Source organism: Streptomyces sp. NPDC050732 (assembly GCF_040654255.1).
Lineage (GTDB): Bacteria > Actinomycetota > Actinomycetes > Streptomycetales > Streptomycetaceae > Streptomyces.
The window spans coordinates 112,102-224,337 of the sequence record NZ_JBFAHP010000008.1; the positions used below are offsets into that span (position 1 = coordinate 112,102).

Genomic DNA, 112,236 nt, shown 5'->3' on the forward strand with positions numbered 1-112,236 from the left:
ACTCTCGGCCGTGGACATGACGGACGCCCCCTTCGCCGACCCGGTCGCCGACATGACGGGCCTCGACGCCCTGCGCGCCACCGTGTGCGGCAGCGGTGTACGCCTGCACGAGGTCGACGCCCACATCAACGACGCGTCCTTCGCGGTCGCGATGGCCGACCGCCTGCACCAGCTGATCGGCGAACGCGCCGCCGTACCGGCCGGCCGCTGACCCACCCTTTCCAGGAGCACCCCATGAACCGCAAGGAAGCACTCGCACGCCTGCACACCCAGATCGCCGACGGCCGGCCCGTCATCGGAGCGGGCGCCGGCACCGGCCTGTCCGCCAAGTGCGCGGAGGAGGGCGGCGTCGACCTGCTCATCATCTACAACTCCGGCCGCTACCGGATGGCGGGCCGCGGCTCCCTCGCCGGACTCCTGCCGTACGGCGACGCGAACGAGATCGTCGTCGACATGGCGCGCGAGGTACTGCCCGTCGTCCGGGACACCCCGGTCCTCGCGGGCGTGTGCGGCACCGACCCCTTCCGCCGCATGGGCCTCTTCCTCGACCAGCTGAAGGCCATGGGCTTCGCCGGCGTGCAGAACTTCCCCACGGTCGGCCTTTACGACGGCACGTTCCGGGTCAACCTCGAAGAGACCGGCATGGGATACGGCCTGGAGATCGACATGGTCCGCGCCGCCCACGAACGCGACCTGCTCACCGCGCCCTACGTCTTCGACCCGGAGCAGGCCGCGGAGATGGCGAGGGCGGGCGCCGACGTCCTCGTCCCGCACGTCGGCCTGACCACGAAGGGCTCCATCGGCGCGGGCACCGCGATGACGCTCGACCAGGCGGCGGCCGCCGTCCAGGAGATGCACGACGCCGCCAAGCGCGTGAACCCCGACGCCCTCGTGCTCTGCCACGGCGGCCCCATCGCCGAGCCCGAGGACGCGCGCTACATCCTCGAACACACCACCGGCATCGTCGGCTTCTTCGGCGCCTCGTCGATCGAACGGCTGCCCACGGAGCGGGCCGTCGTCGAGCAGACGCGGGCGTTCAAGTCCCTGAGGCCGTGAACCCCGCGCTCGCCGCAGGACCGCCCCCGCTACCGCCTTCACCAGAGGCGGGCGCCCCGTCGGGCCAGGTAGCGGTAAGGGCTGATGTCCGAGCCGTAGTGGCGCCGGGCCCGGATCTCCAGGTGGAGGTGGGGCCCGGTGGCACGGCCCGTGCTGCCGCTGCTCCCGAGCCGCGTCCCGGCGCGGACCCGGGCACCCTTGCGCACCCGGATGCTGGAGAGGTGGGCGTAGAGCGCGTAGTGCCCGTCCGGCATCCGGACGGTGACCGCGTTGCCGTACGCCCCCGACCAGCGGGCCAGCACGACCACTCCGGCGCCCACCGCGTACACGGCGGTGCCGCGCGGTACCGCGAGGTCGACCCCGGTGTGGTGACCGGCGAGCCATTTGCCGCGCTTCCCGTACCGGGTGGTGACCCGGTAGCGGCGGCGCAGCGGGAGGGTGAACCGCCGCCGGGGGCCGGCCTCGGCGAGACCTCGGTCGTCGTCCTCCGGGAACTCCGCGTCGGCCTCGGCGAGGGCCTCCTCGAACTCGGCGTCGTAGGTGGCCGGGCAGGAGCCGTCGGGCTCCAGTCCGGCCCGTGGCGCGGCCGCCCCCGAGGAGAGGGCGCCGCCTGCCAACAGCACCGCGGCCATGCCCAGTGCGTCACGTCGCGTGGTGCCCGCTTCACGCGGGCTGTCTATGTCGTAACCCATTGCAGAAAGGAGACCGTCCGTGGCGAGAGAGCGCACGTCGGCTGCGCCATCCGGGGGAAACCCCCATAACCGACCGGACTAGTGGTCAGTACGAACAGATATTGGACGCCCTCCGAACACCGGTACGACAATTTCAGCGCGCATCAAGGGGGTTGTGCTTCGCATGACGACGTCAACACAGTCCACTCCGCCGGTAAGGCACTTGCTGGAATCGGGGTGGAACGCCTCGGTGAACGGCGGTGGGGCGCCCCGGACATGGGACAGAACGCCGTCGTCGGCCCCGGGGCCTTCCTGACGGGGTCACTTCGCGGACGGCCGCGGGAAGGATCGGATGCACTCCATGGAGGCGGCGGACACCACGGCCATACTCGACCGGGCACGCGGGACGGCCGAAGTGCTCTCCCGCGGCTCGGCCGAGGTCGACCGCGGCAGGATCGCCCCGCACCGCGGCTACCGGCTGATCCGTGAGGCCGGCTTCCTCGCTCTCCTCGTTCCCCGGGAGTTCGGCGGCGAGGGCCTGTCGTTCCTGGACTACACCAAGGTCCTGGAGACGCTGGCCACCGGTGACGGAGCGACCGCCCTCGGCTTCCACACGCACAACGCGGCCATCGGCTCGCTGTGCGAGACGGGCGGGTCCCCGCTTCCCGCCGCGGCCGACCGGTTCCGCACCTGGCTCTTCGGCGAAGTCGTCGAGCACGGCCGGATGTTCGCCTCGGCCACGACGGAGACGGGAACCGGCGCCGAACTCCGCCACATTCGCGCCACCTACCGCGACACGGGCGACGACTACATCCTGAAAGGCGCCAGGTCCTGTGTGCCACTCGCCGGTATCGCCGACCACTACGTGGTCGCGGCCCGCGAGGAAGGCGCCGCCATAGCCGATGAGGTGTCGCATTTCGTGGTGTCCAAGGACGACCCCGGCGTCTCCTTCGCCGCCGCTGGGGACGCCGCCGCACCGCCCGGCACCCGGACCGCGACCATGACGATGAGCGAAGTGGCCGTTCCCAGGCAGCGGTTGTTCCTCGGTGAGGAAGGGCTCGCCCTTTTCAAGCTGGTCAGGGAACCGCACTGGACGGTGTCCGGCTGCCTGGGCGCGTATTTGGGAATCGCGGAGTCCATCCTCAGGCTGACCGTCCGTTTCCTCCGGTCGCAGGAGCACCGCCGCTCCTCACCCGTCCTCCAGGCGGACGTCGGCCGGCTCGCCGTCGACCTCAGGGCCGCACGGGCGCTGGTCTACTCCGCCGCCCGGCTGGTCGACGAGGAGAAGGGCAGCCCGGAGGCACACACGGCGGTGCACGCGGCGAAGTACTGCATCGGCGAACTCGCTCCCCGGCTCGCCCTGGGTGCCGTCCGGATCTGCGGCGCCGACGCGCTGACCGGCCCGGGGCCCATGGAGCGGCTGCTGCGCGAAGCGACCTTCTGCTCGGTGCTGCCCGCCGGACCCGAGGCGTGCCTGGAGTACGTGGGCAAGTCGACGCTCGGCTTCAACATGCTCGACACCCGGACATTCGACTGGTAGGCGGTGCCGGACGTCGACCGTGTCCGCCCGGCGTCAGGCGTCGGCGGTGTCCCGGCACTCCACATGGCCCCAGCCGTGCGCGTTCTTGGCGATCTTCTCACCGGCGGCGTACGGCTTCTGGCAGTGGCAGCGGCCGGGGTACTTGGCCTTGATCACCGCGCTTGAGGCCGACTTCTTCGCGCGGGTGGCGGCCTTCCTGGGCGTGCGGTCCGCGGGGGCGGCGGTCATGCGCTCCGGGCGCGGCTCGGGGATCTCGCGGTCGCCGTGGGCGGTGCCCGCGGGCCGCTGGGTCGTCGCGGCGTCGCTGGCCGCGACATCGGCGATCGCATTGAGGTGATCGCCGCCGACCTGGTGGGCGGCCACGTGCCGGAACGTCACCGCACGGCCCTGCAGCAGCGCGTCGATGCGTACGACGAGGTCCTTGTTGGCGACCGGCTTCTTCGCTGCGGTCTGCCATCCGTTGCGCTTCCAGGACGCGATCCACTTGGTGACCGCGTTCATCGCGTACTGACTGTCCATCCGCACTTCGAGCGGCCGCGCCGGGTCGGTGGCCTCCAACAGCTCGGCCAGCGCGGTCAGTTCGGCCACGTTGTTCGTGGCGTGGCCGAGCGGGCCCGCCTCCCAGCGCTGCGGGCGGCCCTCGGCGTCGGCGACCACCCAGGCCCAGGCGGCGGGCCCGGGATTCTTCTTCGCCGCTCCGTCACACGCGGCAATGATCAAGTCAGACATTCCTCGATGATTTCATCGATCCGCCGCTCAGCTTCCCCCGGGCCCCGCGTTCTGCCCCGTGGCGTTCGCGCCGCCGAGCCCCTGGGCGAATCCCTGCTCCGCGGCCGCACGCTCCCGTGCCCCGCGCTCGCCCGCACCGCCCCTGCGCCGCAGGACGAACAGGCACAGCCCGATCACGGCCGCGAACACGACCACCATGGAAACGACGAAGATCATAAGCCCCCTTTGTCCGGCGGAACCGCCTCGCGGGCCCGCCCCCGAACCGTATCGATCCGCACGCGGCCGCGGGTGCGTCGAGATGCTCCTGATCGTCCGACTCCGCACGCATCGCCCGGAATTGGGGGTGACCACCCGAACCGCACCCCTCGTCGCACAGCAGCTGAAGCCGGATGGGCGCGGCGGGCGGGAGATGCGGATACGGTGCTGACGTGATGATCGAGAGGGAGGGGCCGATGCCTGGAACCGTGCTGCTCGTCGCGGCTGCCCCGGTGGGCAAGGGGCGCCTGGTGGACGCGGCCTCCGTACTTCCCGTCCTCGCGGCGGTGCCCCCGGAGACCCTCGCCGGTACGCCGACCGCGAGCATCGTGGAACTGGCGGACCCGCTGGACCCGCAGACGGTACTGACCCGGCTGCGGGCGGCCGCCATGGCGCCGGGACCGCTGACGATCTACCTCGTCGGGCAGGTCCACCTCGACCGGCGCCAGCGGCAGTTGCACCTCGCGCTCGCCAGGACCACCACGGCGACGGTGCGCTACACCGGTTTTCCGTGGCACTGGATCGCCCAGGAGCTGCGGCTGCGCCCGGTGGGCAGCACCACGGTCCTCGCCGACCTGCACACCGACCCGGAGAGCTGGCAGGCGCTCACCGAGCGGCCCCTCGACGCGGGACCCGGCGTCGCGTTCTACGGCCGCGTCGCGCCGCCCGCCAGACGCCGTACGCCCGCGACCCCCGCGTACATGAAGGCCCTCGCGACGGTCCTCCGCAGCGGCCACCGCCCCCCGCTGCCCCAGCTCCACCAGCAGGCCGCCCTGAGCCTCGGCGAGAACGCCCCGGACCTGCTGCCGGTCCACGACCCCGGCACGCCGCCCACCGCCCCACCCGAGCCGCAGCCCGCGACGCCCGCCGACGCCTCCATGGACCCGCACGCGGCGATCACCGCCGCCGTCGAGGCGGGCCGGCACGGCGAGGCGGCGGCCCTGGCGGCGTCCTGGGAGCAGAGCGCGCTGCGCATGCACGGGCCGGGCTCGAAGGAGACCATCCACTGGATGGAGGTACGGGCCGACCTGGCGCGGTTCGCCGGGGACCCGGCGCGCAGCTGCGAGACCTGGCTCGCGGTGGCGTCGGCCCGTCTCGCGGCGGGCCAGGCGCCGGACTCCCCGGAGGTGGAAGCGGCGGCAGACCGCGCCCACCACCTCTGGGACCGTGTGCGGGACCCCGAGGCGGTCCGCGCACTGGGCCCCGGCCTGGTCGCCCTGCGCCGCCGGGTGCCCGGCCGCCAACGCGGCACCCTGCAGCTCGCACAGCGGCGGCTTGAGCAGTTCCACACGCAGCAGGTCGGCTGACCGCACGTCGGCCGATCGCCCCGAGCCGACCACGCCGGACGGCTCGGGGCTCCTCGGTCTCAGCGCTCCGTGCCGAACGCCTGCGTCCACCACGGGCCGCCGGACGCGTTGTGGATGCCCACGCCCAGCTCCTTGAAGTCGCAGTTGAGGATGTTGGCGCGGTGGCCGGGGCTCTTCATCCACGAGTCCATCACCGACGCCGGGGTCTGCTGCCCGCGGGCGATGTTCTCGCCGTACGTGCTCCAGCGGTAGCCGGCCGCGCTGATGCGGTCGCCGGGGTCGGTGCCGTCCGGGCTCTGGTGGTCGAAGTAGTCGCGGGCCGCCATGTCGGACGAGTGCTTGGCGGCCGCCGTGGCGAGCTTGCCGTTGGACCGGACCGGGCCGCAGCCCGCCTTGGCCCGCTCGGTGTTCACGAGCGCGACGACCTGCTCGGCGGTGCCGCTCGGCTGCGGCGGGGCCGTGTCGGGCGCCTCGGGCTTGGGCTTCGGCTTCGGCTTGGCCGAGGTGCGGGTCGGGGAGGGGTCGGCCTTCTTATTCTTCTTCGTCCTGCTCGGGGACGGCTTGGCGCTGGGGGACGCCGAGCGCGTGGGGGAGGCCGAGGGGGAGGCGCTCTTCGAGGCCGGGGGAAGGGTGGGTGAGGCGGGGGCGGCGGCGGTGGCCGGCGCGCTCTCGTCCGTGTCCGGTCCGGTGAGGAGGTGCACCGCGGTGCCGCCGATGCCGAGCGCGACGACCGCGGCGGCCACACCGGTCGTACGACGGCGGCGTCTGGCGCGGTCACGGCGGGCCCGCGTCCTGGCGGAGACCGGGGCGGCCGTCCCGTGGGCGGTCACGGCGGAGGCCGAGCCGACCTCGACGAGGTCCGGCGCCACGACCAGGCTCCCGAGCGCGGCGCCCACCGGCACGAGGCCGAGCCCCACCAGCAGCCCCTCGGCGGGCACCAGGTTGGACCAGTGGCCCGCACAGGCCGAGCAGTCGCGGGCATGGCGGGCCAGCCGCTTGCGCCACAGCGCCGACGGCACCCCGTCCCAGCCGGCGGTGATCTGCCGCAGCCCCGCACAAGGAGGGCCGGCCGACAGGGCGCGGACGACGACGCGGGCCGTCTCCAGCTGGGCCTTCATGCGCTGCACCCGTACCGCCGTGTGCTGCGGCGACAGCTCAAGCGCCGCGGCGACCTCCGCCCGGGTGAGCTCGCCCGCGGACTCCAGCCACCACAGCGACAGCAGGGCACGGTCGTCCTCGTCCAGCCAACGGGTCGCCTCGGCGGTCTCCCGCCGCTGCCCGGAGAGGCCGAGCCGGGTGATGGTCAGATCCACGAAGTCCGCGCCCGGGTCCACCACGTCGTACGCGTCCGCGAGACCACCGCCGGCGGGTATCGCCCCCGACGCGCGCTCGCGCCAGTGGCCGCGTATCTGGTTCATGGTGATGGCCACCAGCCAGCTGCGGAAGTTCTCCGGGCCGCGCAGCCCGTCCAGGCCGCCGAGGACCCGGAGCATGGTCTCCTGCACCACGTCGTCCACGTCCGCGTGGCCGTTCAGGGCCCGCCCGACGATGTTGTAGACCAGCGGCAGATACTCCGCCACCAGCGCGTCCTGCGCCTGCTGGTTCCCGTCCCGCGCTGCCCTGATCATCGTGACTTGGCGTTCGCTGCTCACGCTGTGTCCACTCTCTGTGTGGGGGGCTGACTCCTCCGACACAGGGGAGACGCCCCGCGCCCACCTCGATAACAGAAACACTCGGGTGAGATTTCGTGGGCAGGGACACGATGCCAGGCCCGCTGCCCCGGGTCAGGAGCCGGCCGACACCGGTGAGTCCGTCCTGTCGGCCACCGACTCCCGCGTCGCGGACTCCGGTATGGGCCGGTCCTGGCGCAGCGCGTTCCAGACCTGGTGCGACGCCTTGTCCAGCGGCAGGACCCGGCCCGCGTCCCGGGCGTCGTAGGTGACCGGCATGGTCACCATGTGGGTGCGGTCCGGGCTGATGCCCTTCAGTTCCTTGGCAAGGCCGAGCAGCTTGTCCGCGGAGGCCAGGTCGGAGTCGGCGCTGATGGTCTTGGTCGCGGTGTCGGCCAGGTCGTAGGACTTGGCGGGGTCGCCGAGCGGATCGACGGTTTCGGCGCGGTGGATCAGGGCCTTGATGAACGCCTGCTGGAGCTGGATGCGGCCGAGATCGCTGCCGTCACCCACGCCGTGCCGGGTGCGGACCAGCGCCAGCGCCTCCTCGCCCTTCAGCGTGTGCTTGCCTGCGGTCAGCGAGAGACCGCTGTTGTGGTCCTTGATGGCCTCGCGGGTGGTGATGTCGACACCGCCGAGCTCGTCGATGAGCTTCTGGAACCCCTTGAAGTCGACTTCGAGGTAGTGGTTCATGCGCAGGCCCGACATCTTCTCGACCGTCTTCACGGTGCAGGCGGGGCCGCCCACCTGGTAGGACGAGTTGAACATGGCCTGCTGGGCGCCCGCGGCGCCGCCGCCGTGGGACTGCGCGCACTGCGGCCGCTCGACCATGGTGTCGCGCGGAATGCTGACGACCGAGGCCTTCTTGTGGGTCTTGTCGACGTGCAGGACCATCGCCGTGTCGGCCCGTGCACCGCTCACACCGCTGCCGTACCGGCCGTGGGTGCCGGCGCGCGAGTCGGATCCGAGCAGCAGGATGTTCATCGACCCGTCGCGCTGCTCGGCGGGCCTGTCCTTGCCGAGGGCCGCGTTCACGTCGGTGCCCCGGATGTTGCCGTTGAGGTGCTGCCAGGCGTAGGCCACGCCCCCGCCGCCGATCAGGACCGCGCCCAGGGCGCCCCACGCGACGTACCGCAGGGCCTTCTTCCGGGGCCGGCGCCGATGGCCGTTCCCGCTCTCGTGCGGCATGCGCTGCCTCTCTTCGCGAACCGAGGACTCAGTGACCGTTGACTCAGTGGACGGAGGACTCAGTAGGCGGAGTCGACGTTGTCGATGGAGCCGTACTTGTCGGCGGCGTAGTTGGCGGCAGCGGTGATGTTGGCGACCGGGTCGGTCAGGTTGTTCGGCGTGCCCGCGACGTGGTAGGCGTCGAAGGTGGGCTGGATCACCTGGAGCAGACCCTTGGAGGGGGTGCCGTTCTGGGCGTTGACGTCCCAGCCGTTCTGCGCGTTCGGGTCGCCGGCGGACTCGCGCATGATGTTGCGGTGCAGACCCTCGTAGCTGCCGGGGATGCCCTTGGACTTCATGATGTCCAGGGACTCGCGGATCCAGCCGTCGAGGTTCTCGGGGTACTTCTTGTCGCCCGCGGCCTGCGGCGCGGACGCGGGCGCCTTGGCCGGCTCGGCGGCCTGGGCGGGGGAGGGGACCAGCGTGAGGGCCGCGGCGGCGGCACCGGCGGTGGCGAGGCCGGCGAGGGAGAACTTGCGGGTGCGGGCGGTACGGGTCATCGACATGCGGGAGTGAACTCCTGGGTGGGGACGTGAGGGGCGCCGGACCGGAGCGGGCGACTGTGCCGGGTGGTCGGGGCGTCCCGAAGACTCAGCCAGAGTTAGCGACGCTCGGGGAGGCGCGCAATCATGTGACGTACTACCCGGTTACGAAGAGGCCCCCGCTCGGAGCGCCCGCGGGGACGTCCCGGCCCCGCCGGACGCCCCCGGGCGGCTACTACCGCCTTTAGCATGTGACGTGTCCCCTATGAGTGGCCTCACAGCCACCGGCCCCCGGAAGTGGGCTGGGTCACCCGTGACAGCGCGCCTCAGCCCCCGGTCGTCCCCCGGCCCGCCGTCATCGAGCGGTACATGCCGATCGAGTCGTGCGTGGCGGTGTCGGCGAAGCCGAACTTCTCGTACAGGAAGCGCGCCGGGCCGTCCGCGATCAGTGAGACATACGCGGTCGCGGGCGCGCGGCGCTCCAGCTCCTCGGTGAGCGCGGCCATGATGCGCTTGCCGAGCCCCTGCCCCTGATGTGCGGGGTGTACGCAGATGTCGACGAGCTGGAACGCCGTGCCGCCGTCGCCGACGATCCGCCCCATGCCGACGGGCTCACCCTCGTGGTGGAGCACCACGCCGTACCAGGTGTTCGGCAGGGCGAGCGCAACGGCTTCGGGCGCCCTGTCGGAGAGCCCGGCGTCGGTGCGCAGACGGCGGAAGGTCTCGACGGACGGCACTCCCGCACGCAGTTCGTAAGGTGTACGCGGCTCGTAAGGGTCACTGATGACGGTCATGCATTACATGCTAGCGGGAGTCGCGAGGTCAGCGTCGCTGGAAGGTGACCTCGGGGTTGCCCGGCGTCGGCCCGTCGAGGAGCGGCTGCGGGATGCCGCGCAGCTGCTGCTCGTAGAACGCCCCTATGTACGCCCGGGTGATCTGCTCGGAACGCTCACCGGACAGCGGCACCTTCGGGTCGACCACACCGGCCTGCCCCATCAGCACGGGCGCGTCGGTGAAGGTGAAGTGCCCGGAGCCCGCGACGGTCAGCCAGCGCTTCCAGCCGTCCAGGCCCTGCCAGGTCTCGTCCCAGTTCTTGCCGTCCTCGATCCCCGGCGTGTGCTGCTCCTCGGTGCCCAGCATCAGGAAGGGGCGTCCGTCGATCCCGGCGGGCCCGGTGTGGAAACTGCCGTCCATGTTCATGCCCGCCCGCACCCGGCGGTCGTTCGTCATGGTGGCGAGCGCGGACGCCCCGCCGATGGAGTGCCCGCCCGCGCCGATCCGATCGGGGTCGATCATGCGGGCGTGCCGCCAGGCGGCCTTGTGCCCGGTCAGCCGGTCGATGACGTACGAGAGATCCTTGGCCCGCCCTGCTGTGACGGCCTTGCCCCGGCCGGGCTTGTCGGCGACGGTGCAGGCCTCACAGGTGAGCACGCGCCCGCCGGGGAAGGCCGTACCGGTGGACTCGTAGGCGTGGTCGACGGTGGCCACGACGAAGCCACGGCTGGCCAGGTCCTCGGCGAGGTGGGTCAGGGTGGCGCGGGGAGCGCTGAAGCCGGGGGAGAGCACGATCAGGGGGAACCGCCCCGGCGCGGGCCGTGCTCCGGCGCGCGCGAAGGTGCGGGTGGTGCTGTACGCGGCGGGGGAGACCTGCTTGTCCAGGTTCCACCACTCCAGCATCAGCCTGGCCTCCTCCTCCGATGTGTAGGAGGTGCGATGTCCGCCGCTCCGGCCGGGGTAGTACACGGACACCATCAGCTCCCGCGCGCCCGCCGAGGGCACCCAGGGGTCGGGGCGGCTCTTGTCGACGAGATGCAGGATGTCGCGTCCGACCGCGAACGGGCCGGTGGGGCGAGGAAGGCGCAGCGGTGCCGTCGCCGTGTCGCTCACCGAGGGGGCACCGGTGCCACCGGAGCGTTCGGTGCCGTCGTTGCCGCCGCGCCCGTCGGCGAAGGCGGTCGCCCCGCCCGCGAGAGGCAGCACGAGAGCGAGGGCGAGAGTGGTGACAAGGGCGCGTCGATGCAGGGTGGTTCGGGTTCTCGTCATGGCAAGAAAGGCTAGGCCAGGGGGAATTGGGCCGCGTCGGCCTCCGGTAGCACGCGCGGGCAGACTCTGGAGGTACGTGGCGGGCGGCGAGGTCAGCTCCCGGTATGACCCGCGCCACCGCCACCGCCACCGCTACCGCCGCCACGTCGCGTGGTCGCACTCCCACCACTCCCCGGCACCCCCTCGTGATCCGGCCGCCGGCCCCTTCGTAGAGTCACCGGGTGAACGAACACCACGCGCCCGATCCCCACTTGCCGATGCTGACCTTCGCGCAGGCCGAACACCTGCGGAACCTGACGGCCGATCACTTCCTGACACACCGCGGCATACGTCCGCGGGTGGAGGGTGACGCCGTGTTGTGGGGCGACGGGCACCGCAGCCCGCTCCCGAACCTGGCACACAAGTGCCGCGCCGTGGCCGGGGAACACTGGCCCCGCCTGGTCGAACAGCACTTCACCGCCCTGGCCGACGCGTCCCGGGGCGGCGAGGGCGCGCAGGAACTGCTCGACGGCGCCATCCTCCGTCTCCTGCCCGACGACGCCCTCTCCGGCGAGCCGGCGAACGGCTTCCGTTACGCGCGGCCGGTGGCCGAGGGCCTGCTCCTGGCGATCGCCCTCGACACCCCCACCTCCGTCCGCGTCCTCAACGACCACGACGTGGCGCGCGTCGGATGGGAGCGGCTCCGGGCGGCGGCCCGGCAGAACCTGATCCGTGAACCGGTGGAGCACGTGGAGGTGACAGGACCGCAGGGTGCGCGGCTGATGTCCGTCCACGGGGACTCCCACTTCGTGGCGAGCAAAGCGCTCGTGCTCCCCGAACTGGCCCGCGCGACCACCGGCAGGGACCTGCCGGAGGCCGGTGCGCTCGTCGTCGTCCCCAGCAGGAACCTCCTCGCGTTCCACCCGATCGAGGACGGCACGGTGGTGGACGCGGTCAACGACCTGGGCACGTACGCGCTCGGCGCGCACGAGGACGGGCCGGGCGCGCTGTCACCCCGGCTCTACTGGTGGCATCAGGGGCGGCTCACCTCCCTCACCGTCATCGACCACGAGACCCGCTCCTTCTCCGTGGTGCCGCCGCCCGAGCTGATGGAGGCGATGAGGAAGCTGTGCGCCGGGTCTCCGTCACCGGCCGCCCCCGCAGCCGACGTGGTCGAAGTCGACCTCACCGCCGCGGACGTCGCCCGGCTGGCCCAGAGCCCGGCAGGCCTCGCCCACGCCTTCACGACCACGAAGAAGCTGAGCGACGCACGCTTCGCGGCCGACCCGGACGGCGCGAACCTGGAGACCTGGGAGGCCTGGGTGTGGGCCATGCAGACCGGCTCGGCGCTGTTCCGCACGGCCACGTCCCACCAGGGCACGGTGGAGTGCCGCATCGCCGACCACGTGCTGCGGCTGCCCGCCACCGGACCCGTCCCGGCCGCGGACGCCCGCGCCTGGCTCGACGCCTTCTACCTCGCCGTCGTCTGCCGGGAACAGGACCGACTGACCCTGCTCTGCGGCGTGCCGCTGGACGACCTGCGCCGGGCCACGCCCCTCGACGCGTACGTCTTCCACTGGATCGAAACGCTGCGGGCCTTCTGGCTCAGGCACCCCATGGACGATGTCGTCCAGCATCTGATCGCCACCATGGAGACCTCCCACCCCCACGTCGCGACCCGCACCCCGAGCGATTTCCTCAACCTGATCGACCATCAGCCGGCCGCACTCCTCCACCGCCTGATCGCGGGTGACCGCGCCGCCTTCACGGAGGCCCTCGCCGAAGCCCTCGCCCACCACGAGCGCTACTGGGCCGACGACCGGTCCGCGGACGGTGACGCGCCGTACCGCCGCGTGGCACTCGGCCCCCTCGCGATGGCGTGCCTGGCGTACGACGCGGGCTTCCCCGTCGACGAGAAGTCGCCGTTCCTGCCCAGGCACCTCCTCAACCGCGGCTGGCTCGGCGAGTTCACGACGTAGCACAACGGCGTGTTGTCGTCGTGCGGTGTTGTCCACGGCGGTGGTGATGGGCGAGTGTGCTGTGTCATGGACTGTGACCGGCACAACACCGCGTTGCCTCTGTCTCGACTGCCCCGACTGTCCCGACGTCGGCTGTTCGTCGCCACGGGGGCTTCCGGGGCGGTCGCCGCGCTGGGGGCGACGCCCGCACCGGCCCGGCCGCGCACCACGGTCCCCCTCTCGTTCACCCGCGTCACGAACGGGGCGGCGACCCTCGCGCCGGCCGCCGACCGGCTGGTCGTCGAGGCACAGGCCACGCTGTGGTCCCTGCCCCGCACCGGCGGCGAAGCGGTCCCGCTGACGCCGCCGGGGCTGGAGCCGAACCGGCCGGTGTACGCCCCGGACGGCACGTCGGTCGCGTTCTGCGCCTACCAGGACGGCGGGTTCCACATCTGGACGATGCGCGCCGACGGGACACGCCTGCGGCAGCGCACCGACGGCCCCTGGGACGACCGCGGCCCCGCCTGGTCGCCCGACGGATCGCGCATCGCCTTCGCGTCCGAGCGGGGCGGCGACCCGGTGCGCGGCGGTTCGTACCGCATCCACGTCCTGGACCTCGCGAGCGGCGAACTCACCCGCGTGACCGGGCGGCCCGGACAGGACGGGCCCTTGCAGGACGGGCCGTGGGAGGACTTCGACCCGACCTGGTCGCCGGACGGCGGGCAGCTCCTGTTCGTCCGGGGTGAGGTCGTCACCGCGGCGCAGGGCACCAGGCTCGATGCCAGGACCGTCGCGGCCGTCCCCGCCGGGGGAGCGGGCCCCGTCACCGTCGTCCGCACCGAGACCGCGACCGCGCAGGTCATGACGCCCGCCCTGGCCCCCGACGGGCGTCGGCTCGCCCATCTGCGGATCACACCCGCGCCCCGCGCCTCCTGCACCCTCGTCGTCGACGGCCGGCCCGTCGCGCTCGACGGCGATCCGGCCCCCGTGCCGCCGCGCTGGACGGCGAAGGGAGAGCTCCTGCTCACCCTCGACGGCCGCTTCACGCTCGTACGCCCCGACAGACCCGGCAAGCAGGAAGCGATCCCCTTCGACGCCACCCTGCCGGTGCACCGCCCGCGGTACCGGGTCAAGGAGTACGACCTGGGCCTTGGACGCGCGCGGCCGACCCGCGGCATCCATCTGCCCGCGCTCTCGCCCGACGGGCGCCGTATCGCCTTCGCCGCCCTCAACTCGCTCTGGCTCGCGCACACCTCGGGCGGCCGCCCGCCCCGCAGACTGCGCCGGGCGGCAGCCACCGGCTACCTGCTCGGCCCGGCCTGGGCACGGGACGGGAAGTCCCTGGTGTACGCCGACGACCGCGACGGGCTGCTCGGCGTGTACCGGCACGACCTCGCCACCGGCGCGGAGACCGCACTGGCGACCGGCGGCCGGGTCCACCCGGCGCTCTCACCCGACGGTAAGCGGCTCGCCTGCCTGGACATGACCGGCCGCCTCATGGTGCGCGACCTGGCGTCGGGAGCCGAACGCGCCCTGGTGACGCCGCTCGGCGGCGGGGGCCTGCCCGGCCGGCCGAGCTGGTCGCCGGACGGCCGCCACCTCGCGCTCTGCGACCGCAACCGCATCAACCACCGCTTCCGCGAGGGCTACAACCTCATCCGGATCGTCGACGCCACCACCGGAGCGGACCGGCTGCACGCCGTGGCCCCGCACACCTCCGTCTCCGACCGGTACGACTCCGGGCCCGTCTGGTCCCCGGACGGCCGCTGGCTCGCCGTGATCGTCGAATCGGCGCTGCACCTGCTGCCCGTGACGCCCGACGGCACGCCACGCGGCGCACTGCGCCCGCTCTCCGCCGAACCCGCGGACCACCCCTCATGGGCGGGCGACTCGAAGTCACTCCTCTACCTGTCGAACGGCCGACTGCGCCTGATCGGCGTCGACGGAGGCCGCCCGCGCACGGTCCGGGCACCATTGGACGGGCGCAGGCCCGCGCCCGCCGACGTCGTCGTGCACGCGGGCCGGCTGTGGGACGGCACCGGCGACGAGGTGCGGGAGGACGTCGACATCGTCGTCCGAGGCGGCCGGATCACCGCCGTGCGGCCGCACCGACCCGCCGGCCGCGCCGCCGCTGCCCGCCACGTCGACGCCTCGCGGCACACGGTCGTCCCCGGCCTGTGGGACACCCACACCCACCCGTGGCAGACGACGTACGGCGGACGCCAGACGGCGGGCCAGCTGACGTACGGGATCACCACGGCCGTGTCGCTGGGCGGCTTCGCCTACGAACAGGCCCGTATCCGTGAGGCGGTGTTCGCGGGCGAACTCGCGGGCCCCCGCCTCCTCACGACGGGCGAACTCCTCGACGGCGCCCGCGTCGCGTACAGCATGGGCCGCGCCCATCGGAGCAGGGCCGCCCTCAGGCGCTCCCTGGCGCGCGGGGAGGCGCTCGACTGGGACTTCGTCAAGACCTATGTGCGGGCGCCGGGCTGGGTGATGGAGGAGGCGGCGCGCTTCGCGCACGAACGGCTCGGCGTGCGCACGGGAGGCCATCTGCTCTCGCCCGGCATCCAGCTCGGCCAGGACCTGACGACCCATCTGCAGGCCACCCAGCGCGCGGAGTTCGGGCACGCCGTGACGGCGACCGGCCGCGCCTGGCAGGACGTCGTCGAGATCTACACCGCACGCGGCGCGGCCTTCTCCCTGATCGCCACGCCGTTCACGTCGGCGCCCCTGCTCGGAGCGGACCCCGGCCTCGCCGACGACCCGCGCGTCATCGCGGTGATGCCGCCGTGGGACGCCGCGGCGGTCAAGGCCGGCGCGGCCGAACCGCCGAGCGAGGCCCAGCTGGCCACCTTGCGCAGGGAGACCGACATCTACCGGCGCATCCTCACCGCCGGCGGCCTGGTCGCCCTCGGCACCGACCAGCCCCTCGTCCCGGTCGGTCTCGCACTGCATCTGGGGCTGCGCGCCCTGCACCTGGGCGGCCTGTCCCCGGCGGCGGCGCTGCGCACCGCGACCGTACTGCCGGCCCGCATGTTCGGCCTGGACCGGGACCTGGGCACCATCGAGGCCGGGAAGGTCGCCGATGTGACCGTGGTCGACGGCGACCCGTTCACGGACTTCGCCACGATGGTGCGGACGGTGTCGGTGCTCCGGGGCGGTACCCCGTACACGACCGAGGAGCTGACGTCCGCGTTCGAACGGCAGCGGCAGCGGCAGCGGCCGGACGAGGCGTATTGGCTGGAGGTCGGCCGTCTGATGCGCCGGGGCGGGTGCTGCACACCGGAGGCCTGAGACCGTTGCCGATGGCACCCGGCCGGGCGCCTACTCGAAGCGCGTGACGTCGCCCGCTCCCCGCCGGACGATCTCCGCCTCACCGTCGGAGAAGTCGATGACGGTGGTGGGCTCCGTGCCGCAGTCGCCGGAGTCGACGACCGCGTCCACGAGGTGGTCGAGGCGCTCCTTGATGTCCCAGCCCTGCGTCAGCGGCTCCTCCTGGTCGGGCAGGAGCAGCGTGCTGGAGAGCAGCGGCTCACCGAGCTCGGCGAGCAGGGCCTGGGTGACGATGTGATCGGGGATGCGGACACCGACGGTCTTCTTCTTCGGGTGCATCATCTGCCGCGGCACCTCTTTGGTGGCGGGCAGGATGAAGGTGTAACTGCCGGGCGTGGCGGCCTTGATGGCGCGGAACACGTCGTTGTCGAGGTGAACGAACTGGCCCATCTGCGCAAAGCTCTCGCACATCAGGGTGAAGTGGTGGCGGTCGTCGAGCTGACGGATCGACCGGATGCGGTCCATGCCGTCGCGGCTGCCGAGCTGGCAGCCCAGCGCGTAGCAGGAGTCCGTCGGATACGCGACGAGCGCGCCGGAGCGGATCCCGTCCACCACGCTGCTGATGCTGCGCCGCTGGGGGTTGTCGGGATGCACGTCGAAGTACTTGGCCATTGCGCGAGTGTAGGTGACCCGCGCGTGGCTGCCCGGGTGTGGTGGGCCTGTCGGGCCTGCCGGAGTCGTACGACGGCGGGGCGCGAGGGGGCAGGGGAGAGGGGCCGGGCGGGAAGAGGGCCTCCCGCCCGGTGCCGTGTCAGCCGGCGAGCAGGGCGTCCATCTGGCCGACGGCCTCGGTCAGGCCGTCCACCATGCCCATGTTCAGGAGCTGGTCCATCTGCTCGCGCGAGTCGAAGGCCGAGCGCAGCTCCATGCGGGTGCCTCCGGCGTGCTCGGTCAGCCGCATCCGTACCGTCGAGACGGGCAGGTCCGCGGCCGGCTTCCCGTCCTGGTCGGCGAACCCGTCGGTGAAGTCCAGGGACGTCGGCGGCTCGATCGCGGTGATCCGCCACCATCCGCGGTGCTTCTCGCCCTCGGGGCCCGTCATGAAGTACGTGACGTCGCCGCCGGGGGTCAGATCGTGCTCCTCGAAGGTGGCCGGGTAGCTCGGCGGCCCCCACCACCGCTCCAGCCGCCGCGGGTCGGCCCACAGCTGCCACACCTGCCCGACCGGGGCGGTGAAGTCGGCGATCAGCGTGAGCGTGAGGTGGTCGAGATCCTTGTCGATGCTGGTGACACTCATGATTCGGCTCTCCTTGCGGGGTTGTTTTTCTCGGCGGCCGGGGGCGGGGGCGGGGCGGGCTCCTCGGCGAGCAGCCGGGACATCCGGTCCACGCGCCCGCGCCACGCCGTCTCCAGCAGGTCGATCGCCTGCCGCGCCTGCCGCAGACCCTCGGCGTCGGTGCGGACGAGCTGCTCGCGGCCGCGGCGCTCCTTGGTCACGAGCCCGGCCCGCTCCAGGACCGCGACGTGCTTCTGCACGGCGGCGAAGCTCATCGGGTACGCCGCCGCCAGCTGTGACACCGACGTCCCGGTCCGGACGCACCGGCGCAGGATGTCCCGTCGTGTCGTGTCGGCCAGCGCGTGGAACAGCTGGTCCACGGCCCGGTCGCCCACTTCATGTACAACCATTTGGTTGTAGCTTAGCGCGGTCCGGTCCACCGGTCGACCGCAAGCGGCAGGTCTCTCCGGAAACGGGGATGTCTCGCGGATGCGCCCGGGCTCAGCGGTGGGTGTCGAGCGTGTGGCGCAGCGTCTTCGCGAAGGGCTCGGGGGCGCCGTGCTGACCGAACTCGCCACCCAGGAAACCGCCGTGATGACTGGGGAACACGACTAGTTCGGTGCCGAGCCGCTCGGCGACGGCGGTCGCCGCGCGCGCGGCGAACTCGCCCTCGGACTCCTGCCCGGCCGCGATGACGACGCGGGTCCGCGCGGCGCGCAGCGCGGCGAAGTCGGGCCGGTAGCCGGTGCAGTGCCGCATGTTCTGCCCCAGGAGCGGGTCGTCGCGCGAGCCGTCGTCCTCGGTGGGCAGCCCGAAGTCGGCGGGCGAGGGCGTCGGCTCGTCCGCCCAGGTCGCCGGGAACGGCCCCTTCCGGCTGGTCACCGCGATGAACTTCGCCATCGCAGGGCCCAAGCCGTCGCGCAGATAGGTGGCGTGGATGTCCGCGCACACCGCGAGCATCACCTCCCGGTCGGGGACGACCTGCGCGGTCGGCGGCTCGTGGGCGACGAGGGTGCGCACGAGCTCCCCGTGCCGCTCCACCAGTGCGAGGGCGTTGACGGCACCGCCGCTGCTCGCGAACACGTCGACCGGTCCCGCGCCGAGCGCTTCGATCACCTGCCCCAGGTCGGCGGCGTGCTCCTCGACCGATGTCTCCGCAGCGCCGTCGGTGCGGGGGCTGCGGCTCACTCCGCGGGGGTCGTAGGTGACGACGGTCCGGTCCGTGAAGTGCGACGCGAGGGTGGCGAACCCGGAGGCGTCCATGGGGGAGCCCACCAGGAACAGGACGTCGCCGTCGGTCACGCCACCGCGGGTGTCGTACGTCAGTGTGGCGCCGTCCGCGGTGAGCGTGCGGGTCTCTGTGCCGGCCATGAAGGTCTCCTCGATGCTTGCGGTCTCGTCGCTGGTTGCGATGTCGTGAAGGAAGACCGTTCGCATCGCGAGAACTCATCGGTGACGGCGTGACGGAAAGTCTCAGGCGGCGCCGATGAACGCGAGCAGATCCTGGTTGACCGCGTCGGCGTGGGTGATGAAGATGCCGTGCCCGGCGAAGGGGTACTCCTTGTAGACGTTGTCCGGCACCAGCTTCGCCAGGCGCCGCCCGCACAGGGCGACGGGAGCGGAGACGTCGGCGTCGCCGTGCAGGATCAACGTCGGCACGCGTATCGCACCGGCTTCCTCGCGCACGTCCGTACCGCAAGCCGTCCTCACCACCTCGACGGCGGCCTTGGCCGAACAGTCGAGGCACCGCTGGACCGTCCACTCCATGAGTTCGGCGGAGACGGCGTTGCCCAGGTGCGTGGCGAAGAACGCCTGTGTGTTCTGCGCCATCCACCTCGGGCGGTCCTTGGTCCGCTCGGCCTCCATGGCGTCGAAGATCTCCTGCCCGATCCCGTCCGGGTTGTCCGGCGCAGCCAGCATCAGCGGCGCGGTGCTGCCGATCAACGCCACCCCGCTCACCCGGTCGTAGCCGTGCCGGGAGAGGTAGCGGATCACCTCTCCGCCGCCCATCGAGTGCGCCACCAGAGTGACCTCGCGGAGGTCGAGACGGTCGAGGAGAGCCGCGAGGTCATCGGCGAGGGTGTCGTAGTCGAAGCCGTGGCCGACCCAGTCCGAGCGGCCGTGTCCCCGCCGGTCGAACGCGACGCAGCGCAGGCCCTGTTCGGAGAGCGGAAGCATCTGGAACTCCCACGAACTGCTGCTGAGCCAGGCCCCCGCCACGAACACCACCGGCTTGCCCTGCCCCCAGTCGGTGTAGAAGAGGCTGGTCCCGTCGGAGCCCTCGAAGTACGGCATGAGTGGTTCCTTCCTGAGTGGCGGAGTGGCGGAGTGGCGGAGTGGCGGAGGGCGAGTCGCGGGGTGTCGCGTGTCGCCGCGTTGCGCCAACTCTCGCCCGGCAGCGGCCATGTCGTCGATTACTCCGGAGGTAATCCGACTCCAACGGGAACTCCGACGCCACTGAGTGCGACTACTGAGTCGACAACTGGAACGACAACTGCGGTGACAGTGAAGGGCGTTGGTGGTCATGGTCAGGGATGGTGTCCGGCGGGAGCCGAGTCGGCGCGGGGTGCTGCGGGGCGCGGTGTCGGGAGCGGTGGGGGTGGGGGCGGGGGCCGCCCTCGCCGTCGCTACGACCGGCTCGGCTCAGGCGGCGGAGGCGGCGGAGGCGGCTCAGGCGGCGCCCGGGGCCGGGCGGCTGCACGTGGCGGTACTGCTCTACGACGGGTTCACGGCGCTGGACGCCGTCGGACCGTACGAAGTGCTGTGCCGCGTTCCGGGCGTGCGGGTCACGATGGTCGGCCACGAGACGGGCCCGGTCCGTACGGACACGGGAGAGCTGAGCCTGGTGGCGGAGCGCGCCATGCGGGACGTACGCCACGCGGACGTCCTGGTGATCCCGGGAGGCGGTCAGCGGGGGACCACGGCCATGATGGCCGACACCGCGGTCCACGAGTGGATCCGTCGCATCCATCGCCGGTCGGTCTGGACGACGTCCGTGTGCACGGGCTCGCTGATCCTGGGAGCGGCCGGACTGCTGCGCGGCCTGCCCGCGACGACGTTCTGGGCGTCCCGGCCCTACTTGGCGGAGGTCGGTGCGACGTTCACGCCCGGCCGCTTCGTCGAGGCGGGGAAGATCATCACGGCCGCGGGAGTCTCCGCCGGCATCGACATGGGACTCCACCTCGCCGCCCGCCTCTCCGACGTCAAGGTGGCGCAGGCCATGCAACTCGCGGTCGAGTACGACCCCGATCCGCCGTACGACACCGGCAGCCCCGAGAAGGCCGACGCCGAAACGGAAGCACTCGCCCTCAAGCTGCTCGCCGACGCGGCCGTCTGAGGAGCCGGGCGGTCGCGACCGTGAGCGCTGAGGGTGTCAGTCCTCCTCCGCGCTGGCGAGAGCCTCGGTGATCATGCGGGTGGCGAAGTCCGGGTCGTCGGCGATGCGGTTGATGTGCTCCGCGAGGAGGAAGGCGGTGGCCTCCAGGGGAGTCATCTCCTCGTCGGTCCAGTCCCCGTACTGTCCGCGCCACAGGTTGGGGCTCAGGCCGAGGCCCGCGGCGGTGACCAGGCCGGCCATGATGGGGATGACCTCCGTGGGGCAGCTCTTGGGCATCATGCGCATCGTGGCCACGAGATTGGGCACCACGTACTCGATGACGTCCTTCTCGTGCTGCTCGTGCACCTTCCGCAGCCAGCTCATGAACATGTAGATGAGCGTGCACGTGCCGTCCAGCACGTCGTTGGCCCCGTCGGGACCCAGTGACTGGGCGAACTGACGGATCAGCAACTGCTGTTGGGCGTCGGTCTCGGTCTTGCCGTCGTGGATGCCCTTGAGGCGAGAGTCGATCATCATGAGCGCCACGCCCACTTCGCCGACGGGTGCGTGCTGGGGGTCGCAGGGCGATGGCACAGGATGTCTCCGGCATGCAGACGGGTTCGTGAAGGTGAGTCTGTTGCCTGGCCCCGACCCGGGGGAATGCCCTCGCGGCAGCGTCATGCTTTCGGGACGCCCCACTCGACCGCCTGACCCTCCGGGGATGAACTGTTCGAGCATGCACGCCCGTCGCGAACGTCGGCGATCTTGCCGACGCCCATGCCCACGACCGCGACCGCCTCGGCGGGGACCCGGCCCAGCGGGCAGGCCGGAGCGAAGCTAACGTGGCGCCCCGTTAGGAACGCCAGCTTCCGCTATGACAACCGGGACCTACATGCTCACGCACAGCACGAACCGCGCCACCCTCCTCCTGGCCGTGGGCACGGCCGTGCTCGCCCTCACCGCCAGTGCCTGCTCGTCCGACACCGGGGACGACGGCGGGAAGGGGACCGCCGACCGCGCCGCCAAGGGCGTGGTCACCCCGACCGAGGCGAAGAAGATCGTCGACCACTACGTGAAGGTCAACAACCGGGCCAACGCGAAGCGCGACAGCGGCATCCTGTCCGCCGTCGAGGCCGGCGGACTCTTCGAGACGAGCGCGAACGGCTACAAGCAGGACGAGTTGCAGCCCGCGAAGGACAGGGCCGAGGGCCGAAAGCCCTTCGACTACGTGAACCGCGAGTACGTCATCCCGGCCGCGAAGAGCGGCGTCTCCTGGTTCGCGCTGCGTGCCGACACCAAGGACCACAACGGCACATCGGCCAGGACCAGCCGCGCCACCGTCATCTTCGACAAGTTCGACAAGTTCGGCAAGCCCGACAAGGAGGAGGGCGACGGCGACTGGAAGGCCGTGTGGAGCGGCTGGACCACGAAGGAGGACCCCAAGACGCCACCCCTCTCCAAGGACTCCGACGGCTTCGCGGTCCCGGTCACCGACACAGCGGAGAAGCAGGGCATCCTCGCCCCGGACCAGATGGACGACGCACTCGTCGCGCTCTACTCGGGCGACGAGACGCTGGGCGGGAAGGTCGGCGCGAGCGAGACCTCGAAGTGGATGACCCAGTTCCCGCTGGAACAGAACAAGATGCTCAGCCCCGGCGGCAAGTCCGAGTTCAAGGCGGGCAAGACCGACCACAAGAAGGTCTACGCGCTGCGGACGGAGAAAGGCGGCACGCTGACCTTCTTCAACGCGGACGTCCAGGAGTACATGCACACCACCGACCCGTCAGCGCGCATCACCCCGTCCCCACAGATCGCCTTCCTCGCCGGCAGCAAGAAGCCCGAGATGCTGTTCCTCGTGGACTACCTCCACCAGGGCGAGGCGTACATCCCCGCCAAGGGCAAGGTCTCCATGGTCACGGACAGCTGGGACATGATCAAGGCAGAGGGCCCGCGACGCGGGCTTATCTGAGACGGGGTCGGGCCTTCACCGGGGCGCGCCGAAGGAGTTCACTTGCTGTCATAGTGTCGCCATGCGCGTACTGATCGTGACAGCGGGAAGCTGGGGCGATGTAGCTCCCTACACCGGCTTGGGTGTGCGGTTGCGTGCCGGCGGGCATGAGGTGGTGCTCGCGACGCACGAGCGGTTTCGGGCGTCGGTGACCGCTCATGGGCTCGGGTTCCGGGCGCTGCCCGTGGATCCGCGGGCGGAGCTGGCCTCCGCGGGTGGGCAGGGGCTGGCCAGGGCGGTCAGCGCGCCCGTGGCTCTCGCACGGCTGATGCGGATGGCGAAGGCGTTCATGCCGACGCTTGCGGCGGGCGTGCGCGACGCCGTACGGCAGGGCGCCGACGTACTGCTGAGCTCCACGGTCACCGACCCGATGTGCGCGGTCCTGGGAGAGGCGCTGCGGCTGCCGAGCCTCGGTGTGTATTTGCAGCCGATCCAGCCCACTTCGGCTTTCGCGGCGCCGGTCGTCGGAGCGCGCTCGTTCGGCTCGTACGGGAACCGCCTGAGCGCCCACGCCTTGTGGGCGGCCACCGACCGGATGTTCGCTCCGGCCGTCAGCGAGCTGCGGCGCGAACTGGGCCTGCCGCCGCGCAGGTTCGCCGGACCACTGGGCCTGCCCCGCGGACGCAGCGTCCTGCACGGCTTCAGCGCACGGGTCGTCCCACGCCCGGGGGACTGGCCGGAAGGCCACCAGGTCTGCGGGTACTGGTGGCCCGAAACCCCGCCCGGCTGGCAACCCGAGCCGCGACTCCTCGACTTCCTCTCCTCGGGCCCGCCACCGGTCCTCGCCGGCTTCGGCAGCTTCGTCACCGAGGACGCCGAGAGGCTGAGCACCCTTGTCGGAGAGGCGATGCGCCGGGCGAAGGTGCGTGGTGTCCTCCAAGCCGGCTGGAGCGGTCTGCACGCCGAGAACGACGACCTGATCACGGTGAAGGAAGTACCGCACGCCTGGCTGTTCCCCCGAACCGCAGCCGTCGTCCACCACGCCGGTGCCGGCACCACCGCGGCAGGCCTTCGCGCAGGTGTGCCCGCAGTGCCCGTCCCGGTACAGCTGGACCAGCACTTCTGGGCCGCCCGTCTCCATGGCCTCGGCGTCTCCCCGCGCCCGCTGCGCTACCAGCGCCTCACCGCACAGCGTCTGTCCGACGCGATCACCACCGCCGTCCGCGACCCCGCCCTGCGCGACCGCGCCCGTCCTCTCGCCACAGGCATTGCCGAGGAAGACGGTGCGCAGCAGGTCCTGGATGTGGTTGACCGGCTCATTCCGGTGTGAACCATTCAGCCTCGCCGAGGCTCGGTGCCTGCTGCCCACCCACCAGGCACGCACCCTCGCCGTACTAGCGATTGAGGAGTTGCGTGTGCGCCAGTTCGGCGTAGAGAGCGTCACGTTCCATGAGTTCGCTGTGCGTGCCGATCGCTCGTACGCGTCCCGCCTCCATGACGATGATCCGGTCGGCCGTGATGACGGTGGAGAGCCGGTGGGCGATGACCAGGACGGTGGTGCTGCGGGCGGCATCGATGATCGTGTTGCGCAATGCCGCCTCGTTGGCCGCGTCGAGTTGGGAGGTGACTTCGTCCATCAGGAGCAGTCTCGGGCGGCGCAGCAGAGCCCGGGCGATCGCCACCCGCTGCCGCTCGCCCCCGGAGAGGCGGCTGCCGCGGTGGCCGACATCGGTATCCAGCCCGAGGGGGAGGCGGTCCGTCAAGGTGTCCAGCCGCGCCATACGCAGCACCTGGGCGAGTTCTTCGCCGGAAGGGTCGGTGGCGCCGAGCGTCAGGTTGTCCCGCAGTGTGCCGGCGAGGACGGGGGTGTCCTGTTCGACGTAGCCGATGGATGCGCGGAGCCGGCTCAGGGGCCACTGCCGGATGTCCTCGCCATTTAGGAGAATGCACCCGGCGTCGGGTTCGTAGAAGCGCTCGATCAGGGAGAAGACGGTGGTCTTGCCCGCACCGGACGGGCCCACGAGCGCCGTCAGCCCGCCGTTGGGCACGGTGAAGGAGACCTCGTGGTGCACCCTGGGCAGTCCGGGGCGGTAAGAGAAGCGGACTTGACGGAAAGTCACGTCGAGCGGTGGCCGACACTCTTCGTCGGCCGTGTCGGGTGAGTCGACCCTCGCCGTCACTCCCCGTGCGTGCACGGCCGCGTGCTCAGGTTTCAGCTGTTCGGCCTCAAGCGACTCGATCTGTTCGATGCGGACAGCGGCGGCGGATCCGACCTGGAACTGGCTGACCCCTTCGACGAGTTGACCGATGCGAGGAGCGAGGGCGAAGAGATACAACAGGAAGGCGACCAGGGTGGAGACGCTGATGGTGCCGGAAGCGACCCGTGCGCCTCCCACCCCGAGCACGACGAGGAAGCACACCTGAACGACCACCGCCGACGCTGTGGCCGACACCGCCTCCCACACCGCGGCCCGCATGCCTCTGCGGCGGGCGTGTTCGGCCGCACGGTGCAGCGCTTGGGCCTCCCAGTGCTCGGCGCCCGAGGCTTTCACCGTGCGGAAGGCGCCCAGGACGCGCTCCAGGGCGCCCCCGATGTGGCCCACCGCATCCTGCATCTGCCGGGTGGCGCGGCCGATGCGCGGAGCCACGACCGCGACGATGACGCCGACGAACGCGATCACGCCGAGAGTGACGCAGAGCAGTACGGCGTCGAGGAACCCCATGATGACGACGGTCGCGGCGGTGACCAGTGTGCCGGTGACGGCGGCGGACACCGCCTGGGGCGCGGTCTGGCGCAGCAGCGTCGTATCTGAGGTGACGCGGGCGATCAGGTCGCCCGGTTCCGTGCGCTCCACCACGGGCACCCGCAGGCGCAGCAGCCGCTCGGTCAGCCGGCAGCGGGCGGCACAGATCATGGATTCGGCCGACCACTGCAGCACATAGTGGCCCAGCCCCGCCAGCACCGCGCCGGCGACCACCAGCAGGCTGAGCACGAGGACGGGGCCGGCGGCCGGCTGCCCCTGACTCATGCCGTCCACCACACGCTTGGCCGCCAAGGGCTGGGCCAGGCCCATGACACTGCCGACAAGCCCCAGCAGGACGCCTGCGGCCATGCGCCAACGCTGTGGGCGCAGATGGACCATGAGCGCTCGCTGTGCCGCCCAGGTGTGGCCGGGGCCCGTGTTCTCGTCAACCGCATCGGAGCCGTCGGCGGGGCCGGTGAAGGGCCGCGGGTCCTCGACGCCGGGGCCGGGGGCCGTGGTCATCGGCTCACTCCACGGTGAAGAAGCGCTGGAAGTATGTGGGCGAGGCGTCTTCGCCGACGAGGACACCCTCGGCTTCCACCCAGGCGTGGGCGGCGAATGGCGGTCGGCTGCGCACGCCCACGCACCAGGTGGGCCACTGGCCGTACCACCGGCAGAGCAGCACAGTGGCCAGGGACCTCGAAAGGCATCCCTTCTGTCCGCCGGCGGCCAGGCTTACGGCCAGTACCGTCTCCCGGGCCTTTTCCGCCTCGGGGAGGGTGGCGGGCCGGGCGCCGCGACGCAGCCCGGCCAGGATGGTGCGGATGCGTCCCGGTGGCAAGGTGGCCAGTACATGGGCACAGCCCACGGCCGTCCGGGCGGCCCAGCGGCGTGCCCACGGTACGGAACGCGGATCGTAGGGGAGAGCTTCCGGGGTCGTCATGCGTGCCTCTTCCGTCGGCCCGTGTCCGGCACATGCGGGCGCTATGTGGTGAGGAGCCCTGCGGAGCGCAGCTCGCCGACGATGCTGTCGACGTCCTTGGCTGCTTCGTCGGCGTCGACGTCGTCGTACTGCGTGGTGAGTGCCTCGACGGCCCGCTCCGTGCCGCGGGCACGACCGTCCAGGAGGGTTCGCAGGACGAGGGCCGCCGTCGGGTTGAGGGTCCAGTATTCGGCGCTCTTCTGATCGAGCAGCGCCATGCCGTATTCGGTCTCGGTCATCAGGACGCCGGGCCTCAAGGCAAGCACCGGGATCACCTCTCTCGGTCGGCGATGGGCTGGGCGGGGACGGCGTTCCCATGGGGCGGTGGTGTCATTTCGCGGGAGCGCAGCCAGACTTCGCAGGCGATCGTCGGGTGCAGCAGGTAGCTCTCCGTCTCCGCGGCGAGAGAGCGGCGGCACCATGCACGCAGGACGCCTTCGTCGATCAGGCCGAGCCGGGCCAGCCGCGAGTCGTCGCACAGTGCCAGCAGCCGCCGGCGATGCTTGCGCAGGCCTGCCTCCTCCTCGAACGTGGCGTTCGCCTTGGTGTCGCGTGTCCGGCTGGCTTCCGGCACGACGCCGCGCATGGCTTCGACGATCAGGGGTTTGTACCGCCAGGGGGTGATCCGTTCCTGTGGCCGCACGGCGAGACAGGTCTCGATGACGCGAGTGTCGTAGTAGGGGGCGGAGACGGCGACGCCCAGGGGCGCGGCCATCTGGCCGACGTGCCGGGCCCACTGGGAGATGCCGTCCATCGCGACCAGTTCCCGGTGCTCACCGTGCCCCCTGCCCCGGGGCCCGACGCCGGACAGGTCGACGCGCATGAGTTCGCGGGCGGCCGCGATGGCGTCGGGCGTGGCCCAGGGAGCCATCCGAGGCGGTACGGACCAGTCGAGCAGCGGTGTGTCCGTGCCGGTGGGCGGCCTGGTCAGGTCGCGGGCCACGCGTCCGAGCCAGCTCCGGTAGGAGCGTCGGTCCAGAAGCTGGCGCAGCGTTTCCCGCCGGGTCCAGCGGTACTTGGCGGCGTATCCGCGGATGTTGCGCAGTGCGGTCGAGGGATGGGTCGGTAACAGGGAATGCAGCCGGGCGGGCGTGCCGGCGAGGAGTTCGTCGCCGCCCAGTCCGGTCATGTGCAGGCCGGAGCCACGGGCCGCGGCCATTTCCACGATGCCCATCCGGCGGTTGCGGTCGACGGTGATGATGCTGGGCGTGTCCAGGACGTCGTGGAGGGTGTCGATCCCGTCGAAGGTCATGGCCGTGTCCTGAGCCGGCACGACGTGGTGCTCGATGGCTTCGAGTTCCTGGACGGTGCGCCGGGCCCAGTACACGTCGTCGCCGGACTCGTCGTGCAGCGCGGCGGTGTAGGCGACGACCTTGGCGCCGCTGTGGGCTGCCGTACAGCACAGGGCGGTGGAGTCCAGGCCGCCCAGATCCGCCGTCACCAGTTCACGCCCGCGGGTGCGTACCCCGACCGCTTCGGTGAGCGCCTCTCGCAGGCGTCGGGCCCCCTCGGCGAGGGGGACGTCGGGGTCGGGCGGTGACCACCACTGCCTGGTGGTGGCCCGGCCGTCGGCCTCAAGGGTCAGACAGTGGCCTGCGGGTACGGCCTGCACGCTCCGCCACAACGGGGGCTCCGACAGCGGGTACGGCGCTCCTGAGGTGAGCAGTTCGAGGGCGATCCGGCGTTCGTCGAGGTCGGCGTCGATCAGTTCGGCGAGTACGTCGGCCCGGTCGGAAGCCACGCTGACGGGGCCGTGGCCGAACGTTGCGGTTTCGGTGTGGAAGACACGCCGCAGATTTACGACGCCGCCCCGCACCCGTACTCGGCCGTCGCCACTGACCACCAGATGAAAGCTGCCTGGTCGGCGTGCGGCGTGGTCCAGGGCCGTCGGCGAGGCCGAGCCGATCGCCGCGGCGTCCCGTTCCAGATCCTGCTCGGTGGCAGTGTGCTCCCCGATCACAGCGACGCGTGTGCTGCCGCACCGCCCCGCGACAACCGTGTGCTCGGCCCAGCGACCCAGCAGCCAGGGGCGTCCGGAGGCATGGAAGAGGCTCCGGGAGGCGTAGGGATACGCCCTGGTGGCGAGGGGCGCGGCCGCGGCGGTGTCGGGCAGCGCGATGAACCAGGCGGGTGCGGCCTGGAGGGAGAGAGGGGAATCCATGGGCAACGGCCTTCGGTCGGCGGTGGGGTGGTGCCCGGAGCAGAGGATCGGGTGGCGGCTGGACGCCGCCACCCGACACCGGCCTGTACAGGCCGGCGCACACGAATTGCGACCCATGACCGTCAGCGGCCGGGGCCGTGCCCGGTCAGAGGAGCTGCTTGCCGCCGAGAATGTCCTTGGGCCCGCGGTCCTTGAGCCCGGTCACCTTGCGGAAATTGCCGACCTTGGTGAGGGTGGGGCGCTCGTACGTCATAATCATTCTCCCTTTTTTGAGGGCGATACGCACAGAGAAAAATATGTGCGGCGAATTCAATTACATGTCCATCTCGGGACTGTGAGCGGTTGAATCCGCAGTACCCACCTAAGTACGAAAAGGGCAACACCACAACGCTTGCTCTGGATGGAGAGGCGGACACGGGGCGTACGGGGGGCGCACGTGGGGCGCGAAGAGTGATGCGGTGGGAGCATGCGCATGCGCCGCCTTTATGCGGCAAATAGGCAGTGCTGAAATGCCTCACCTGGGTAGATTTCCCTCCGCCTCGTGTTGGGATCTTTGCGTGCAACTCCAGAAATGTTCTTCTGTCCATCGATGTACAGTGCGCTCTATCGGAGCAGTGTGACCAATTCGGAACCGCGCCAAATACTTACGCGTAAGCGGCTGTCTGGCAGGGTGAATTATTCCTCCCACTCCCGAGGGCTCCCTGACTCGGCGCGGCTCGGTGCCGGGCCACCTGGACGGGTGCCGGCTCGCGAACGGCGTGATCCGTGCCCTGCGGGCACCGCTGCAGGAGTGCCATCGGCCGGGTGGGACGATGGCCGTCATGGATATTTGCAGCAGGAACAATGTCAAGGTGACCGGTCCGGCCGACGGCCCGGTGGTAGTGCTGGCGCACGGGTTCGGCTGCGATCAGAACATGTGGAGACTGACTGTGCCGGCGCTGGCGGACCGGTACCGGGTGGTCACGTTCGACTACGTGGGCTCCGGCGGCTCGGAGCTCTCGGCCTTCAGCCAGGAGCGGTATTCCTCGCTCGAAGGCTACGCCCGGGACGTGGTGGAGGTCTGCGAGGAGCTCGACCTCAGGAACGCGGTCTTCGTCGGGCATTCGGTCAGCGCCATGGTGGGGGTGCTGGCCGCGCGGATGGCACCGTCACGACTGGGTGCGCTGGTCATGGTGGCTCCCTCTCCCCGATACATCGACGACGGCGGATACCGGGGCGGCTTCAGCGCGCAGGACATCGATGAGCTCCTGGAATCACTGGACGCGAACTATTTGGGCTGGTCGGCGGCCATGGCTCCGATGATCATGGGCAATCCGGAGCGGCCGGAGCTGGGGGAGGAGCTGACCAACAGTTTCTGTGCCACCGACCCGGACATCGCGGCGGTCTTCGCGCGGACCACGTTCCTGTCCGACAGCCGCGAGGATTTGAAGAGCGTGACGGTTCCGACGCTGGTCCTTGAGTGCTCCCAGGACGTGATCGCCCCCCGTGAGGTCGGCGCGTACGTCCACGCGGCGATCCCCTCCTCCCGCTTGGTCACCCTGGATGCCACCGGGCACTGCCCGCAGCTGAGCGCACCACAGGCCACCAACGAAGCGATCCTCACGTTCTTGGCGGACTTTCGGTGATGTGTCCCGCGGGCGAGGAGCCGGGCCGGATACCGGAGCCGCCAGACGTACAGCCGGACGTACAGCCGGACGTACAGGGCGCATCAGCGACGGACGCCGCGTTCACCGCGCTGCTTGAGGACAGCGCCGAGGACTTGTACCAGTCGGCCCCCTGCGGGTATCTGTCCACGCTCATGGACGGCACCATCGCCAAGATCAACGACACTCTGCTGGACTGGCTCGGCCTTGAGCGCGGGACCGTGGTGGGGCGGCTCCGCTTCCCCGACCTGCTGACCGTCGGCGGGAAGCTCTACCACGAGACGCACTTCGCGCCACTGCTGCGTATGCAGGGTGAGCTGCGCGGCATCGCGTTGGAGATGAAAGCCGCCGAGGGGCGGCGGCTGCCGGTGCTGGTGTCTTCCGTGGTCAAGCACGGAAGTGAAGGCGAGTCGCTGCTGATCCGCACGACCGTCTTCGACGCCTCCGACCGGCGCGCCTACGAGAAGGAACTGCTGCGCCGCCGCCAGGACGCCGAGCAGGCCCGCGCCGAGGCAGAGCAGGCCAGGGCGGAGGCGGAAGCGGCTCGCCGGCAGGCCGAGGCCGACCGGCAGCGGCTGGCCGACGCCCTCGCCGTACTCCAGCAGTCCCTCGTTCCCTCCTCACTGCCCGCCGTGCCCGGACTGGAAGCCGCCGTGCACTATCACACCGCGTCTCCCGACCGCCTGGGCGGCGACTTCTACGACCTGTTCCCCCTGGGGCAGGGCCGGTGGGCGTTCTTCCTCGGCGACGTGTGCGGCAAAGGCCCCCAGGCGGCCTCCCTCACGTCGCTGACCCGCTACACCCTGCGCGCTGCCGCGCTCCACGACCCCGAACCGGTCGTGGCGCTGGCCACGCTGAACACCGTCCTCTACGACCGCTACGCAGCCGGCGGCGATCCACGCTTCTGCACGGTCATCTTCGGCATCATCGAACCCGGCACCGACCAAGGCGGCGCCACCGTCCGGCTGGCTTCCGGCGGCCATCCGCCGGCGCTGGTGGTGCGGGCCGACGGCCGCGCCGACTTCCTCTCCACGCCCGGAGGGCTCCTCGTCGGTGCCGTGCCCGCCGCTCCTTTCAGCAACGCGCAGACCACCCTCGGCCCGGGTGACACACTCCTGCTCTACACCGACGGCCTCACCGAGGCCAGGACCGGCCCCGCCCGCGAGCACCTCTTCGGCGACACGGCCCTGCAGACCTTCGCCGTCGACCAGGCACCCACCACGCCGCGGCAACTGATCACCGCCCTCACCGGGCTGCTGGACAGTTTCGGCGACGGCCTCGACGATGACACCGCCCTCCTCGCCCTCGGCGTCCCCGCCACCGACACGTCCCCGAGCCCGACAACCAACCCCTCCCCATGAGCCCGCTGAACATCACCCGCCACACCACCCCGACCGGCCCCCTCCTGGAGGTCGCCGGCGAACTCGACTACGAGCACTCCTCCGTCCTGCGCGAACAGGTCGAACGCCTCCTCCTGAGCCCGGGCCAGCAGCTGGTCATCGACCTGTCCGGCCTGGCATTCTGCGATTCCACCGGCATCAGCGTCCTGCTGGCCGCCCGCCAGCGCGCCCAAGACGCCGGCGCCGAGACCGTCCTGGTCGCCGTCCCCGCCCAGACCCTGCGCATCTTCGCCATCGTCGGACTCGACCAGGTCTTCACCATCCGCCCCACCCGTCCCGGCGGTGATGTCGCCCCTGCGCCATGAGGCGGGCCGTCTCCCACCCTGAGGAAGCGGTAGATGCCGGCAGCCGACCGACTCACCGGGCGGTGAACGCCTCGTCGCCTTCCTGCCCGTCCGCCGCACGGGGCTTGCGGCGCGGGTACCAGGCGAGCACCAGCGCGCCGACCACGACCACCAGCGCGGCCAGCACCCGCATCGCGGTGTCGAGTGAGGTGGTGAAGTCCGCGACGACGGCGTGCCGCAGGTCGGGTGAGGTCAATCCCTGGGTGACCAGACGGTGTTCGGCGGCGGGGACGGTCGTCGGCGCGTCGGGCCCGCGCAGCGGCGCCGGGAGGCCCGCCGTGAACACCCCGGTCACCACGCTGCCGCTGACCGCCACGCCCAGCGCGCTGCCCAACTCCCGCGCCAGGCTCTGCAATCCCGAGCCGACCCCGGCCCGGTGCGCCGGCAGCGCGGACATCATGCCGTACGACAGCAGCGGCGTCGCCAGGCCGCACCCGGCCGCGGTGAGCGTCGCCCCGAGCGCGTACAGGGAGTACGGGGTGCTCGGGCCGACCAGCGAGACCGTGCACAGCCCGGCGGCCAGCACCGCAAGGCCCGACCCGAGCGTCACCCGTGGACCGGTGTGCCGCTCCAGGGCCGCCGCGCAGCGCGGCGCGAGCAACAGCGCACCCGCCATCGGCAGCAGCCGCACTCCCGCCCCCAGCGGCGAGTAGCCCTTGGCGTACTGCAGATACTGGCCGTTGACGAAGAACAGGCCGAACATCCCGAAGAACACCAGCGCCATGCCGACCGCCCCCGCCCGCACCACCGGCACGGCGAACAGCCGCGGGTCCAGCATCGGATGCTCTCGGCGCAGGTCCCAGCAGGCCCAGGCCGCCAGCAGCACCGCCGCCGCACCGAAGCCGCCCAGCACCCGCGGGCTGCCCCAACCGGCCTGCGGACCGGACACGATCCCCCACAGCAGGGCGAGGAAACCGGCCGTCAGCAGGGCCGCGGACACCATCGACACCGGCCGGTCGTGCCGCGGCGGCGCCGGGGAGAACGCCACCACCAGGGCGAGCGCCGCCAGCGACAACGGCACCACGCACCAGAACAGCGCCCGCCACGAACCGAGCTGCAGCGCCGCCCCGCCACCGACGTTGCCGAGCACGGCCGCCAGCCCCGTCATCGACGCCCACACCGCCACCAGCCGCGGCCGACGGTGCGCCGGCGCGCCGCCCACCATCAGGGCCAGCGTGGTCGGGAGCACCGCGGCGGCGCCCACCCCGCTGACCACCCGGCCCGCGATCACCGTGCCGATGCCCGGCGCCACGGCACACAGGACGCAGCCGGCGGTGAACAGACCCATGCCCGCCGCGAGGACCCGCTTGCGGCCGAGCCGGTCGGCGAGCGCGCCACCCGGAATGAGCAGGCAGGCGAAGAACACCACATAACCGTCGACCACCCACATCACCGACTCGGCCGACGGGCGCAGGGCGCTGCGCGAGAGCGCGGGGATGGCGAGGTTCACCGCGGAGACCATGCCCACCACCAAGGTGACGCACAGACACATCACGGCGACGGTCAGCGGACCGGGGCCTGCCGCGTCCCGGTCCGCGTTCCGGCGTACGTCCCGGTCTGCCCGTGTGACCGGGGCGCCGAGTGCCGTCCTGCCGGCGGTCCCGGTCTCGGGGGCGGTCTCGGGGTCGGGGTTCACCGTTCGCCTCCCGCCCGTGACATGCCCTCGCCTGACGCACCGTCGTCCCACGGGGGAGGGCCGCTGTGCGGCTCCGGTACGGCGCGGACGAGTTCGGCGCGGAACGCCAGCCGGTCGCCGCGGATGCGCAGGAACTCCAGGTCCACCGGGCGCCCGTCGGGCAGCCTGGTCAGCCGTTCCACGGTGAACAGCGCCGAGCCTGCCGGGATGTCCAGCAACGCGCACGTGTGTGGGTCACCGCCCACCGCGTGCACGGTGACGCTCGCCGAGCCGAGCCGGCCGCCGGTGGACTCCTCGATGAGTCCGAACAGGTCCCGGCCCGCCAGGTCGGCGGCGAGCAGCGGCTCCCCGATGTCCGCGGCCAGATAGGTCAGGTCGAGGGAGAGCGGAGCACCGTCCAGGAGCCGCAGCCGTTCGATGTAGACCACCCGCCCGCCGTCGGGGACGTGCAGCTTGCGTGCCACCTCGCCGGGCGGGCGCACCAGGTCCGCGACCCGCACATGGTTGGTCACCTCACCGTGCGTGCCCAGCGTTTCGGCCAGGCCGGTCAGCCGCTCCAAGGTGTGCTCGTACGGCCGCCGTACGATCACCGTCCCCACGCCCTGGCGCCGTTCGACCACGCCTTCGTCGCGCAGCACGCCCAGTGCCTCGCGGACGGTGTTGCGCGACACCGCGAAGTCGGCGATCAGGGTCCGCTCGTCCGGCAGCAGGCCCGAGGTGAACGCCCCGGAGGCGATCTGACGGCGCAGCACTTCGGCGACCTGCCGGGCCCGGTCCGCCCGGGTCCGCCGTCGGCTTTCCGGCGCCTGGCGGGGTTCGGTGGGCTGTGGGGGCGAGGCGTTCATGGGACCTCCGCTGCGCGTCGGGGCCGGGGATGGGCGGGAGCGCGCGCCGGCCCGGCGCGCGCGTCGAGCCATCGGTCGGCCACGCCGGGCGAACGCCGAGAGCCGGACCCGTGCGCCTGCGTGACCGGCCGATCGGCACGGCGGTGTCGGGTCGGCGGCCGTGCCGCGGCGGCACCCGCCAAACCTAGGGCACCGATGTTTCCGGCACGTTACGCCACCATCCCTGACCTGCGGCGACGCTCGTGACGTGCGGTGTGGCGGTGAGGCAGGGCCCGTTGCGCCACTCAGTCGCCGCGTCGGCGCCGAGGAGCCGGACCGTTGAGCGGCCCGGCCCGAACCCCGCCCTCCAGTTCCATGTGCCGAAACTCTTGTTCCGTCCTGTGGACTCGCTTAGGGTCGGCGCCCCCGGCTGCCCGCGCAGTCGGGCCTTTCCTGTGTGGACACGAAGGAGTGTGCGGTGGTGCAGCAGGCGCGGCAGGACGGGTCGTCGGGCGAGGACGGCGGGCAGGGCATCGGCCGGCAGGACGGGGACACCGAACGGGAGGCGCGGACACCGGGCGCTGGGCGGGCGGTCGACGACTCCGTGGCGCAGGCGACGCGGGGCGGGCGGCCGGAGGCGGACCACGAGGACGGCGCGACACGCGGTGCGGGGCGCGGCGTGGGACGTCGCCGCTTCGTCGTCGGGGCCGGGCTCGTCGGCACCGGCGGCCTGCTCGGCGCCGCCGGAGCGGGACCGGCGGCCGCCGCCGGACACGACCGCCACGGCACCTTCGGCCCGCAGGACTTCCGCGGCAAGCGGCTGTTGCTCGTACCGGACGTGGTCCTGCTGCCGGAAGGGCCGGTCGAGGACCGCGCGGTGCTCGTCCAGGACGGCGCCTTCAAGGCTGTCGGACCGGTCCGCAAGCTCACCGACGCACACCGGGACGCCCCTACCGTACGGCTGAGGGGTCACCTGCTCATGCCGGGCTTCGTCGACGCCCACCACCATCTGACGCAGAGCTTCGGCAAGGCCCAGGCGTTCGGGCAGCCGTCGGAGATCTTCAAGACGGTGTGGGAGCCGCTGGAACGCGCCTTGGACGAGGAGACCGCCCACCTCTCGGCGAAACTCGCGGCGTTGGAGGCGCTGCGCGGCGGATTCACCACCGCCGCCGACGCCGGTACCCGCGCCCCCGTCGACGTCGGCGTCATCGCCGAGGCCGCCGAGGAGGCCGGGCTGCGCTGCGTGCTGTCGAAGGTCGTCTCCGGCGGCACGGGCGGCAAGGAACACCTGGAGCGCTTCCAGAGCTCCCGGCTGATCCATCCCTCGCTGGCGATACCCGTCCCCGAGGACGCCACCACGGAGGTGCTGAAGAGGACCGCCGACCTGTGCGCGGACGCCGACGCGGTCCTCCAGGTCCACGTCAACGAACACCTGGCCGCCGTCGAACGCTCGCTCAAGAGCGTGGGTCGCCGCCCGGTGGCCCACCTGCACCACATCGGCGCGCTCAACGCGCACGTCCTCGGCGCCCACGCCACCCTGCTCACCCCCGACGAGATGCGCATGCTCGCCGACACCGGCGCCGCGGTCAGCTACAACCCGGTCGCCAGCGCCTGGAAGGGAAACGCCGTCGCGCACGCCCTGATGTGGCGCGCCATGGGCATCCGCTTCGGCACCGGCACCGACGGCACCCGCGGCAGCGGCTTCCGTCTGATCGACGCCGCGGAGAGCGCCCAGCGCCTGAGCTACGGCCTGCGGTCCGGCGACTCCTCGTGCGGCGCGGGCCGCACGTGGCTCACCCACGCCACTGCCCTGAGCGCCGACGCCGTCGGACTCGGCAGGGTGACGGGCGAGATCTCCGTCGGCAAGGCCGCCGACTTCTTGCTCGTCGACCTCCGCGTACCCGAACTCACCCCGTCCTACGACCTGTCGTGGGAACTGGTCCGGCTGGCCGACCGCGACCAGATCACCGCGGTCGTCGTGGACGGCAAGCTGCGACTGTGGCAGGGGTGGCCCACGGACTGGGACGGGCCCGCGCTGGTCCGCAGGGCCGCCGAGGTGGGACCGAGAGTCGTGGAGCGCGCCCGCATCCAGCGGGTCGACCCGGACCCGGACGGCACAGCACGCCACGCGCGACGCCCCTGAGGCCCATGGCCGGGAGCCCGACGCCGTCCGTCTCCGCGTCCGCATCTGAGGCACGGAGACAGGTTCCGGACTCCGGTGACGTGGTACCCCTAGCGGTACGCCCCCAAGGAGACGAGCATCCTGTGACCGAATCTCCCGAAGCCTGCGGACAGCCGGGACCCGGCACCGAGCCGACCACCGCCGACCGGGCCTGGCTCGCCGTGGCCTGCCAACTCGCCACCCAGTGCCCGCCCTCGACCACGGCGTTCTCCGCCGGCGCGGTCGTCATCGCCGACGACGGCACAGAGCTCGCCCGCGCCCACTCCCGCCTGCACGACGCGCACCACCACGCCGAGGAAGGCGCTCTCGCCCAACTCGCCCCCGACGACCCCCGACTGTCCGGGGCAACCCTCTACAGCTCCCTCGAACCGTGCGCCGAGCGTGCTTCCCGGCCGCGGTCCTGCGCCCAGTTGATCCGCGAGGCGGGCATCCGCCGCGTGGTCATCGGCTGGCGGAAGCCGGACGCCTGCACGCCTGACACGTCCGAGCCCGGCACGGACGGCACCGCAGGCCTTGAGTCCGCCGGCATCACCGTCATCGAGCTGTCCGAGTACGCGGATGCCGCCAAGTCCCCGAACCAGCACCTGCTCTGACCGAGCGGGGGGCATTCGGACTTCGCGGCCCCGGCCGCTCGCCCTCTCAGCGCAGCACGGCCGACAGCAGGTCCGTGCCCAGCGCCGTCATCGCGGGCAGGTCGAGGCTGTAGTGGATGTAGCGGCCGCGCCGCCTCGCCGTCAGGAGGCCGGCGCGGCGCAGGACGGCGAGGTGGCGGGAGACCTCCGGGGCCGTCAGCTCCCAGGCGTGGGCCAGCTCACCGGTGGTGTGCGGACCCCGGGCCAGGGTGCGCAGGAGGCGTAGCCGTACCGGATGGGCGAGCGCTTCCAGGCGCAGCCCGACCGTCTCCAGCGACACCGGCTCCGGCGGGTTCGGCTCGGCCACGGGGTACTGCACCACCGGCTGCCACCCGGGCGCGTGGACCACCACCAGGTGCGGGCGGCCGTAGACACTGGGGATGAAGGTGACCCCGGCGCCGCGGGCGGCCGTCGCCTTGTCCTGCAGCTTGTCCACGGTGATGCAGTCGCCGTCCGGGGCCAGCGCGATGGCGCCGGAGACCGATGCGAGTGCCGGACCGATGCCCTGATGCTTCAACAGGTCGTTCTTCAGGCGCAGGTCCGCGGCGAGCCGCGCGGCGACATCGGCCCAGGCCGCGTCGAAGAACGCCTCCGCGCACTGTTCGATCGTCTGGCGCACCCGAGCCCGCACGGCGGCCGGATCGGTGAGCAGCCGTTCCGCGAAGGCTTCCTGCCGCGCGCCGCGGGCCTGGGCGAGGTCGAGGGCCCGCTCGCGCGCGTCCGCGTCGTTGAGCGGGGAGGGCGCGGCGGCGTGGGTCCGGTCGCTGCCGCACGTGGTGACGAGCGCGGCGGTCACATAGGTCTCGTCGTCGATCCGGTCGACGTCGTCCAACTCCTCGGCGAGGGAGTGCCGAGGGCGGGCGGGGAGCAGGAAGTCCGCTTGTGAGGAACGCCAGAGGAACTCCGCCTCCCGCAGGCGCTCGGACAGCTCCGGCCGCAACCCGGCCCGCACTTCCGCCGCCCAGCCCGCGAGCTGCGGGTGATGCCCGGGGGCGGCAAGGACATGCAGCATCGCGGTCAGTTCGGCCAGCGGGGAGGCGGCGAACCGCAGCCGGTCGGACGGCAGTCCGGTGATGTCGATGCGCAGCGTCATCCCCTCATCATCGCTGGTCGGACGGTCGACGAAGCCGTGGGTTGACGGTGTCCGTCAACTGACGTGCCCTGCGGGACGGTCGACCCGACGGTGGCCACATGCCCACCACCAAGATCGCACCCCGCGCCCTCCTCCACGCCTCCGGAGGCCCCCGCTACGCCGTCGCCCTCGCCGTGGACGCGCTCGGCACCGGCCTCCTACGGCCCTTCCTGTTGCTGTACGGAGTGACCGTGCTGCGCCTGTCGGCCCCGCTCACCGGCGCCGCCATGACGGTGGGTGTCGTCGCGGGCCTCGTGTTCATGCCCGCGCTCGGCCGCTGGCTGGACCGGGGTGCGCGCAGCACGGCCGTGGCGGCTTCGATGCTGGTGCGGGTGGCGGGCACGGCGCTGCTGCTGGCCGCCCCGGCGGGAAACGTCTGGCTGTTCGCTACGGCCGCACTCTTCCTCGGCATCGGCAACCAGGCCTGGCCGGCCGCCCACGCCGCCCTCGTCGCCACGGTCTCCCACGGCCGCGAACGGGACGCGGCACTCGCGGCGGGCCGCGCCCTGCGCAACGCCGGCATGGGCGTCGGCGCGCTCGTCGCCACCGTCTGCCTGGCGGGCGGCACCCCGGCGTTGCGGGCGCTGGCGGCCGTCACGGGAGCCAGCTACCTCGTCGCGGGGATCATCACATGGTCGATACGTGTACGTGTACGCGTAGACGCTGCTCCGAGTGCGGAACCGACCCAGGCGAAGGACCACGAGCCCGCCCCCGGCATGCGTGCCCTGCTCGCCGCCAACGTGATCTACGTCTTCTGCCTCAACATCCCCGAAATCGCGCTGCCGTTGATCCTCACGACCCAACTGCACGCGTCCCCGGCGTGGTCGGCGGGCATCTTCGTGGCCAACACCGTCCTGGTGGTCACCCTCCAGGTGCCGGTCACCGTCCTCCTGTCCCGCTACCCCCGGCGGACCGTGCTGGCCCTCGCCGGCGTGGTCCTCACCGTGTCGTACCTCGGCTTCCTCGGCGCGGCCTCGCTGGACCGCGGCTGGGCCGTCCCCGCCATCGCCGCGGTCTCCGTGGTCTGCACTCTCGGCGAGATCGTCTACGCCGGCAGCGCCACCGCGCTGGTCACCGCCGTCGCCCCGGCCCACGCCCTGGGACGCACGCTCGCGCGCTTCGAACTCTCCACCGGTCTCGGCCTCGCCGTCTCCCCGGCGGCCATCACCGCGCTGGCCCCGCACGGCCCCGCCGCCCTGTGGGGCAGCCTCGCCGCCGCCACGCTCCTCTCGGCCACCGCGGTCGTCTCACTGTGACTGTTTCGAACGCACCACGAAGCGTGCACCGTCGGGATCGCACAGGATGGCCTCGTCCGAGCCCTCTTCCCCCTGGATGACACTGCCGCCGTTGGCCAGCGCCGCCCGGGCGCACGCCGCCACGTCGGCGACCGTGAAGTGGATCTGCCAGCGCGGCCGGATCGAGGGATCGGGCGCGGACTCCACCGCGCCCGAATGGATGCGGGCCACGACGTCGCCCTGACTGCGCAGCACGACCTTCTCGTCTTCGTAGTCCACCTCGCAGCAGCCCGCGACCGTGGACGCCCAGCCGAGGACCTCCGCGTAGAAGATGGCCGCGTCGAAGGCGTTCCGGGTGTGGAGCTCCACGAAGACCGGAGCCGCGCGGCGCCATTCCTCCCAGTTGGCGACCAGCTCGCCCTCCCAGACGCCGAAGACCGCTCCGTCGCGATCGGCCAGCAGTGCCGCCCGCCCCGGAGGGAACGAGATGGGCCCCACGGCGGTCGTCCCTCCGCGCTCCTGACTGCGGGCGACGGTCTCGTTCGCGTTGGACGCGGCGAAGAACGGGGTCCATGCGACGGCCGTCCGACCCATGGCCTCCACGACGGACACCCCGGCCACCGGCAGTTCGCCCACATGGGCGAACCGGTACTCGTCGCCCAGCTTGCCGGTGCGCCAGTCCCATCCCAGCACGGCGTGGTAGAACCTCTCCGCAGACCGCAGGTCGCGCGTGGTCAGGTTGACCCAGCAGGGCGCGCCGAACACCGAGCTGCTGGCCACGTGCTCGCTCGTGGGCGTCTTGGAGCTGTTCATCTCTGTACCGTTCCGAGGTCGATGGACGGGCCTCCATCATCCCCACCGCCGGGCCCCGCGTCGCGCTGTGGCACTGGTGTGACTTAACGCTGCCCCCCGCCGCTGGGGCTCGGGGCCCTGCCGCCGTACTCGGAAGAGTGAATCGAACGGACGGGTGGCGCAGGCGCGGGCCTTCAGCACTCGCTCCATCCGCCCGGCTTCGAACTTCCGCTCGACCAGTCGCCCGAAGCTGCCCGTATCGGCCCTGTGATCAGCGGCGTTGTATCGGTGTTCGGTCCCTTTCCCGCCACCGAGGAGAACCCGTGAATCCCGTCCGCATGCTGACCGCCCTTCGCCCCGCGTTCGAAAATCCTCCCGCTCAGGCCGTCGAGGCCACCGCTTTCCGGCGACCGGTCGACGTGCGTCGCGCCCTGTTCGCATCGGCATCACGACCGTCATCGGGGTGGGGAGCATGACGTACACGCCGGCACCGCACGAGCCCGTGTCCGTCCCCGCGGCCCGCAGCGGAGGTCCGCGGCCGTCCGCGCCTCCGGAACTCGACTACAACGGACGCAAACACCGGGGCGCGATGGACGACGCCACCCTGTGGGACATGGCCCGCCGCATTCCCGCGGCACTCATGCAGACGGCCCGGCTCGCCTGGACGGTCGACCGCCGCATGACGGCGACGGTCGTCGGGTGCCAGCTGCTGTCCGGCATCGGCACGGGAGTGATGCTCGCCGCCGTGGCCAGGGCCCTGCCGCAGCTGATGGTCTCCGACCCCCGCGAAGGCCTCACGCGCGCGTGGCCCGCTCTCGCCGTCGCCGTCGTGGCGATGGCCACCGGCGCGGCGATGTGGATCCTCGCGGACTGGGCGACCCGGCGCCTGAACCCGAAGATCGCCTCGGCCGCGGACCTCACCCTGGTCGACCTGTACATGCGCGCCGAACTCGCCGCGTACGACGCGGAGGGCTTCGGCGACCGGAGCAAGGCCGCGGAGATCGGCGCGCTGCGCGCCGTCGACCTCGCCGACGACGCCAAGACCCTCACCAACGGGCTCGTCCAACTGGTGTCCGCGGCGACGGTACTCACCTCCCTGCATCCGCTGCTGCTCGGAGTGCTGCTGCTGTCCGTCGTCCCCCGGGGTCTGGGCGGAGTGATCGCCGCGCGGGTCGACTACCGGGTCCACGACCGCACGGTCTCCGCCCGCAACGTGCGCGGCATGATGCGCTGGTGGCTCACCACGGCCGAACTCGCCGACGAGCTGCGGGCCAACACGATGCGCGGCTATCTGCACTTCTGGTACCGGACCATGTGCGACCGCGTGGAAGGCCGCGAACTCGCGGGCGCCCGCCCCTACCTGCTGATCACTCTGCTGGCCGCGTCCCTCGGAGGCCTGTTCACCCTCGGCATGTGGGCGTCCCTGGCCGCGCTCGTGCTCGCCGGAGCCATGTCGACGGCGATCGCGGGAACCGCCGTCGTCGCCTCCCAGACCGCCGGGCGCGCCCTGAACTCGATCATCAGATACAGCACGGTGATGTTCCACCACGGCCTCTACCTCTCCGACTACTACGAGTTCATCGACGAGGTCCGCGCCATGGCCACGGTCCGCGGCACCGCGCAGGCCGGGCCTCCGGAGCGGATCCGGCTTGAAGGCGCCTCGTACCGCTACCCGAGCAAGGACACCGCGGCCGTACGGCCGATCACCCTCACCCTGCGTCGTGGCGAGGTCGTCGCACTGGTCGGGGAGAACGGCGCGGGCAAGTCGACGCTGATCCGTTTGCTCACCGGGCTGACCGTTCCCACCGACGGCAAGGTGCTGTGGGACGACACCGATCTGGCCACCGCCGACGCCGACTCGGTCTGGCGGCACGTGGGCCTGGTCCCGCAGAAGAACGGGCACTGGCCGCTCGCCGCCCGGGAGAACATCACCCTGGGCCAGCCCCGCGAGCACGGCGACGACCGGATCTGGGACGTGGCGGAACGGGTCGGCATGACCCGGGCCCTCCGCGAACTGCCCGACGCACTCGACACGCTCCTCGCCCGCTCGGTGTGGGGCGGCCACGAACTCTCCGGCGGCCAGTGGCAACGGCTCGCGTGTGCGCGGGCGATGTACCGCGAACCCGCCGTGCTCGTCCTTGACGAGCCGACCAGCGAGATGGACGCCCGCGGCGAACACACGATCTTCCAGGAACTGCGGGCCACGGCCCCCGGCCGGATCACCGTGGTGGTCACGCACCGACTGGACAACGTACGGATGGCCGACCGCGTGATCGTCCTCGACCGGGGTGCCATCCGCGAACAAGGCACCTTCGACGAACTCGTCGCGACGGAGGGAAGCCTGTTGGGCGAGCTGTACGCGCTCGCCCAGGACCGCTGAACACACGGTCTGTCCAAGGCCGTTGACGGGTACCGGCCATGGAACCGGCGAAGGGCCGGCTGCGGGGCCAGTGAAAGGGGAATCGGATGTCGGTCGACCTCGTCGGCTTCCTCGGCGTAGTCATGGTGGCGTATGTGGTTCCGGGCCCGGACTTCCTCGTGGTGGTGAGATCGGCCACCGAGCATCCCGCGAAGGGCCGGGCAGCGGCGCTGGGCGCCCAGACCGGGCTGTGCGTGCACATGCTCGCCGCCGCGGTCGGCCTGTCCCTGATCGCCGCCCGCTCCCCGGCGGTCTACGACGCCATCAGGCTGCTGGGCGCGGCCTACCTCGTATACCTGGGAGTCCGGGCCGTGCTGGCCGCGCGGCGGGAGGCGGCCGACGCCCCGCAGGACGGCACCGGTCCGCGAACCCCCGAGGGGGAGGGGCCGGCCGACGGCCGGTGGCGGTCCGGTTTCACCCAGGGCTTCCTGACCAACGTGCTCAACCCCAAGGCGGCACTGTTCTTCCTCAGCATCCTGCCGCAGTTCGTCGACGGCGGCGCCTCCACCTCGCGGCAGATCTTCTTCCTCGGCACCCTGGACATCGTCATCGGAGTCGCCTACTGGTTCGCCCTGGTCGCCGTCGCCGCGCGGCTGCGGGCGTTCCTCGCCAGCCCCAAGATCCGCCACCGCTGGGAGCTGACGACCGGCTGGCTGTTCATCGCCATCGGCATCGGCGTCGCCGCGGCAGCTTGAGGCGCCGTCAGGCTCGCTCCTTGTGGCGTGCCGCGATGCTCGGGGTTCAGGCGTTTCGGCGGTCGCCCTGGTTGTCGCAGGGCAGGTCGGCGGGGGTGTGGTGGGCGAGGAAGTCGCGGGTGGCCTGGCGTTCCACGTCGGTGATGGCGGTGGGCTCGATGTCGATGATGCCGCCGAAGGGGCGGTCGACGTCCCGGATGATGCACAGCGTGGCGGTCAGGAGCGCGGTGATGACGGTGAGGGTGATGATCTGCCCGCGGTTGTTGCGTCGGGGGATGCACGTGCCCAGGGCCATCACGGTGATGACCAGGGTGGCGAGCAGGAACCACAGGATCGCGCCGGGGATGCTCGCGGTGGCCTGGGTCAGGCGCTCCTCACGCTCGTCGGAGCGCTTGGTGTCGGCGCCGACCAGCATGCCGAAGACCGGTTTGCCCTCGACCTCGCGAAAGACGCGGCGCAGGTCGGTGGACCAGACACTGGGGGCCCGCGAGCCCTTCCCGTCGGCCATGGCGGGCCATTCCCGCTGGCGGACGGCGCGGGCGTAGCAGACGGCATCCGCCTGGATCTTCGCCCGCTGCGCTTCGGGCGCGTACTCGGCGCTCTCCACGAGCTGGTCGACGGCCCGGGCCTCGCCGCGCGCGGCGACCTCGGCCTTTCCGTAGGAGCCGTTGGCGGTGACCAGGACGAAGGCCAGCAGCAGCACGGTCAGCGTCAGCAGCGGGCCGACCAGGTCCTTGACGCACATGCCGGCGTCGTCGTCCTCACTCACGAGCCGGGGCCGCAGGTAGCGATTGGCGGCCAGGCCCGCCAGCAGAGCCAGGACAGCGACGACGATGATGAGGATCATGAACGGCCACCTCTGCGGAGTTGGGCGCCCTCACGAGGGCAGCGGCACCGGCATCGTCCCCGACCGCCCGAGACCTCTACCTGGAGAAACACCCCTCACCTTCGAACGAGCGACGCCCCTTGGGCCGAAGAGCCCCACGAAGTGTGCGGCGCGCGACGGTCGCCCCTCCCGCGTGCCCGGACTTCCTAGGCGTCGTCGCGGGAGGTGACCTCGTCGACGGGCCCGATCGCCGCTCCGCCAGGTCGGCCCGCGTTGATTCGCGCCTTCTTGACCTTGTTGCCGCAGGTGTTCATCGAGCACCAACGGCGGTTGGCCGCACGGCTGGTGTCGAGGAACAGCCCCGCGCATCGGGGGCCTTCGCAGCTCTTGACGCGGCCGCGGTCGGGGCCCCCGAGGATGCGGATGGCATCCGTGGCCAGGACCCCGAGGGCGTCGCCGACAGGGGTCGTCTCCGTCAGGTGCCATCCCGCGCGTCCGTGTTCCAGTGCGGCCTTCGCGTGCCCAGCGGCGGAAAAGGTGTTGAGGGTGCGGACATCCTCGGAGTCGGGCTGTTCACCTGCGGCGATCGCCGATCCGACGCGGTGGATCGCCTCGCGCAGTCCGACAGCGCCCTCCAGATCGGTCGGCGACACGTCCGCGATGTCGAGCCCTGTGGCCCGGAGCCACATCCTCAGTCGTGCGGGATCGGTCAGCCGCTCTCTCGGCGTCAGGCCGGCGCGATCGCTCACGGTGGCGGTGAACCGAAACGCCAGAACCTCGTTGTCCATCCGGAACACACGACGTGCATCCTCGGCCATTCCAACCTCCGCGGGGACAGTGAGCGACAACACACCCGTCGAACCGCTTCAGACGGTTCGCTGTGATCGTAACTCCATGGCATCCTTTGAACTCCTTCAGACGGTTCAATGGAGAGGGTGCTTGGCGTGAGCGGTATCGCGGTCATCGGTCTGGGAGCCATGGGGAAGCCCATCGCGCGCAACCTGTTGAAGGCCGGCCACGACGTCGTGGTGTGGAACCGCTCCGACGAGCCCGCGGACGAACTCGCCGCGGCGGGTGCCCGTCGCGCCGCCTCGGTCCCGGAGGCCATGCGATCGCCCGTGGTCTTCTCGATGCTGTCCGACGACCGGGCCGTCGCCGAGACGTTCATCGACTCCGGTGTCCTCGCTCGGACCCCGGGCGGGACCGTTCACGTCAACCTCGCCACGGTGAGTACGGACCTGGCTCGCCGGGCGGGCGCGGTGCACGCCGAGCATGGTGTCGGATACGTCGCGGCACCGGTCTTCGGCCGTGTCCCGGTCGCCGAAGCCGGAGCACTCAACGTTCTTGCGGCCGGGGAGCCTGCGCTGCTCGACCGCGTGCAGCCGTTCCTCGACGTCATCGGCTCGCGGACCTGGCGACTCGGCGACCGTCCCGAGCAGGCCAACATCGTGAAGATCCTCGGGAACTACCTGATCGCCTGCGCGATCCAGTCGCTGGGCGAGGCCGTCAGCGTCGCGGAAGGCGCCGGCGTCGACTCCGGGCAGCTGGTCGAGCTGCTGACCTCAACACTCTTCCCCGGCCCCGTCTACACCGGCTACGGCTCGATGATCGCCGAACGGCGCTACCAGCCGGCCGGATTCACCACGGACCTGGGCCGCAAGGACCTCCACCTGGCCCTCGACGCAGCGACCGGCCAAGACATCCCGCTCCCGATCGGCGAACTGCTGCGCACCGTCTTCGACGAGGCCATCGCCGACGGTCGCGGGACGGACGACTGGGCGGTCATCGCCGAACAGCAGCCACGGTGACCACCGACGACCGACGGCATCGCCGAGAGGTCAGGCGCGCTCGCTGTACTCGGCGAACTCCCAGTCTGTGACGTGTTCCTGGAATTTCCGATACTCGTGACGCTTGCCCGCGATGTAGATGCCGGTGAACTTCTTACCGAGACGATCCGTGAGTTCGCTGTCGGCCTCCAGAGCGTCGAGCGCCGCCGCGAGGTTCCCGGGTAGCGGCAGGAATGTGTTGGCGTCAGTATCCGAGGCCCGACCGGGTGGTGGCGGTTCCTCTTCGGCCTCGATGCCCAGGCGCAGGGCGGCGACCAGGCCGGCTACGGCCAGGTAGGGGTTGGCCGAGGCGTCTCCCAGCCGCAGTTCCAGGCGGGTGGCGTCTCCGCGGCTCGTGGGAATGCGGATCATGGCATCGCGTCGGTCCAGCCCCCAGTCCCCGGCGCGGGGTGCGGTCGGGTCCTGGCCCAGGCGTCGATAGGAGTTGACCGTGGGGTTCAGCAGGGCCGTGAGGGCGGGCGCGTGCCGCAGGAGCCCTGCCATCGCGTAGCGGGCTCTGGCCGACAGACCGTAGGGCCCCCGGGGGTCGTCGAAGAGATTTCGGCCGGCCGCGTCGGTGCAGGAGACGTGGAGATGAAAGCCGGAGGTTCCGCCGTCGTTGAAGGGCTTGGCCATGAAGGTGGCCAGCCGGCCTTCCTTGCGGGCCAGTTCTCGTACGGCCACTTTGAACAGATAGGCGTGGTCCGCCGCTCGAAGGGCCTCGTCGTGCTGCAGGTTGATCTCGAACTGTCCTTCGCCGGCCTCCTGATTGCCGGCCGTGACACCGATACCCAGGTGGTGCAGGTGGCGCATGGTGGTCAGAAGGTGGCAGTCCGGGTCTCCTCTGCGCCCGCTGCTGTAGACGTTGCCTCTCGTGCCGCCGTAGCGCCGCCATCCCCCTGGCGCTTCGGGAGCGGGATCGAGCAGGAAGTATTCGAGCTCCGGTCCGACCACGGTCCGCACCCGGGCCCCGGCGTCCGGCGCGATCACTCGGCGAAGGACCTCGCGCGGCGATTCCGGCAGCGCGGCGCCGCCCTCTACGGGCTCGCGGGGATCGCCCAGGCACCACGCGACCCCAGGCTCCCAAGGCAGCGGAACCAGAGTGTCCAGATCGGGATGGACGTGCATGTCGGGCCAGCCGGCCAACGAGTCGCCGGGAACATCCGCGACCGCACCCTCGGAGGTGGCCCGGTAGATGGCGCGGCTGAAGGTCAGCCCCCGCGCGCAGGCCGCTTCGAGGTGCCCCACGAGAATGTCCCGGCCGCGATCGGTGGACCGCAGATCGGGGAAAGAAACGCGAACGGTGTCGATGCCCTGGGCGGCGAGCCGGTCGATGAGGGCGCGTACGTCCGCCCGGCCTGGTGGCTTTGCTTGCGTCAAGCCGAACTCCGCTCCGCCGCGGTCATGCCCGTGTCTGTGCCCCTGCCCGTGCCCGGAGCCGACAACGGCGCCCGTCTGTGCCATCCTGCAATAACGCCGTTATAGCCTATATATCCCAATAAGCCCTTAATGGCGTTTTGTGGCAGGGTGCAGAGGGCGCGGAGGGCGCAGAGGGTGTGCGAGAAGGCGGAGGCATGCCGGATGAGCGGTGCGGACGTGCTGACCATTGGCGACCGGCCCTCGCCCGACGGCCACGCCGAAGACATCCTCCTGTCCCTCACGGAACGGCTCCACCGAACCTCGACCCGTTTCCTCGGCTATCCCGCCAACCTGGATTTCGATCACACCGCCTGCGGCCCCCTGCTGCCGGTCCTCATCAACAACGCGGGCGACCCGTGCGGCGGGGACCCGGCAGGCCTGCACGCCAAGCCGTTCGAGAACGCGACCATCGCGTGGTTCACCCGGCTGGCGGAAGGCGACCCCGCCGACACTTACGGGTACGTGACCAGCGGAGGCAGCGAAGGGCTGCTCTTCGGCCTGAGCCTGGGACGCCACCGACTTCCCAACGCCCCCGTCTACGCCTCGGACCAGGCCCACTACGGCGTCCGCAAAGCTGCCGGTCTGCTGCGGATGGAACTCGTCGTGGTACCCAGCGACGCCGATGGCGCCATGGATCCCGATGCCCTGCGCATGGCCTGCGAGGAACGCGGGGCACACGACGCGCGCGCCGGCCGTTCCCCGAGCGGAGCAGTGATCGTGGCCACCGTGGGTACCACCATGACCGGAGCTTTCGACGACGTAGCCGCACTGCGTCGCGCGGCCCGCGCCGCGGGCGACACCCACGTGCACTCCGACGCCGCCCTGGGCGGCCTCCTCGCCGCGTTCGCCCCTGTCGAGCTTCCCTGGAATCTGCGGCACGGCGCCGACTCCGTCTCCGTCAGCGGTCACAAATTCATCGGCTGCCCCGTGCCCTGCGGCATCGTCGTCACCCCCCGGCACCTCCTGCCCCCGCTCGCCGCGGACGAGTACTTGGGCTCCAGCGACCATACGCTCGACTGCTCACGCAGCGGTCTCGCCGCCGTGCTGCTGTGGAAACGCCTGCACGAACTGGGCACCGAAGGCCTCCGGAGCCAGGCCCGACGATGTCGCGACACCGCCGCCCACGCCGTCGGAGCCTTGGCGCGTGTCGGCGCCAACCCCCGGCACGTGCCGCACTCGATCACCGTCACCTTCGACCGGCCCCCGACCGAAGTCTGCAATCGCTGGCACCTCGCCGCCCAAAACCACCGAGCCCACCTGCTCACCATGCCCCACGTGACGCCCGAAACCATCGACATCATGTGCGCCGACCTCGCGCACCACCGCGGACCGCCGCCCAGCCACCCGCTTTCCGCGCCGACGGAGATGTGACACGGCTTCAGAGCCCGTGCCGGCGGCGTCAGAGGGAGAGCAGCAGGGTGACGATCAGCACCGAGCAGTAGGCGGCGATTGCCGGCCCGGCTGCCCGTGCGTACCGTCCGGGCGCGGGAGCGGCCTCGGTCGGGCGGAGTGCGGGGTCGGCTGCCAATGAGCGGATTCCGTCCAACGCGGCCCGTGCCCGCGGGCGCCGGGGCAGCAGTTCGGCAAGCCAACGTGCGGGCAGGACACCGTAGATGTCGATGTCACGGTCGGTGGCGCAGCGGATTCGGAAGCCGCGCTCTTCCGCGCTGACGCCGCGGAACTCGTTCCACGGCACATGATGAACCGTGAATGTGCCAGTGACCCGGAGGCCGTGACAGTCGGCCACGACCTGCCAGTTGAGCAGGGTGACCACGGGCAGCGCCGACGCCGCGACGAGAAAGGCGAGGGCATGGACGTGCCGGGATTCGGTTTCGTGGAAGTGGAGGCCGACGGTTACGAGCGTCAGTACCGCCAGGTACCCCAGCACGATCGCACGCACCCCGGGCCCGGCCCTCCACCGAACCGGTGCCGCACCGGTCTGCCAGGTCTCGGCCGCCGGTTCGGCGCGGTACTGGGGCCGTACCGGTTTCGTGGTGTGCCCGGAGCCCCCGCCCGTCAGGAGGACCAGTTCGCCGCCGGTGTGCGGAGCTCCGTACAGCACCGCCTCCTGCAACGTGCCGTCCTTGGGAAGAGTGGTACGGCAGGAGAAGACGGGCGACCCGCCTGCGGTGTCATCCGCCGCGAAGACGTCCGTACGCCGGTCGTCCGAACCGCCACCGGCCCGCAGGAGCACCCGCAGCACGGGCACCGGTGACCTGCGCAACGCTGCGATCCCGTGCCACCCCGCCAGGCCCGACCCGCCCCAGTGCAACCCCACCGCCAGGGTGAGGACCGCGGTGAGCCGCCAGTTCTCGGCACTCAGCAGCAGGCCGCTTCCCAGGGCCGACAGCACGAGAGCGAGCACGGCGAACCCGAGGATCGGGATGCCGCAACCGAGGTCTGAACCGCCGCGACCGCGGGTATCGACGTCCTTCGGCACCGGTAGCCGCAGCGGACCGGCTGCGTCGAGAGCGAGCGTCCGCTGCTTGCGGGCGACCAGACGGCGGTGCAGGCAGCCCGCGAACGCGTATCCGCCCGCCAGGGCGACGGCGGTGCGGGCCGCCGTGGATATCTGCGGCTGCAGCGCCACACCGAGGACGATGAGCGGTAGTACGGACGCCGCCAGGTGCGGCAGGCGCCAAAGCCAACGGAAGACGACCACACCCGAAAGAGCGAGGTGGGCGGTGACCCACCATCGGGGCTCACACGGATCGAGCCGGCCGCAGAGGTGGGCGTCCATGCGCGGGAAACCCGTCGCCGCGACGAGCGCGCAGGCCAGGGCCAGTACGGCGGGCAGGGGGTGGGACCACACGGCGGGCCGGGCTTCCAGCCATGGGCCGACGGCCGTCGAATTCCACACGGCGACGCCTTGCGGCATCGGCGTCGGCATCGGCTCCTGCGGTTGCGGAACGGGGCTCTCGATCACGCCCGATGGTCCTGGCACGGACATGGCTCACCGCCGCCCTCGGCACGACGGAACGGTGAACACCACGGCACGAGTCGGTACGGGTCGCCGCTCCCTTTCCTTGTCCTTCCCGAGTCTTCCCCTCGTCCTCCCCTCCCGGTCAGGGGAAGCCGAGGAACTCCGCGCAGTGGGCGCACCGCGTCATCGCCCGACGCGAAGTGTTGCCTGCCGTGGCCTGGAGCGGGTTCCCTCCACTGATGCGAGTCCAGACGTCCGTGCCCGCACCGGAGACCCAGCCCCACCCTGCCTCGTCGAGAGGGCCGTCGGCGTAATGCACGCAAGCGCCAGGGATGTGGGCCATGTCAGTGGGCGAGATGAGGATCTTGTCGCACGTGACATCCGGCCCTGCCGCCGGGCCTGAGCGGGAAGGGTCCAGCGCCTTCGGCGCGCGGCCGTCGGTCGGGCAGGCGCAGCCCATCCCAACGATCATTTCGCAGCGTTCGCACAGCTTCTCGGGCATGGACGCAATGGTGCCCTCAAAGGCTGTTGAAGGCTGTTGCAGAACGGCGATCACGTTCGGATCCAGCCAATGCCGGTGCAGCGCCGGAGGCGTTCTGCGTCAGCGGCCGTATGCGTCGCCGCGGGGGAGGGGGCCCACGTCGGCGCGGCGGCCGGGGCGGAGGGAGGCGTGGCGTTGACCGGGGCCGGGGCCTCCTCGTGCGGCCAGGGCGTCGGCGACGGCGCCGGTGGCGAAGGCGTAGACGGCCTTGTGCAGCACGTCGACGACGAGTTCCTTGCGGGGCCAGGTGGGCGGTGGGGCGCCGACGCCGGTGGCGTTCTCAAGGATCTGGTCGTTCGTGAGGCGCACGACGGTGAACTGCGCCGAAGCCGCCGGCCCGCGCAGCCCGGACTGGGCCATGACCGACCGCAGCACACCGAGGAGGGCGGCCTGGCCGAAGTGCATGGCCCAGTTCACCCGGAGGGGTTGTCGGCCGGGGCGTTCCGGCAGGCCGGTCAGACGTTGGAGGGTCCGTGCGGGCACGTGTGAGTCAGGTCGTCCGGTGATGGCCTGCTCGATCTTCTCGCCGAGCGTCATCACGACACCCCCGGCGGTCCCCGCGACCAGTCCTTGCCACAACGCACGCTTGATCATGCCGTTCCGGGTACCCGATGCCGGCGCCCTGACCCACCGGATCGGGACGGACTCCACCCGCTCGCCGGGCGCCTCACCCGGATGCCGGGACCCACGGGCCGGGGTAGCGCGTCAGGGGTAGGCGTGGTCCCGCCGACCTTACGAATGATCAGCTCGAACCCACCCGAGAAATGCGAACCCAGCACAAGAAAGTCCAGCACAAGAAAGCCCAACACAAGAAAGTAGGGCAGATCCATGAACGCATCGGCCCGTCCGCACCCGGCCGCCCCCGGGACGAGGCGCGAGCCGCGCAGGTCGATGGTGGTGTGCGGCGTGCTCGGGGTGGCGGTGATGGCGGCGGTGGACGAGATCGTCTTCCACCAGATCCTGCACTGGCACCACTTCTACGACCGCTCCACTTCCGGCACGGGCCTGATGTCGGACGGGCTGCTGCACACCGGTGAGTTGCTGGGCCTGGTCGCCGGCTTCTTCCTGTACGCCGATCTGTGCCGCCGCCGCGCCCTGACCCCGGCCCATGCTCGGGCCGGGTTCTTCCTCGGCCTCGGGATCTTCCAGTTGTACGACGGAATCGTGGACCACAAGCTGCTGCGCCTGCACCAGGTCCGCTACGGCGTGGACGTCACCCCGTACGACTGGTCGTGGAACCTGGCGGGCCTGGTGTTGCTGCTGACCGGCCTGGTGCTGGCGGTCCGCGCGACCCGCGGCAGGGGGAGCGGCAGCGACAGTGGCAGGGTGGACTCGGCGTCGTGACCCTCGCACATGTCCATCCGGGCCCGGGTATCGGGCCCCACCCCGGCCCGGGGCCCATCGAGCTGCTGTCGGCGGCGGCCGCGCTGCTGATGGCCGTGGTGTACCTGCTGGCCGCAGGGCGGCTGCGGCAACGCGGGGACGAGTGGCCCTGGTGGCGGGACGTCTCGTTCTCCGTCGGCTGCTGCGGTGTGGCCTGGGCGGCGGTGGGCCCGCTGCCGGGCGGACCGTTCACCGCCCACATGGTCCAGCACCTGATCGTCGGCATGGCGGCCCCCGTGCTGCTCGTCCTGGCCCGCCCCCTCACCCTCACCCTGCGCACGCTGGCACCCGGCACGGCACGCAGGGGACTGCTGGCCCTGGCCCGCTCCCGCCCCGTCACCTGGCTGCTCTTCCCGCCGCTGGCGGCCCTGCTCGACATCGGAGGGCTGTGGCTCCTGTACCGCACGGAGCTGTTCGCGGCCATGCGGCACGAGCCATGGCTGCACGCCGTCGTACACGCCCATGTCCTCGCGGCCGGGCTGCTGTTCGCCTTCGCCGTCTGCCAACTCGACCCCGTCCGCCACCGTTGGAGCCTTGCCGCGCGCGGGGCGACCCTGCTGGCCGCCGGCGCCGCACATGCCGTACTGGCCAAGACCCTGTACGCGACGGCACCGCCCGGCACCTCGTTCGCCACGGCAGATCTGCATACCGGCGCCCAAGTCATGTACTACGGCGGCGACTTGGCCGAAGCGGCGCTCGCCGTCGTCGTGGCCGCCTCCTGGTACCGGGCAACCGGCCGTGCCCAGCTGCGACGGCCCCGCCCTGCGCGAGTACCCACACGCTCCGCGCCGTAGCTGTAGCCGGTGCCGGTGCCGCAGCGAGTTACGGCCTACGGCCCACGGCTACGTGGTCGGTGACGTTCGGAGCGTGGCGGCACCCCGGTCCGACCGTGCTCCTTCGCCTCCGGCGAGCAAGCGCGACAGCTCGACGCGGGAACGTACACCCAGGGCGGCGAACACATTGCGCAGGTGGTGGTCGACGGTGCGGTGGCTCACCGAAAGACGCACCGCGACCTCCCGGTTGGTGGCGCCCTCCGCCACATGCCGCGCGATGCGCTGCTGCTGCGGAGTCAGCGCGTCCAGCGGTCCCCGTGGCCCCGGCTCTCCGGCCACCGCGACCGCCACGCCCACCGCCTCGCCCGCGGCGCGCAGTTCACCGCGGCTGCGGTCGGCCCAGGCCCGTGCCCCGCACCGCTCGAAGGCGACCAGCGCGTCACGGAGCGGGCCGCGCGCCTCGCGGGTACGGCGTCTGCGGCGCAGGTGCTGGCCGTACAGCAGCTGCGTAAGGCCGCGTTCGAACTCACCCGGCATGCGGTCGTGGTGCGCGAGCGCGCGCTCGTACGCCGCGGCTGCCAGGTGGGGCGGCGCCAAGAGGGCTTGGCAGCGCGCCAGTTGAGCGGGGGCGAGCGGGTCTGCCGTGGCCTCCGTCCAGCGCGTGAACTCCTCCGTGGCCTGCCGGGCCTCCGACGTCCGGCCGGCCTGGACGGCCGCTTCCACGAAGCAGGGGACAGCGAGCATCCGAACGGCGAAGTGGCCGCGGCGCGGCCCCGGGGCGACCAGCGGTGCGAGCCGTGCCGCCGCGTCGGCCGGGCGCCCCGCGGCGAGGTCCGAGCGGGCGACGGCCCAGACGGAGAGGGTGGCGGCCTGGGCGAGTCCGTGCGGTCCCGCGCCCGCCGCAGCGGCGGCCGCGTGCTCGGCACAGGCTTCGGCGTCGCCCTCCACGGACGCGGCGAGCGCGAGAACGGCGTGCAGGGAGACCGCGACATTGGGCTGCGTGAGGCGCTGCGCGGCTCTGAGACCTTCGAGGGCATGGGCCCGGGCGCGGGTGTGGCGGCCCGCGCGCAGTTCTCCGTAGGCCAGCCGCTCCAGGGCCCGTGGCAGGAGGACTTCGGGGCCGTAGGCGCGTACGGCCGCGAGGGCCCTGGTCCCGGCCTCGCAGGCGGTCTCGACCTCGCCGACCACCAGGGCGGCGACAGCGGCGCGCAGCAGTCCGGCCGGTTCGCCCCGGCCGGGCAGCCCGTCCAGGCAGCGGCGCAGGACGGCGTGGCCCTCTGCCATGCGGCCCGACAGGACCGCGCACATTCCGACGCGGTACGCCTCCAGGGCCGGGTCGTCGGCGCAGGACGGCAAACGCGTCATGGCCTCCCGGTAGGCGGCGGCATCGCCCATCGCCCAGGCCGCGTCCGCCGCGCCGATCAGCGCGTGCCGGGCCTGCTCGGGAGGGAGCAGCGCGGCGGCGGTGAACAGGGACTCCCTGGCGTCGTCGGCGGGGCCGTCGGCGAGGGCGAGCAGTCCGTGCACCCGGTGGACGCCACCATGGGCGGGGACGGCCCCGACGCGGGCCAGCAAGGCACGGGCCCGCACGGGATCCCCCGCCAGCCGGGCCGCTTCCGCGGCCTCGGCGAGCCGGTCGGTGCGGGACTCCGCGTCGGCGGTGAGTGCCGCGGCGCGGGCCAGGGCGGCGGATCGCTGGGTGTGCGGCCGGTCCGCGGTCGCCTCCGCGGCGAGGGATGCGGCGAGCCGCGCGTCGTGGCCTTCGACCGCGCAGGCGAGCTGGACCAGGTGGGAGAAGCGGTCGCGGCAGAATTCGGCCAGGCGGACATGGGCGGCTCTTCGGCGCGCGAGGGGGGCTCGGCGCAGAACGGCTCGGCGCAGCAACGGGTGGGTGAAGTGGATACGACCGCCCGTTCCGACGACGGCCCCGGCGGCTTCGGCGGACGCCAGCCCGACGGCGGTACCGCCGGCCCGCAGCACCAGGGCGAGTTCCGCGCCCGCCCCGTCGGCCTCGTGCTCACCGGCCGCCGCGGCGAGCAGCAGCAGGGCGCGGGCGCTGCCGGGCAGCTCGTCGACGCGGACCGAGGCGGCGTAGTCGGCGAGGAGGTCCTCTCCGCCGGGCAGGGGATCGGGCAGCGGGGTGCGCCCGGCCAGCTGGTCGGGGGTGAGGGCCGCGACGAGCGCGGTGAGCAGGCGGGGGTTGCCCACGGCCTCGCGGATCAGCCACGCGCCGACGACGGGGTCGGCGGAGCTTTGGGTGAGCCGGTCGAGCAGGGCGGCGGCCGCGCCGTCGTCGAGCGGCCCGAGACGCAGGGTCGGCAGCCCCGCGAACTCGTCTGCCCCATTGGGGTGTTCAGCGAGAGTGAGCAGTACGGCCACGGGGGCCGCGGCGGTGAGGCGGCGCAGCTCCGTGGCGAGGGCGGCCCGGGACGCGGGATCCCACTTGTGCGCGTCGTCGACGCAGACCAGCTGTGGCCTCTCCGGCTCAGGGGCCAAAGGCACCAGCCCCTCCCGCTCGTCCGATGCCCTCGGTGCGGCCGATGCTGCGGTCAGCTGCACCGACGGCATCGAGCCGCAGATCGCCCGTGCGTACTCCACCAGCGCCGTCCGGCCGAGGCCGGGTGGCGAGGTCAGCACGAGCACGCCGCCTCGACCGGCCCGCACGCCTTCCACCAGGGACTTCACGGCTGTGATCGCCGCGCCACGCCCGTGGAGCTCGGGGGCCGTGAGGGGGCCGGGTATGGACGGGGAAAGGGTCACGCCCGCACGTTACTTCCGCGTAACACCCGCCGGAAGCCCTGCGTCCGCCGCACTGGGCCGGCCCCCAGCGACACCCGCGTCCGGGTGTGCACGGGCACAATCGAGGAGGCCGGGAAGACGCACACGCCGTCCGTCGCACCGGGCTTCCGGGCGACGGACGACGGAGGGTGCCTCAAGGGGGTGATGGCCCGTCAGCACTACGCGCCGTGCGGGCAGTTGCCCCGGTACTCCTCGATCGTGAGACTCGGCCTCGGCAGCGGACAGAGGAACTGCTCGTAGCGGGTGTCGTTGTCGATGAACCGCTTCAGCCAGGAGATGCTGTACTTCGCGATCGTCGTGTTGGACGAGTTCGGCGTGAAGTGACTGGCGTTGTTGAGCTCCAGGTACGCCTTGTCGAGGGACCCCGGCAACGACTCGTAGAACGGCTCGGAGTGGCTGGAGACCGGTGCCACGCTGTCGCCGTCCGCACCGACGATCAGCGTCGGGGTGCGCAGCTCGGGCCAGGTCTTGTCGACGTTCCAGCCGGTCAGCGGAATCGCCGCCTTCAGCGACGTACGGCTCTTGGCCGCCTCCAGGCTGCCGCCACCGCCCATCGAGTGGCCCATCACGCCGAGGCGGGAGGCGTCGACCCGGCCGCGCACCGAGCTCGACTTCGTCAGATAGTCGAGTGCGGCGAGGAGTTGCCGCCCCCGGCTGTCGGGCTGGTCGAGGGTGGTGAGGGTGTCGATCGTGAACACCACGAAGCCCTGCGAGGCGAGCCGCGGTCCGAGCCAGGCGATGCTCGACTGGTAGGCGGTGAAGCCCGGCGATATGACGACCGCGCCGAACGTGCCGTCGGCGGTGGACGTCGGGTAGTAGACGGTGCCGCCGCCGAAGCCGGACACGGCGAGTGAGGAGACGTCGGTCTGCGAGACGGCGTAGGGGCCGCGGGTGGCCTCGATGCTGGAGACGGTCGGTGCGGGGCCGCGTTCGTAGGGGTTCTCGGCGGCGGCCTGGGCTCCGGGCGCGAGGCCGGTGCCGAGGAGGCCGGCGGTGGCGACCGCCGCGGCCAGACAGGCGCGTACGACAGGGCGGGAGAAGACGTGCAGCTGCACGGAGGGGTCCTCTCGTTCGTGGCGGAACCAGGCGGGAGGGGAGAGGTGCGTCCCGGCTCCCGGTGAGGCCGCCGTGTTCGTCGGGGGTCTCACCGTGGCGCCGGTGACGGCGTGCGGACATCGGCGAAATCACCGGTGTCGTGGGGGTGAACGGTCCGCGACAGCCGACAGCCGACAGCCGAGATCTGGCATCCGACAGCGACGGGCCACAGGCGGTGGGCCACAGGGCTCAGCCGACAGGGGAACGGTCGGCGGATACGGCGATGGTTGCCCATTCCGCGTGACTACGGCACAGAAAGTCCGCCGAAGCGCCCTGCCCGGCTGATGCAACCGACGCATCCACACCGGCGGAGGGCACGCGGCACGTTGACCCCCGGAGTCGCACGGTGTTCGCTCTGCCTTCCCCGGCCGGCCCGCCCGCACCGGCAGAGGAAGGCAGAGCTCTCCGCGGGAGACCACGGCACACGGAGACCACGCCACACGGGAGGCACCGATGACTGCTCATCAGCGCGTGAGGGCCACGCGGGCCGCGGGCGCCACGCTCGCCGCCCTCTGCGTCATGACCGTGCTCTCACCCGCGGGAGCGACCGCCGCCGAGGCCTCCGTGCCGCGCACCGAGCGGATCAGTGTCGGACCGGGAGGTGCCCAGGGCAACGCCGCCTCCACGAACCCCGCCGTCAGTGCCGACGGCCGCTACGTCGCGTTCGTCTCGGCCTCCCGGAACCTCGTCGCGAACGACACCAACGGCACCCCCGACGCCTTCGTCCGCGACCTGCGCACCGGCACGACGGAACGCGTCAGCGTCAAGAGCAACGGCAAGGCGAGCCACGGTGTCGTACGGGAGGTCTCGATCAGTCCCGACGGGCGGTACGTGGTCTTCACCTCCACGGCCGACGATCTCGTACGAGGGGACCCCAACGACCTCGACGACGTCTTCCTGCACGACCGGAGCACCGGCAGGACCCAACGCATCAGCCCCACGGGCGCGTCCTACGACGGGCTGCGCTCCCACCTGACGTACGACCCCGCGGTCAGCGGCGACGGCCGCTACATCGCCTACGCGTCGGGCGCCGAGGACCTCGTCCCGGGGGACGCCAACGAACGGGACGACGTTTTCCTCTACGACCGCAAGGAGAAGACCACGCAGCTGGCGCAGCTCACCGACGCGGGCCGGCACGGCGAGGGCGACGCGTTCGGCCCGGCGTTCGCGGGCGACTCCGGCGGCCGGTACCTCGCCTTCACCTCCAACACGTCGAACCTGGCCGCTGTGGAGGACCACTCCTCCGCGACGGACATCTTCCTGCGCGACCGCGAGAAGAGCACGACGGAACTCATCAGCGTCCCCCACGCCTACAACCGCAAGACGCCGTCCTGGGGCGCCGCCCTGAGCGGCGACGCCCGCCACGTCGCGTTCACGTCGGCCTCCAGGGTCCTCCGGCCCGAGGGCGCGGCCCCGACCAGCCCGCACAACGTCTTCCTCTACGACCGCGAGACGAAGCGCATGCGGCTGGTGAGCGCCGCCCAGGACGGCACCCCGGCCAACGGCAACAGCGACGGCGTCTCCCTGAGCCGGAACGGACGCTACGCCGCCTTCACCTCCGCCGCCTCCAACCTCACGCCTGACGACGGCGACAGCAGCGCGGACGTCTTCCTGCGGGACATGGTGACCGGGGAGGTGCGCCTCGTCAGCGGCGAGAGCGAACCGGTGTCGGAGGACACCGCACCGGGGCGCAGGACCGGCGTCACCGATGACGGCGGCGCGGTGGTGTTCGACTCCCCGGCCGGCAACCTCGCCCCCGACGACACCAACGGTACGGCTGACGTCTTCCTGCACCACGTGCGCTGACGCGGCGGCACGGAGCGTGCTCGCGTCACACCGGTGGAAGGGGGACCGACCTGGCCCGCCCGCTGGGGGGGGGCGTCCTCCGCGTGGCGGGACGTTCACGGCCGAGAGGACGCGGTGAGCACCGTTCGCGAGGCGAAGTCGCGGTAACCGGACGGTTCGTCACGTCCGTGTCGGCCACGATGCGCTGGGCGCCGGCGTCGGCCAGGATGCGCGTCGTGGTGCCGCACTTCCGCGTCGAGGACCACCACGCAGGCCGCCGCGGCGGCTGAGCCCACGCGGCCGGCTGCCGAGGCCCTGGGTCTCCGCTCGGAATGGCATGACAAGAGCATCTTCACCCGCTACCGCTACTGCGGCTTCCGGGGATCCGAAGGTGTGCCCAACGAATGGACCTTGACGCCACGCGGTCTTCGCCGCCGACCCGAAACCGGTCGGAGCCGCTGCTCAGCATTCAGCGAGGAGTGAGGAGGCAGAATTCATTGCCTTCCGGGTCGGCCAGTACCGTCCAGGAGATGGCGGACTGGTCGATACCGGGGTCGGTGGCACCCAAGGCGCGCAGTCTGGCTTCTTCTGCTTCCAAGTCGTCACCGGGGTAGGGGCAGATGTCGAGGTGGACGCGGTTCCACACGCTCTTGGCGTCGGGGGTGCGGAGGAACTCCAGGTAAGGGCCGACACCTTTGGCGGATCGCATGGACGCGTGGTCCTGGCTGACCTCGTGCAGCGTCCAGTCCATCGCCTCACCCCAGAACCGGGCCATTTCTCGTGGATCGGTGCAGTCGACCACCACCGCGGCGATCGGCCCGGTGGCCTGGTAGACCGGGCGGGGCTCCAGAACGCAGAACTCGTTGCCCTCCGGGTCGGCCATGACCGTCCAGGGGACATCGCCCTGCCCCACATCGGCGAGTGTCGCGCCGAGATCTTTCAGGCGCTCGACCAACTCCCTCTGGTGAGCGGTCGAGGTGGTGGCCAGATCAAGGTGCACCCGGTTCTTCACCGTCTTGGGTTCCGGGCGGGCGACGATGTCGATGCAGACGGCCACGGGGTCGGGGTAGGCGAAACCCACAGGTTCGAGGTTGGTGACGCCGGGTCCCTCGCTGTCGACACCCCACCCGAGCGCCTCCGCCCAGAACCGGCCGAGCACGGAGTCGTCCTGGGCCTTCATATTGATCTGCACGAGTCTTGTCGCCATGCTGCAGATCCTAAAACCTGCCGCCGGCATGATCGATCTGGCAGAACCTACTGCATGGGGCTCATCGGCCAAGCCGGCGAAGGCGCCGCAACCACCCGCCCGGGACCAGACCTTTCCTGGTCGAGCGACCTCAGGCCCGACTCTCACTTTCCTACGTTGTCGCATCCGTTTTGTCGCCATGACGACTCCAAGAATCACGACCAGGACAACGATGAGAACCTGGGCCCATACGGGGAAGCCGGATCCCGAGTTCCTTTAACGTTTCTTCTTTGAGCGACCATAGAGCACCATGGCAACAAGTACCGTAATGGCGATGATGAAGATGGCAAGGCCGCCCGCCCCATCGGGATACCAGCGGCCCGCAGCGATTGTTTCGACCATTGCTTCCTCCTGGGGTGTACGAGGGGCGCTGGCGTTGGGAGTGCCCCCGGGTCTCCGGTCGAAGCCCGTGATTAGGGCCAGTTCGTGGACGACCTATTCTTCGCCGCCGGCTTGCCGTCACCATGATCGATAGAGCCTCCTGGCCTGCTCGACAATCAAGTGCAACTTGATGGTGAACCCGCCGCGCGAGGATCTCAGTACTCAGGCTCCAACTGATCACGCCTTCCCTGCCGCTATCGCCCTCTGCGCTTTCGCGAGATCCCGTAGATCGCGAGTGCGACCAGAACCACCAGCGCGACGATCAGTAGCCAAAAGGGCATCGACGGACCTGACGCACCTTTGGCAAGAGATGGTCCGAGCTCGCCGAAGCCCTTCCCGTCCCGGGTCATGTAGGCCCGTGTGCCCCCGGGGGCCCGGATGAAGCCCTGCGAAGAATCGCTCCTCGACGGACCGGCCCTATGCCGTCGCATGACCCGGACTGGGGATCCCGTCCGAGGGCTGGAAGACCTGGCCGGGGTGCTGCCCGGACCGGCCTCGCGCCCCCGGGCACGGGGGCTCACTCACCGGGTGAGCAGATCACGCACAGCACCGCTGACCATCGCCGGATCCTCCTCCGCCATGAAGTGGCCGCAGGAGACCGTCCGGTGGTCGAGGTCGGGCGCCCAGGCGCGCCACAGGGAGGCTGCGTCGAAGCCGAGGGCCGACCCCCAGTCCTGCTGGAGCACGGACACCGGCATGGTGAGACGGTTGCCCGCATCCCGGTCCGCCCGGTCGTGCTCGACGTCGATGTGGGCGGAGGCACGGTAGTCGGCGACGATGGACGGCACGGCTTCGCGGGACGCCTTGAGGTAGGCGGCGCGTACGTCGGCGGGGATCGCCGCGGCGTCGCGCGTCCAGAGGTCGAGGAAGTGGCCGAAGAACGCGTCCGGGGCAGCCCCGATCAACTGCTCGGGCAGCCCGGGCGGCTGCGCCATCAGGTACAGGTGGAAGCCCACGGCGGCGGTCGTGCCGTGCATGACGTCCCACATGTCGAGGGTCGGCAGTACATCGAGGGACAAGAGGTGCGTGACCGCCTCCGGGTGGTCGAGCGCGGTGCGCACGGCGACCAGGGCACCGCGGTCGTGCCCGGCCAGGGCGAACCGGTCGTGGCCGAGGGCACGGGCGAGCGCGACGACGTCGGCCGCCATCGTGCGCTTGGCGTACGTCGAGCCGTCGACGTCGACGGGCTTGTCGCTGGCGCCGTACCCGCGCAGGTCAGGGCAGATCACGGTGTGTCGCGCCGCGAGGTCGGCCGCGACGTGCCGCCACATGAGGTGCGTCTGCGGGAAACCGTGCAGCAGTACGACGGGGCTGCCGGAGCCGCCGACGGCGACGTGGAGGCGTACGCCGTCCGCGACGGTGACGTGGTGATGATCGAAGCCGGGGACGGTCGGTGTCATGGTGTGCTCTCCGAGAGGGGAAGATGGGGCGGGCGGTGGGCCGCCGCGAGGGTGGGTCGGGCCCGCCGGGCGGCGGACGCCTTCAGCTTGCCGCCGGCGAATCAGCAAGTGATCAGCAAGAGCTCCGCAAGAGATCTGTAAGAGAGAGCACGGTGGTCCGCACGTGTCGGGCATGACGGGGACGGGGACAGAGACGGGGGCCAGGAGTGGGGCGGGGGCGGCACAAGTCGTGTTCGGAGTGCTCGGCCCCGTGGGTGCCTGGGACGCCGACGGACCCCTCGCCCTGCGCGGGCCCCGCCAGCGAGCCGTCCTGGCCCGCCTGATCGTCGCCCGCCGCCACGTCGTACCCGTCACACGCCTCATCGACGACCTGTGGGAGGACCCGCCGGAACGTGCTCTCGGAACGGTACGGACCTTCGTCGGCGCCCTGCGCAAGGCCCTGGAACCCGACCGCCCGCGCAGAGCCCCCGCCCGGCTGCTCGTGACCGAGGGCCCCGGCTACGCGCTGCGGGCCGAGCCGGACGCCGTGGACGCCTGGCGCTTCGAGGCGGCCGTGGCCCAGGCCCGAGAGCTTCCGCCGCGGGACGCGCTGCCCCGCCTCGACGAGGCACTGGCGCTGTGGCGGGGCCCGGCCTATGCCGAGTTCGCCGGCGAGGAGTGGGCGCGCACGGAACGCTCGCGGCTCGCCGAGCTGCGCGCACTGGCCGTCGAGCGGCGTGCCGAGGCGGTGCTCGGCCTCGGCCGCGCCGCCGAAGCCGTACCCGACCTCGACGCACACGTGGCCCGCCACCCGTGGCGCGAGGACGCCTGGCAGCTGCTGATCCTCGCGCTGTACCGAACGGGCCGCCAGGGCGACGCCCTCGCGACACTGCGGAGGGCACGCGCCACCCTGGCGGAGGAGCTGGGACTCGATCCGGGGCCGGGCCTGCGCCGCCTGGAGGCGGACATCCTCGCGCAGGACGCGAGCCTGGACCCCTCCAGTCCGTCCAGTCTGTCCGGCCCCTCCGGCCCGTCCGACAACCCCAATCCCTCCCATCCCTCCCATCCGACCCATCCCTCCAGCCCGTCGGTGACGGCCTCCCGGCTCTGGAGCGAGGCGGCCGCATCGTACGACCGCACTGTCGAAGCCGGAGCCCGCGCCCGCCTGGAGTCGACGGTCGGACTCATCCGCAGCCTCGCCGTGACCGGCGCCGGTGGCCTGGAGGCCGCCCGGAAGCACCGCATGGCGGCGGTCGAAGCGGCCGAGGAGTACGGCGACCCGGAACTGACGGCCCGCGTGATCGGCGCCTTCGACGTACCCGCGATCTGGACGCGCGGCGACGACCCGGAGCTCGCCCGGCAGATCGTCGAGGCCGCCGAACGAACCTTCGCGAGACTGCCGGAGGACGCCCCGGAGGCGACGCGGTGCCGCCTGCTCGCCACCATCGCGGTGGAGACGCGCGGCGCCAGGACGCCGCGCGGACCCGACGCCGCGCGCGAGGCGGAGCGGCTCGCGCGACGCCTGGACGACCCGGCGCTCCTCGCCTTCGCGCTCAACGGCACGTTCATGCAGTCCTTCACCCGCGCCGGCCTCGCCCCGCGGCGCGACGAGATCGGCGCCGAGCTCGTCGAACTCGCCGCCAGACACGGCCTGTTCACCTTCGAAGTGCTCGGCCACCTCATCCGCCTGCAGGCCTGCGCCGCACTCGGCGACTTCCCGGCCGCCGACGAGCACGCCGCCGCGGCGACCCGGCTTTCACAACGTCACGAACTGCCGCTGGTGGGCATCTTCACCCAGTGGTACGACGCCCTGCGCCTCGCCGCATCAGGCGACGTGCCCGGGGCCGAGTCCGCCTTTCGCACCGCGGCCGCGACCCTGGACGGAGCGGGCATGCCGGGCATGCGCACAGGGCTCTTGCAACTGGCCCTCGTATCCCTGCGCCTGGCGCACCGGCTGCCGCCCCGCGTCGACCTGACGGCCGACTGGGGCCCCCACCGCCCCTGGGCCGAGGCACTCGCCCTCGCGGAGACCGGCCACCACGCCCAAGCTCGCGCGGCACTGCGCGCGCTCCCCGAACCACCCCCGGACCTGCTGTACGAGGCGCTGTGCTGCCTGGAGGCGGAGGCGGCCCTGCGTTCGGACGACCGGACGGCACTCGCGAGGGTCCGGTCACGCCTGCTGCCCGCCGCCGGTCAGTTGGCCGGCGCGGGGAGCGGAGTACTCACCACGGGCCCCGTCGACCGCTGGCTCACTCGCATCACGGATGCGTTGGACGCACTGGGCTGAGGTGACGTCAGCCCGATCGACGGCTGCACAGAGCACGAGGTGACCAGGTTGCCCGGGCTCGGCGCCACCACGACGGATGTGGGCCAGGGGCCGGGCCGGAACCGGGTGGTCATGGCCTACCCCGAGGGCAACGAGTTCGACGTCCTCCGCACCCTGGCGCCGCACCACGAGTTCACTCCGTCACGATCGCTTCGTCACGACGACGGTCGGCTGTCCCAGGAGCAGCGGCATGCGGGCCAGCGATGCCGGTGATGAACAGGCGGAACGCCGGACGGGGGCCTGAATGTGGAGCAAGCGGGTGAATGAGGACGTGTCCGCGGGCGGCGGGGGCACCTTCGCACAGACCCGAAGTATCGGGGTCACGCGCACCCTTCCAACAGCTGGCTGCTGGAAGGCGGCGCTCCGAAAGTCGTCCACCACCTCCCCATGGAGACACCTGTGCCGCCCCCATCGGTATCGCCCGCTTCCTCGCCCGCCCCCGCGGAAGCTGCCCTGACCCGTACTCTCCCGTACGTACACCAGTACCTCGCCGAACTCCTGAACGCCTACCCTCCCCAGCAATCGAATCTGAAGGACTCCCTCAGCCGGCTCATCACCCATGGGAGGTCGGACCCCCAGGAAAGCGCCCTGCCGTTCCTGGTGCACGCGGCCATGACCGGCGACCTCGCCCCGGCCGTCCCGGTCGCCGCCGCCCACGCCCTGTGGTGGCGTGCCGCCAACACCTTCGACGACTTCGTCGACGGGGACGCCGGATCCCACCTGTACGGGCTCTCCCGCGGCGCCGCCCTCACCGCGGCGCTGGAGTGCGGATACGCCCTGCCCCTACGCGCCTTGGCCACTGTGGACGCGCCCGAACACATCCGCGACGACCTGACCAGGACCTACCTCGAAGCCTGGACCGTCGCCACCAACGGCCAGCTGGGAGATCTCCTCAACAAGCCCGAACAGATCACTCCTCGGGACGTTCTCGCCGTCTACCGTGACAAGAGCGGGGCCACTTACGCCATGGCCTGCTCCATGGCCGCCCGACTCGCCACCCGCGCCGCACCTCCGACCGCCGGAGCCACCGAGCACATCGCCCAGTGGCATCGATTCGGTCAAGTCCTGGGCGTGCTGGCGCAATTGCGCAACGACGAGGACGATCTGCGCGATGGTCCCGGCGAAGACCTGCGCAACCGGACGCCCACCTACCGGCTCGTCCACCTGCTTCATTCCCTGTCCGGCCGGAGCCGACAACAAGCCCTGGCTCTCCTGCGGGAAGCTCCCTCCTCGGAAGCCGTCAGGAAACAACTGCGCACCCTGATGAGCACCCCGGAGGTACTGCGCCGCTACCACGCACAGGTCGCAGCGCTACGCGAAGAGGCCCACGCGCTGCTCGACCACCTCGCGCCGACCTCCTCCTTCGGCTCCGCCCTACGGACACGCGTCGAGGCGGAGACCCACTTTCTGCCCACCGGAACGCCAAATGGGTCCGCCCGCGCGTGCGCGCCTACTTGTCGGCTGTGCCGGAGCCCTTGCTGATGGACTCCTGGTAGACGTCCGCGTACGTGCGTGAGTCCTTGATCAGGTCGTCGCAGAACGCGGCGACGTCGGTGCCGATGAGTTGCAGGACTCCCTTGCCCGAGGCGGCGCCCTCCTCGAAGAAGTCGACGATGCCGGGAAGCAGGGGGCCGTCGGGCAGATCGACCGGCCCGACCTTGAACAGGTACTTCTGCATCTCCGTATAGACGATCCGGTAGTCCGGAGGCAGCGCCTTGACCCGGGCCACATGCGCCCGCCACTGCTTCTTGCCCTCGATGATGTCCTGGATACCCACGTCAGCCTCCCAGCCGGTTCAGTTTCCTCGCGACGTACTTGTTCAACTGCTCGCGCCACCGGTCGCGGTAGGTACGAGCGCCTTCTCCACCGGCCAGAGCCGTGCAGAAGCCTCGGATGTCGTCGCCGAGCACCTCGTGGGAGCTCTGTCCGTCCGCCGCTGTTTCTTCGAGCAGTCCGAGGGCGGCGTCGAGGATCGGCATCAGGTTGCGGCCGGTGAAGTCCCCGTGGGGAAAGAGGTGGGCCTTTATCTGTTCCCACGCGGCCCGGTGGTCGTCCGGCAGGGCCGCGGCCCGGGCCTCGAACGCCTTCCAGTCCCTGGTGAGATCGCTGCCTGTGACGGTCTCCCAGAAGTTCATTTCCCGCCCTCCTTGAGCTTGTTGATACGCGATGACACGTACTGCCATTTCGCCCAGAACTTCGCGAGTTCTTCACGGCCGGCGTCGTTGAGTGCGTAGAACTTGCGCGGCGGACCGACTCCGGAGGGGCGTTTCGTCACCTGGACGAGTTTGTTCCTCTCCAGTCGCAGCAGGATGGTGTACACCGTCCCTTCGACGACATCGGCGAAGCCGAGCTCGTTCAGCCGGCGGGTGATGGCATACCCGTAGGTCTCCTCGCTGCCGATGATTTCGAGCACGCATCCTTCGAGCGTGCCTTTCAGCATCTCCGTCAGGTCGTCCAAAGCGAGACCTCCTCGGCCCTCACCGGTACTTCGTAGTACCGAGTACTGGTACACAGTAACACCGAGTAGCCCCGGAGGGTACGCACCTGATCGCCGCCTGCGCCTGCCGCCACGAACCCTGCCCCTTTAAGCCGTGGCTTAAGAGGTGGACCGTGGGTGGCCGGCTCGCCCAGGATGCGAAGCGGTGCGGGAGCGAAGCCAATGGCTCGCACATGGCCTGTACGAGGCGTTGCGAAGAGTGGGTGACGGGGGACTGCGACCACTTGCCCTTGCGGCGCCCGCCGCCACCGAACGCACATCGACTGAAGGGGAGTACACATGCCCGGATCGAAGTTACGGACGATGACCACCAGCACGGCAATGGCAGCGGGACTCATTCTCGCGGCCCTGACCGTGCCCGCGGCAGCAGCACCGGCAACGGGTGACGCGACCGGTTACGACCGGTGCGCCAGCCCCAACTTCTGCCTGTTCGAGCACATCAACGGTCAGGGGCGTGTCATAGGCCTGCAAGGGGAACGCAGAACTCTCCCCTTGGACTTCGACAACATCACGTCGTCCCTGCGTAACCGCAATGGCCGGCTCTGGTCCGTCTATACGGGGCCCAACTTCACGGGGCGATGCCTGCCCGTCTCCGCCACCTACACGGGAAACGTCACCCAATACAACATGAATGACCAGATCAGCTCCGCGCGGCCCGGCCCGTGTCCGTGATCGTCACCTCCGCCCGGCCGGGTGACTCGGCTGTGCGCGCATAAGGGCAGGGCCTTCTGGTGGCTCAGGGATGCGAAACCGACCGAGCAGCGCCAGGAGGCCCTGTCGGGCGAGCACGGCCCCCGGTCGCCGTCCCGACCGGGCGGTTCCCCGTCCGACACCGCGGCGCCCCCACGGATCTCACGATTCCGTCAGGGTGCCGTTCCGGAGCAGGGCCAGCCCGAGCGGAGTGATGAGGTGCAGCACGGAGCCGCCTCGGCGGCTGGTGGTGATGAGGTCCGTGTTCCGCAGCACTGTCGCGTGCTGACTGGCCGCGGCGGCCGTGACGTTGAGGCGACGGGCCAGTTCGCTCGTCGTGCAGCCTTCCGCTGTTGCCAGGAGGGCGGCAGCTCGTGTGCGGCCGAGCAGCGACTCCAGGTTCCGTGCGACGGAGCCGTCCGCCTCTGCCGGTCCGGCGCCGATCAGCGGCCGACGGAGAGCCGGCACGGTCAGCCGGGGCGGCTGGGCGGTATCGAGCGGGTCCCACAGAAAGCTCACCGGGTGCTTCGCGAAGATCGTGGGCGTGATGATCAGCCCCCTTCCCTGGAGGCGCACCTCGACTTGGCGCGGGTAGGGAGCTTCGAGCACCGGCGGACGCCAGCGCACCAGCGGTGCGCAGACCGAACGCAGCAGCAGATCGATGCCTCCCTCCAACATCAGGTTCGCGCAACGGGTGGTCAGCGCGACCAGTTCCGAGCGCCCTCGATGCCAGTACGGCTCCACGGTCAGCCGGTGGCAGGCGCGCACCGCCTCGGCGAGTTCCCGCAGCGCGTCGCGGTCGCCCTCGGAGACCCGCCTCGCCCACGGCAGATGTCCGGGATGGAAGTCGAGACTCCCGAACTCGCGTCGCAGTCGGGACGTAGGGGCGTGGAGGAGGTTGTCCACGGCGTGGTCCAGTGAGGGCACGTCACCCATCAGGGCCAGCAGATCAAGTCCCGGACCGCGCACGGGAACCAGGGACGTCAGCGGGCGCGTTTCCGCTCCCATCCGACCGGCGACCGCGGACCGCCATGAGCGGAAGTTGGGAAGCTGCCGTTTCTCCCTCAGCAGTTCCAGGCTGTAGTAGACCTCCGCAGCGACGCCGATCGTTGCGGCCACCCGCGTCCGGGCGAGGTCTTCCGCCGTGAAGTGAACGCGTAACACCGAGCGGCCCCCTGCTGTCGAAGTATCGAAGTGTCGAAGTGTCGAAATGCAGCGTGCGAGTGCACCCACAGCATGCCCGACTCGGCCACTCCAAGTCCCCAGTGAGGACTTGGGCAGAGGCGCCCATGGCGACATGACCTGGATCACATGGCTCACGGCGATGACTTCGCTGGTCTCCGCCGGTCGTATGAGTGACAGCACCGGCTACCTACAATCAGCCGACCGACCATCCAACCGCCCAACCATCCAGACCTGAACAAGGAACGAGAAACTGATGGCCACCGCAACAAAGGGTCCTGCCAGCTACTTCCCCTCCATCGAGAAGAAGTACGGCCGCCCGATCGCCGAGTGGAAGGAACTGATCCGCACCAGTCCGCTCGGCAAACACATGGAACTGGTCAACTGGCTCAAGTCCGAGCACGGTTTTGGTCACGGTCACGCCAACGCCCTCGTCGCTCACACCCTCGCCGAGGATGCCGGCAAGTAGTCGGCCACGACGTGCGATGCTGCGGACTGCGGACTGCGGACTGCGGACTGCGGACTGCGGCCCGTGGTTCAACGGTCCGCACCGGCCTAGCCGATTGAGAAGAGGGCATTGGGGGCAGCGTGTTCGACGGGACCGTCGAACCGCGCCGAGGCACGTGCCACCGCTTGCTGCGGCGTGAGGAAACGGCCGACATGCGTGACGATCAGTCGGCCCGCTCCGGCCGCGCCGGCTGTGTCACCGGCATCCTCGGGCGTGTGGTGCACCTTCTCGCCCTCGACCGGTTCCTGTGCGCTCTCGGCTTCGCACAACAGCACGTCACATCCCTCGGCCAGCTCCGTGAGGCTCGGGCACGGTGCTGTGTCCCCGGAGTACACCAGCGACGTGCCCGCCGTCTCGATGCGTACGGCGAAGGCCGGCATGCCGTGCGGCACCGCCCGGCTGGTCAGTCGGAGCGAGCCGACGGCCGCCTGATGCCCGTCGTGCAACTCGCTTACCGCAAAGGCGGCTTCGACCGGGCTACGAGCACCAGTGTTGGTGAGGAAGTCGGCCAGCCGGTCGGCGATGCCCGGCGGGCCGTAGAGAGGGATCGGAGCCGCGAGATTGATGTCCGCGTACAGGGCGCCGTAGTACGCGGTGAGCAGGTCCGCGCTGTGATCGGCGTGCAGATGCGAGATCCAGATCGCGTCGAGTTCGTCCAGCCGTACGTGACGCTGGAGCGGGCCGAGCGTCCCGCTGCCCGCGTCCATCCAGATATGGGTGTCCCCGCTCGACACCAGGTAGCCGGAGCACGGATTGTCCACGCCCGGGTAAGGCGTAGCGCTGCCCAGGACCGTGAGGTGAAGAGGCTCGCCGCTCATCCCGAGAGCGTAGAACACGTCCACATCCTGGTGCTCGGTGGCAGGCGCAGCGCGTGGGGGCCCGCGGCGACGAGGGAATCGCCGGGTGAGCGCACGCGGAGCAGCTGGACGATGGAGAAATCATCCGGCCAGGGCTTCACTACCGAACTCCGGGGCTGATCAACTCAGGCGGGGCGGAGCCCAGTTGTGGTGTCGGAGGATCATGCGCAGGGCGGCGCGGGAGGGTGTCAGCCGCATCGCCGTGTTGCGCAGGGCGACGGGCAGCGGGCGGGAAAGCTGATGGCCCATCCGCCCGGCCTGCCGAGCGGCGTGCGCGACGGCTTGACTGCGTGGTCGACGCTCGGCGTCGTACCTGGCGAGCGCGGCTTCCGTGGTGGGCTCCGCAGCGAGCGCGGCGGCCAGGGTGACCGCGTCCTCCAGCGCCTGGCAAGCGCCCTGGCCGAGGTTTGGAGTCATCGCGTGGGCCGCGTCGCCGAGCAACGCGATCCGGCCGACCGTGTACGTCGGGAGAGGGGTACGCAACTCGTTGACGTCGTGGTGCAGCACGGCACCGGTGTGGGTCGCGTCGAGCAGGGCGGGGATCGGGTCGTGCCATGCGCGGAAGCGTCGGCGCAGTTCGGCCAGGGGGTCGGCGAACCGCGTCCCTGACGAAAGGGTGAGGACCGCGTGCCACTCGGCGCGCCCGTCGGGGAAGGCGATGTGCCCGAACTCGGCGCCGCGCCCCCACGTCAGCTCGAAGTCGGTGTCCAGTGCGACAGGGTGCTCGGTGATGGCGCGCAGCACGGTTGAGCCGCTGTAGACCGGGCCGGGATGGGACGGGAAGAGACGGTGGCGGAGCTTGCTGCCGATGCCGTCGGCCGCGACCACCAAGTCGGCGTCCAGGGTCCTCCTGTCACCGCAATCGACTCGAACCGTCCCGGCCCGGACCTGTTGAACCGGGCCGGCCTCGGCCCCGATCAGCAGTGTCTCAGCGGGCAGGGCCTCGCGGAGCAGCCGGTGCAAGGTGGCGCGGGGTATGCCCATGATGGGTGTGCCGACCGCCTTTTCCAGTGCCGCGCCGTCCATCCGGGCCAGCCAGCCGCCCTCCGGCGTGCGGGTGCCGCCGCTGTACTGGCCTCGCGACGCTTCTCGCACCGCCTTGCCCACGCCGAGTTCGTCCAGCGCCCGGAGGCTGTTGGCGGCCAGGGAGATACCCGCTCCCGCGTCGTCGAGTACGGATGCGCGCTCGACGACCGTCACTTCCCAGCCGATGCGGCGCAGTCCGATCGCGGCGGCCAGCCCGCCGATGCCCCCTCCGACGACCACAGCTGTGCTACCCATAACGAGCCCCCACGTCTTCTACACCTGTAGAAAAATGACCTTACCTGAACCTCTACAGGTGTAGAAAGGCAATATGGCTACTGACCGGCGCACCCTCCTCGCAGACACGGCTCTCGACGTACTCGCCGACGAAGGGATGCGCGGCCTGACCCACCGCGCAGTGGACCGCCGGGCGGACATGCCGCCCGGCACCACATCGGCGTACTTCCGCACCCGCGCAGCACTGCTCACCGGCCTCGTCACACGCCTCGTCGAACTCGACCAGGCAGAACTGCACACGACGGCTGCGCAACTCCTGCCCCTCCCCACCGCCGAGGAACTGGTGAACGGCCTCGCCCTGCTCACCCATCAACGGCTCACCGGCGAGGGCCGCCGCCGCTCACTCGCCCGCTACGCCTGCACCCTTGAGAGCGTGCGAGACCAGGAACTACGCGAAATCCTCGTCCCCCGCGAGAACGCCGGCCGCGAGGCCGTTCGCTCGTTCCTCGCGGGGCACGGCGTGACGGACGTCGAGAACCGCGCCCAGACGCTGCTGACGTGCGTCGACGGCCTGGTCTTCGAACGGCTCGTATCCGGAGGGGAAGTGCCGCGCGAGGCTCTCGAAGGCCTCGTGACCGCTGCCATGCGTTAGCCCCTGACTTTGAGCGTTCACGGGGTTGGGCGACCGCGTGGAATCCCACTCGAAGCCGAAGGACGAGGCGGGCGACGGCGACGGTGACGGCGACGGTGACGAGCGGGCCTGGCACGAAGTGCGTCGGCGCCGGTCCTCGGCCCGGATCTGCGCCGAGCACACCAATGCCGAGCTGCACCAGTGGGCACCTCTACGACGCTTCACCGGACACCGTGATCGAGGCTTACGCCGAAATGCCCCTGGCGATCGCCGGCCTGCTCTCAGACCGGTCCGCGCAGCGACCCACCCGACGCGACGCCGGACGAGCACCGAACTCGCCCTCGTCCCATTCCCTCCGAGGTCGTTACCTCTTTGGGGCTGAGCCCGCCACGGTTGAGGAACTTGAAACGAAAGCACGTTGTCGCTCGCACCCCAAGCTCCTCGCTGAGCTCGCGGGCAGCTGCCTGCTCATGGGACTCGCCGATTCCGGCAGCACCCCCGACCCCGAGTTCGTAGTGCCCTGGGAAACGGGACAGCTGCTCGGCACGCCGATGGACGAGAAAACGGCCCTGTCGGTCGCGGCACACCACCACGCCGACCCGGTGCAGCCAGCCCTCCCGAACGGCGTCCCGCCGACTGACTGCCCCCAGCACACGGTCCTGAGCGTCAACACGTTCCACGAGTTCATCCACGTCGCACACGAGCGCAGGCACCACTGACACCCGTCCGGAAGTGACTGCCCGTGATCAGCGACTGCCTGGCATTTCTGCGCCCGCCCCGCGCTCCAGGCGCACGGCCGCCGCCACAGCCCGTAGCCGCCGCGACCGTGCTCGCCATTGGAAGTCGCGGCTCCGCCCTCCCAGCCAGCCGGAATACGAGAGGATGGGCGAAAGGCGTTTCCGGCAATGCCCGACGGGTGTTGTCCGTCAAGGGTGCCGATGGGCGGAAGGGTGCTGAGGCCATGGATAGCGAGGCGGAGGCACGGACCTTCCTGTCGAACCTCGCGCGGGCACTGCCGGCCGTCGCGCGCGATCCGAGTACGTTTCACCTGGAGGGACCGCTCAGGCATCCCGCTGTCGACGGGCTCTCGGTGCGCGCCCCGCGGGATCTCTTCGCCGCCCAGCTCTCGGACTCCGCGCCGCCCGCGGGCTGAAAGGAAAGCAGCCTTCCATGGACAAGGATGCCGGACCCCGCCTGGTGATCCGCCACGTTCCGGCGGGCCGGTCGGTGGTGCTGGTATGCCTGGCCGGCGAGCTGGACTTCGACACCGCGATCCTGCTGCGCGAAGCGATCGTGCAGGTCGCGGCGCGCCCCGAGGAGCAGCGTCGTCTGATGTTGGACCTGTCCGACCTCACCTACTGCGACAACGCCGGCGCGTTCACCCTGCTGGGCATCTGCCAGGCGCTGGACGCGGTCGGCACCGGGGTCGGCATCGAGGCCGCGTCCGTTGCCCGCACCGCCATCATCCGGGCAGGTCTCCAGGACCGGCTGCCCCTGCGCCCGGCCTGACCAGCATCGCGCTGCCCAGGGCGGTAGATGTCGCAGCGAGACGTCGTGCCGGCGGCCTCCGCCGCCCCTCGCGACCGTGCAGGGCGCGTGACGCGGCGGTGGTTGTCAGTGCTGGGTGGCAGACTGCCCGGCATGGTCGAACCGAACCCGAAAGCGGACCTGCTTCGATATCCGGGCGGCCGTTCTTCGGCGAAGAGCCGCCGCCCTGGTGGTATGCGGAGGAGGCGGAACCCGAAGCGGACATGTGGGCCACTGCGGGCGAGTCGCGCGAAGAGATCGTGGGGCTGTACCACCAGGCGTGGGAGCACTCCAACAGTACGATCGCGACGCTGCCCCTCGACGCGATCGGTCACGTCCCCGTGGTGGCCGGAGGAACGCCGAGAGGTGACACTGCATCACATCCTGGTACGCATGGTCTCCGAAACCCAGCGGCACGCCGGCCACGCCGACATCGTGCGATAGCTCATCGACGGCTCCGGAGCACGCCAGTTCGTGTTCAGCGCGGTAGCAGCAGCGGCAATCTCGCTTGAGACCAGCCGTGGCCGTGAATTGACTATGGGGGCCTGCCGACCCTGGGGCCGGGGCCGGGGCCGGGGCCGGGGCCGGAGTCGTAGGCGTGCGGCTCGTGGGGCCGACGATCCCGTCGGCTCACTCCTTCAGGCCATAGAAGTGGATGGGGGAGTTCGGTGCGAAACCGATGCGCGGGTAGACGGGGGCCCCGGCGACGGTCGCGTGCAAAGTGGCGCGGGTCAGCCCGGTGGCTCGGGCGCCCTCGTGCAGTGCCTTGCGCGTGACTGCCTCGCCGTAGCCCCTGCGCTGCCACTGCGGGTCGGTGGCGACGAAGGCGACGAAGAGGCGGCCGTGCGCTTCGACCGTCGCGGCGCACGCCACCGGGTCGTCACCCCGCATGGCCAGGTACGCGTACATCTCGCTCTTCCAGTACGCGGATCCGACCAGGCCGTCGCGGCCTTCCTCCAAAGGGAATCCGTAGGCGCTTGATTGGAGGTCCGCGTAGGCACACAGGTGCTCGTCGGTGCGTACACGCACGAACGTCAGGTCGGGGTGGACCGGGTCGGGGACGGGCAGCAGGTCTCCGGCCATGCCCGTCCCGGGGAAGGCGTACTGCAGGCCGGCCCGCTCGGCCGCCGCGGTCAGCGTGGTGCGGGCCTCGTCGTCGAGGAGGTCCTCGAAGAGCCACAGGAAGCCCGGGTGCTTCTTCGCACGCATGATGTCCGCCGCCTGGCTCAGACGTTGCGCGAGGAGATCGGCGCCCGCTTCCGGGTCGGTCAGGGTGATGCAGTTGTAGAACGAGAATCGGCAGTCGGCCCAGCGCACGGCGATGCCGGGGAGGTCGCGCACATCCGCGTCCGCATCGCGGTCGAGCACCAGGGCGCGCCAGGCGACGGTGAGCTGCTGCGCCGATTCGATGGATTCAGATTCAGATTCAGTGAGGTCAGTCACCGTACCCCCATGGGTCGTTGAGGTTGCCGTCGCGGAACTCGGTGTCGTCGTCATCAGATGATGCCCTCGAACTGCTTGTCCTCGGTTGGGGAGGTGGATCGGGGCACCTGGTAGGAGTCGCGTCCGAAGCGCCGCCACAGAGCGGCTATGAGGAAGGCCACCACTACGGCGACGGGGGTGTAGTTGAAGGTGGCGGCGGTGACCGGGCTGCTCTGCGGCAGCAGGAACAGCACCGTGACCGCGGCCGCCCACACCACCGCGATCCAGCCGATCGGCCGGCTCCAGCGGCCCAGGTGCCAGGGCCCAGGGGTGAATCGGTCTCGGTGGATCAGTCGCAGCAGCACTGGGATGGCGTAGGCCGAGGTGAATCCCACGACCGAGATGGCGGTCACCGCCGAGAACGCCGTGGTGGAGTACAAGGAAGGCAGTGCGAGTACGAAAGCCACGGCGACCGCGAGCCAGACCGCGTTGGCGGGGATGGCGGTGCGGCGGCTGATCTTCTTCCAGCGTGCCGATCCGGGCAGGGCGCCGTCCCGGGCGAAGGCGTAGATCATCCGGCTTGCGCTTGCGGTGACGGTGTAGCCGCACAGGAACTGGGCCACGATGATCACCAGCAGCAGGGCCTTGGCCGCCGCCATGCCCAGCGCGTCCAGGAGGATCTGCGCCACGGGTACGCCGGTCCCGCTGTCCAGGGTCGCGGCGTAGTCCTGGACGGCGAACAGCAGCGTGGCCAAAAGGATGCCGCCGGCGACCCAGGACACCGCCACCGAGCGGAAGACCCCGCGGGCCGCGGCGACGGAGGCATGGTTGGTCTCCTCGCTCAGATGGGCTGAGGTGTCATAGCCGGCGAGGGCGAAGACCGGCAGCAGCATGCCGAGCAGGATGACGTACACCGGGGCGCTCCAGCCGGTGTTGTTGGTGAACTCCGTGAAGACGAAGCCGGCCGACTGGTGGTGGGAGGGGACGAGCGCCAGGGAGCCGATGATGACGACGGCCCCTGCGAGATGCCACCACGCGCTCAAGGACGTCAGGATGTTCATCAGCCGAGTGCCGAAGAGGTTCAGGACCGCGTGCAGGGCGAGGATGACCGCGTACAGGGCCAGCAGGGAGCCCGGGGTCGGCGTGTAATCGAATTGCAGGTTCATCCACGCGGCGGTGAACGTCGCGATGCCGTAGTCCTGGGCGGCGATTCCGCCGAGCAGGCCCAGCAGGTTGAGCCAGCCGGTGTACCAGCTCCACCGCTCACCTCCGAGCTGGCGAGCCATGTAGTACAGGCCGCCACTGGTGGGGTAGCGGGAGGTGATCTCTGCCAGGGCCGCGGCCAGGCACAGCACGAGCGGGCCGACGGCGAGCCACCCCCACGTGATCACCGCGGGGCCACCCGAGTTCAGGCCGTAGCCGAACAGCAGCAAGGTCCCCGACATGATCGAGATGACCGACAGGGACGCTGAGAAATTGCCGAAAGCCCCCATCCGGCGGTGCAGTTGCTGGGTGTAGCCCAGCGACTGGAGGAGGCGCGCGTCCTCCTCGTCGTCGACCGGGTTCGGTTGCTGGCGCGGTGTTCTTACGGAAGTCATTGGTTCTCCGCACAGGAAAGCTGCAACAGGGGGTGCAGGCGGGTGGCTGCCGGGCCGCCGGCGGGACGTGGTGGTGCCGGGCCGGAGGTCATGGGTGTTCTCCCGCGTGCCGCGTGCGGGATCTCAGGCAGGCCTCACGGTCCTCCTCGAACGTCTTCCGCCACTGGTTCTCCGGGTAGCGGACGTCGTAGTGCCAAGGGGCAGGAGTGGCGAAGTCGCCGATGGCGTCGAACACTTCGGTGGCCCACTCAGCGAAGCCGCCCCTCGCCAAGGCGTACGCGAGGTGGTTCAGATCCAGCTGGGAACCGGTGGTCGGATCGCACTTCCGGAACCAGCCCTCGAACGCCTGCGTGACGGCCCGGGTGGTGTCCTCCCTGGTCCACAGGAGGTTCAGCATGGCCGCGGCCCCGTTGCCCCGTCGTTCCCGGTACTCCTGCACGCGGGCGTAGAGGGGCAGCAGAAGCAGCGGCGAGTCGGACGGTGCGAAGGAGACTGTCCAGCGGGCGAAATCCGTCGCGACAGCCTGGCGGCCCGCTGGACCCGGGCGGGCCTGGAGTGCCTGGGACATGCGGTGCCATGCCTCGCGGTTGAACGGATCCCGTCGGTGAACTTCCGCGAGCAGGCCCCATGGTCCGCCGGGCAGCAGATACTCATGGGGTGGGGGCGCCACATGATGCTCCGGGTAACGTCCTGTCATGTCCGTTTCGGCGAGAGCCAGGCGGCATATCCAGGGCACCGAGTCGTCGGGATTCCCCTCGCTCGCCCGGTGGCACGCCTCCCGGGCCCGGACCACCAGTTTCTCCAGGTCCCCCGCCTTCCGGTAGTCACGCGTCCAGTGCTTCCGGTGGGCCTGCAGCACTCGTTCGGTGGCGACTCTGGCGTACATCACCCGGGCAGCGAGGCTCGACGGTTCCTCCTTCAGCCACAACTCCACGACGTTGGCCTGCGCCGCGACGACCCCCAGCACCTGCGTGCGCGATATCCACTGCGGCCAGTTCCCGGTCCCCGCCAGCACCTGCCGCATCCGCAGCCAGTAACCCGCCTGAATATCCTGCACCGCCGCATAGAGGTCTGTGTCCCGGCCGGCCGGGTTCACCCCGCCGGCCGCGTTGGTCCTCTCCATCAACGCCCGCCCGGGCCGACGGGAGACAGGGCGTACTGCGGAGAACCGGCAACTGGAGCTGCGGAGGGCATGGATGGGCCGGGCTTCGTGCCGGGTGGCAACCCGTTGGGCTTCTGGGGTGCCTGCAGAGGCACGCGGGGCTCCTGCACAGGTACGCGGGGTGCCTTCGGTCCGTACTTCTGCGCCTGGCGTCTCGGCGTGCTGGTCGCTTTCACGCGGCGACCGACCGCTCGATGCTTGCTCTGCGGCAGGCCGCCTGCCGACAACTGCCATGAGCGCTGCGGCTCGCCGGGTGGTGTGAGTACGACGCCGAGCGGTGTGCACTGGCGGCCATAGGCAGAAGAACCCTCGGAACAGTTGGGACACGGGGTGGCGATGGATGGCGATAGGTGGCGCGGGCGGCACGGTCATGCGGGGCACAGCGGTGGGGTCGACGATCGGCGCGGAAACGACCGTGGTGCATAGCCCGGCCGACCGCTTTCGTCCGTTGCCGGTAGCGAGTGCCCGACAGGTACTTAAGTGCCTGGAGTGGCGCATGACCAGCGAAACCAAGATTGTTCGGTAGTTCGGACGCAGGTTTCGGCCATGCGGGAGGAGGGCGTAGCCATCCGTGATCGGACCGGTCAGCCGAAGCCAACCCGCAGCTCTCTCCCGCTTCTGCTCAGGGCGGCGGCCCTGCCCGGGCCGCGAGATCTCGCATCGGTTCCGGCACGTCGGACGGGGCCGCCGCCCCCGATGGCGGCACGACGGCTCGTCAGGCGCAGACTCATTCGGCCAGTTTGGTGCGGTAGTAACTGACTGTGAGCAGTGCCGTCGTGAGCGTAAATGTATCGGAATCCGGGCTTCGGGCGGGTCGGGCAGAGACATGACCCACTAGTACTCCAGCCGTAGATCGTGATCTCGCTGGTCGGGGCCGGCCGGCGGGGAGTCTCAACATCCGGGGGGGGGTAACCCCCGGCACCGCCCTGAGGACAGCGCATCGGTACGTCGGGGGAAAGCCGGATGGGGCGATCCATCCTCCGCTGGTGGGATGGTCGCCGACCGCCGGCTCCGGAGGCGGCACAGTCGCGGGGCACCACCTGAGCGGTGCCTGAACGCGCACGCAACCTGACCAGAGAAGGGGTCGTCATGCATGGGTTAAGAAGGCGTCGGCGAGATCTGCTCGTCCTGACCAGCCTGACTACAGCCGTCCTCGCCGCATCGACCGCGTCCACGGCGGCGGCGAAGCCGCGGCCGGCCGATCCGCTCCAACGGCAGGTGGAGGCGATCCGCGACACCGGGGCCGTCGGTGTGCACGCCGAGGTGACGTCACCGGACGCACGCGACCGCGCGTACGCCGGGACGGCCGCGATGAACACAAGGAGACCGATGCCGCGGGACGGCAGGTTCCGGATCGGCAGTGCCACCAAGACCTTCACCGCCACGGTTGTGCTGCAACTCGTCGGCGAGGGGCGCATGTCCCTGGAGGACACCGTCGAGCAGTGGCTGCCGGGAGTGGTCCGGGGCAACGGCAACGACGGCAGCCGGATCACCGTGCGGCAGCTGCTGCAGCACACCAGCGGCCTCCCTGATGTCGAGCCGGAGATACCCGCGTTGAACAGCGCGGACGGCTATCGGGCCGAGCGGTTCCGCACGTACACCCCCGAGGAGCTGGTGGGTCTGGCGATGCGGCAGAAGTCCTCCTCCCCGGGCGCCGGCTGGTCGTACTCCAACACCAACTACATTCTCGCCGCGATGATCATCCACAAGGTCACCGGCCGGAGTTGGGCACGGGAGGTGAAGAACCGGATCATCCGCCCCCTGGGTCTGAGGGACACCAGTACGCCCGGCGTCTTCCCGTCCATCCTTGGCCCGCACGCGCAGAGCTACGCCGCGTTCGGCACCGGCACCGGCACCGGCACCGGCACCGGCACCGGCACCGGCATCGGCATCGACGTCACGAAGCTCAATCCGAGTATGGCCGTCGGCTCCGGCTCGATCATCAGCACCGCGCATGATCTGAACCAGTTCTACGCCGCGCTGCTCGGCGGCCGCCTGCTGGCTCCGGCGCAGCTCGACGAGATGACGACCACCATGCCCGCGATGCCCGAGCTGGGCATGAGGTACGGACTCGGTCTGGCCGAGATCCCGTTGCCCTGTGGCGGCAGTTACTTCGGCCACAGGGGCAAACTCCTCGGCTATGTCACCTGGGGCGGCGCCACCCGGGACGGGACCCGGACCGCCGTGGTGTACGTCACCAGTGACGGTGGCCAGGACACCCAGCAGGCCATGATCACGCTCGTGGGTCAAGAACTGTGCCGGACCCGCGCCTCGACGAGGCCCTGATCGGCCGGATAGCGGGCCGGTTCGCACGGGTTGAGCACCGGCGCCGGGTGAGGGACTTGGTTCAGGGGCTGTTGTCGGACCTGCCGCGCAAGAACTGCTGGTCGATCGCCGAGTGGCCCGGGGAAACGAACCCGGTTGGCTTGCAGCACCTGCACGGCGAAGGTGCGGTGCTGGTGGTCGACGAGACCGGGGATGTGAAGAAGGGCACGCACACCGTCGGTGTCCAGCGCCAGTACGCCGGCACCGCCGGGAGATCGAAAACGCGCAGGTCGCCGTCTACCTCATCTACGCGGGAGGGCGCGGGCACGCGGCGGTGGGGACCGTGAGCTGTACATCGCGCGCTCGTGGACTGCGGATCCGGACCGCCGGCGGGCGGCGGGCCTGAGCGGGGACGTTGGGTTCGCGGCCAAGCCGGAGCTGGCCGCCCGGATGATCGGCCGCTTCCTGGACGCTGGGCACCGCATGGGCTGGGTGGCAGCCGATGAGGTCTACGGCGGCAACCTGAAGTTGCTGTCTGCCCTGGAAGGGCACAAGGTCAGCTACGTGCTCGCCGTCGCCTGCTCGGCTGAAGTCACCACCGGTGCAGGGAAGTTCCGCGCGGACGTCCTGGGTGCGAAGGTGCCGAAACTCAGGCATGAGAATCACGATCCACGGCTGGAGTGCTAGGTGACCGCCGCATCAACTTTCCGGGGTACAGTAGATCTTGAACTGGTCGCCACAACACGTGGTGCCTGGTGATGCGTCGGTGGTCCAAGGAAAGACGCCCCGCTTCCTGCGGGGAGATGCAGGTGCAAGGCCTGCCCGGCGCTCCATTAGAAGCCTGTACGCGCACTGCGCGTACAGGCTTCTTGTTGTCCCCGCCCGATCACCGACTGCTGGGCGGGGCGCTGTCAGCGCCGAGGCCAGAACTGGAGGACGTAGTGCTCCACCCCTACAGGGACTCCAAGGCGCGCTTCCATCTCCACCTCTGCGCGTCCACTGCATACTGCCCGGACCTGCCAGGTTCCTGACCGCTCCGACAAAGTGATCGGTTCCGGCATCGGTCCACCGGCCACTCCACGGGCTTGGAGCTTTCCAGACGTGCAAGCAATCTCAGTGAGAGCAGATTCCTCCCACTCGCCAGAGCGGGCCAATGGCTCCGTGTCCCATACCTCGATCACCAGCGTGGCTGTGTGGGTGTGGCCACCACTGGTGAAATCGAGACGGCCGGGTCGCGGTGCCACGAAGATGCCCTGCTCCCTAGCTGGGGGTGCGCAGCCGCAAGCCGGCGGACGTCGCCGACTCCGCCCTGGGTGTGGGTCTCCCAGTGCGTGCGTGTACAGCGAGCGAGCGGGCGGTCTCGTCGCAGAACATGAACCGCACCAGATTCCGCTCCCGGTGCGGCAGCGCCTCGAAGTCGGTGAGCAGTGCACGTGGCAGCTTGAGCTCCACATCGTTTGCCAGCACTCGGTTCCGCGATATTCGACTCAGCTCAGCTGGGGTCGGCATCCCGGCGATGCCGCAGGGTGGCGCCGAGCGCGCGCAGTGCGGGCGTGGCGTCGGCGAGGGCGTTCCGGTGATCGGGGGGTAGGGCGGCGAGGGCGTCGGCGAAGAGTTCCGTCCAGGCGCCTTCGATCCGCGCCATCCCGTGGGCGGCGTCGACTGTCGGGTACAGCTGTACGGCTCGGCGGTCATGCGGATCGGGTTCCCGGCGGAGCAGGCCCTGGGCGACCAGGCCTCGCACGGTGGTGCTGACGTTGCTTGCATGGAGCCCGAGTTCACGAGCGAGGGCGCTCGTTCCCGTCCCAGGGTGGTCCAGCACATAGCGCAGGACATCCAAGTCCGAGGGGGGCAAGGGGGGCAGGCCCGCATCGGCCACGCCGCGTAGTCGCAAGACGCGTGCGAGGGCGTAGAGAGCCGGGGTCAGTTCCCTGGCCTTGTGCAGCAGGTCCTCATCGTCATCGTCAGGTACGGCATCACCGGTCATCGATCCATCCTAGCTTTGTATATAGTTATATAACTATAGTGTCCTCGCTTCCCCTTCTCGCCTTCTCGTCTAGGAGCAGCGATGACCTCTCATGCCTCGATACGCGCCGGCCGATCTGAAGGAAAGGCGCCATCCCCGTCTCCGCCCAGCAGCCTCATTGCGGTCCTCGCACTGCTGTCCTTCGTGATCCCTCTGTCCACGGACATGTACCTGCCGGGCTTCCCGGCGATGGCGCGGGAACTGTCCACAGACGCCGCAGGCGTCCAACTCACCCTTACCGGCTTCCTCTTCGGGCTCGCGGCCGGCCAGCTGGTGCTCGGACCACTCTCCGACCGATACGGTCGTAGGAAGCCGATCCTCATCGGGACCGGCGTGTGCACGCTGGCGACCGCACTGTGCGCGGTCGCGCCCTCCCTCGGGATCCTGACCGGTCTGCGGTTCGTCATGGGATTCAGCGGAGCCGCAGGCGTCGTCGTCGGCAGGGCTGTGGTCTCGGATCTCGCATCAGGTACCGCTGCGGCACGAATCTTCAGCATGCTGATGGCTCTGGGCGGTATCGCCCCCATTGTGGCGCCGCTCGTCGGCGGGGCGGTGGTGGAAGGCCCTGGTGGCTGGCGCGCGGTGTTCTGGGTGCTGACCGGCGCGTCCGTACTCATGTTCCTGGCCTCGTTGTTCGTAGTGCCGGAGAGTCTGCCGCCTGATCGTCGCCACACCGACGGCATCGGCGGCACCCTGAAAGCTGCCGTCTCGGTGCTGACCGACCGCTCCTATCTCGGCTATACCCTCGCCTTCTGCTTCGCCAGCGCCACTTTGTTCTGCTACATCTCGGCTTCCCCCTTCCTGCTGCAGAACGTTCTGAACTTCACCGTCGGTGAGGCATCCGTCGCCTTCTCGATCGGCGCCTTCACCGCAACCTTGTCGAGCGCGGCGGCCGCGCGCCTTGTGGGGCGTTACCCCTCCCGATTCCTCCTGCGCGTGGGGTTGGTTCTGCTCCTGGTGTCCAGTGCGCTGGCCTTGCTCGTCACCGTCGCCGGACAGCTCAGCCGCGTATGGGCCCTGGGCCTGGTCGCTGTCGGGTTCCTCGGCCTCGGCCAGGTCTTCACCACCGCCACCGCACTCGCCCTCGAACGCGTGCCGTACGCGGCAGGCACCGGCTCGGCCGTGCTCGGTACGCTCCAGGGCGCGCTCGGCGCGGCCGTCGCGCCGCTGATGGGCATCGCAGGCGGGCACACTGTGGTGCCGCTCTTCCTCGGCATGACCCTCTGCGCGCTGATTGCCGTACTCGCTCTCTTGCTGACCAGGCACCATGGCGCACCTATTACGTCCTGAATCGGGCCGGGTGGGGGGCCCGCTCAACGCCTACGCTGCCCGGGGCAGGTCGGCTCCTCGGTTAATTTGCCGGAGGTGATGTTCGGCTGCGTCAGCCGAAGATGGCATCGGGTCAGCGTGGGGCCTCGTCGCCGCATTCGGCCTGCGGGAGCGCCTCGTTGTCTTCCCCGTTTGCGGCGGCCAGGAGCAGGGGTGCGGTCAAGAGCGTGAGGGTTCATGGTTTCCTGAATTCAGGGTTCTGTGTACTCTCGTGGGGTGCTGACTCTCGCCCGTGACATCGAGGTGCTGGCCCGTTTCGGTCGTGCGCTCGCCGACCCGATCCGCTGCCGCATTTTGCTCGCCCTGCGCGACGCCCCCGCCTACCCGGCCGATCTCGCCGACGTCCTCGGCGTCTCCCGCACCCGGCTGTCGAACCACCTGGCGTGCCTGCGTGACTGCGGCCTGGTCGTCGCCGTCCCCGACGGCCGGCGCACCCGCTACGAATTGGCCGACGAGCGCCTGGGCCATGCACTGGACGATCTGCGCACCGCCGTGGTCGCCGTCGAGGAGGACAAGACCTGTCCTGACTCGGAGACGAAGGACTGCTGCCGATGACAGCGATATCGCTCGGGCCCACCCCGGCCCGCCGCGACGTACTCGCGCGGCGGATACGGCTGCTGGTCGCCGCGACCATCACCTACAACGTCGTCGAGGCGGTCGTCGCCATCACCGCCGGGACGATCGCCTCCTCCACCGCGCTCATCGGCTTCGGCCTCGACTCCGTCATCGAGGTCTCCTCCGCCGCGGCGGTCGCCTGGCAGTTCTCCGCCCGTGATCACGTGGTGCGCGACGCCCGTGAGAAGACCACCCTGCGGATCATCGCCGTCTCCTTCTTCGCGCTCGCCGCGTACGTCGGCGTCGACGCCGCCCGAGCGCTGACCGGCACCGGCGAGGCCGACCGGTCGGTCCTCGGCATCGCCATCGCCGCCCTATCGCTGGCGATCATGCCGTTCCTGTCCGCCGCCCAGCGCCGGGCCGGGCGTGAACTCGGCTCCGCGAGCGCGGTCGCGGACTCCAAGCAGACCCTGTTGTGCACCTACCTGTCCGCGGTGCTGCTGGTTGGCCTGGTTCTCAACGCGACCTTGGGCTGGACCTGGGCCGACCCGGTCGCCGCCCTGGTGATAGCCGTCATCGCGGTGAAGGAGGGCCGCGACGCCTGGCAGGGCAAGGGATGTTGCGCGGTCCCTGCAGGGACGACGGCACCGGCCGAGGGCGCCTGCGTCTGCCGCCCGGGATGCGAGTGCGGCAACTGAGCCGACAAACGGCGTACAGCGACGTACAGCCCGACCTTCGACTGCGAGTTGCCCATCAGGCTCGGGCCCCCAACTACTTTGACGGACTGGGAGTTGGTGATCAGCATCACCGGGAACGGGCAGCATCCCTATGCAGTCGAATACGCGCCGTACGTCTGGCGACTGAGAGAACGTCACTGACCGGCCTGCGCTTTCGGATGCGGCGGATCAGCAGGCGGAGGTTTCGGTCGGGGCCCGCAGGTCGTAGCGGACGACGTCCGTGTTCTTCTTGAAGGCAATTCCCACATTCCCGATGGCGCCGCTCCCTCCGTACTGCGACCAGCTGATGGTCTTGATGTCCCCGGGCGCCACCTGCTTGCCGAGCGACATGGTCACCAGGTGTCCGGTGCACGCGAAGGTGGAACGGCTGCCGCCGGAAGGCGGTTTCGCCTGGACCACGCCGGAGCCGTCGACCTTGAGACGCTGTCGGTCGACCGTCTCCACCGTGTAGCCGTGCTTCAGCTTCCCTCCGTCCCTGGCGGTGGTGAAGGAGACGTCGAAATAGGCGATGTGCACGGTCACAGGCTTGCAGGGCTTCGGCGGCCCGCCGAGCTCGATGGGCAGGTAGCTGGTCACGCTGCGACCGAGGAGGTTTCTGTCCAGCCACTCCCGGTCGCCGCGGACACAGGTGGGCGCGGGGGAGGGGGACGCCGGGGTGGGTGTGGTGGAGGAGGGCGAACTCGCCGAGGGAGTGGCCGAGGAGGTGGCCGAGGCGGCGTCGTTCCGGCTCTCACCGCTGCTGCAGGCGGAAAGGCCGAGTGTTCCCGCCAGCACGGCGAGCAGTGCGATGACCCGTAACGCTGGTGGTTCTGCCTGGTCTGTCACCGGGCAATGCTGACGGAACGACACAGATGAGTCAACGGGGAGGGAGGCCGGTTGGTGTGCGGGCCGCGCCCAGGTGCCTTCAGTTGGCTTGTTCGTGCTCGTTGTCCAGCGGGCTCCCGGCTCCCGGCTCCCGGCTCCCGGCTCCTGGCTCCTGGGATGCCCCTGAGGGAGAGCGGGTTGCCGGTGCCCTGCGGGTACGGCCCGAGGAGAACACGTTGTCCTAGGTCGGTGTGCGGTGTGCGGTGTGCGGTGTGAGCTGGACGGCGGTGATCAACCCGGAGAGTTGTACGTCGCCGGTGGTGTGGCCTGAGGTGAGCAGTTCGGCGATCGAGCAGCCGAGCGCAGCCCCCGTACTGACACACTGATCCCATGATCAGGGTCACACGGGAACCACTGCCCGGGGGCGGACTCGTCCTGACCGTGCCGGGCGGTGGGCGGGTCACGCGCCCGCCCTTGCGCTTCGAGCGGGCGACGGAGCGCCGCTGGGTCCTCCTCCAGGACGAACAGCCGCTCATCCAGGCCCGGTCCGAAGGCGATGGTTGCTGTCGCGAGCTCCACCTGCGCCGTCTGCCCGGCCACCGCTCCCCGCTGCCGCCCCTGACCGCGGCGGCGATGAGGACTGGAGGCCGCAACTGGTCGCACCAGTATGCGCGTTGGCTCGAAGAGGCGGGGCGCGGCCCACTTCACGGAGGGCGTTGGCGACTGAGTCCGCGTGCCACCTTCGCGCCGGGCATCTGGAGCTGCGACCTCGTCCGCGACTGGCCCGACGCGACCCTCGAACAGCTCTGTGGAGGCGGCTGGCACGGCATCCTGCCGCTGCGACCGCTCGCGGCACCGGACGCCGCCCGCGTGAAGGCCTACCGGAAGCATGTCAGCGAGGGCACCCTCGCCCCCGTCCTGCTGTGGTGGGTGTCCTTCCTCGACGGCTGGCTGCTCCTCGACGGCCACGACCGGGCTGCGGCCGCACTGGCGGAGGGCACGGAACCGGCCTGCGTGGAGCTGGTCCGCGTCCCCGACGACACCGACTGGCGTGCGACCGCCGACCAGATCACCCGGGCCCACGAGGAACGGATGGCGCGCCTGGCCGCGCTCCCCGCCGGCCCGCACACCGCACGCCAACGGCAGGCCCTGGAACGCGGTTACGCCGACGCGATCTCCACCCTCCCGTACGAAGCGGAAACCACCAGGTGCCTCCCGAACCTCACCGAGTGAGCGCGCGCCACGTCGGCCGAACCGGGGTCAGCCGATAGGCGTCCCCGTCGGACACCACACGCCCGGCAGTGGGCTCGGGGAAGTGAGTGCCCAGCACGAGGGCATCGGTGTCGGCGAGCGACGCGAGGAGGGCGCGGCGCGAGACTTCGGCCTGGTCCGGGTCGATGTCGACGCAGCTGCCGAAGTGAGGGTGGGGGAGTTGGACAGGGTGATGGATCAAGTCGCCGGTTATCACTGCCGTTTCGTTGTGGCTGCCCAGCTGGATCGTGATGTGGCCCGGGGTGTGACCCGGAGTGGGTATCAGGCGTAGTCCGGGGGCTATTTCGGTGCCGCCGGCCGGGACGTCGATGAGGTCGAGCAGCCCGGCGTCCTCGATCGGATGCACGGAGTCGCGGAACATCTGCCGTCGCGCCTCGTCCATGTCGTACCCGGCCCAGAACTCCCGCTCGGTGCGGGAGGTGACGTAACGGGCGTTGGGGAAGGTGGGGATCCACACGCCGTCCGCCTCCCGGGTGTTCCAGCCGACGTGGTCGGTGTGCAGGTGCGTGAGGACGACCAGATCGACCGTGTCCGGGGGGAATCCGGCGTCGGTGAGGCGTTGCAGGTAGTCGGTGTCGAGGTTGTGCCAGGCCGGGTTGGCTCGTGTCTTGCCATTGCCGATGCCGGTGTCGACCAGCACCCGCAGTGTGCCCACGACGAACGCGAAGCTGTGGCTGTCGAGGTGCAGGACGCCCTGGTCGTCGGCGAAGTCGGGGCGGAGCCAGTGCTGTTGTGCGACCACGTCGGATGTGGCGTCGGGCAGCAGCCAGGGCCCGGTCGTGGGCGGCAGCGGTGTTTCGTCGACGCGGTGGACGGTGATGTCGCCGACGGTCCAGTAGGGGAGTGCGGAGGCGGCAGTGGGCGGGGCGGGCGGCCTGGCCCGGTCGTACGGGACCTCGTTCTGTGCCTCGTACTGTGCCGATTCGTTGGCCTCGTTGAGCTGGGTGGGCTGGGTGGCCTGGGTTGTTGATGGTGCCTTCATGGTGGTCCGTCCGTCCATTCCAGGGGCGAGCTCTAAAAGCTAAGCGTTTGCGTTTGGTGAGCGTAGGGCCTAATGTCGAGCTAACGCAAACACTTAGCTTTTAACTTCTGGCTTTTGGCTTCCAGGGGTGGCGGAGGCGACACCGGACCTCCTCCTTACTCCCACGACACGGAAGGGATTCCATGCCCACCCCCACCGAAGAACTCACACCGTCTGAGGCCGCCCGATGGGCAGCGCGAGACGGCCTCCCGCTGGCAGCCGATCGGCACCAGGCCGTCGCCGCCACGGCGAACCACATCCACTCCGTCGTCGCCGTCCTCCGCGAACTGGACTTCGCGGACACCCCGCCGTCCGCGCTCCCGCCGGCCCACCACACCGCGGAGGAGAACCGCCATGCAGCCGTATGAGCTGTCCCTCGCCGCTGCCGCGGACGAGATTCGGGCGCGTCGACTCTCACCCGTGGAACTCGTCGACTCGGTGCTGAACCGGATCGAGCGGACGGAACCCCGCTTCCAGGCATACGTCACGGTGACGGCGGAGCGGGCACGTAGAGCGGCACGTGATGCTGAACATGCGGTCGCCGCCGGGCAGTTGAAGGGCCCCTTGCACGGAATCCCCGTGGCGCTGAAGGACCTGATCGATGTCGCCGGTGTGGCGACCACCGCCAGCTCCCGGGTCCGGGCGGACCACCGGGCGGACGCCGACAGTACGGTCGCGGCGCGCCTGGCTGCGGCCGGCACCGCCTTGGTGGGCAAGACTCACACCCACGAGTTCGCCTACGGACTGACCACGCCGCAGACCAACAACGCCTGGGACCCGGAACGGGTGGCCGGCGGCTCCAGCGGCGGTTCGGCCGTCGCCGTGGCGGCGGGCGCGGCGACCTTCGCCCTGGGGACCGACACGGGCGGGTCGATCCGCGTGCCGGCCGCACTGAACGGTGTCGTCGGCCTCAAACCCACGTACGGCCTCGTTCCCCGGCACGGTGTGACGTCCCTGTCCTGGACGCTGGACCACGTCGGCCCCCTGACCCGTACCGTCGAGGACGCGGCCCTGGCGATGTCCGTCCTCGCCGGACACGACCCGCGCGACCCCGCCAGCCTCTCCGTGCCTCCCGTGGACTACCGCCCGCCCCCGGGCGCGGACCTGACAGGGCTGCGGGTCGGAGTCCCCCGGAACTACTACTTCGACCACGTCGACCCCGAGGTCGAGGCCGCCGTACGAGCCGCCGTCACCCAACTCGCAACCTTCGGCGCGACTCTCGTCGAGGTCGAAATCCCGATGACCCGCTACGTCCAGGCCACGCAATGGGGCCTGATGGTCCCGGAAGCCACCGCCTACCACGAGCGGACTCTGCGCTCGGACCCAGGACAGTACGGCGCCGACGTCCGGATCCTCCTGGAAGCCGGCGCGCTCATGCCCGCCGGCGACTACCTGCGCGCCCAACGAGCCCGCACTCTCATGCGCCAGGCCTGGCTGAGCATGCTGGACGAGGTCGACGTGGTCGCCGCACCGACCGTTCCCGCGACCGCGGTGCGCTCGGAGCAGGAGACCATCACATGGGCCGACGGCACTTCGGAGAGCGTCTCCGACGCGTATGTACGCCTCTCCGCCCCGGCCGACATCACCGGCATACCGGCGCTGTCCGTGCCGGTCGGCCGTGACCGTGCGGGCATGCCCATCGGCATGCAACTCCTCGGCCGCCCGCTCACCGAGGCCATGCTCCTGCGGGTGGGGCACGCCTACGAGCAGACAGTCCCCGCGCAGTGTGCAGTCGCGGCCCGATCGGCACACACGTCCAGCCACGTGGAGGATTCGCTTTAAGGTGATGACGTGAGTAGTCGTAAGCCGATGACGCGCCCGGGTGGGCGCAGCGCCCGAGTACAGGAAGCGGTGCACACCGCCGTGCGCGAGCTCGCGGCCGAGGTGGGCCGCGACACACTGACGGTGCCGCTGATCGCCGCCCGCGCCGAAGTCACCCCCTCGACGATCTACCGCCGCTGGGGGGACCTGCAGGCGCTCCTGTCGGACGTGGCGGTCGAGCGCCTGCGCCCCGAGGCGCCGCCGGAGGACCGAGGGGACCTGACATCCGACCTCGAAGCCTGGGCGGAACAGTTCCTCGACGAGATGTCGTCCTCCGCGGGCCGGGCCTACATCCGCGACGCGCTGCTCGGTGACCCCGACGGCAGCAACGCGGGGCAGTGCTCCGCCTACGCGGCCGAGCAGATCGACGTCATCCTGGCGCGCGCGACCGACCGCGGGGAGGCCGCCCCCGACGTCGAGACCGTCCTGGACCACGTCGTCGCCCCGGTGATGTACCGCATCCTCTTCCGGCCGACCGGCCATGACGCCGCGTACGCCCGCCGACTGGTGGCCGAAGTGCTCCACACCGTTACGGGATAATCGCTGGCCGCCGTCGGCGGGAGATGTTCATACTGCCGCAATGGATCCGGTGACTCTTGAGACCGACCGTCTGGTGCTGCGGGCCTTCACGCCCCACGACGTGGACGCGGTGTATGACGCCTGCCAGGACGAGGACATTCAGTACTACACGCCGGTTCCGGTGCCGTACCGGCGTGAGCACGCCGAGAAGAGCGTCGGCGAGGAGTGGCCCGCGGGCTGGGCCACGGACAAGGACTACACCCTTGGTGCGTTCCTCAAGGGCAGCGGCACGTTCGTCGGCACGTACTGCCTGACCCGGATGAGCCGGGGCGTCTTCGAACTCGGCTACTGGGCCGTCAAGGAGCAGCGCGGCCACGGCTATTCGGTCGAGGCCGCGCGAGCGCTCTGCGACTGGGGATGGGCCACACTCGATGTCCACCGCATCGAGTGGTGGGCCATGGTCGGCAATACCGGGTCGCGCGCCATCGCCGAGAAGCTGGGCTTCACCGTCGAAGGAACCCTGAGGAACCGCGCCATCGCCAACGACGGCAACCCGCACGACTGGTGGGTGGGCGGCCTGCTGAGGCGTTGAGATTGGGGCGGCCGGACCAGCAGCAGCGCGGTCGGGCCCGCAGGCCCGCAGGTCTTCAAGCCCTCACACCCTCACACCCTCAAGGCTTCAGGCCCTCGTCCCTCCGGGCGCAGGCTCAGGATGAGGTCGCGCGGCAGGCCGTGCGTGTCGTGGAGATAGTGCAAGTCCTCCTCGTCGAGCGGCCCTTGGAAGCGGGGCCGGGCCAGGATCCGCTGCCCGCGCTCCAGCAGCCGACGGAACCGGCGCTCCTCGTCGAGCAGGACGACGCGTACGTCGACGGGATCCACGTCCTGGTGGAAGTGGTCCAGAGTGTGCTGGATCAGATCGCCCGGCAGGTCGCCGAGCCCGCGCGTGGGATCGTCACGCCACACCACGGTGAGCAGGCGCCGGACCAGGCGTCGCAGCACGTAGCCGCGACCGGTGTTGCTCGGGCGCACCCCGTCGCCGATCACCACCACGGCCGAACGCAGATGGTCGCAGACGATCCGCAGTGACGGTTCGTCGAGCTGCCACAACCCCGGAACGAGCAGACGCCAGGGAGCGAAGACATCGCACTCGAACACCGACGATTTTCCCTGCAGCAACGAGACCAGCCGCTCCAGGCCGAGCCCCGTGTCGACATTCCGCTGGGGGAGCGGCACGAGTGAACCGTCGTCAAGCTTGCGGTAGCGCATAGTGACGTGGTTCCACACCTCCACCCAACGGTCGTCGTGCGTGGGTGTCGACCGCGGCGGGGCGTCGCCGGTCCAGAGGAAGATCTCGGAATCAGGACCGCACGGGCCGGTCGGTCCGTTGGACCACCAGTTGTCCTCCACGGTCAACTCCACCGGAACCCCGAGTTCCTCCCACACCTCCAGGGAAGCGGTGTCCAGGCCGGTGCGGTCGTCGCCGCCGAAGACCGTGGCGTGCATCATGCGGGGAGCGATGCCGAGGCCCTCGGTGAGCAGCTCGTATCCCCACCGGAGACTCTGCGGCCCTTCGTAGTCGCCGAGCGACCAGGTGCCGAGCATTTCGAAGACGGTCAGATGGGTGGGATCGCCGACTTCTTCGAGGTCCGTGGTGCGCAGACAGCGCTGCACATTGACGAGTCGGCTGCCGAGGGGGTGCGGGCGCCCCTCCAGGTACGGGACGAGGGAGTGCATGCCCGAAGTGGTGAACAGGACGGAATCCCCGGGCGGCGGCAGCAGAGTCGACCCGGTGATCCGGTGATGGCCGCGCTCCTGGAAGTACTCGACGAACGTGCTTATTACCGAGTCGGTGTTTATGAGGTGGCTCCTTCGCGTGTACGAGCGGGGAGGCACCGGACAACGGGTCCGCGCGGTCGTCGGATCGTGGCGAGGGAGCCGGCGAGAGAGCCAGGAGCCACAGGAACATCGGCGGGCCGTTTCCGGTCGCCGATGGAATGAACGAAAGACGTCAGGCGGCGGCAACCGGCGAGCTGGTCGCTCGCGCGGTCGCGGTGTGGCCTTGGCCGGTGACGTTCATGCAGCCGACGATAGCGAGCCCGGGCCGCCGGGTCACATGATTTTCCGCGAGGAGCTCGACACGCGGTCGGTGTGGGGGATGTGGGGCTGCTACGTGGGTGGGGCTGACGAGTGTGGGACTGCCCGCCACACACGTGGCAGGCAGCCGCCCACCCCACCCCACCCCGCCCGCCGCGCGACGCCGGCGGGCGGGCGGGGGCGGGGCTCGGCCTGAGGGCTCGGCTCGGCCTACCTGGCGAGCTCCGCCGGCTGGTCCAAGCGTGTCAGCTTCAGCGGATTCGCCACCGCGTAGATCCGGGCGATCCGCCCGTTCTCCACCACGAAGCTCACCGCGGCCACCCGGCCGTCGACCTCGGTGAGGCCTGCGGGCGCACCGTTGAGCGTCACGGTCGACACCACCCGGTCCGGGCGCGCGAGCGCGTTCGCGACCAGTTCGGCCCCGCGGACCGGAACGCGAGCGGCCGCCGCGAGCCCACCGCCATCCGCGACCAGCACCACATCCGGAGCCATGACCTCCATCAGCTCCTTGACCTGCCCGGTGCGCAGCGCGGCCAGGAACCGCTCCACGACGGCCTGCTGCTCGGACCGGCTCACCTCCATCCGCGGCCGACGGGCCGCCACGTGCTCGCGGGCCCGCCGGGCCGTCTGCCGTACGGCGGCCGCGGACTTGCCGACGGCCTCGGCGATCTCCCCGTACGGCATGTCGAAGACCTCACGGAGCACGAACACCGCCCGCTCCGTCGGCCCGAGCGTCTCCAGCACGGTGAGCATCGCGATGGAGACGCTCTCCGCGAGCTCGACGTCCTCGGCGACATCCGGACTGGTCAGCAACGGCTCCGGCAGCCACTCGCCCACGTAGTCCTCGCGGCGGCGCGACAGCGTACGCATACGGTTGAGCGCCTGCCGCGTGACGATCCTGACGAGGTACGCCCGCGGGTCGCTCACCCGCTCCTGGTCGACGTCGGCCCAGCGCAACCAGGAGTCCTGCAGCACGTCCTCCGCGTCGGCCGCGGAGCCGAGCATCTCGTAGGCGACCGTGAACAGCAGGCTGCGGTGGGCGACGAACGGGTCCCCGCTCATACCGTCGACGCGGCGCCGGACCGCTCAGGGCGCGCGGCCAGCGGGATCTCACAGGCGTCGGAGAAGCCCTGCGAGGTGATCCCGTGTGCCGTGTTGTTCCTGGTCGACATGTTGCTGAAGGCGACGTAGGCGGTGAGTTCGACCATCGCCGCCGCGCCGAGCCGGTCGAGCAGGCTCGCGTGCAGTTCGTCGGTGACAGTCGTCGGCGTGGCCGTCATGGCCTCGGCGTACTCCAGGACATCCCGCTCCAACGGTGTGAACGCGTCCGACTCCCGCCAGCGCGGCACCTGACTCGCCTTGGCCATGTCCAGCTTCTCGTTCAGCGCCCGGAAGTAGTTGACATCGAGGCACCAGCCGCAGCCCACCTGCGCGGCGACGGCCATGTGCACGAACGTCTTGAGGCTCTCGTCGACCGCGTCCCAAGCGTCGACCTTGCCGGCGAAGTCCAAGCTGTCCGCGGCCACCGCCGGACTGTGCCACACCACCTCGACGGGCTCGGGCACGGCACCGAGCTGCTTGATCATGTTCTCCTTGAGCTCGGTGGGAAGCTCGGCCTTCGTCATGCGTAGCGCCATGATGCTCTCAGTCTCCTCATGCGTATGCCCGATACCCGATGCCCGGCTGCTTGGCTTGGCTGGTCGACTGCCGCTGCTTGGCGGGCTGACCTGTCTGCCTGGCCGACTGACGGGCTGTCGGGCTCTCTGTCTGTCTCTTCGCCATGGAGACACCACTCGGCCCGCGTGTGTGACACATCCGCGGCCGACCGGCCGACCGACGGCCCGGCCCATCACCGGGCTCACCACCAGTAGGCGGGGTAGCGCGGCGCGCTGGGGCGGGCGCACGAGGCGGCCCAGCCCACAAGGACGAGGAGAGCGGCGGAACCTGCGAGGAGAGGCACGAAGGTCGCGGGTCGCGGGGTATTGAGGACGATGACGACGGCGGTCGCGCACGCGGGGGAGTGCGGCGTACGAGCCACTGTCATCACGGCCAAGCTGATCCCGGCTGCCGTGGCCGCCGCCCACGGAGAGCTGCCGGAGGCGGCGACGACCGCATATCCGACGGCGGCGCACAGCAGATGCCCGGCGATCACGCTGCGTGGCTGGGCCAGCGGCAGCCTCGGCGCACCGTGAATGATCGCGGCGGACGCGGCGATCGGGGGTATGAGCACGGGCTCGTGGATGAGGGAGCCTATGGCCACCAGGGCCAGGAGGACGGCGGTGGCGACGCTGACGTTGTGCAGCGCGGTACCCGGCGGCGGCGGGGCGGGCGCGCGCCCGGCGAGACGGGCGCGGATGCGTGACCGGGTGGCCGAGGACGGCTGTACGGCGGTGGCTGCTTCAGTGACTGTTTTGGTGCTCAAGACAGTGGTGTTCCGGGGGCTGGGCCGGCGGGAGACCCGGACGGCAGGGCAGGCGGGCAGGAGTCGGCCCGGTTTCCCTCGGGGTCGGCAGGGACGTGGGCACCGGCGGCGGTCCGGGGTCGGGATATCCGCGTACTCGCCCCGGATTCTATGGGGCGGTGACTTGTCGCCGCAGGTCAGGGTCGTCGGGAGCGGATGAGCCCGCTCAGCCGCCCACTCGCTGACGGGAGGTCAGCCGACTGGCAGCAGGCGCGGCCATTTCGGCGCCTGCATGCGTGCAGGTGGGCATCCCTGGTGAGGCCTGAGGCGTGCTCAGGTTGAGGGCAGGGAGGTGGGCGGACTGAGCGGGCGAGCGGACTGAGCTGGAACCTGGGCGGGCTGAGCACGGGCCGGCAACCGCGGCATAGCCATCGGCGCGGCCGTCGGCGTGGCGGGATCCGTCGGTGTTCCCGTGCTGTGCTGCGCTGATGGGCCCGTGAAGGGGTGGGGGGAGTGTTGCTGCTGCTGGCTTACGTGGGCGTGTGGGTGGTGGTGTGAGTGAGGGTCGTGGTGTGGGTGAGGTGGCCGTTCTGGTGACTGGTGACAGTCTGCGTGGTGGTGTGACCGGTGGGGGTGATCGTGGTGGTGGGGGGAGTGGTGGTGATGTGGCAGGGGGCGTTGAGTTCGACGTAGTGGTGCCACTCGGTGTGGCTGTGCGTGAGATGAGTGGTCGGGGGGTGGGGGTGGGTGGCTTGGCGGGCCGCCTCGATGAGGACCATGCCGGGAATGTGGTCACCGTCGTGGTCGAAGAGGATGGGGTGGGTGGGGTCGGGGTTGAGGCGGTACCGATGCGGCTCGTGGGTGGGGGCGAGCACGAGGTCGCGGGTGTGGACGCGGCCGTAAGTGGTGGGGTCTTGGTGAATGGGGGTGTGTTCTAGGGCTTCGAGGGTGTGGTCAGTGGGGTTGGTGGACTGGGAGTTGGTGGGGTTGGCGGTGCGCAGACGCTGGTAGGCGGCCGGGGATATGCAGGTGAAGTGGCCGTACCCGGTGGCGATGGTGTGGTGGTGCTGGTTGGTGATGGTGAGACTGATGGTGAAGTTGGGGCTGCGACGAACGCGGGTGAGCGTCGTGTTGAGGGTCAGATTGGTGGGGGTGGTGCCGATGGTCAGGTGCTCCGGATGGGTGGTGACGGTCATGTCCTGCATGACGAAGTTGTGGCCCAGAGGTACGCCGAACTCGGCGTGAGCCAGGTAGATGCCGGTCTGGCGGAGGGTCTCGCAGGCCAGGAGATGATCGTGGTGGCGTCCGTCCGACGTGGTGAAGAAGGTGTGGGCGCGGGGCCACTGGCCGGTGAGGACAAAGGTGCTCTCACCGGTTTTCTCGCAGTCGGTGAGGAAGACTTCGGCGAGGGCGGCGCGGTGGACGTATTCCGCGGGAACGGTCGTGGTGAGCCGGGGTAGTTGGGCCGGCGAACCGTCGGTGCGGGCGGTGTGGGTGTTGCGGTTGCCCTGGGCGTCTTTCGACTCGGGCATGACGAGACTGCTGCTCATGAACCTCTCCCCCGGAGGTGAATGAAAGTGACGCCATAACATACATACCCACCGGTTTCCTTTTCAAGGGTCGGTGGTGATTACATGAGTCGTACGCAGGGTAAATGGGTCTCCTGGGGATTCGAGTTTCTGTGACGCTGAGTAGTGTTGGCGAGTTACGTTCCTGGTGGGAGGTGGGTTGAGGTTTTCCGCGAAAGAGGAATTATTCCGTCCGTTTATCCACGGAAAACCGGCAGTCCGGTTCCCTTGTTATGCTTTCGCGTCGATCGGAGCACGGTTCGGTCCGGCCTGCTCCGGTGGGACTGATCGGCTGCTTCCTTCCTTGCTCCCTTGCTTGCTTGCTGGTTGGGCGGGTGAGGCTGGGGCCCCTGGCTGGGGGTGGCTACTGGGTTGACCCAAGGTCAAATCTCGGTGTCAGATCTGGGCGTCAAATCGCGGCGGGGTACGCCCGGTTGGGCTTGTACGAGTTCGTTGTGCATCGTCAGATTGTGGGGGTTGGCGTGGTGGGTCATGAGAGTTCGTCTGGTGTTGGTTCGGTCGAGTCGGATCTGGTCGAGGCTGATGTGATCGGCCCGGATTCGCGCGTTCATGAGGGGGGACGCCGCGAGGGGTTGGCGCACCTGAGCCTGGTGGCGGTGAATATTGACGGGGTGTTGCTGAATGACAGTTTCGGCCCGGTGATCCGCCGCTTGGTGGAGTCGCGGGGCGGACAGTACGGAGCGGGGCTGGAGCAGGCGTTGTTGTCGCAGTCGCAGCTTGTGGCGGCGCAGGCGGCGGCGGACGTATTGGGAGGCACCGCGGAGGACTTGCTGGCCGCGTATTTCGAGGAGCGGGAGCGCTATCTCCTGGAGCATCCGGTGCGGGTGCTGGAGGGTGCGCACCGGTTGATGGAAAGGCTGCGGTCGTTCGGCGTGCGTACGGTGTGTTATGGCGGATTGGAGCGTACGCACTTCGACCGTCATCTGGGGGATTTGGCGGAGTATTTCGACGAACCAGTGTATGTGTGCACCAATGATTTCCGTCCGGGGATCCGGGAGATCACCGAGGATGTGTTCAAGCTCCGTTTCGACCAGGTGCTCTTCATCGACGATGTGGCACGGGTGGCGCAGACGGCGCGCGAGCTCGGCGTGGCGTTCATCGGGCACCCCAGCGACTACGAGCACGGGTACCAGCGGCCGTTGATGGAGCAGGTCGGCGTGCGCCACGTGGTCCGATCGCTGGACGAGATCGACGAGGAGCTCCTGCGCAAGGTGGACGCCGAGGCGGCGGCCGGACGCAACTGGCCGGACGAGCGTGCTGGGCAGAGCTGACGAGCGTATGCGGAGGGCTTGAGTGGCGTACGCGGCGCGTCAAGCTGCACGCGTCCGATGAGCCCGCGAGGCCGTGACCTATGAGCCGTAATCCGTGGGCCGTGACGCGCAATGTCACGGCCCACGGATTTGCGGCCTGCCTGCAGCCGGCAGCCCATCCTGGCGGGCCGCCCGCCACATCGCGAACGGGGCTGGCCTGCGGCCTGCTGGTGCGATACCGGCCATTGGCCGTGCCCCGCATGGCGCGAATGGCGCTCATCCTCTTCGGCCTCACTGATATACGCCTCGTTCCTTCAACTGCCCATGGGCCCCACCTCCTTGCCGTGTCACCCCGATGTGCCGGGGCCCGTGAACGGTGTGTGGGTGGGGAGGCGACGTTTGGCGTGAGTTGTGCTTGCGAAGAGGCCACCTTGGTGGGTTGAGTGTCGTTTTGTCGGACGGGTGAAGCGGGGGAGGACGGTGGGGAAAGATCCCCGGCCGAGTCCGCAGGTGGGGTTGTGGGTAAGGTACCTCCACGACGGTTTCTTTTTCGGGTCCGCTGCATACCCGATACGGGCACGAGTGCAGGGGAGGTCACGTGGCGCAGCAGGAGCGTGCTGTCAGAACCCGCCGCGCAGTACTGGAAGCGGCTGCGACGGTCTTTGCCGAGCATGGATATTCGGCGGCCACGGTGTCGGACATCCTCCAGGAGGCCGGGGTCACCAAGGGCGCGTTGTACTTCCACTTCGACTCCAAGGAGGCCTTGGCGCGCGGGGTGCTGCAGGCGCAGGTCGCCTACGCGGGACCGCCGCAGGATCTCAAGGTCCAGGAGTGGGTGGATGCGGGGCTGTTGCTCGCGCACCGACTGCCGCGTGATCCGGTGGTACGAGCGGGTGCGGTGCTCTCTTCCGACCCACAGGGCCGGGAGCACTACGGCAGTGCCTGGCCGGCCTGGATCGAGCTGTCCGCGCAGACGCTCGCCGAGGCGAAGGACCGCGGGGAGATCCTTTCCCACGTGGTGCCCCGGCAGACCGCGGAGCTCATCGTCAGCTGTTTTCACGGGGTGCAGCTCTTCTCTCAGCTCGAGAGTGGGCTGGCGGACGTCGAACGGCGCATCTCGGTGCTCTACGACCACGTGATACCGGCGATCACGGTGCCCGCGGTCCTGGCCCGTCTCGACCTCGCGCCTGACCGGGGAGCGCGCCTGTACGCACAGGCGGTGTCCGTCCCCCAGCCCATGCTGGTCCCCTCGACCAACTGACGTCGGTCAACCCGTACTTACCTGGCTTTAGGCTGAGCCTGAGCTTGCTTCACACCGGCGTTGCTCAGGCCAGCCGTATCAGCGTCGTGTCGGCGTCAGCGACTGAGACCGCAACTGGGGCCGCGACTGGGTCTGCGTTTGCTTCAGTTTCAGGCCGCAGGCTCACGCTTCAGGTAGAACCCGCGCTACGTTCGCTGGGGCGCGGCCTCGCCCGAGTGCCTGGTTGGCCGGGCGGTGTGCTACCAGGCGGTGGCGCCGCCGTCGACGGGCAGGGTGGCGCCCGTGACGAACGAGGCGCGGTCGCTGCACAGCCAGGCGGCGGCCTCCGCGATCTCCTCGGGTTCGGCCATGCGGTTCTGCGGGGAGGAGGCTTTGCTCTTGGCCTCCTGTCCGGGGAAGCGGGCGAACCAGTCCTCGACCATTTCCGAGCGGGCGAGGCCCGGAGCGATGGCGTTGACGCGGATGTTGCTGGGTGCGTACTCGACCGCGGCGACCTTGGTCAGGCCGACCACAGCGTGCTTGGAAGCGATGTAAGGGGCCGCGACCGAGGTCGCGACCAGGCCGGCCACGCTGCTCGTGTTCACGATTGCTCCGCCGCCGCTCTCCAGCATCGCGCCGATCTCGGGGCGCAGGCAGTTCCACACTCCGCGGACGTTGGTGTCCATGATGAGGTCGTAGGCCGCGTCGTCCATCAGGTGCAGCGGGCTCTTCTCGGCAGCTGCTCCCGCGTTGTTGAACGCGACGTCCAGTTGCCCGTAGGTCTCCACCGCGAAGCCCACGGCACGCCGCATGTCGGCGGCGACCTGCACGTCCGCGACGCAGTAGGAAGCCTGTGCCCCCTCGTTGTGCAACTCCTTGACCAGGGTCTGAAGTCGGTCCTCCCGCCGGGATATGAGCACCACCTGTGCGCCCTCCCGCGTGAACACCCGGGCCGCCGCGGCGCCGATCCCACTGCTCGCCCCGGTGATAAGGGCGACCTTCCCCGCGAGCGAACCCTGACCCTGCGTCATCTGGTGCATCTCCTTGCCTCGGGCGGCGCATGCCGCTGCAACGCCGTTCCCGCCGAGGCGTGACGACCTGCCGGTAGCCTAGCGTGCCTGTTCGATAACAGAGGTCGCATTGCTGGATCTTGACTACTTGCTGATGAGGCGGCTGGTGGTGCGGGCGGAGGGGATGCACCGGGGCAACCGGCCTAGGTCTCCGCCGCGGCTCGCAGTACCCGCGTACCCGCAGTACCCGCTGTACTCGCAGTACCTGTAGCGCCCGCAGTTTTCGCAAGGCTGACAGGCTCTGCTCGCTCTCCCGTTCCCTGGCCTCCGTTTCCGGGCCCGTCCAGCGGTTGGCGCGGGTGTGCCCTGTCGAGGGACGGCGGTTATGTGGGGCTGCTAATTGAGGGTGGTGGGGGTGTTGAGGGTATTGGCGGGCGCGGGGCTGCCGTTGGGATGGAGGGTGGGAAGTGTGTGGGGGTGGGCGATGGTGGGGAGCAGGAGCCGCCAGAAGTGAGTGAGGGGGGCGGGGGTGAGTATGTGGGGATTGGTGCGGGTGAGGATTTCGAGGCCGGTCGTGGTGGCGGTGATGGTGGTGGTAAGGGCTTCGGGGGTCGTCTGGGGGGTCAGGGCGTGTTCTCGGGCTGCCTGGGTGGTGAGTTGATGGATGTAGGTGTGCCATTGGTGGCGGAGGTCGTGGGTGCGAGGGCCGGGGTCGTGGGTGAGGCGGAACGCGGCGCGGACGGTGATGTCGTGGTGGAGGAGGTGGATCATGCGGTGGGTGAGGTCCATGAGGTGCTGCAGGGCGCTCACCTTGGCGGGGGGTGTGGGGTGGGCGGTGTGATGGAGGGTGCGGGCAGCGGTGTGCTCGATGGCGTCGGCAAGGGCTGCCTTGTTGGGGAAGTGGAAGTGCAGGGCGCCACGGCTGACGCCGGCACGGTTGCTGATCTCTTCCAAGCTGGTGCGGGTGTAGCCGTGTTGGTCGAAGAGGTTGGCGGCGGAGAGGATGAGGGCGTTGCGGGTACGGGTGGCCCGTTCCTGCTTGCTCACTGGTGACTCCCGTCAAGAATGGTTTCCCGTCGGCGTATAAAACCAACTTGACGGTTTGATCTCCAGGGGTGGTGCACGCCGGGTTGTGGGGTGACCGATGCGTGACGCGTTCCGCTTGCCGATGGGTTGGGGTGGGACGGGTGGCTACCTCGACAGCTTCCCGGGTGCGGGCGATGGGGCGGCGTCGGCGCGTTGGCCGGAAGACGGGGGTGAGTTGAGGATTCCGTTCGGGGTGTCGCTGGGTCGGGGGCGGAGGTATCTGTCGGGGGTGGAGTGGGTGGGGGCTGCTTAAGAAACCGTGCATGCGGTTTTTTCTGGGGCGGGTGGGTTGGGTCGGCAGTCGAGCCGGGTTGGGCCACGTGCCGCCTGGCGTGTGTTGGGGTTCGGAACAGTTGTTGAGGTCTGTGGACGCCGTTCGTGTGCCGGTTTCTTCCTGGAGTGTGGGTTGGGGGGTGGTGGGTGGTGGCTTGGGGTGGGGTGTGGTGGGGGTAGAAACCAGCTGCGCGGTTTTGTATTGACAGGGGTGGGGGGATCTATTTGAATCGGGGGTGTGGTGGGGTTTGCTGCCGCGGGCGGTGTCGTCGGGGGGATGTGGGTGGGCATCGGGGTGTGGGGCGGGTTGGTGGGGATGTGTGGGGGGCTGGGGTGTTTGGGGTGGTCTGTCCGGTCCGCCGGCCCCTGTGCTTTTGGCGGGTTCTGTACGGGCCGGGTCTTTAGGTCTCGTGTCTTTCGTGTCTCTTGTGCTGCGGTGGCGTTGCGGGCCTCTCAGGCCCTCGGGTCTCGTCGGGCCTTGGGTGGCTCCCGCGTTGCCCGGGCCTGTCGTGGCATTCGGGTTTCCCGGTTCCGGCACGTTCCCTGTGCGGCTGGGGTGTCTCGTGGCGTGCAGGTTGTCCGGGTCTCTGAAGGTGCTTGTGCGGATCGGACATCGCGTGCCGTGCAGGCTTGCCGGTTCCCGCATGTTCCCTGTGCGGCTCGGGTGTCTCGTCGTGCCGTTCGGGCTCCTTGGGGTGCTCGCGTCGCGCGTGCTGGTCGGGTCTGTCGTGCCGTGCGGGTCTCACAGGCTCCTGTTGCCTCCTGTATGGCGCAGGTGTCTTGTCGTGCCGCTCGGGTTTCTCGGGGTGCTCGTGTCCTGTGTGCTGGTCGGGCGTCTTGTGCCGTGCGGGCTTCGCAGGGTTTTGAAGTTCCCTGGGTGGCGCAGGTTTCTGGCCCCGTTCGGGTTTCCCGGGCCCTTCATGTTCGCTGTGCGGCTCGGGTGTCTCGTGCCGTGCAGGTTTCCCAAGGCCCTCATGTTCCCTGTGTGGCTGGGGTGTCTCGTGTCGTGCGGGTTCCTGGGGGCGCTTACGGCGCGCGTGCTGGTCGGGCCTTTCGTGCTGTTCAGGTGTCTGGTGCCGTTCGGGTTCCTGGGGGTGCTGGCGTCGCGCGTGCTGGTCAGGCCGGCGCTGTTCGGGTGTCTGGTGCTGTGCAGGGTTTCCGGGTTCCTGGGAGTTCTGCGCATGGTTGAGGGTTCTCGTGTTGTGCGGGTTTGGCGGGTTGTCCGGGTTTTTGAGTCTGGCCGTGTTTTTGGGTCTGACTGTGTTGTTGGTTGGTGGTGCTGTTGTTGAGGGTCTGGGTTGTTCTGGGTGGTGTCGGCCGGGTGTAGGGCGGTGAGCCGGGGGGTGTGGTGTCTGTGTCGTGTGTGCTGCCCCTGGGTGCGGGGTCCGGCGCGTGTCCTGTGTGTCGGGGTGGTTGGTTCGGGTCTGGGTCTGGTCACGGGGCTGGGTCTGGTTGCGGGTCTGGTTCTGGTGTGGGGGCGGGGGAGGGTTTGCTGGTTGGTGGTGTGGGTTTCATCCGGTGGGGTGGGTTGGTGGTGTGGGGTGGGGGGTGTGGGGGTGGTCTGATGTGTGGTCATGTGCTGTGTGGGGGTGGGGGGTTGGGGGTGGGTGGCGTGGTTCTTTGAGTGCTGTGGTGCTGTGGGTGCGGTCTGGTGCAGGAACTCGACGATGTACGGAGGAGTCCCATGAAGATTCAGGTTCTGGGTCCGTTGAGCGCCGAGGTCAACGGGGGATCGATTGTTCCGACGGCGGGTAAGCCGCGGCAGATTCTGTCCCTTTTTGCCCTCTACCCGGGTCAGGTGCTGCCTGTCCCGACGCTGATGGAGGAGTTGTGGGGCACGGCCCCGCCGCAGAGTGCGCTGACGACGTTGCAGACGTATATTCTGCAGTTGCGCCGGCATCTGGGGACGGCGCTGGGTCCGGATGCTCCTGGTACGGCCAAGGAGGTGCTGGCGACCCGGCATGGCGGTTATCTGATGCAGATACCGGCCGAGAGTGTGGATGTGCATCAGTATGAGCGGCTGGCGGGTGAGGGCCGTGCTGCTTTCGAGGACGGGGATGATGTCACCGCGGCCGACCGGTTCCGGCGGGCGCTGGCGCTGTGGCGGGAGCCGGCGCTGGTGGATGTGCGGGTCGGGCCGATCCTGGAGATCGAGGTGCTGCGTCTGGAGGAGTCGCGGCTGGGGACGGTGGAGCGGCGTATCGATGCGGATCTGCGGCTGGGCCGGCATTCCGAGCTGATTGCCGAGCTGACCGAGCTGACTGCCCGTTATCCCCAGCATGAGGGGCTGCATTCGCAGGCGATGGTGGCGTTGTACCGGTCGGGGCGGCAGGCGTCGGCGCTGGAGATCTACCGCAAGCTGCGGATCCGGATGATCGAGGGGCTGGGGGTGGAGCCCTCGCCGCAGGTGCAGCGGCTGCACCAGGCCATGCTGGCCGTTGATCCGCAGCTGGATGTGGTGGCCGGCCCGCGGCGCAGTTCGACCTTCGACCTCTACGCCGCCTGACCCCCCCACCCCCCGCACCGCGGTGCCATCCGCCACCACCGCACCGCGGTGCGGGTGCAAATGCACCACCCCCCCCCGCACCACCGCGCCGCGGTGCGGGTGCACCACCGCCCACCGGGCCACCCGCACCCAATGCACCCGCACCGCGTGGTGCACCCCGGAGCGGGCGTGCCCCGCGGTGCCACCGGCACCGCCGGGTGCATCCCGCACCGCAGTACGCCTCGCGGAGCGGTGGGCCTCGCGGAGCGGTGGACTCCGGAGTGGGTGCGCCTCGCAGTGCCACCGGCACCGCCGGGTGTACCCCGTACCGCGGTGCACCCGGCGGTGCGGTGCACCCGGCGGTGCGGTGCGCTCATGGTGCGCCCCGTACCGCGGTGCCGCCCCGCGGTGCGGTGGGCCTGGCAGTGCGGTGGGCCTGGTGGTGTGCGGGGGCTGGTGGTGTGGTGTGTCTTGTGGTGCTGGGGTTTTGAGTGTGCGGGGGTTTGTGTGCTGGGGGTGGGTGGGCTCGAGTCGTGCGCGGGCTTGTGTCGAGCGGGTGGGGTCACCCTGGGTGCAGCGGGTCTCTTTCCTGGGCGGGGCTAAGGGTGCGGTCTTTCGGGGTGCCCGTCCCGGGGCGGGGTGGAGGGGGCCGGTGTTTCGTTGGCCGGTTCTTGTTCTGTGTGCCGGTCTGTGCCGTTGGCTGCCTGGCACGTCATGCGCGCACGTGTTCGTATTCGTGTCCGGCTGGGCTGTGTGCGGCTGCTTTCCGTCCGGCCGGTGCCGGCACCGCGCCCATGTTGGGATGCGGCGGGACACCGCACGCAGGGCAGGAGCGGCCGGGCACCGCACGGACGGCGGGACATGGCATGTAGGGCTGGCGCGGCGGGACATCGCATGCAGGGCAGGACGCGGCGGGGCACCGCACGCAGGGCAGGACGCGGCGGGGCACCGCACGGACGGCAGGACATCGCATGTGCGGCGGGATGCGGTGGGGCACCGCACGCAGGGCAGGTACGGCCGGGGACCGCACGTTTGGCGGGGCGCTGCTTGTATGGCGGGAGTGGCGGGATGTGGCGGGGTGCGGTGCTGTGACGGCCGGGGGCAGCGTGCTCCGGCCCGTCCGCTCGTCCGGTCTTCGCTGTGGGGTGGGGTGGGGGAGTGGCGGGTCAGGATGTGGGTGTAGTGGTGGTGGGAGAGGGGGGTTTTGGTGCCCGGCGAGTGTGTTCACCGGTTGACGCATACTGCTGAGGTGGCTGCGCCCGCGCCGGTTGTCTATGCGTTGATCGCGGATCCTGAGCGGTGGCCGCTTTTTCTGCCGCGCACGGTGTATGCGCAGCGTCTGGACTTCGATGGTGTCAATGAGCGGCTGCGGGTGTGGTCGCTGGCCGATGGGCAGGTCGCTTCGTGGATTTCTCACCGGGTGCAGGATGCTGTGGGGCGCTGTATCACTTTTCGGCAGGGGCCGTTGATGGCGCCGGCCACCTCGATGACGGGCCGGTGGAGTGTGCGGGCGCTGGAGGGCGGGCGTTGCCGGCTGACGCTGGAGCATGAGTTCACCGCGGCGCGTGAGCGGCCTCAGGATGCGGTGTGGCTGGGGGAGGTGACCGCGGACAACAGCCGTTCGGCGCTGCGCAGTCTGCAGTTCGTGGCCGAGCGGTGGGCGCGGCTGGAGCAGCTGGCGCTTTCCTTCGCCGAGACGGTACGGGTCAAGGGGCCGCCCGAGCTGGTCTATGACTTCCTCTATGACGTGGCGGACTGGCCGGGCCAGCTGCCGCATGTGCGCCGGGCTGTGGTGGAGGTGCCCCAGGCCGGTATCCAGAAAGTCGCCCTGGACCTCACCGCCCCCGGCAGTCCTCACACCGCCCCCGACAGCCCTCGCACCAGGCTCGACAGTCCTCGCGCGGGTCTCGACGGCCCTCGCACGGATTTTGGTGGCCCTGGTCCTGCCCCCGACGGTCCTGCCCCCGGCAGCCCTCACACCGCCCCCGACAGTCCTCGCACGGGTTTGGGTGGCCCCGGTCCTGCCCCCGACGATCCTGCCCCCGACGGTCCTGTCTCGGCCGGGCTGGGTTGTGGTCCTGGTGCTGGGGTGGGGGTGACGGTGGCGGGTATCCGTATCTGTTTTCCGCATGCCGGGCGCATCGTGCACAAGGCCACGGTGCCGCGCCCGTTGCTGGCCGCGCACTGCGGTGAGTGGTCGGTCCTGCCCGATGAGAGGGGGGTGACGGTGGTCGCCCAGCATCATGTGATCTTGCGGGAGGACAGGGTCGAGCAGGTTTTGGGTGCCGGGACGACGCTGGCCGAGGCCCGCCGTCAGGTGCGTGCCGAGCTCGGCCGTGACAGCCGGCAGACCCTGCAGCTGGCCCGCCGCCACGCCGAGTCGGCCATCCGCGTCCTGTGACCAGGCCCCCCGGCGGGGGCCTGTCGCTTCGGGCGGTGCCGGATGAATCCGTCCGTGCGGCCCGGCCCCGGCCGGCGCCGCCCTCGTCCCCGCCACCGGCTGCGGAGGTGCGGGAGCCTGCTCGGACGTGGGAGCGGGGGAGCAAGGGGGAGGGTGCGGCGTGGTGGGCGGGCCGTTCTAGGTGTTCGGGCAGGGGGAGGGGAGGGTGGCGCCGTGGTGAGCCTGCTCGTATCGGTGCCCGCGCGCAGCGGGCGGGTGTGGGGCCGGTCACCGGGCGCCGTGTCTGCGGGCGGGCGGGCGCCTCGCCTGTCCGCGGCACGGCGGTGCGTGAGGACAGGGTCGAGCAGGTGCTGGGTGGCGGGACGGTGCTGGCCGGGGCCCGCCGTCAGGCGTGTGCCGGACTCGGCCGCGGCAGCCGGCAGGCCCTGCAACTGGCCCGCCGCCACGCCGAATCGGCCACCCGTGCCCCGGTGACCCACCCCCGCACCGCCCTCCTCCCCAGGTCCCGCCCCGTCCCGCTAGGCCCACCCCGGGGCTCCGCCCGGCCCTGCTCCACCCCACCGGGCCCCGCCCGTCCTGCTCCGCCCGCCCCGGGGTCCCACCGGGCCCTGCCCCGTCCTGCTCCGCCCATCCCGCCTGGCCCTGGCCCGTCCGGGCGTTGCCTCGCCCGGGCCTTGCCTGGCCCTGTTCCGCCCGGACTCCGTCCCGTCCTGCTCCATCCGGGCCCCGTCTGGCCCTGATTTGGTTCGGGTTCGGCCCCGGCTGCCCTGCCCGGGCCGCGCCGCCCGCGGCAGGTGACGGCGCGGCTCCCCCGGGGGGGGCTTGCAGGTCTGTAGGTCTTAGGCGGTGCCCCGGGCCGGTAGGTGCGCTGCCCGCCTGGCCGGGGTCCGGCCCGGGGCCCGGCCGGCGGATCGTGGGCTGGGGGCTGGGGGCTGGGGGCTGGGGGCTGGGGGCTGGGGCCGGGGGCCGGGGGGCGTAGATGGGGTGGGGCCGGCTGGTGTGCTAATTGTGTTGACCGCTCCCGGTGGGGGGTGCTGGAGTCGGCGGGTGGAGAGCATTCCCGCCAACCGGCGGCTGTGGAACCGGATCAGCGGCGCCTACCAGCAGGCGCACGGCCCGCGGATCGGGGCCGCGCCGCGGCTGTGGGGCATGTATTCCATTCCCGACGCGCACCTGCACGCCCTGGGCGAGGTCAGCGGCCGGCGTGTCCTGGAACTGGGCTGCGGCGCCGGCCAGTGGTCCAGGGCGCTGGCCGCCGAGGGCGCCCGCGTGGTCGGGCTCGATGTGTCCGAAGCCCAGCTCGCCGCGGCCGCCGCCGCGATGGGGGCGGCCCGCTACCCGCTGGTGCAGGGCGCTGCTGAACAACTTCCCTTTGCCGCGGGCAGTTTCGACCTGGTGTTCTGCGACTTCGGCGGGCTCAGCTGGGCGCCTGCGCGCCTGGCCGTCCCGCAGGCGGCACGCGTCCTGGCGCCGGGCGGGCGCCTGGTGTTCAACGTGGCCAGTCCGTGGTTCGAGGCGTGTTACGACGAAGCCGCCCGCCGCGTGTCCACGACGCTGCAGCAAGACTACTTCGGGCGGCACACCGTCGCCGAAGGCGACGGCGCCTCCAGCTATCAGCTCACCTACGGCGGCTGGGTCAGGGTCCTGCGCGGCGCGGGTCTGATCATCGATGACCTCATCGAGCCGCGGCCCGGGCCCGGAACCCCCAACGGCTACAACGAGACCGACCCGCCCGAGTGGGCACACCGCTGGCCGGCGGAACTGCTCTGGGTCACCCGCAAACCGTAAAGGCCCGCCGCGCCAAGCCGGGCAGGCAACCCCGGGCCGGGCCGGGCCGGCCCTGCACGTCCCTCGGCCCGGCCGGGGACCCTTCCCCCGGCGGGTGCCCACCCCGGGCCCGGGCGGTGGCGGTGGCGGTGGCGAGCCTCGGGGCTGGCGCCGTGGGCCGCGACAGCCACAATGCCCTGGCGTGCGGGCGGCGTTGAGCCCCGGGGGGGGGCTCCGGACGGGCCCGCAGGCTCCGGGGCCCCCAGCCCCCCCCGGGCCGCCACCCCCTCCAGCCGCCGCTCCGGGACCTTCCCGGTCCCGGGGCCTGCCCCGGCTCCCGTTCTGCGGTGGGCAACTGGCCTGGGCGGGGCGGCAGATGCGGAGGTGCAGGCTCCGCGGGTGCCGGCCGGCCGGCGGCCCGCGGGGGGCCGCACACGACCCCCCGTGTGGTGACCTACGTCACTTTCGGAGTCCCTTGGTGTGCGGACACCATCCGTGTCACTATTTCCGCACGACTTCCCTGCCCAAAGCCGTTTCTGAGGCGGTGGGTCGAGTGTCGTATCCGCCGCCCCCTGTGCGGGCCATGCCGGATTGATGCCCCTTGTGGCCTCGTTCTTCCCCCACGTATTTCGCTACCCGTATGCCGTGACGCCCGGCGTCCCCGGCGTGCGGGTCCGCGCCGGGGATTCCTGCCTCTTTTTTGCGGTAATCCGGTACGGAATCCATGCGTCGGGGAGAGCGGGGCGGCGGGGCCCGGCAGTGGACGCGCGTAACCGGGCTCAATTTCCAAGGGCGTTGACGGGTTCACTCCCCCCGCGGGTCGGTGGGCGGCGGGGGTGGGGCGGTGCGCCCGGCGCTGTCCGCCGTCCCCCTCTTTCCGTCGGCGGGCCGGCCCGGCCGGTCCGGGCAGGGGCCCCGGCGCGGGCAGTGGAGAAAGGCGGCGGGGGAGGGGAGGGGTTCTCCTCCGGCCCGAAGCCGCAGCGCGCCGTACGCAGCTGGCGGTGCGCCGTGCACGGCCCGAGGTCGAGCCGAAGCCCGCAGCATGCTGTGCGCAGCCTGCAGTCTTTGGTCCGCCCTGCCGTGCAACGCCCCGTTCACTGCAGCCCATTGGGGGCAGGACCGGACCGACTTCCGTGCGTGGGCGGGCCGTTGTCCGGCCGGTCCCGGTAGTGCGGTGGGCCGTGCGTCGCACGTCCCCGCCCGCCGGCTGTCGCGCGCCACCCGCTCTACCCCGTCGGCCTCCCGCCGCACGCCGTCGGTCCCCTTCAGGCCCCCTGGCGCAATCCGCCCAACGCCGGGCCGTAAGCGGTCGCGCCGCAAGCCGGGAGCGGCCACGGCCCAACGCCTGGCCGTAAGCGGTCGCGTTGCAGGCCGGGAGCGGCCGCCGCCCGGCGGCCAGTATCAGCGCTCATGCCGCAGGTCGTGGGCGGCTACCGGCCAGTGGCCAGCGGCAGTCGCAGGCGGTCCCGCCGCAAACCGTGGGCGGCAGCCACCTGGTGCCGGTGTCCCGCCGTCGGCCGTACGCGGTCACGCCGCAAGCGGCCACCGCTCGGCGGCCGGCCCCGGCCGCAATCCGTCAAGCCGCCCCCGGCGGCCGCAGCTCTGCCCGCCGGGCCGTAAGCCATGCTGCGCCCAGCGGTACCCCGTACTCCGCCCCCTCGTCACCGCGTACCCCGCCGATCCATACCGACCCCATACCCCGCCGATCCGTACCCGGCCCGATGCCCCGTCCAGCCGTAGCCCGTGCCGCTGCGGCCGGGAGCCGTGCCCCCTCCAGCCGCCCCGGGGTGGCCAGGCCGGGACCGGGCCCCGGGCGGTATGCCGGCCCCCCCAGGCCCGGCCGTACTCGGCCCCGCGGGCCCAGCCGGATGCCGGCCCGCGGGCCCGGCCCGTTAACCGGCCCCCAGGGCCCAGGGCCCAGGGCCCAGGGCCCAGGGCCCGGGGTCCGGAGCCCGGGGGCCGGGGGCCGGGGGCCGGGGGCCGGTCGTATGCGGGCCCCCGTCGGGGCCTGGCTGTTCCTCTCGTGCCGCCTTCCCCGGTGGCCGGGCGCGGTCTTCCTGGCTGGTGGGGAGGGCGGGGTCCGGGGCCGGCGAAGGCGGCACGGTCCAGGCCGTCACAGCTGCCCTTGCCGTCGCCCGACCGGGCGGCACCGGGAGCGCGCACCAAGCTTCTTCACGTGCAGAAGGCAGACTCTAGAGAAAGTGGATTCCCGATATGCCGAGGCTATGCAAGCCGTCAGTGCGTGTGCCGGAATACGTCATCACGGCGGAAGAGACGCTGGAATTCGCCGAGCGGGTCCATGCCGGAAAGCCGCAGCTTCCCCTGGCACTGCGCCTGATCCGCAACACGGGGGTGCAGAAGCGGCATATCGTGCAGCCCATCGAGCAGACCCTCAAACACCCGGGCCTGACCGAACGCAACCGCATCTACGAGGCCGAATCGAAAAAGCGCACCCCCGAAGTCGTCGAGGAGGCGCTGGCCAACGCCGGCGTCCGGGCCCGGGACATCGACGCGATCATCTACGTGTCGTGCACCGGGTTCCTCATGCCCTCGCTGACCGCCTGGCTCATCAACCAGCTGGGCTTTCGCTCCGACACCCGCCAGATCCCCATCGCCCAGCTGGGCTGCGCGGCCGGCGGCGCCGCCATCAACCGGGCCCACGACTTCTGCCTGGCCCACCCCGGCAGCAACGTCCTGATCGTCTCCTGCGAGCTGTGCTCCCTGTGCTACCAGCCCGACATGGACGACATCGGCTCGCTCCTCTCGGACGGCCTGTTCGGCGACGCGGTCGCGGCCGCGGTGGTGCGCGGCACCGGCGGCACCGGCATCGAGCTGGAGACCAACTCCTCCTACCTCATCCCGCACACCGAGGACTGGATCTCCTACGCGGTGCGTGACACCGGCTTCCACTTCCAGCTGGACCGGCGGGTGCCGGGCACCATGGAGCCGCTGGCGCCGGTGCTGCGGGAGTTCGCCGCCGGGCACCGCTGGGACGCCTCCAACCTCGACTTCTACATCGTCCACGCCGGCGGCCCGCGCATCCTCAACGACCTGGCCAAGTTCCTGGACGTGGACCGCAAGGTGTTCCGCCACAGCTGGGCGACGCTGACCGAGTACGGCAACATCGCCAGCGCCGTCGTCCTGGACGCCGCGCTGCGCCTGTTCGAAGAGGACACCCCGATGCCCGACGCCACCGGACTGATCGCCGGTTTCGGGCCGGGCATCACCGCCGAGATGGCGCTGGGCCGCTGGAGCAGCGACACCCCGCCCGCCGCCGGCTGACACCCGCCCGCCCGCCGCACCCGCGGCGCCCGCCCGTCCGCCGTTCCGGCGGAGTGGTACCCGCCCGCTGCGGTGCCCGCCGGCAGGCCCGCCCGCCGCATCCGCGGTGTCCGCCCGCCCACCGGCCGGTGCACCCGCACGCCGTATCCGCGGCGCGGTGCCCTGGTTCCGCCTGCAGGCAGCCGGGCCCGCCCGCCTGTCGTTCCGGCGGTGCGGTGTCCGGCCGCGTACCGGCGTGCCCGCACGCCCGCGTCGTGTCGGGGCGGGGCGGTGGCGGTCGCGTGGCGGCAGGTGAGAGGTCCGTACGAGAAGTACGAGAAGAAGGAAACCCACCATATGACTGGCCTGATCGTTCCGCCCGGCCAGGGGCGCAAGCTGATCACTCCGGCGCAGGAAGTGACCTTCAAGGCCACCCAGGCGCAGGGCTCGTCCATCTCCGTCTTCGAGGTGGTCGTGCCGCCCGGCTTCGATGTCGGCGCGCATGTCCACCACGAGTCCCAGGAGTTCTTCTACGTCCTGGAGGGCGAGCTGGACCTGATGTGTTTCGAGCCGACCGAGCGGACCCGGGACACCTGGCACCACTGGCGCTCCGCCAGCGGTGAGCGGGTCATCCGGGCCGCCGAGGGCGGCTGCATGTTCGTGCCGCCCGGCACCCCGCACGCGTTTCGCAACGCCACCGACAAACCGGTCAAGATGCTCTTCCAGAGCTATCCCTCGCCCGATCACGAGCACTACTTCGAGGAGATCGCCGAGATCTGGGCGCGCGGCACCACGGTGGATCCCGCCGCGGTGGAGGAGATGCGCAAACGCTACGACGTCGAGGAACTCACCCCCTTGCGCTACCAGCCCCCCGCCGGCACCGGCCCCGCCCCTGCCACCACCGCCCCCGCCGCTGCCGCCGGCACCACCGCCGCCGCTGCTGCTGGTGGGGAGAGTGAGAAGTGAGCGCCGTGAACACAGCCGTCCCCCTGGTCCATGCCAGCCTGGGTGAACAGGAACTGGCCGCCGTCGCCGAGGTGTTCGCCTCGGGCTGGCCGGCCGGCCAAGGGCCCCGGGGCAAGGCCCTGGAGGCCCAGCTCGCCGAGCGCTACGCCATGGACGCGGTCGCCGTCAGCAACTGCGGGGCCGCCCTGCACCTGGCGCTGATGGCGCTGGGCGTGCAAAGCGGCGACGAGGTCATCGTCGCCGACTACACCTTCCCCGCCCCCGCCCACGCGGTGCGCTACCTGGACGCGGTGCCCGTCTTCGCCGACGTGCGCCCCGACACCCACACCGTGGACGTGCAGGCGGTCGCCGACCTCATCACCCCGCGCACCGCCGGCATCATCGCGGTGGACACCGTGGGGCTGCCCGCCGACTACCGCGAACTGGGCGCGCTGGCCCAGCGGCACGGCCTGTTCCTCATCGAGGACGCCGCCT

Annotated in this window: 98 protein-coding genes, 1 tRNA gene and 5 pseudogenes (2 of these 104 cut by a window edge); 50 read left to right on the forward strand and 54 right to left on the reverse strand. The window is 70.7% G+C overall.

Annotated elements, in window-relative coordinates; genetic code table 11:
* Positions 1–211, forward strand: the 3' portion of a protein-coding gene (locus tag AB0H82_RS09635) for a Tm-1-like ATP-binding domain-containing protein (protein ID WP_362990600.1). 1,043 nt of this gene lie to the left of the window's left edge; only the last 211 of its 1,254 coding nucleotides appear in the window; its start codon lies off the left edge, out of view; it ends in the stop codon at positions 209–211.
* A gap of 23 nt (positions 212–234) precedes the next feature.
* The gene (locus tag AB0H82_RS09640) at positions 235–1,056 is read left to right on the forward strand and encodes a phosphoenolpyruvate hydrolase family protein (RefSeq protein WP_362990602.1); all 822 of its coding nucleotides are present in this window, start codon (positions 235–237) and stop codon (positions 1,054–1,056) included.
* Between the two features lie 38 nt (positions 1,057–1,094).
* Here the strand turns inward: AB0H82_RS09640 and AB0H82_RS09645 are convergent, their stop codons facing one another.
* On the reverse strand, positions 1,095–1,748 hold the full coding sequence (locus AB0H82_RS09645) for a M23 family metallopeptidase (protein ID WP_362990604.1): 654 nt from the start codon (positions 1,746–1,748) through the stop codon (positions 1,095–1,097).
* A gap of 331 nt (positions 1,749–2,079) precedes the next feature.
* Here AB0H82_RS09645 and AB0H82_RS09650 point away from each other — a divergent pair, with 331 nt between their 5' ends.
* Positions 2,080–3,267 (forward strand): acyl-CoA dehydrogenase family protein, encoded by a 1,188-nt coding sequence (locus tag AB0H82_RS09650; protein ID WP_362990606.1) that lies wholly within the window; start codon positions 2,080–2,082, stop codon positions 3,265–3,267.
* Positions 3,268–3,300: 33 nt separating this feature from the next.
* Here the strand turns inward: AB0H82_RS09650 and AB0H82_RS09655 are convergent, their stop codons facing one another.
* Together AB0H82_RS09655 and AB0H82_RS09660 are read right to left on the reverse strand one after the other, a co-directional pair.
* A complete protein-coding gene (locus AB0H82_RS09655; RefSeq protein ID WP_362990608.1) occupies positions 3,301–3,996 on the reverse strand; it encodes a ribonuclease H in 696 nt (231 codons plus the stop codon).
* Positions 3,997–4,023: 27 nt separating this feature from the next.
* A complete protein-coding gene (locus AB0H82_RS09660; RefSeq protein ID WP_362990610.1) occupies positions 4,024–4,212 on the reverse strand; it encodes a hypothetical protein in 189 nt (62 codons plus the stop codon).
* Between the two features lie 236 nt (positions 4,213–4,448).
* Here AB0H82_RS09660 and AB0H82_RS09665 point away from each other — a divergent pair, with 236 nt between their 5' ends.
* Positions 4,449–5,558: a hypothetical protein gene (locus AB0H82_RS09665; protein WP_362990612.1), complete on the forward strand. Its 1,110-nt coding sequence runs from the start codon at positions 4,449–4,451 to the stop codon at positions 5,556–5,558.
* 59 nt (positions 5,559–5,617) lie between these two features.
* On the opposite strand, the gene AB0H82_RS09670 is transcribed toward AB0H82_RS09665, so the two are convergent.
* The 5 genes from AB0H82_RS09670 to AB0H82_RS09690 form a co-directional block, all read right to left on the reverse strand.
* A complete protein-coding gene (locus AB0H82_RS09670; RefSeq protein ID WP_362990795.1) occupies positions 5,618–7,186 on the reverse strand; it encodes a sigma-70 family RNA polymerase sigma factor in 1,569 nt (522 codons plus the stop codon).
* A 156-nt stretch (positions 7,187–7,342) separates the two neighbouring features.
* The gene (locus AB0H82_RS09675) at positions 7,343–8,416 is read right to left on the reverse strand and encodes an LCP family protein (protein WP_362990614.1); all 1,074 of its coding nucleotides are present in this window, start codon (positions 8,414–8,416) and stop codon (positions 7,343–7,345) included.
* Positions 8,417–8,475: 59 nt separating this feature from the next.
* Positions 8,476–8,961, reverse strand: a complete 486-nt coding sequence (locus AB0H82_RS09680) for a transglycosylase SLT domain-containing protein (protein WP_362990616.1) — start codon at positions 8,959–8,961, stop codon at positions 8,476–8,478.
* 302 nt (positions 8,962–9,263) lie between these two features.
* Positions 9,264–9,731 (reverse strand): GNAT family N-acetyltransferase, encoded by a 468-nt coding sequence (locus AB0H82_RS09685; RefSeq protein WP_362990618.1) that lies wholly within the window; start codon positions 9,729–9,731, stop codon positions 9,264–9,266.
* 28 nt (positions 9,732–9,759) lie between these two features.
* Positions 9,760–10,980, reverse strand: coding sequence for an alpha/beta hydrolase (locus AB0H82_RS09690; protein ID WP_362990620.1), 1,221 nt, complete (start codon positions 10,978–10,980; stop codon positions 9,760–9,762).
* Positions 10,981–11,201: 221 nt separating this feature from the next.
* On the opposite strand from AB0H82_RS09690, the gene AB0H82_RS09695 reads away from it, so the two are divergent.
* Both AB0H82_RS09695 and AB0H82_RS09700 read left to right on the forward strand, forming a co-directional pair.
* A complete protein-coding gene (locus AB0H82_RS09695) occupies positions 11,202–12,938 on the forward strand; it encodes an immunity 49 family protein (protein WP_362990622.1) in 1,737 nt (578 codons plus the stop codon).
* Between the two features lie 66 nt (positions 12,939–13,004).
* Positions 13,005–16,214 (forward strand): amidohydrolase family protein, encoded by a 3,210-nt coding sequence (locus AB0H82_RS09700; protein ID WP_362990624.1) that lies wholly within the window; start codon positions 13,005–13,007, stop codon positions 16,212–16,214.
* Positions 16,215–16,244: 30 nt separating this feature from the next.
* Here AB0H82_RS09700 and AB0H82_RS09705 read toward each other — a convergent pair whose 3' ends face one another.
* The 5 genes from AB0H82_RS09705 to AB0H82_RS09725 all read right to left on the reverse strand — a co-directional run bounded on the left by AB0H82_RS09705 (position 16,245) and on the right by AB0H82_RS09725 (position 19,764).
* Positions 16,245–16,865: an L-threonylcarbamoyladenylate synthase gene (locus tag AB0H82_RS09705; RefSeq protein ID WP_362990626.1), complete on the reverse strand. Its 621-nt coding sequence runs from the start codon at positions 16,863–16,865 to the stop codon at positions 16,245–16,247.
* A gap of 139 nt (positions 16,866–17,004) precedes the next feature.
* Complete coding sequence (locus AB0H82_RS09710; RefSeq protein ID WP_362990628.1) at positions 17,005–17,490, reverse strand: SRPBCC domain-containing protein; 486 nt, start codon at positions 17,488–17,490, stop codon at positions 17,005–17,007.
* On the reverse strand, positions 17,487–17,879 hold the full coding sequence (locus AB0H82_RS09715; protein ID WP_362990630.1) for a metalloregulator ArsR/SmtB family transcription factor: 393 nt from the start codon (positions 17,877–17,879) through the stop codon (positions 17,487–17,489). Before AB0H82_RS09715 ends, AB0H82_RS09710 begins: the two co-directional genes overlap by 4 nt.
* Positions 17,880–17,970: 91 nt before the next feature.
* Complete coding sequence (locus AB0H82_RS09720; protein WP_362990632.1) at positions 17,971–18,840, reverse strand: alpha/beta hydrolase; 870 nt, start codon at positions 18,838–18,840, stop codon at positions 17,971–17,973.
* A 102-nt stretch (positions 18,841–18,942) separates the two neighbouring features.
* The gene (locus tag AB0H82_RS09725) at positions 18,943–19,764 is read right to left on the reverse strand and encodes an alpha/beta hydrolase (protein WP_362990634.1); all 822 of its coding nucleotides are present in this window, start codon (positions 19,762–19,764) and stop codon (positions 18,943–18,945) included.
* A gap of 229 nt (positions 19,765–19,993) precedes the next feature.
* Here AB0H82_RS09725 and AB0H82_RS09730 point away from each other — a divergent pair, with 229 nt between their 5' ends.
* On the forward strand, positions 19,994–20,806 hold the full coding sequence (locus tag AB0H82_RS09730) for a DJ-1/PfpI family protein (protein WP_362990636.1): 813 nt from the start codon (positions 19,994–19,996) through the stop codon (positions 20,804–20,806).
* A 36-nt stretch (positions 20,807–20,842) separates the two neighbouring features.
* On the opposite strand, the gene AB0H82_RS09735 is transcribed toward AB0H82_RS09730, so the two are convergent.
* Positions 20,843–21,379, reverse strand: coding sequence for a hypothetical protein (locus AB0H82_RS09735; protein ID WP_362990638.1), 537 nt, complete (start codon positions 21,377–21,379; stop codon positions 20,843–20,845).
* A 280-nt stretch (positions 21,380–21,659) separates the two neighbouring features.
* Between AB0H82_RS09735 and AB0H82_RS09740 the strand changes: the two genes are divergently transcribed.
* Together AB0H82_RS09740 and AB0H82_RS09745 are read left to right on the forward strand one after the other, a co-directional pair.
* Complete coding sequence (locus tag AB0H82_RS09740; protein ID WP_362990640.1) at positions 21,660–22,754, forward strand: hypothetical protein; 1,095 nt, start codon at positions 21,660–21,662, stop codon at positions 22,752–22,754.
* A 61-nt stretch (positions 22,755–22,815) separates the two neighbouring features.
* Positions 22,816–24,063 carry a glycosyltransferase gene (locus tag AB0H82_RS09745; RefSeq protein ID WP_362990642.1) on the forward strand — a complete coding sequence of 416 codons (1,248 nt, stop codon included), beginning with the start codon at positions 22,816–22,818 and terminating at the stop codon, positions 24,061–24,063.
* 64 nt (positions 24,064–24,127) lie between these two features.
* On the opposite strand, the gene AB0H82_RS09750 is transcribed toward AB0H82_RS09745, so the two are convergent.
* The 5 genes from AB0H82_RS09750 to AB0H82_RS09770 all read right to left on the reverse strand — a co-directional run bounded on the left by AB0H82_RS09750 (position 24,128) and on the right by AB0H82_RS09770 (position 28,873).
* The gene (locus tag AB0H82_RS09750) at positions 24,128–25,999 is read right to left on the reverse strand and encodes an ABC transporter ATP-binding protein (protein WP_362990644.1); all 1,872 of its coding nucleotides are present in this window, start codon (positions 25,997–25,999) and stop codon (positions 24,128–24,130) included.
* Positions 26,000–26,003: 4 nt separating this feature from the next.
* Positions 26,004–26,420, reverse strand: coding sequence for a lasso peptide biosynthesis B2 protein (locus AB0H82_RS09755; RefSeq protein ID WP_362990646.1), 417 nt, complete (start codon positions 26,418–26,420; stop codon positions 26,004–26,006).
* 41 nt (positions 26,421–26,461) lie between these two features.
* Positions 26,462–26,734 (reverse strand): lasso peptide biosynthesis PqqD family chaperone, encoded by a 273-nt coding sequence (locus tag AB0H82_RS09760; protein ID WP_362990648.1) that lies wholly within the window; start codon positions 26,732–26,734, stop codon positions 26,462–26,464.
* Positions 26,731–28,620 (reverse strand): lasso peptide isopeptide bond-forming cyclase, encoded by a 1,890-nt coding sequence (locus AB0H82_RS09765; RefSeq protein WP_362990650.1) that lies wholly within the window; start codon positions 28,618–28,620, stop codon positions 26,731–26,733. Before AB0H82_RS09765 ends, AB0H82_RS09760 begins: the two co-directional genes overlap by 4 nt.
* 145 nt (positions 28,621–28,765) lie before the next feature.
* Complete coding sequence (locus AB0H82_RS09770; protein ID WP_362990652.1) at positions 28,766–28,873, reverse strand: keywimysin-related RiPP; 108 nt, start codon at positions 28,871–28,873, stop codon at positions 28,766–28,768.
* 568 nt (positions 28,874–29,441) lie between these two features.
* On the opposite strand from AB0H82_RS09770, the gene AB0H82_RS09775 reads away from it, so the two are divergent.
* Genes AB0H82_RS09775 through AB0H82_RS09785 form a run of 3 tightly spaced genes read left to right on the forward strand, consistent with a single transcriptional unit; the run spans position 29,442 to position 31,968 of the window.
* On the forward strand, positions 29,442–30,245 hold the full coding sequence (locus AB0H82_RS09775) for an alpha/beta hydrolase (protein ID WP_362990797.1): 804 nt from the start codon (positions 29,442–29,444) through the stop codon (positions 30,243–30,245).
* On the forward strand, positions 30,245–31,624 hold the full coding sequence (locus AB0H82_RS09780) for a SpoIIE family protein phosphatase (RefSeq protein WP_362990654.1): 1,380 nt from the start codon (positions 30,245–30,247) through the stop codon (positions 31,622–31,624). The genes AB0H82_RS09775 and AB0H82_RS09780 overlap by 1 nt, the downstream gene beginning before the upstream one ends.
* A complete protein-coding gene (locus AB0H82_RS09785; protein ID WP_362990656.1) occupies positions 31,621–31,968 on the forward strand; it encodes an STAS domain-containing protein in 348 nt (115 codons plus the stop codon). Before AB0H82_RS09780 ends, AB0H82_RS09785 begins: the two co-directional genes overlap by 4 nt.
* Before the next feature lie 52 nt (positions 31,969–32,020).
* Here AB0H82_RS09785 and AB0H82_RS09790 read toward each other — a convergent pair whose 3' ends face one another.
* Both AB0H82_RS09790 and AB0H82_RS09795 read right to left on the reverse strand, forming a co-directional pair.
* Entirely contained in the window at positions 32,021–33,643 is a 1,623-nt protein-coding gene (locus tag AB0H82_RS09790) for an MFS transporter (RefSeq protein ID WP_362990658.1), read from the reverse strand.
* Positions 33,640–34,488, reverse strand: coding sequence for a GntR family transcriptional regulator (locus AB0H82_RS09795; protein WP_362990660.1), 849 nt, complete (start codon positions 34,486–34,488; stop codon positions 33,640–33,642). The genes AB0H82_RS09790 and AB0H82_RS09795 overlap by 4 nt, the downstream gene beginning before the upstream one ends.
* A gap of 457 nt (positions 34,489–34,945) precedes the next feature.
* Between AB0H82_RS09795 and AB0H82_RS09800 the strand changes: the two genes are divergently transcribed.
* Entirely contained in the window at positions 34,946–36,610 is a 1,665-nt protein-coding gene (locus AB0H82_RS09800; RefSeq protein ID WP_362990662.1) for an amidohydrolase family protein, read from the forward strand.
* A gap of 179 nt (positions 36,611–36,789) precedes the next feature.
* A pseudogene (locus AB0H82_RS09805) lies at positions 36,790–37,242 on the forward strand (deaminase); the annotation flags it as partial.
* Positions 37,243–37,288: 46 nt separating this feature from the next.
* Here AB0H82_RS09805 and AB0H82_RS09810 read toward each other — a convergent pair.
* Entirely contained in the window at positions 37,289–38,374 is a 1,086-nt protein-coding gene (locus AB0H82_RS09810) for a DUF5937 family protein (RefSeq protein WP_362990664.1), read from the reverse strand.
* Between the two features lie 98 nt (positions 38,375–38,472).
* On the opposite strand from AB0H82_RS09810, the gene AB0H82_RS09815 reads away from it, so the two are divergent.
* A complete protein-coding gene (locus AB0H82_RS09815) occupies positions 38,473–39,669 on the forward strand; it encodes an MFS transporter (RefSeq protein WP_362990666.1) in 1,197 nt (398 codons plus the stop codon).
* Here AB0H82_RS09815 and AB0H82_RS09820 read toward each other — a convergent pair.
* The gene (locus tag AB0H82_RS09820) at positions 39,661–40,461 is read right to left on the reverse strand and encodes a VOC family protein (protein ID WP_362990668.1); all 801 of its coding nucleotides are present in this window, start codon (positions 40,459–40,461) and stop codon (positions 39,661–39,663) included. The genes AB0H82_RS09815 and AB0H82_RS09820 overlap by 9 nt on opposite strands.
* Before the next feature lie 451 nt (positions 40,462–40,912).
* On the opposite strand from AB0H82_RS09820, the gene AB0H82_RS09825 reads away from it, so the two are divergent.
* The gene (locus AB0H82_RS09825; RefSeq protein ID WP_362990670.1) at positions 40,913–42,820 is read left to right on the forward strand and encodes an ABC transporter ATP-binding protein; all 1,908 of its coding nucleotides are present in this window, start codon (positions 40,913–40,915) and stop codon (positions 42,818–42,820) included.
* 86 nt (positions 42,821–42,906) lie between these two features.
* Positions 42,907–43,554 (forward strand): LysE family translocator, encoded by a 648-nt coding sequence (locus AB0H82_RS09830; RefSeq protein ID WP_362990672.1) that lies wholly within the window; start codon positions 42,907–42,909, stop codon positions 43,552–43,554.
* 46 nt (positions 43,555–43,600) lie between these two features.
* Here AB0H82_RS09830 and AB0H82_RS09835 read toward each other — a convergent pair whose 3' ends face one another.
* The gene (locus tag AB0H82_RS09835) at positions 43,601–44,401 is read right to left on the reverse strand and encodes a hypothetical protein (protein WP_362990674.1); all 801 of its coding nucleotides are present in this window, start codon (positions 44,399–44,401) and stop codon (positions 43,601–43,603) included.
* A gap of 185 nt (positions 44,402–44,586) precedes the next feature.
* Positions 44,587–45,198: an ABATE domain-containing protein gene (locus AB0H82_RS09840; RefSeq protein ID WP_362990676.1), complete on the reverse strand. Its 612-nt coding sequence runs from the start codon at positions 45,196–45,198 to the stop codon at positions 44,587–44,589.
* A 126-nt stretch (positions 45,199–45,324) separates the two neighbouring features.
* Here AB0H82_RS09840 and AB0H82_RS09845 point away from each other — a divergent pair, with 126 nt between their 5' ends.
* Positions 45,325–46,188, forward strand: coding sequence for an NAD(P)-dependent oxidoreductase (locus tag AB0H82_RS09845; RefSeq protein ID WP_362990678.1), 864 nt, complete (start codon positions 45,325–45,327; stop codon positions 46,186–46,188).
* A 30-nt stretch (positions 46,189–46,218) separates the two neighbouring features.
* Here the strand turns inward: AB0H82_RS09845 and AB0H82_RS09850 are convergent, their stop codons facing one another.
* Complete coding sequence (locus AB0H82_RS09850; protein WP_362990680.1) at positions 46,219–47,586, reverse strand: glutamine synthetase family protein; 1,368 nt, start codon at positions 47,584–47,586, stop codon at positions 46,219–46,221.
* 201 nt (positions 47,587–47,787) lie between these two features.
* Here AB0H82_RS09850 and AB0H82_RS09855 point away from each other — a divergent pair, with 201 nt between their 5' ends.
* Positions 47,788–48,996, forward strand: coding sequence for a histidine decarboxylase (locus tag AB0H82_RS09855; RefSeq protein ID WP_362990682.1), 1,209 nt, complete (start codon positions 47,788–47,790; stop codon positions 48,994–48,996).
* Positions 48,997–49,024: 28 nt separating this feature from the next.
* On the opposite strand, the gene AB0H82_RS09860 is transcribed toward AB0H82_RS09855, so the two are convergent.
* The 3 genes from AB0H82_RS09860 to AB0H82_RS09870 form a co-directional block, all read right to left on the reverse strand.
* Complete coding sequence (locus AB0H82_RS09860) at positions 49,025–50,515, reverse strand: hypothetical protein (RefSeq protein WP_362990684.1); 1,491 nt, start codon at positions 50,513–50,515, stop codon at positions 49,025–49,027.
* A 175-nt stretch (positions 50,516–50,690) separates the two neighbouring features.
* The gene (locus tag AB0H82_RS09865) at positions 50,691–51,050 is read right to left on the reverse strand and encodes a hypothetical protein (protein WP_362990686.1); all 360 of its coding nucleotides are present in this window, start codon (positions 51,048–51,050) and stop codon (positions 50,691–50,693) included.
* Positions 51,051–51,149: 99 nt separating this feature from the next.
* A complete protein-coding gene (locus AB0H82_RS09870) occupies positions 51,150–51,683 on the reverse strand; it encodes a hypothetical protein (RefSeq protein WP_362990688.1) in 534 nt (177 codons plus the stop codon).
* A 234-nt stretch (positions 51,684–51,917) separates the two neighbouring features.
* Between AB0H82_RS09870 and AB0H82_RS09875 the strand changes: the two genes are divergently transcribed.
* Positions 51,918–52,433 carry a DUF2243 domain-containing protein gene (locus AB0H82_RS09875; protein ID WP_362990690.1) on the forward strand — a complete coding sequence of 172 codons (516 nt, stop codon included), beginning with the start codon at positions 51,918–51,920 and terminating at the stop codon, positions 52,431–52,433.
* Entirely contained in the window at positions 52,430–53,266 is an 837-nt protein-coding gene (locus AB0H82_RS09880; protein ID WP_362990692.1) for a cytochrome c oxidase assembly protein, read from the forward strand. Before AB0H82_RS09875 ends, AB0H82_RS09880 begins: the two co-directional genes overlap by 4 nt.
* A 48-nt stretch (positions 53,267–53,314) precedes the next feature.
* On the opposite strand, the gene AB0H82_RS09885 is transcribed toward AB0H82_RS09880, so the two are convergent.
* The gene (locus AB0H82_RS09885; RefSeq protein WP_362990694.1) at positions 53,315–56,005 is read right to left on the reverse strand and encodes a LuxR C-terminal-related transcriptional regulator; all 2,691 of its coding nucleotides are present in this window, start codon (positions 56,003–56,005) and stop codon (positions 53,315–53,317) included.
* Positions 56,006–56,202: 197 nt separating this feature from the next.
* Positions 56,203–57,099 carry an alpha/beta hydrolase gene (locus AB0H82_RS09890; RefSeq protein WP_362990696.1) on the reverse strand — a complete coding sequence of 299 codons (897 nt, stop codon included), beginning with the start codon at positions 57,097–57,099 and terminating at the stop codon, positions 56,203–56,205.
* 493 nt (positions 57,100–57,592) lie between these two features.
* On the opposite strand from AB0H82_RS09890, the gene AB0H82_RS09895 reads away from it, so the two are divergent.
* Positions 57,593–58,945: a hypothetical protein gene (locus AB0H82_RS09895; protein WP_362990698.1), complete on the forward strand. Its 1,353-nt coding sequence runs from the start codon at positions 57,593–57,595 to the stop codon at positions 58,943–58,945.
* A 448-nt stretch (positions 58,946–59,393) separates the two neighbouring features.
* Here AB0H82_RS09895 and AB0H82_RS09900 read toward each other — a convergent pair whose 3' ends face one another.
* The 3 genes from AB0H82_RS09900 to AB0H82_RS09910 all read right to left on the reverse strand — a co-directional run bounded on the left by AB0H82_RS09900 (position 59,394) and on the right by AB0H82_RS09910 (position 61,951).
* A complete protein-coding gene (locus AB0H82_RS09900; RefSeq protein WP_362990700.1) occupies positions 59,394–60,131 on the reverse strand; it encodes a VOC family protein in 738 nt (245 codons plus the stop codon).
* A 255-nt stretch (positions 60,132–60,386) separates the two neighbouring features.
* On the reverse strand, positions 60,387–60,512 hold the full coding sequence (locus AB0H82_RS09905; RefSeq protein WP_362990702.1) for a hypothetical protein: 126 nt from the start codon (positions 60,510–60,512) through the stop codon (positions 60,387–60,389).
* 560 nt (positions 60,513–61,072) lie between these two features.
* A complete protein-coding gene (locus AB0H82_RS09910) occupies positions 61,073–61,951 on the reverse strand; it encodes an alpha/beta hydrolase (RefSeq protein WP_362990704.1) in 879 nt (292 codons plus the stop codon).
* A 172-nt stretch (positions 61,952–62,123) separates the two neighbouring features.
* On the opposite strand from AB0H82_RS09910, the gene AB0H82_RS09915 reads away from it, so the two are divergent.
* The 3 genes and pseudogenes from AB0H82_RS09915 to AB0H82_RS09925 all read left to right on the forward strand — a co-directional run bounded on the left by AB0H82_RS09915 (position 62,124) and on the right by AB0H82_RS09925 (position 65,738).
* Entirely contained in the window at positions 62,124–64,217 is a 2,094-nt protein-coding gene (locus tag AB0H82_RS09915; protein ID WP_362990799.1) for a BTAD domain-containing putative transcriptional regulator, read from the forward strand.
* Between the two features lie 3 nt (positions 64,218–64,220).
* Positions 64,221–64,379: pseudogene (locus tag AB0H82_RS09920) on the forward strand (VOC family protein); the annotation flags it as partial.
* Positions 64,380–64,643: 264 nt separating this feature from the next.
* Positions 64,644–65,738 (forward strand): polyprenyl synthetase family protein, encoded by a 1,095-nt coding sequence (locus AB0H82_RS09925; protein WP_362990706.1) that lies wholly within the window; start codon positions 64,644–64,646, stop codon positions 65,736–65,738.
* Here the strand turns inward: AB0H82_RS09925 and AB0H82_RS09930 are convergent.
* The 3 genes from AB0H82_RS09930 to AB0H82_RS09940 are packed head-to-tail and all read right to left on the reverse strand — an operon-like array spanning position 65,707 to position 66,714.
* On the reverse strand, positions 65,707–66,033 hold the full coding sequence (locus AB0H82_RS09930; RefSeq protein WP_362990708.1) for a DUF1048 domain-containing protein: 327 nt from the start codon (positions 66,031–66,033) through the stop codon (positions 65,707–65,709). The two genes, AB0H82_RS09925 and AB0H82_RS09930, sit on opposite strands and share 32 nt — an antisense overlap.
* 1 nt (position 66,034) lies before the next feature.
* Positions 66,035–66,391, reverse strand: a complete 357-nt coding sequence (locus AB0H82_RS09935; protein ID WP_362990710.1) for a DUF1048 domain-containing protein — start codon at positions 66,389–66,391, stop codon at positions 66,035–66,037.
* Positions 66,388–66,714, reverse strand: coding sequence for a PadR family transcriptional regulator (locus tag AB0H82_RS09940; protein ID WP_362990712.1), 327 nt, complete (start codon positions 66,712–66,714; stop codon positions 66,388–66,390). The genes AB0H82_RS09935 and AB0H82_RS09940 overlap by 4 nt, the downstream gene beginning before the upstream one ends.
* A gap of 342 nt (positions 66,715–67,056) precedes the next feature.
* Between AB0H82_RS09940 and AB0H82_RS09945 the strand changes: the two genes are divergently transcribed.
* A complete protein-coding gene (locus AB0H82_RS09945; RefSeq protein ID WP_362990714.1) occupies positions 67,057–67,425 on the forward strand; it encodes a peptidase inhibitor family I36 protein in 369 nt (122 codons plus the stop codon).
* A gap of 180 nt (positions 67,426–67,605) precedes the next feature.
* Here the strand turns inward: AB0H82_RS09945 and AB0H82_RS09950 are convergent, their stop codons facing one another.
* The gene (locus AB0H82_RS09950; RefSeq protein WP_362990716.1) at positions 67,606–68,412 is read right to left on the reverse strand and encodes a helix-turn-helix domain-containing protein; all 807 of its coding nucleotides are present in this window, start codon (positions 68,410–68,412) and stop codon (positions 67,606–67,608) included.
* Positions 68,413–68,881: 469 nt separating this feature from the next.
* Here AB0H82_RS09950 and AB0H82_RS09955 point away from each other — a divergent pair, with 469 nt between their 5' ends.
* Positions 68,882–69,094 carry a DUF4287 domain-containing protein gene (locus AB0H82_RS09955; protein WP_362990718.1) on the forward strand — a complete coding sequence of 71 codons (213 nt, stop codon included), beginning with the start codon at positions 68,882–68,884 and terminating at the stop codon, positions 69,092–69,094.
* Positions 69,095–69,180: 86 nt separating this feature from the next.
* Here the strand turns inward: AB0H82_RS09955 and AB0H82_RS09960 are convergent, their stop codons facing one another.
* The gene (locus AB0H82_RS09960; RefSeq protein ID WP_362990801.1) at positions 69,181–69,951 is read right to left on the reverse strand and encodes an MBL fold metallo-hydrolase; all 771 of its coding nucleotides are present in this window, start codon (positions 69,949–69,951) and stop codon (positions 69,181–69,183) included.
* 159 nt (positions 69,952–70,110) lie between these two features.
* Complete coding sequence (locus AB0H82_RS09965; protein ID WP_362990720.1) at positions 70,111–71,271, reverse strand: FAD-dependent monooxygenase; 1,161 nt, start codon at positions 71,269–71,271, stop codon at positions 70,111–70,113.
* Between the two features lie 73 nt (positions 71,272–71,344).
* Here AB0H82_RS09965 and AB0H82_RS09970 point away from each other — a divergent pair, with 73 nt between their 5' ends.
* Positions 71,345–71,902, forward strand: coding sequence for a TetR family transcriptional regulator C-terminal domain-containing protein (locus AB0H82_RS09970; RefSeq protein WP_362990722.1), 558 nt, complete (start codon positions 71,345–71,347; stop codon positions 71,900–71,902).
* Between the two features lie 353 nt (positions 71,903–72,255).
* Here AB0H82_RS09970 and AB0H82_RS09975 read toward each other — a convergent pair.
* Positions 72,256–72,573 (reverse strand): annotated as a pseudogene (locus AB0H82_RS09975) (NUDIX domain-containing protein); the annotation flags it as partial.
* Positions 72,574–72,842: 269 nt separating this feature from the next.
* Between AB0H82_RS09975 and AB0H82_RS09980 the strand changes: the two are divergent.
* The 3 genes and pseudogenes from AB0H82_RS09980 to AB0H82_RS09990 all read left to right on the forward strand — a co-directional run.
* Positions 72,843–73,034, forward strand: coding sequence for a hypothetical protein (locus AB0H82_RS09980; protein ID WP_362990724.1), 192 nt, complete (start codon positions 72,843–72,845; stop codon positions 73,032–73,034).
* Between the two features lie 17 nt (positions 73,035–73,051).
* Positions 73,052–73,390, forward strand: coding sequence for an STAS domain-containing protein (locus AB0H82_RS09985; protein ID WP_362990726.1), 339 nt, complete (start codon positions 73,052–73,054; stop codon positions 73,388–73,390).
* 132 nt (positions 73,391–73,522) lie between these two features.
* Positions 73,523–73,849 (forward strand): annotated as a pseudogene (locus tag AB0H82_RS09990) (DUF664 domain-containing protein); the annotation flags it as partial.
* Positions 73,850–74,038: 189 nt separating this feature from the next.
* On the opposite strand, the gene AB0H82_RS09995 reads toward AB0H82_RS09990, so the two are convergent.
* The 3 genes from AB0H82_RS09995 to AB0H82_RS10005 form a co-directional block, all read right to left on the reverse strand.
* Positions 74,039–74,851, reverse strand: coding sequence for a GNAT family N-acetyltransferase (locus AB0H82_RS09995; protein WP_362990728.1), 813 nt, complete (start codon positions 74,849–74,851; stop codon positions 74,039–74,041).
* Between the two features lie 53 nt (positions 74,852–74,904).
* On the reverse strand, positions 74,905–76,428 hold the full coding sequence (locus AB0H82_RS10000) for an amino acid permease (RefSeq protein ID WP_362990730.1): 1,524 nt from the start codon (positions 76,426–76,428) through the stop codon (positions 74,905–74,907).
* A gap of 88 nt (positions 76,429–76,516) precedes the next feature.
* Positions 76,517–77,551, reverse strand: coding sequence for a hypothetical protein (locus AB0H82_RS10005; protein ID WP_362990732.1), 1,035 nt, complete (start codon positions 77,549–77,551; stop codon positions 76,517–76,519).
* A gap of 1,128 nt (positions 77,552–78,679) precedes the next feature.
* Between AB0H82_RS10005 and AB0H82_RS10010 the strand changes: the two genes are divergently transcribed.
* The 3 genes and pseudogenes from AB0H82_RS10010 (at position 78,680) to AB0H82_RS10020 (ending at position 80,688) form a co-directional block, all read left to right on the forward strand.
* Complete coding sequence (locus tag AB0H82_RS10010) at positions 78,680–79,876, forward strand: serine hydrolase domain-containing protein (RefSeq protein WP_362990734.1); 1,197 nt, start codon at positions 78,680–78,682, stop codon at positions 79,874–79,876.
* Positions 79,876–80,503, forward strand: a pseudogene (locus AB0H82_RS10015) (transposase); the annotation flags it as partial. The gene AB0H82_RS10010 and the pseudogene AB0H82_RS10015, both read left to right, overlap by 1 nt.
* Before the next feature lie 112 nt (positions 80,504–80,615).
* A tRNA-Gly gene (locus tag AB0H82_RS10020) sits at positions 80,616–80,688 on the forward strand.
* Between the two features lie 659 nt (positions 80,689–81,347).
* Here the strand turns inward: AB0H82_RS10020 and AB0H82_RS10025 are convergent.
* Positions 81,348–81,842, reverse strand: coding sequence for a MarR family winged helix-turn-helix transcriptional regulator (locus AB0H82_RS10025; RefSeq protein ID WP_362990736.1), 495 nt, complete (start codon positions 81,840–81,842; stop codon positions 81,348–81,350).
* 81 nt (positions 81,843–81,923) lie between these two features.
* On the opposite strand from AB0H82_RS10025, the gene AB0H82_RS10030 reads away from it, so the two are divergent.
* The 3 genes from AB0H82_RS10030 to AB0H82_RS10040 all read left to right on the forward strand — a co-directional run bounded on the left by AB0H82_RS10030 (position 81,924) and on the right by AB0H82_RS10040 (position 84,463).
* A complete protein-coding gene (locus tag AB0H82_RS10030; protein ID WP_362990738.1) occupies positions 81,924–83,171 on the forward strand; it encodes a multidrug effflux MFS transporter in 1,248 nt (415 codons plus the stop codon).
* 255 nt (positions 83,172–83,426) lie between these two features.
* The gene (locus AB0H82_RS10035) at positions 83,427–83,765 is read left to right on the forward strand and encodes a metalloregulator ArsR/SmtB family transcription factor (protein WP_362990740.1); all 339 of its coding nucleotides are present in this window, start codon (positions 83,427–83,429) and stop codon (positions 83,763–83,765) included.
* Positions 83,762–84,463 (forward strand): cation transporter, encoded by a 702-nt coding sequence (locus AB0H82_RS10040; RefSeq protein ID WP_362990742.1) that lies wholly within the window; start codon positions 83,762–83,764, stop codon positions 84,461–84,463. Before AB0H82_RS10035 ends, AB0H82_RS10040 begins: the two co-directional genes overlap by 4 nt.
* Positions 84,464–84,670: 207 nt before the next feature.
* Here the strand turns inward: AB0H82_RS10040 and AB0H82_RS10045 are convergent, their stop codons facing one another.
* A complete protein-coding gene (locus tag AB0H82_RS10045) occupies positions 84,671–85,327 on the reverse strand; it encodes a hypothetical protein (protein ID WP_362990744.1) in 657 nt (218 codons plus the stop codon).
* A gap of 369 nt (positions 85,328–85,696) precedes the next feature.
* On the opposite strand from AB0H82_RS10045, the gene AB0H82_RS10050 reads away from it, so the two are divergent.
* Positions 85,697–86,539, forward strand: a complete 843-nt coding sequence (locus AB0H82_RS10050; protein WP_362990745.1) for a hypothetical protein — start codon at positions 85,697–85,699, stop codon at positions 86,537–86,539.
* On the opposite strand, the gene AB0H82_RS10055 is transcribed toward AB0H82_RS10050, so the two are convergent.
* Positions 86,529–87,560 (reverse strand): MBL fold metallo-hydrolase, encoded by a 1,032-nt coding sequence (locus AB0H82_RS10055; RefSeq protein WP_362990747.1) that lies wholly within the window; start codon positions 87,558–87,560, stop codon positions 86,529–86,531. The genes AB0H82_RS10050 and AB0H82_RS10055 overlap by 11 nt on opposite strands.
* 182 nt (positions 87,561–87,742) lie before the next feature.
* Here AB0H82_RS10055 and AB0H82_RS10060 point away from each other — a divergent pair, with 182 nt between their 5' ends.
* The 4 genes from AB0H82_RS10060 to AB0H82_RS10075 are packed head-to-tail and all read left to right on the forward strand — an operon-like array spanning position 87,743 to position 90,531.
* Positions 87,743–87,967, forward strand: coding sequence for a hypothetical protein (locus AB0H82_RS10060; RefSeq protein WP_362990749.1), 225 nt, complete (start codon positions 87,743–87,745; stop codon positions 87,965–87,967).
* Positions 87,954–89,381: an amidase gene (locus AB0H82_RS10065; RefSeq protein ID WP_362990750.1), complete on the forward strand. Its 1,428-nt coding sequence runs from the start codon at positions 87,954–87,956 to the stop codon at positions 89,379–89,381. The genes AB0H82_RS10060 and AB0H82_RS10065 overlap by 14 nt, the downstream gene beginning before the upstream one ends.
* Positions 89,382–89,408: 27 nt before the next feature.
* Positions 89,409–89,960, forward strand: coding sequence for a TetR/AcrR family transcriptional regulator (locus AB0H82_RS10070; RefSeq protein ID WP_362990803.1), 552 nt, complete (start codon positions 89,409–89,411; stop codon positions 89,958–89,960).
* Positions 89,961–90,000: 40 nt separating this feature from the next.
* Positions 90,001–90,531 carry a GNAT family N-acetyltransferase gene (locus AB0H82_RS10075; RefSeq protein ID WP_362990752.1) on the forward strand — a complete coding sequence of 177 codons (531 nt, stop codon included), beginning with the start codon at positions 90,001–90,003 and terminating at the stop codon, positions 90,529–90,531.
* Positions 90,532–90,602: 71 nt separating this feature from the next.
* On the opposite strand, the gene AB0H82_RS10080 is transcribed toward AB0H82_RS10075, so the two are convergent.
* The 5 genes from AB0H82_RS10080 to AB0H82_RS10100 form a co-directional block, all read right to left on the reverse strand.
* Positions 90,603–91,796 carry an alanine--tRNA ligase-related protein gene (locus AB0H82_RS10080; RefSeq protein ID WP_362990805.1) on the reverse strand — a complete coding sequence of 398 codons (1,194 nt, stop codon included), beginning with the start codon at positions 91,794–91,796 and terminating at the stop codon, positions 90,603–90,605.
* A 447-nt stretch (positions 91,797–92,243) separates the two neighbouring features.
* On the reverse strand, positions 92,244–93,095 hold the full coding sequence (locus AB0H82_RS10085) for an RNA polymerase sigma-70 factor (RefSeq protein ID WP_362990754.1): 852 nt from the start codon (positions 93,093–93,095) through the stop codon (positions 92,244–92,246).
* Positions 93,092–93,670, reverse strand: a complete 579-nt coding sequence (locus tag AB0H82_RS10090) for a carboxymuconolactone decarboxylase family protein (RefSeq protein WP_362990756.1) — start codon at positions 93,668–93,670, stop codon at positions 93,092–93,094. The genes AB0H82_RS10085 and AB0H82_RS10090 overlap by 4 nt, the downstream gene beginning before the upstream one ends.
* Positions 93,671–93,891: 221 nt before the next feature.
* Positions 93,892–94,455 carry an HPP family protein gene (locus tag AB0H82_RS10095; RefSeq protein WP_362990758.1) on the reverse strand — a complete coding sequence of 188 codons (564 nt, stop codon included), beginning with the start codon at positions 94,453–94,455 and terminating at the stop codon, positions 93,892–93,894.
* Between the two features lie 509 nt (positions 94,456–94,964).
* Entirely contained in the window at positions 94,965–95,984 is a 1,020-nt protein-coding gene (locus AB0H82_RS10100; RefSeq protein WP_362990760.1) for a ScbA/BarX family gamma-butyrolactone biosynthesis protein, read from the reverse strand.
* Between the two features lie 473 nt (positions 95,985–96,457).
* On the opposite strand from AB0H82_RS10100, the gene AB0H82_RS10105 reads away from it, so the two are divergent.
* Both AB0H82_RS10105 and AB0H82_RS10110 read left to right on the forward strand, forming a co-directional pair.
* On the forward strand, positions 96,458–97,294 hold the full coding sequence (locus AB0H82_RS10105; protein WP_362990762.1) for an HAD family phosphatase: 837 nt from the start codon (positions 96,458–96,460) through the stop codon (positions 97,292–97,294).
* Positions 97,295–97,871: 577 nt separating this feature from the next.
* A complete protein-coding gene (locus tag AB0H82_RS10110) occupies positions 97,872–98,534 on the forward strand; it encodes a ScbR family autoregulator-binding transcription factor (protein WP_362990764.1) in 663 nt (220 codons plus the stop codon).
* Positions 98,535–98,773: 239 nt separating this feature from the next.
* Here AB0H82_RS10110 and AB0H82_RS10115 read toward each other — a convergent pair whose 3' ends face one another.
* Together AB0H82_RS10115 and AB0H82_RS10120 are read right to left on the reverse strand one after the other, a co-directional pair.
* A complete protein-coding gene (locus AB0H82_RS10115; protein WP_362990766.1) occupies positions 98,774–99,553 on the reverse strand; it encodes a glucose 1-dehydrogenase in 780 nt (259 codons plus the stop codon).
* A gap of 366 nt (positions 99,554–99,919) precedes the next feature.
* Complete coding sequence (locus tag AB0H82_RS10120; protein ID WP_362990768.1) at positions 99,920–100,570, reverse strand: ScbR family autoregulator-binding transcription factor; 651 nt, start codon at positions 100,568–100,570, stop codon at positions 99,920–99,922.
* Between the two features lie 1,996 nt (positions 100,571–102,566).
* On the opposite strand from AB0H82_RS10120, the gene AB0H82_RS10125 reads away from it, so the two are divergent.
* From AB0H82_RS10125 to AB0H82_RS10150, 6 genes are all read left to right on the forward strand, one after another.
* Positions 102,567–103,388, forward strand: coding sequence for an AfsR/SARP family transcriptional regulator (locus AB0H82_RS10125; protein ID WP_362990770.1), 822 nt, complete (start codon positions 102,567–102,569; stop codon positions 103,386–103,388).
* Between the two features lie 1,186 nt (positions 103,389–104,574).
* Positions 104,575–105,768: an SRPBCC family protein gene (locus tag AB0H82_RS10130; RefSeq protein WP_362990807.1), complete on the forward strand. Its 1,194-nt coding sequence runs from the start codon at positions 104,575–104,577 to the stop codon at positions 105,766–105,768.
* A gap of 1,047 nt (positions 105,769–106,815) precedes the next feature.
* Positions 106,816–107,556, forward strand: coding sequence for a class I SAM-dependent methyltransferase (locus AB0H82_RS10135; protein WP_362990772.1), 741 nt, complete (start codon positions 106,816–106,818; stop codon positions 107,554–107,556).
* Between the two features lie 2,193 nt (positions 107,557–109,749).
* Positions 109,750–110,817 (forward strand): type III polyketide synthase, encoded by a 1,068-nt coding sequence (locus AB0H82_RS10140; RefSeq protein ID WP_362990774.1) that lies wholly within the window; start codon positions 109,750–109,752, stop codon positions 110,815–110,817.
* Positions 110,818–111,153: 336 nt separating this feature from the next.
* Positions 111,154–111,762, forward strand: a complete 609-nt coding sequence (locus AB0H82_RS10145) for a cupin domain-containing protein (protein WP_362990776.1) — start codon at positions 111,154–111,156, stop codon at positions 111,760–111,762.
* Positions 111,763–111,767: 5 nt separating this feature from the next.
* On the forward strand, positions 111,768–112,236 hold the 5' end (the start) of the coding sequence (locus AB0H82_RS10150) for a DegT/DnrJ/EryC1/StrS aminotransferase family protein (protein WP_362990777.1). Its footprint extends 686 nt past the window's final position; 469 of the gene's 1,155 nt are visible here — the first part of the coding sequence; the start codon lies at positions 111,768–111,770; the stop codon falls past the right edge of the window.

Excerpts from the sequence above, each read along its gene's own strand:
- AB0H82_RS10125 (WP_362990770.1), top strand. The coding sequence starts at position 102,567 with ATGAAGATTCAGGTTCTGGGTCCGTTGAGCGCCGAGGTCAACGGGGGA.
- AB0H82_RS09840 (WP_362990676.1), bottom strand. The coding sequence starts at position 45,198 with ATGGCCGAGGATGCACGTCGTGTGTTCCGGATGGACAACGAGGTTCTG.
- AB0H82_RS09960 (WP_362990801.1), bottom strand. The coding sequence starts at position 69,951 with ATGAGCGGCGAGCCTCTTCACCTCACGGTCCTGGGCAGCGCTACGCCT.
- AB0H82_RS09660 (WP_362990610.1), bottom strand. The coding sequence starts at position 4,212 with ATGATCTTCGTCGTTTCCATGGTGGTCGTGTTCGCGGCCGTGATCGGG.
- AB0H82_RS09965 (WP_362990720.1), bottom strand. The coding sequence starts at position 71,271 with ATGGGTAGCACAGCTGTGGTCGTCGGAGGGGGCATCGGCGGGCTGGCC.
- AB0H82_RS09835 (WP_362990674.1), bottom strand. The coding sequence starts at position 44,401 with ATGATCCTCATCATCGTCGTCGCTGTCCTGGCTCTGCTGGCGGGCCTG.
- AB0H82_RS09650 (WP_362990606.1), top strand. The coding sequence starts at position 2,080 with ATGCACTCCATGGAGGCGGCGGACACCACGGCCATACTCGACCGGGCA.
- AB0H82_RS09900 (WP_362990700.1), bottom strand. The coding sequence starts at position 60,131 with ATGGCGACAAGACTCGTGCAGATCAATATGAAGGCCCAGGACGACTCC.
- AB0H82_RS10010 (WP_362990734.1), top strand. The coding sequence starts at position 78,680 with ATGCATGGGTTAAGAAGGCGTCGGCGAGATCTGCTCGTCCTGACCAGC.
- AB0H82_RS09745 (WP_362990642.1), top strand. The coding sequence starts at position 22,816 with ATGCGCGTACTGATCGTGACAGCGGGAAGCTGGGGCGATGTAGCTCCC.
- AB0H82_RS09730 (WP_362990636.1), top strand. The coding sequence starts at position 19,994 with ATGGTCAGGGATGGTGTCCGGCGGGAGCCGAGTCGGCGCGGGGTGCTG.
- AB0H82_RS10070 (WP_362990803.1), top strand. The coding sequence starts at position 89,409 with ATGACGCGCCCGGGTGGGCGCAGCGCCCGAGTACAGGAAGCGGTGCAC.
- AB0H82_RS10025 (WP_362990736.1), bottom strand. The coding sequence starts at position 81,842 with ATGACCGGTGATGCCGTACCTGACGATGACGATGAGGACCTGCTGCAC.
- AB0H82_RS09700 (WP_362990624.1), top strand. The coding sequence starts at position 13,005 with ATGGACTGTGACCGGCACAACACCGCGTTGCCTCTGTCTCGACTGCCC.
- AB0H82_RS09980 (WP_362990724.1), top strand. The coding sequence starts at position 72,843 with ATGGATAGCGAGGCGGAGGCACGGACCTTCCTGTCGAACCTCGCGCGG.
- AB0H82_RS09670 (WP_362990795.1), bottom strand. The coding sequence starts at position 7,186 with ATGATCAGGGCAGCGCGGGACGGGAACCAGCAGGCGCAGGACGCGCTG.
- AB0H82_RS09705 (WP_362990626.1), bottom strand. The coding sequence starts at position 16,865 with ATGGCCAAGTACTTCGACGTGCATCCCGACAACCCCCAGCGGCGCAGC.
- AB0H82_RS09955 (WP_362990718.1), top strand. The coding sequence starts at position 68,882 with ATGGCCACCGCAACAAAGGGTCCTGCCAGCTACTTCCCCTCCATCGAG.
- AB0H82_RS09905 (WP_362990702.1), bottom strand. The coding sequence starts at position 60,512 with ATGGTCGAAACAATCGCTGCGGGCCGCTGGTATCCCGATGGGGCGGGC.
- AB0H82_RS10050 (WP_362990745.1), top strand. The coding sequence starts at position 85,697 with ATGATCAGGGTCACACGGGAACCACTGCCCGGGGGCGGACTCGTCCTG.
- AB0H82_RS09915 (WP_362990799.1), top strand. The coding sequence starts at position 62,124 with ATGACGGGGACGGGGACAGAGACGGGGGCCAGGAGTGGGGCGGGGGCG.
- AB0H82_RS09655 (WP_362990608.1), bottom strand. The coding sequence starts at position 3,996 with ATGTCTGACTTGATCATTGCCGCGTGTGACGGAGCGGCGAAGAAGAAT.
- AB0H82_RS09750 (WP_362990644.1), bottom strand. The coding sequence starts at position 25,999 with ATGACCACGGCCCCCGGCCCCGGCGTCGAGGACCCGCGGCCCTTCACC.
- AB0H82_RS10040 (WP_362990742.1), top strand. The coding sequence starts at position 83,762 with ATGACAGCGATATCGCTCGGGCCCACCCCGGCCCGCCGCGACGTACTC.
- AB0H82_RS09740 (WP_362990640.1), top strand. The coding sequence starts at position 21,660 with ATGACAACCGGGACCTACATGCTCACGCACAGCACGAACCGCGCCACC.
- AB0H82_RS10000 (WP_362990730.1), bottom strand. The coding sequence starts at position 76,428 with ATGACTTCCGTAAGAACACCGCGCCAGCAACCGAACCCGGTCGACGAC.
- AB0H82_RS09825 (WP_362990670.1), top strand. The coding sequence starts at position 40,913 with ATGACGTACACGCCGGCACCGCACGAGCCCGTGTCCGTCCCCGCGGCC.
- AB0H82_RS09765 (WP_362990650.1), bottom strand. The coding sequence starts at position 28,620 with ATGGATTCCCCTCTCTCCCTCCAGGCCGCACCCGCCTGGTTCATCGCG.
- AB0H82_RS10100 (WP_362990760.1), bottom strand. The coding sequence starts at position 95,984 with ATGAGCAGCAGTCTCGTCATGCCCGAGTCGAAAGACGCCCAGGGCAAC.
- AB0H82_RS10090 (WP_362990756.1), bottom strand. The coding sequence starts at position 93,670 with ATGGCGCTACGCATGACGAAGGCCGAGCTTCCCACCGAGCTCAAGGAG.
- AB0H82_RS09665 (WP_362990612.1), top strand. The coding sequence starts at position 4,449 with ATGCCTGGAACCGTGCTGCTCGTCGCGGCTGCCCCGGTGGGCAAGGGG.
- AB0H82_RS09675 (WP_362990614.1), bottom strand. The coding sequence starts at position 8,416 with ATGCCGCACGAGAGCGGGAACGGCCATCGGCGCCGGCCCCGGAAGAAG.
- AB0H82_RS09830 (WP_362990672.1), top strand. The coding sequence starts at position 42,907 with ATGTCGGTCGACCTCGTCGGCTTCCTCGGCGTAGTCATGGTGGCGTAT.
- AB0H82_RS10085 (WP_362990754.1), bottom strand. The coding sequence starts at position 93,095 with ATGAGCGGGGACCCGTTCGTCGCCCACCGCAGCCTGCTGTTCACGGTC.
- AB0H82_RS09895 (WP_362990698.1), top strand. The coding sequence starts at position 57,593 with ATGACTGCTCATCAGCGCGTGAGGGCCACGCGGGCCGCGGGCGCCACG.
- AB0H82_RS09640 (WP_362990602.1), top strand. The coding sequence starts at position 235 with ATGAACCGCAAGGAAGCACTCGCACGCCTGCACACCCAGATCGCCGAC.
- AB0H82_RS10030 (WP_362990738.1), top strand. The coding sequence starts at position 81,924 with ATGACCTCTCATGCCTCGATACGCGCCGGCCGATCTGAAGGAAAGGCG.
- AB0H82_RS09770 (WP_362990652.1), bottom strand. The coding sequence starts at position 28,873 with ATGACGTACGAGCGCCCCACCCTCACCAAGGTCGGCAATTTCCGCAAG.
- AB0H82_RS10075 (WP_362990752.1), top strand. The coding sequence starts at position 90,001 with ATGGATCCGGTGACTCTTGAGACCGACCGTCTGGTGCTGCGGGCCTTC.
- AB0H82_RS09720 (WP_362990632.1), bottom strand. The coding sequence starts at position 18,840 with ATGGCCGGCACAGAGACCCGCACGCTCACCGCGGACGGCGCCACACTG.
- AB0H82_RS10065 (WP_362990750.1), top strand. The coding sequence starts at position 87,954 with ATGCAGCCGTATGAGCTGTCCCTCGCCGCTGCCGCGGACGAGATTCGG.
- AB0H82_RS09810 (WP_362990664.1), bottom strand. The coding sequence starts at position 38,374 with ATGACGCTGCGCATCGACATCACCGGACTGCCGTCCGACCGGCTGCGG.
- AB0H82_RS09875 (WP_362990690.1), top strand. The coding sequence starts at position 51,918 with ATGAACGCATCGGCCCGTCCGCACCCGGCCGCCCCCGGGACGAGGCGC.
- AB0H82_RS09780 (WP_362990654.1), top strand. The coding sequence starts at position 30,245 with ATGTGTCCCGCGGGCGAGGAGCCGGGCCGGATACCGGAGCCGCCAGAC.
- AB0H82_RS10115 (WP_362990766.1), bottom strand. The coding sequence starts at position 99,553 with ATGCACCAGATGACGCAGGGTCAGGGTTCGCTCGCGGGGAAGGTCGCC.
- AB0H82_RS09910 (WP_362990704.1), bottom strand. The coding sequence starts at position 61,951 with ATGACACCGACCGTCCCCGGCTTCGATCATCACCACGTCACCGTCGCG.
- AB0H82_RS09935 (WP_362990710.1), bottom strand. The coding sequence starts at position 66,391 with ATGAACTTCTGGGAGACCGTCACAGGCAGCGATCTCACCAGGGACTGG.
- AB0H82_RS09785 (WP_362990656.1), top strand. The coding sequence starts at position 31,621 with ATGAGCCCGCTGAACATCACCCGCCACACCACCCCGACCGGCCCCCTC.
- AB0H82_RS09865 (WP_362990686.1), bottom strand. The coding sequence starts at position 51,050 with ATGCCCGAGAAGCTGTGCGAACGCTGCGAAATGATCGTTGGGATGGGC.
- AB0H82_RS10140 (WP_362990774.1), top strand. The coding sequence starts at position 109,750 with ATGCCGAGGCTATGCAAGCCGTCAGTGCGTGTGCCGGAATACGTCATC.
- AB0H82_RS10145 (WP_362990776.1), top strand. The coding sequence starts at position 111,154 with ATGACTGGCCTGATCGTTCCGCCCGGCCAGGGGCGCAAGCTGATCACT.
- AB0H82_RS09680 (WP_362990616.1), bottom strand. The coding sequence starts at position 8,961 with ATGTCGATGACCCGTACCGCCCGCACCCGCAAGTTCTCCCTCGCCGGC.
- AB0H82_RS09715 (WP_362990630.1), bottom strand. The coding sequence starts at position 17,879 with ATGGTTGTACATGAAGTGGGCGACCGGGCCGTGGACCAGCTGTTCCAC.
- AB0H82_RS09925 (WP_362990706.1), top strand. The coding sequence starts at position 64,644 with ATGGAGACACCTGTGCCGCCCCCATCGGTATCGCCCGCTTCCTCGCCC.
- AB0H82_RS09855 (WP_362990682.1), top strand. The coding sequence starts at position 47,788 with ATGAGCGGTGCGGACGTGCTGACCATTGGCGACCGGCCCTCGCCCGAC.
- AB0H82_RS09755 (WP_362990646.1), bottom strand. The coding sequence starts at position 26,420 with ATGACGACCCCGGAAGCTCTCCCCTACGATCCGCGTTCCGTACCGTGG.
- AB0H82_RS10060 (WP_362990749.1), top strand. The coding sequence starts at position 87,743 with ATGCCCACCCCCACCGAAGAACTCACACCGTCTGAGGCCGCCCGATGG.
- AB0H82_RS09870 (WP_362990688.1), bottom strand. The coding sequence starts at position 51,683 with ATGATCAAGCGTGCGTTGTGGCAAGGACTGGTCGCGGGGACCGCCGGG.
- AB0H82_RS09685 (WP_362990618.1), bottom strand. The coding sequence starts at position 9,731 with ATGACCGTCATCAGTGACCCTTACGAGCCGCGTACACCTTACGAACTG.
- AB0H82_RS09985 (WP_362990726.1), top strand. The coding sequence starts at position 73,052 with ATGGACAAGGATGCCGGACCCCGCCTGGTGATCCGCCACGTTCCGGCG.
- AB0H82_RS09645 (WP_362990604.1), bottom strand. The coding sequence starts at position 1,748 with ATGGGTTACGACATAGACAGCCCGCGTGAAGCGGGCACCACGCGACGT.
- AB0H82_RS09690 (WP_362990620.1), bottom strand. The coding sequence starts at position 10,980 with ATGACGAGAACCCGAACCACCCTGCATCGACGCGCCCTTGTCACCACT.
- AB0H82_RS09725 (WP_362990634.1), bottom strand. The coding sequence starts at position 19,764 with ATGCCGTACTTCGAGGGCTCCGACGGGACCAGCCTCTTCTACACCGAC.
- AB0H82_RS10005 (WP_362990732.1), bottom strand. The coding sequence starts at position 77,551 with ATGGAGAGGACCAACGCGGCCGGCGGGGTGAACCCGGCCGGCCGGGAC.
- AB0H82_RS09710 (WP_362990628.1), bottom strand. The coding sequence starts at position 17,490 with ATGAGTGTCACCAGCATCGACAAGGATCTCGACCACCTCACGCTCACG.
- AB0H82_RS10055 (WP_362990747.1), bottom strand. The coding sequence starts at position 87,560 with ATGAAGGCACCATCAACAACCCAGGCCACCCAGCCCACCCAGCTCAAC.
- AB0H82_RS09820 (WP_362990668.1), bottom strand. The coding sequence starts at position 40,461 with ATGAACAGCTCCAAGACGCCCACGAGCGAGCACGTGGCCAGCAGCTCG.
- AB0H82_RS09860 (WP_362990684.1), bottom strand. The coding sequence starts at position 50,515 with ATGCCGACGCCGATGCCGCAAGGCGTCGCCGTGTGGAATTCGACGGCC.
- AB0H82_RS09795 (WP_362990660.1), bottom strand. The coding sequence starts at position 34,488 with ATGAACGCCTCGCCCCCACAGCCCACCGAACCCCGCCAGGCGCCGGAA.
- AB0H82_RS09970 (WP_362990722.1), top strand. The coding sequence starts at position 71,345 with ATGGCTACTGACCGGCGCACCCTCCTCGCAGACACGGCTCTCGACGTA.
- AB0H82_RS09775 (WP_362990797.1), top strand. The coding sequence starts at position 29,442 with ATGGATATTTGCAGCAGGAACAATGTCAAGGTGACCGGTCCGGCCGAC.
- AB0H82_RS09945 (WP_362990714.1), top strand. The coding sequence starts at position 67,057 with ATGACCACCAGCACGGCAATGGCAGCGGGACTCATTCTCGCGGCCCTG.
- AB0H82_RS09815 (WP_362990666.1), top strand. The coding sequence starts at position 38,473 with ATGCCCACCACCAAGATCGCACCCCGCGCCCTCCTCCACGCCTCCGGA.